Annotated in this window: 103 protein-coding genes, 5 tRNA genes and 1 riboswitch (2 of these 109 cut by a window edge); of the genes, 69 read left to right on the top strand and 39 right to left on the bottom strand. The window is 63.0% G+C overall.

Annotated features, from left to right (window positions below):
* The 3 genes in view from ASR47_RS23855 to ASR47_RS23845 are tightly spaced (at most 26 nt apart) and all read left to right on the top strand, a layout consistent with a single transcriptional unit that may run on beyond the window.
* Nucleotides 1–14, top strand: partial view of a type II secretion system F family protein gene (locus ASR47_RS23855; protein WP_065310257.1) — the 3' end only. Its footprint begins 964 nt before the window's first position; only the last 14 of its 978 coding nucleotides appear in the window; its start codon lies off the left edge, out of view; the stop codon is at nt 12–14.
* Nucleotides 15–40: 26 nt separating this feature from the next.
* Complete coding sequence (locus ASR47_RS23850; RefSeq protein ID WP_065310256.1) at nt 41–994, top strand: type II secretion system F family protein; 954 nt, start codon at nt 41–43, stop codon at nt 992–994.
* A gap of 9 nt (nt 995–1,003) precedes the next feature.
* The gene (locus tag ASR47_RS23845) at nt 1,004–1,912 is read left to right on the top strand and encodes a LytR C-terminal domain-containing protein (protein ID WP_065310255.1); all 909 of its coding nucleotides are present in this window, start codon (nt 1,004–1,006) and stop codon (nt 1,910–1,912) included.
* A gap of 4 nt (nt 1,913–1,916) precedes the next feature.
* On the opposite strand, the gene ASR47_RS23840 is transcribed toward ASR47_RS23845, so the two are convergent.
* Nucleotides 1,917–2,894 carry an EDSAP-1 family PEP-CTERM protein gene (locus ASR47_RS23840; RefSeq protein WP_065310254.1) on the bottom strand — a complete coding sequence of 326 codons (978 nt, stop codon included), beginning with the start codon at nt 2,892–2,894 and terminating at the stop codon, nt 1,917–1,919.
* Nucleotides 2,895–3,082: 188 nt separating this feature from the next.
* On the opposite strand from ASR47_RS23840, the gene ASR47_RS23835 reads away from it, so the two are divergent.
* On the top strand, nt 3,083–3,376 hold the full coding sequence (locus tag ASR47_RS23835) for a hypothetical protein (RefSeq protein ID WP_065310253.1): 294 nt from the start codon (nt 3,083–3,085) through the stop codon (nt 3,374–3,376).
* Nucleotides 3,377–3,379: 3 nt separating this feature from the next.
* Here ASR47_RS23835 and acpA read toward each other — a convergent pair whose 3' ends face one another.
* Nucleotides 3,380–5,527, bottom strand: a complete 2,148-nt coding sequence (gene acpA, locus ASR47_RS23830) for an acid phosphatase (RefSeq protein WP_065310252.1) — start codon at nt 5,525–5,527, stop codon at nt 3,380–3,382.
* Nucleotides 5,528–5,717: 190 nt separating this feature from the next.
* On the opposite strand from acpA, the gene ASR47_RS23825 reads away from it, so the two are divergent.
* The 4 genes from ASR47_RS23825 to ASR47_RS23810 all read left to right on the top strand — a co-directional run bounded on the left by ASR47_RS23825 (nt 5,718) and on the right by ASR47_RS23810 (nt 10,668).
* Nucleotides 5,718–6,971: a cytochrome-c peroxidase gene (locus ASR47_RS23825; RefSeq protein ID WP_150127948.1), complete on the top strand. Its 1,254-nt coding sequence runs from the start codon at nt 5,718–5,720 to the stop codon at nt 6,969–6,971.
* 245 nt (nt 6,972–7,216) lie between these two features.
* Nucleotides 7,217–9,097: a methyl-accepting chemotaxis protein gene (locus ASR47_RS23820; protein WP_065310250.1), complete on the top strand. Its 1,881-nt coding sequence runs from the start codon at nt 7,217–7,219 to the stop codon at nt 9,095–9,097.
* A 15-nt stretch (nt 9,098–9,112) separates the two neighbouring features.
* On the top strand, nt 9,113–10,321 hold the full coding sequence (locus ASR47_RS23815; protein WP_082989127.1) for a hypothetical protein: 1,209 nt from the start codon (nt 9,113–9,115) through the stop codon (nt 10,319–10,321).
* A 14-nt stretch (nt 10,322–10,335) separates the two neighbouring features.
* Entirely contained in the window at nt 10,336–10,668 is a 333-nt protein-coding gene (locus ASR47_RS23810; RefSeq protein ID WP_065310249.1) for a hypothetical protein, read from the top strand.
* Between the two features lie 33 nt (nt 10,669–10,701).
* Here ASR47_RS23810 and ASR47_RS23805 read toward each other — a convergent pair whose 3' ends face one another.
* The 8 genes from ASR47_RS23805 to petA form a co-directional block, all read right to left on the bottom strand.
* Nucleotides 10,702–10,965, bottom strand: coding sequence for a helix-turn-helix domain-containing protein (locus tag ASR47_RS23805; protein WP_065310248.1), 264 nt, complete (start codon nt 10,963–10,965; stop codon nt 10,702–10,704).
* Between the two features lie 413 nt (nt 10,966–11,378).
* Nucleotides 11,379–12,458 (bottom strand): Fic family protein, encoded by a 1,080-nt coding sequence (locus ASR47_RS23800; RefSeq protein WP_065310247.1) that lies wholly within the window; start codon nt 12,456–12,458, stop codon nt 11,379–11,381.
* 755 nt (nt 12,459–13,213) lie between these two features.
* Nucleotides 13,214–13,289: transfer RNA gene (locus ASR47_RS23795), tRNA-Thr, on the bottom strand.
* Between the two features lie 26 nt (nt 13,290–13,315).
* Complete coding sequence (locus tag ASR47_RS23790; RefSeq protein ID WP_065310246.1) at nt 13,316–13,825, bottom strand: ClpXP protease specificity-enhancing factor; 510 nt, start codon at nt 13,823–13,825, stop codon at nt 13,316–13,318.
* 208 nt (nt 13,826–14,033) lie between these two features.
* Nucleotides 14,034–14,645 (bottom strand): glutathione S-transferase N-terminal domain-containing protein, encoded by a 612-nt coding sequence (locus tag ASR47_RS23785; RefSeq protein WP_010394154.1) that lies wholly within the window; start codon nt 14,643–14,645, stop codon nt 14,034–14,036.
* A gap of 120 nt (nt 14,646–14,765) precedes the next feature.
* The gene (locus ASR47_RS23780; RefSeq protein ID WP_065310245.1) at nt 14,766–15,530 is read right to left on the bottom strand and encodes a cytochrome c1; all 765 of its coding nucleotides are present in this window, start codon (nt 15,528–15,530) and stop codon (nt 14,766–14,768) included.
* A 36-nt stretch (nt 15,531–15,566) separates the two neighbouring features.
* Complete coding sequence (locus tag ASR47_RS23775) at nt 15,567–16,979, bottom strand: cytochrome b (RefSeq protein WP_065310334.1); 1,413 nt, start codon at nt 16,977–16,979, stop codon at nt 15,567–15,569.
* Between the two features lie 2 nt (nt 16,980–16,981).
* Nucleotides 16,982–17,590: a ubiquinol-cytochrome c reductase iron-sulfur subunit gene (gene petA, locus ASR47_RS23770; RefSeq protein ID WP_065310244.1), complete on the bottom strand. Its 609-nt coding sequence runs from the start codon at nt 17,588–17,590 to the stop codon at nt 16,982–16,984.
* 436 nt (nt 17,591–18,026) lie between these two features.
* Between petA and mscL the strand changes: the two genes are divergently transcribed.
* The 4 genes from mscL to ASR47_RS23750 are packed head-to-tail and all read left to right on the top strand — an operon-like array spanning nt 18,027 to nt 20,758.
* On the top strand, nt 18,027–18,479 hold the full coding sequence (mscL, locus tag ASR47_RS23765; protein WP_065310243.1) for a large conductance mechanosensitive channel protein MscL: 453 nt from the start codon (nt 18,027–18,029) through the stop codon (nt 18,477–18,479).
* A 39-nt stretch (nt 18,480–18,518) separates the two neighbouring features.
* Entirely contained in the window at nt 18,519–19,682 is a 1,164-nt protein-coding gene (locus ASR47_RS23760; RefSeq protein ID WP_065310242.1) for a Do family serine endopeptidase, read from the top strand.
* A 21-nt stretch (nt 19,683–19,703) separates the two neighbouring features.
* On the top strand, nt 19,704–20,399 hold the full coding sequence (locus ASR47_RS23755) for a DUF2461 domain-containing protein (protein WP_065310241.1): 696 nt from the start codon (nt 19,704–19,706) through the stop codon (nt 20,397–20,399).
* 17 nt (nt 20,400–20,416) lie between these two features.
* Complete coding sequence (locus ASR47_RS23750; RefSeq protein ID WP_065310240.1) at nt 20,417–20,758, top strand: cupin domain-containing protein; 342 nt, start codon at nt 20,417–20,419, stop codon at nt 20,756–20,758.
* A 6-nt stretch (nt 20,759–20,764) separates the two neighbouring features.
* Here ASR47_RS23750 and ASR47_RS23745 read toward each other — a convergent pair whose 3' ends face one another.
* From ASR47_RS23745 to ASR47_RS23725, 5 genes are all read right to left on the bottom strand, one after another.
* On the bottom strand, nt 20,765–21,805 hold the full coding sequence (locus ASR47_RS23745; RefSeq protein ID WP_065310239.1) for an NAD(P)H-dependent glycerol-3-phosphate dehydrogenase: 1,041 nt from the start codon (nt 21,803–21,805) through the stop codon (nt 20,765–20,767).
* A gap of 3 nt (nt 21,806–21,808) precedes the next feature.
* Nucleotides 21,809–22,252, bottom strand: coding sequence for an SH3 domain-containing protein (locus ASR47_RS23740; RefSeq protein ID WP_065310333.1), 444 nt, complete (start codon nt 22,250–22,252; stop codon nt 21,809–21,811).
* A 114-nt stretch (nt 22,253–22,366) separates the two neighbouring features.
* Nucleotides 22,367–22,837: a protein-export chaperone SecB gene (gene secB / locus ASR47_RS23735; protein ID WP_065310238.1), complete on the bottom strand. Its 471-nt coding sequence runs from the start codon at nt 22,835–22,837 to the stop codon at nt 22,367–22,369.
* Between the two features lie 171 nt (nt 22,838–23,008).
* Nucleotides 23,009–23,275, bottom strand: coding sequence for a glutaredoxin 3 (gene grxC / locus ASR47_RS23730; protein WP_065310237.1), 267 nt, complete (start codon nt 23,273–23,275; stop codon nt 23,009–23,011).
* A 36-nt stretch (nt 23,276–23,311) separates the two neighbouring features.
* Complete coding sequence (locus ASR47_RS23725) at nt 23,312–23,743, bottom strand: rhodanese-like domain-containing protein (RefSeq protein WP_065310236.1); 432 nt, start codon at nt 23,741–23,743, stop codon at nt 23,312–23,314.
* Nucleotides 23,744–23,849: 106 nt separating this feature from the next.
* Between ASR47_RS23725 and gpmA the strand changes: the two genes are divergently transcribed.
* From gpmA to ASR47_RS23640, 17 genes are all read left to right on the top strand, one after another.
* Nucleotides 23,850–24,596: a 2,3-diphosphoglycerate-dependent phosphoglycerate mutase gene (gpmA, locus tag ASR47_RS23720; protein ID WP_065310235.1), complete on the top strand. Its 747-nt coding sequence runs from the start codon at nt 23,850–23,852 to the stop codon at nt 24,594–24,596.
* Nucleotides 24,597–24,673: 77 nt separating this feature from the next.
* Entirely contained in the window at nt 24,674–26,221 is a 1,548-nt protein-coding gene (locus ASR47_RS23715) for a murein hydrolase activator EnvC family protein (RefSeq protein WP_082989146.1), read from the top strand.
* 32 nt (nt 26,222–26,253) lie between these two features.
* Nucleotides 26,254–27,756, top strand: a complete 1,503-nt coding sequence (locus tag ASR47_RS23710) for a S41 family peptidase (protein WP_065310234.1) — start codon at nt 26,254–26,256, stop codon at nt 27,754–27,756.
* 52 nt (nt 27,757–27,808) lie between these two features.
* Nucleotides 27,809–28,570 (top strand): HesA/MoeB/ThiF family protein, encoded by a 762-nt coding sequence (locus ASR47_RS23705; RefSeq protein WP_065310233.1) that lies wholly within the window; start codon nt 27,809–27,811, stop codon nt 28,568–28,570.
* A gap of 101 nt (nt 28,571–28,671) precedes the next feature.
* A complete protein-coding gene (gene gspG, locus ASR47_RS23700) occupies nt 28,672–29,124 on the top strand; it encodes a type II secretion system major pseudopilin GspG (RefSeq protein WP_065310232.1) in 453 nt (150 codons plus the stop codon).
* A gap of 19 nt (nt 29,125–29,143) precedes the next feature.
* Nucleotides 29,144–29,617 (top strand): GspH/FimT family pseudopilin, encoded by a 474-nt coding sequence (locus tag ASR47_RS23695; protein ID WP_065310231.1) that lies wholly within the window; start codon nt 29,144–29,146, stop codon nt 29,615–29,617.
* Nucleotides 29,617–30,000: a type II secretion system minor pseudopilin GspI gene (gene gspI, locus ASR47_RS23690; protein WP_065310230.1), complete on the top strand. Its 384-nt coding sequence runs from the start codon at nt 29,617–29,619 to the stop codon at nt 29,998–30,000. The genes ASR47_RS23695 and gspI overlap by 1 nt, the downstream gene beginning before the upstream one ends.
* Nucleotides 30,000–30,644 (top strand): PulJ/GspJ family protein, encoded by a 645-nt coding sequence (locus tag ASR47_RS23685; RefSeq protein ID WP_065310229.1) that lies wholly within the window; start codon nt 30,000–30,002, stop codon nt 30,642–30,644. The genes gspI and ASR47_RS23685 overlap by 1 nt, the downstream gene beginning before the upstream one ends.
* Nucleotides 30,641–31,609: a type II secretion system minor pseudopilin GspK gene (gene gspK / locus ASR47_RS23680; protein WP_065310228.1), complete on the top strand. Its 969-nt coding sequence runs from the start codon at nt 30,641–30,643 to the stop codon at nt 31,607–31,609. Before ASR47_RS23685 ends, gspK begins: the two co-directional genes overlap by 4 nt.
* A 19-nt stretch (nt 31,610–31,628) precedes the next feature.
* The gene (gene gspL / locus ASR47_RS23675) at nt 31,629–32,858 is read left to right on the top strand and encodes a type II secretion system protein GspL (RefSeq protein WP_065310227.1); all 1,230 of its coding nucleotides are present in this window, start codon (nt 31,629–31,631) and stop codon (nt 32,856–32,858) included.
* Nucleotides 32,855–33,388 carry a type II secretion system protein GspM gene (gspM, locus tag ASR47_RS23670; RefSeq protein ID WP_065310226.1) on the top strand — a complete coding sequence of 178 codons (534 nt, stop codon included), beginning with the start codon at nt 32,855–32,857 and terminating at the stop codon, nt 33,386–33,388. The genes gspL and gspM overlap by 4 nt, the downstream gene beginning before the upstream one ends.
* Nucleotides 33,385–34,161, top strand: coding sequence for a type II secretion system protein N (locus ASR47_RS23665; protein ID WP_065310225.1), 777 nt, complete (start codon nt 33,385–33,387; stop codon nt 34,159–34,161). Before gspM ends, ASR47_RS23665 begins: the two co-directional genes overlap by 4 nt.
* Nucleotides 34,158–36,428 carry a type II secretion system secretin GspD gene (gene gspD, locus ASR47_RS23660; RefSeq protein ID WP_065310224.1) on the top strand — a complete coding sequence of 757 codons (2,271 nt, stop codon included), beginning with the start codon at nt 34,158–34,160 and terminating at the stop codon, nt 36,426–36,428. Before ASR47_RS23665 ends, gspD begins: the two co-directional genes overlap by 4 nt.
* A 10-nt stretch (nt 36,429–36,438) precedes the next feature.
* Nucleotides 36,439–37,860, top strand: coding sequence for a type II secretion system ATPase GspE (gspE, locus tag ASR47_RS23655; RefSeq protein WP_065310223.1), 1,422 nt, complete (start codon nt 36,439–36,441; stop codon nt 37,858–37,860).
* Between the two features lie 10 nt (nt 37,861–37,870).
* Entirely contained in the window at nt 37,871–39,091 is a 1,221-nt protein-coding gene (gene gspF, locus ASR47_RS23650) for a type II secretion system inner membrane protein GspF (RefSeq protein ID WP_065310222.1), read from the top strand.
* A gap of 18 nt (nt 39,092–39,109) precedes the next feature.
* Entirely contained in the window at nt 39,110–39,685 is a 576-nt protein-coding gene (locus ASR47_RS23645; RefSeq protein ID WP_082989124.1) for a type II secretion system protein N, read from the top strand.
* Nucleotides 39,686–39,714: 29 nt separating this feature from the next.
* The gene (locus tag ASR47_RS23640) at nt 39,715–41,970 is read left to right on the top strand and encodes a patatin-like phospholipase family protein (protein ID WP_065310220.1); all 2,256 of its coding nucleotides are present in this window, start codon (nt 39,715–39,717) and stop codon (nt 41,968–41,970) included.
* Here ASR47_RS23640 and ASR47_RS23635 read toward each other — a convergent pair.
* From ASR47_RS23635 to ASR47_RS23600, 8 genes are all read right to left on the bottom strand, one after another.
* Entirely contained in the window at nt 41,943–42,728 is a 786-nt protein-coding gene (locus ASR47_RS23635) for a helix-turn-helix domain-containing protein (RefSeq protein WP_065310219.1), read from the bottom strand. The genes ASR47_RS23640 and ASR47_RS23635 overlap by 28 nt on opposite strands.
* A 215-nt stretch (nt 42,729–42,943) precedes the next feature.
* Nucleotides 42,944–44,299, bottom strand: coding sequence for an ATP-dependent protease ATPase subunit HslU (gene hslU, locus ASR47_RS23630; protein WP_065310331.1), 1,356 nt, complete (start codon nt 44,297–44,299; stop codon nt 42,944–42,946).
* A 26-nt stretch (nt 44,300–44,325) separates the two neighbouring features.
* Complete coding sequence (hslV, locus tag ASR47_RS23625; protein ID WP_065310218.1) at nt 44,326–44,862, bottom strand: ATP-dependent protease subunit HslV; 537 nt, start codon at nt 44,860–44,862, stop codon at nt 44,326–44,328.
* Nucleotides 44,863–45,027: 165 nt separating this feature from the next.
* Nucleotides 45,028–45,480: an RNA polymerase-binding protein DksA gene (gene dksA / locus ASR47_RS23620; RefSeq protein ID WP_065310217.1), complete on the bottom strand. Its 453-nt coding sequence runs from the start codon at nt 45,478–45,480 to the stop codon at nt 45,028–45,030.
* Nucleotides 45,481–45,955: 475 nt separating this feature from the next.
* Complete coding sequence (locus ASR47_RS23615) at nt 45,956–47,050, bottom strand: CobW family GTP-binding protein (RefSeq protein ID WP_065310216.1); 1,095 nt, start codon at nt 47,048–47,050, stop codon at nt 45,956–45,958.
* Between the two features lie 139 nt (nt 47,051–47,189).
* Entirely contained in the window at nt 47,190–48,137 is a 948-nt protein-coding gene (locus tag ASR47_RS23610; protein WP_065310215.1) for a tyrosine recombinase XerC, read from the bottom strand.
* Nucleotides 48,138–48,141: 4 nt separating this feature from the next.
* Complete coding sequence (locus tag ASR47_RS23605; protein ID WP_065310214.1) at nt 48,142–48,813, bottom strand: DUF484 family protein; 672 nt, start codon at nt 48,811–48,813, stop codon at nt 48,142–48,144.
* Nucleotides 48,814–48,969: 156 nt separating this feature from the next.
* Nucleotides 48,970–50,061 carry a porin gene (locus ASR47_RS23600; RefSeq protein ID WP_065310213.1) on the bottom strand — a complete coding sequence of 364 codons (1,092 nt, stop codon included), beginning with the start codon at nt 50,059–50,061 and terminating at the stop codon, nt 48,970–48,972.
* Nucleotides 50,062–50,505: 444 nt separating this feature from the next.
* On the opposite strand from ASR47_RS23600, the gene ASR47_RS23595 reads away from it, so the two are divergent.
* Complete coding sequence (locus ASR47_RS23595) at nt 50,506–51,969, top strand: tetratricopeptide repeat protein (protein ID WP_065310212.1); 1,464 nt, start codon at nt 50,506–50,508, stop codon at nt 51,967–51,969.
* 135 nt (nt 51,970–52,104) lie between these two features.
* Here the strand turns inward: ASR47_RS23595 and dapF are convergent, their stop codons facing one another.
* Genes dapF through ASR47_RS23580 form a run of 3 tightly spaced genes read right to left on the bottom strand, consistent with a single transcriptional unit; the run spans nt 52,105 to nt 54,715 of the window.
* Nucleotides 52,105–52,968, bottom strand: a complete 864-nt coding sequence (gene dapF / locus ASR47_RS23590) for a diaminopimelate epimerase (protein WP_065310211.1) — start codon at nt 52,966–52,968, stop codon at nt 52,105–52,107.
* A complete protein-coding gene (locus ASR47_RS23585) occupies nt 52,965–53,855 on the bottom strand; it encodes an LpxL/LpxP family acyltransferase (RefSeq protein WP_065310210.1) in 891 nt (296 codons plus the stop codon). Before ASR47_RS23585 ends, dapF begins: the two co-directional genes overlap by 4 nt.
* Entirely contained in the window at nt 53,852–54,715 is an 864-nt protein-coding gene (locus ASR47_RS23580; RefSeq protein WP_065310209.1) for a lysophospholipid acyltransferase family protein, read from the bottom strand. The genes ASR47_RS23585 and ASR47_RS23580 overlap by 4 nt, the downstream gene beginning before the upstream one ends.
* A 186-nt stretch (nt 54,716–54,901) precedes the next feature.
* On the opposite strand from ASR47_RS23580, the gene metK reads away from it, so the two are divergent.
* From metK to metF, 5 genes are all read left to right on the top strand, one after another.
* Nucleotides 54,902–56,068: a methionine adenosyltransferase gene (gene metK / locus ASR47_RS23575; RefSeq protein ID WP_065310208.1), complete on the top strand. Its 1,167-nt coding sequence runs from the start codon at nt 54,902–54,904 to the stop codon at nt 56,066–56,068.
* Nucleotides 56,069–56,191: 123 nt separating this feature from the next.
* Complete coding sequence (locus ASR47_RS23570) at nt 56,192–56,695, top strand: hypothetical protein (protein ID WP_065310207.1); 504 nt, start codon at nt 56,192–56,194, stop codon at nt 56,693–56,695.
* Between the two features lie 62 nt (nt 56,696–56,757).
* A riboswitch (S-adenosyl-L-homocysteine riboswitch) is annotated at nt 56,758–56,826 on the top strand.
* 26 nt (nt 56,827–56,852) lie between these two features.
* Nucleotides 56,853–58,277 carry an adenosylhomocysteinase gene (gene ahcY, locus ASR47_RS23565; RefSeq protein ID WP_065310206.1) on the top strand — a complete coding sequence of 475 codons (1,425 nt, stop codon included), beginning with the start codon at nt 56,853–56,855 and terminating at the stop codon, nt 58,275–58,277.
* 80 nt (nt 58,278–58,357) lie between these two features.
* Nucleotides 58,358–58,714: a phage holin family protein gene (locus ASR47_RS23560; RefSeq protein ID WP_065310205.1), complete on the top strand. Its 357-nt coding sequence runs from the start codon at nt 58,358–58,360 to the stop codon at nt 58,712–58,714.
* A complete protein-coding gene (gene metF, locus ASR47_RS23555; RefSeq protein ID WP_065310204.1) occupies nt 58,701–59,531 on the top strand; it encodes a methylenetetrahydrofolate reductase [NAD(P)H] in 831 nt (276 codons plus the stop codon). Before ASR47_RS23560 ends, metF begins: the two co-directional genes overlap by 14 nt.
* Here the strand turns inward: metF and ASR47_RS23550 are convergent.
* Nucleotides 59,524–60,144 (bottom strand): 5-formyltetrahydrofolate cyclo-ligase, encoded by a 621-nt coding sequence (locus tag ASR47_RS23550; protein WP_082989123.1) that lies wholly within the window; start codon nt 60,142–60,144, stop codon nt 59,524–59,526. The two genes, metF and ASR47_RS23550, sit on opposite strands and share 8 nt — an antisense overlap.
* 65 nt (nt 60,145–60,209) lie before the next feature.
* Between ASR47_RS23550 and ASR47_RS23545 the strand changes: the two genes are divergently transcribed.
* Genes ASR47_RS23545 through ASR47_RS23530 form a run of 4 tightly spaced genes read left to right on the top strand, consistent with a single transcriptional unit; the run spans nt 60,210 to nt 64,731 of the window.
* Nucleotides 60,210–62,156, top strand: a complete 1,947-nt coding sequence (locus tag ASR47_RS23545) for a lytic transglycosylase domain-containing protein (RefSeq protein ID WP_171899025.1) — start codon at nt 60,210–60,212, stop codon at nt 62,154–62,156.
* Between the two features lie 24 nt (nt 62,157–62,180).
* Nucleotides 62,181–62,897 (top strand): glutathione S-transferase family protein, encoded by a 717-nt coding sequence (locus ASR47_RS23540; RefSeq protein WP_065310202.1) that lies wholly within the window; start codon nt 62,181–62,183, stop codon nt 62,895–62,897.
* A 17-nt stretch (nt 62,898–62,914) separates the two neighbouring features.
* Nucleotides 62,915–64,030 (top strand): tRNA nucleotidyltransferase/poly(A) polymerase-related protein, encoded by a 1,116-nt coding sequence (locus ASR47_RS23535; protein ID WP_065310329.1) that lies wholly within the window; start codon nt 62,915–62,917, stop codon nt 64,028–64,030.
* A complete protein-coding gene (locus tag ASR47_RS23530) occupies nt 64,027–64,731 on the top strand; it encodes a GNAT family N-acetyltransferase (protein WP_065310201.1) in 705 nt (234 codons plus the stop codon). Before ASR47_RS23535 ends, ASR47_RS23530 begins: the two co-directional genes overlap by 4 nt.
* Here the strand turns inward: ASR47_RS23530 and ASR47_RS23525 are convergent.
* Complete coding sequence (locus tag ASR47_RS23525) at nt 64,723–65,253, bottom strand: Lrp/AsnC family transcriptional regulator (protein ID WP_065310200.1); 531 nt, start codon at nt 65,251–65,253, stop codon at nt 64,723–64,725. The genes ASR47_RS23530 and ASR47_RS23525 overlap by 9 nt on opposite strands.
* 125 nt (nt 65,254–65,378) lie before the next feature.
* On the opposite strand from ASR47_RS23525, the gene hppD reads away from it, so the two are divergent.
* The 9 genes from hppD (at nt 65,379) to kefC (ending at nt 78,789) form a co-directional block, all read left to right on the top strand.
* Nucleotides 65,379–66,497, top strand: coding sequence for a 4-hydroxyphenylpyruvate dioxygenase (gene hppD / locus ASR47_RS23520; RefSeq protein WP_065310199.1), 1,119 nt, complete (start codon nt 65,379–65,381; stop codon nt 66,495–66,497).
* Nucleotides 66,498–66,777: 280 nt separating this feature from the next.
* A complete protein-coding gene (locus ASR47_RS23515; RefSeq protein ID WP_065310198.1) occupies nt 66,778–70,380 on the top strand; it encodes an indolepyruvate ferredoxin oxidoreductase family protein in 3,603 nt (1,200 codons plus the stop codon).
* Between the two features lie 127 nt (nt 70,381–70,507).
* Nucleotides 70,508–72,043 carry a S41 family peptidase gene (locus ASR47_RS23510; RefSeq protein ID WP_065310197.1) on the top strand — a complete coding sequence of 512 codons (1,536 nt, stop codon included), beginning with the start codon at nt 70,508–70,510 and terminating at the stop codon, nt 72,041–72,043.
* 147 nt (nt 72,044–72,190) lie between these two features.
* On the top strand, nt 72,191–73,966 hold the full coding sequence (locus ASR47_RS23505; protein ID WP_065310196.1) for a M14 family zinc carboxypeptidase: 1,776 nt from the start codon (nt 72,191–72,193) through the stop codon (nt 73,964–73,966).
* 98 nt (nt 73,967–74,064) lie between these two features.
* Nucleotides 74,065–75,231, top strand: coding sequence for an MGDG synthase family glycosyltransferase (locus tag ASR47_RS23500; RefSeq protein WP_065310195.1), 1,167 nt, complete (start codon nt 74,065–74,067; stop codon nt 75,229–75,231).
* Nucleotides 75,228–75,710, top strand: a complete 483-nt coding sequence (locus tag ASR47_RS23495; protein WP_065310194.1) for a hypothetical protein — start codon at nt 75,228–75,230, stop codon at nt 75,708–75,710. Before ASR47_RS23500 ends, ASR47_RS23495 begins: the two co-directional genes overlap by 4 nt.
* Nucleotides 75,707–76,306: a dual specificity protein phosphatase family protein gene (locus tag ASR47_RS23490; protein WP_065310193.1), complete on the top strand. Its 600-nt coding sequence runs from the start codon at nt 75,707–75,709 to the stop codon at nt 76,304–76,306. Before ASR47_RS23495 ends, ASR47_RS23490 begins: the two co-directional genes overlap by 4 nt.
* Complete coding sequence (locus ASR47_RS23485) at nt 76,303–76,890, top strand: SRPBCC family protein (protein ID WP_065310192.1); 588 nt, start codon at nt 76,303–76,305, stop codon at nt 76,888–76,890. The genes ASR47_RS23490 and ASR47_RS23485 overlap by 4 nt, the downstream gene beginning before the upstream one ends.
* Before the next feature lie 84 nt (nt 76,891–76,974).
* Nucleotides 76,975–78,789 carry a glutathione-regulated potassium-efflux system protein KefC gene (gene kefC / locus ASR47_RS23480; protein WP_065310191.1) on the top strand — a complete coding sequence of 605 codons (1,815 nt, stop codon included), beginning with the start codon at nt 76,975–76,977 and terminating at the stop codon, nt 78,787–78,789.
* Nucleotides 78,790–78,801: 12 nt separating this feature from the next.
* Here the strand turns inward: kefC and ASR47_RS27230 are convergent, their stop codons facing one another.
* The 4 genes from ASR47_RS27230 to ASR47_RS23465 form a co-directional block, all read right to left on the bottom strand.
* Nucleotides 78,802–78,954 carry an oligoendopeptidase F family protein gene (locus tag ASR47_RS27230; RefSeq protein ID WP_150127946.1) on the bottom strand — a complete coding sequence of 51 codons (153 nt, stop codon included), beginning with the start codon at nt 78,952–78,954 and terminating at the stop codon, nt 78,802–78,804.
* 139 nt (nt 78,955–79,093) lie between these two features.
* Nucleotides 79,094–80,035, bottom strand: a complete 942-nt coding sequence (gene ttcA / locus ASR47_RS23475; protein ID WP_065310328.1) for a tRNA 2-thiocytidine(32) synthetase TtcA — start codon at nt 80,033–80,035, stop codon at nt 79,094–79,096.
* A gap of 17 nt (nt 80,036–80,052) precedes the next feature.
* Nucleotides 80,053–80,451 carry a dihydroneopterin aldolase gene (locus ASR47_RS23470; protein ID WP_065310190.1) on the bottom strand — a complete coding sequence of 133 codons (399 nt, stop codon included), beginning with the start codon at nt 80,449–80,451 and terminating at the stop codon, nt 80,053–80,055.
* 54 nt (nt 80,452–80,505) lie between these two features.
* Nucleotides 80,506–81,294, bottom strand: coding sequence for an SDR family oxidoreductase (locus ASR47_RS23465; RefSeq protein WP_065310189.1), 789 nt, complete (start codon nt 81,292–81,294; stop codon nt 80,506–80,508).
* A gap of 59 nt (nt 81,295–81,353) precedes the next feature.
* Between ASR47_RS23465 and ASR47_RS23460 the strand changes: the two genes are divergently transcribed.
* The 19 genes from ASR47_RS23460 (at nt 81,354) to ASR47_RS23370 (ending at nt 102,974) form a co-directional block, all read left to right on the top strand.
* Nucleotides 81,354–82,505 (top strand): class I SAM-dependent methyltransferase, encoded by a 1,152-nt coding sequence (locus ASR47_RS23460; RefSeq protein WP_065310188.1) that lies wholly within the window; start codon nt 81,354–81,356, stop codon nt 82,503–82,505.
* A 130-nt stretch (nt 82,506–82,635) separates the two neighbouring features.
* Entirely contained in the window at nt 82,636–83,703 is a 1,068-nt protein-coding gene (locus ASR47_RS23455) for a J domain-containing protein (protein WP_065310187.1), read from the top strand.
* 72 nt (nt 83,704–83,775) lie between these two features.
* A complete protein-coding gene (locus ASR47_RS23450; protein ID WP_065310186.1) occupies nt 83,776–85,368 on the top strand; it encodes a DUF3369 domain-containing protein in 1,593 nt (530 codons plus the stop codon).
* A gap of 16 nt (nt 85,369–85,384) precedes the next feature.
* On the top strand, nt 85,385–87,031 hold the full coding sequence (locus ASR47_RS23445) for a tetratricopeptide repeat-containing response regulator (protein ID WP_065310185.1): 1,647 nt from the start codon (nt 85,385–85,387) through the stop codon (nt 87,029–87,031).
* A gap of 211 nt (nt 87,032–87,242) precedes the next feature.
* Nucleotides 87,243–87,326 (top strand) — tRNA-Tyr (locus tag ASR47_RS23440).
* 53 nt (nt 87,327–87,379) lie between these two features.
* Nucleotides 87,380–87,453: transfer RNA gene (locus tag ASR47_RS23435), tRNA-Gly, on the top strand.
* A 43-nt stretch (nt 87,454–87,496) separates the two neighbouring features.
* Nucleotides 87,497–87,571, top strand: a tRNA-Thr gene (locus ASR47_RS23430).
* A gap of 88 nt (nt 87,572–87,659) precedes the next feature.
* The gene (gene tuf, locus ASR47_RS23425) at nt 87,660–88,850 is read left to right on the top strand and encodes an elongation factor Tu (protein WP_065310157.1); all 1,191 of its coding nucleotides are present in this window, start codon (nt 87,660–87,662) and stop codon (nt 88,848–88,850) included.
* A gap of 66 nt (nt 88,851–88,916) precedes the next feature.
* Nucleotides 88,917–88,992 (top strand) — tRNA-Trp (locus tag ASR47_RS23420).
* Nucleotides 88,993–89,024: 32 nt separating this feature from the next.
* Nucleotides 89,025–89,408: a preprotein translocase subunit SecE gene (gene secE / locus ASR47_RS23415; RefSeq protein ID WP_065310327.1), complete on the top strand. Its 384-nt coding sequence runs from the start codon at nt 89,025–89,027 to the stop codon at nt 89,406–89,408.
* Nucleotides 89,408–90,028 (top strand): transcription termination/antitermination protein NusG, encoded by a 621-nt coding sequence (nusG, locus tag ASR47_RS23410; protein ID WP_065310184.1) that lies wholly within the window; start codon nt 89,408–89,410, stop codon nt 90,026–90,028. The genes secE and nusG overlap by 1 nt, the downstream gene beginning before the upstream one ends.
* Before the next feature lie 116 nt (nt 90,029–90,144).
* Complete coding sequence (gene rplK / locus ASR47_RS23405) at nt 90,145–90,579, top strand: 50S ribosomal protein L11 (RefSeq protein ID WP_034753131.1); 435 nt, start codon at nt 90,145–90,147, stop codon at nt 90,577–90,579.
* The gene (gene rplA, locus ASR47_RS23400; protein ID WP_065310183.1) at nt 90,579–91,274 is read left to right on the top strand and encodes a 50S ribosomal protein L1; all 696 of its coding nucleotides are present in this window, start codon (nt 90,579–90,581) and stop codon (nt 91,272–91,274) included. Before rplK ends, rplA begins: the two co-directional genes overlap by 1 nt.
* 318 nt (nt 91,275–91,592) lie before the next feature.
* Nucleotides 91,593–92,135, top strand: coding sequence for a 50S ribosomal protein L10 (gene rplJ / locus ASR47_RS23395; RefSeq protein WP_029496119.1), 543 nt, complete (start codon nt 91,593–91,595; stop codon nt 92,133–92,135).
* A 67-nt stretch (nt 92,136–92,202) separates the two neighbouring features.
* Complete coding sequence (rplL, locus tag ASR47_RS23390; protein WP_010394320.1) at nt 92,203–92,574, top strand: 50S ribosomal protein L7/L12; 372 nt, start codon at nt 92,203–92,205, stop codon at nt 92,572–92,574.
* A 251-nt stretch (nt 92,575–92,825) separates the two neighbouring features.
* Nucleotides 92,826–96,932: a DNA-directed RNA polymerase subunit beta gene (gene rpoB / locus ASR47_RS23385; protein ID WP_065310182.1), complete on the top strand. Its 4,107-nt coding sequence runs from the start codon at nt 92,826–92,828 to the stop codon at nt 96,930–96,932.
* Between the two features lie 109 nt (nt 96,933–97,041).
* Entirely contained in the window at nt 97,042–101,289 is a 4,248-nt protein-coding gene (gene rpoC, locus ASR47_RS23380) for a DNA-directed RNA polymerase subunit beta' (protein WP_065310181.1), read from the top strand.
* Nucleotides 101,290–101,452: 163 nt separating this feature from the next.
* On the top strand, nt 101,453–102,061 hold the full coding sequence (locus ASR47_RS23375; RefSeq protein WP_065310180.1) for a helix-turn-helix domain-containing protein: 609 nt from the start codon (nt 101,453–101,455) through the stop codon (nt 102,059–102,061).
* A 73-nt stretch (nt 102,062–102,134) separates the two neighbouring features.
* On the top strand, nt 102,135–102,974 hold the full coding sequence (locus ASR47_RS23370; protein ID WP_065310179.1) for an HDOD domain-containing protein: 840 nt from the start codon (nt 102,135–102,137) through the stop codon (nt 102,972–102,974).
* A 9-nt stretch (nt 102,975–102,983) separates the two neighbouring features.
* On the opposite strand, the gene ASR47_RS23365 is transcribed toward ASR47_RS23370, so the two are convergent.
* The 5 genes from ASR47_RS23365 to ASR47_RS23345 form a co-directional block, all read right to left on the bottom strand.
* Complete coding sequence (locus ASR47_RS23365) at nt 102,984–104,156, bottom strand: zinc-dependent alcohol dehydrogenase (RefSeq protein ID WP_065310178.1); 1,173 nt, start codon at nt 104,154–104,156, stop codon at nt 102,984–102,986.
* Nucleotides 104,153–105,277 (bottom strand): SRPBCC family protein, encoded by a 1,125-nt coding sequence (locus ASR47_RS23360; RefSeq protein WP_171899024.1) that lies wholly within the window; start codon nt 105,275–105,277, stop codon nt 104,153–104,155. The genes ASR47_RS23365 and ASR47_RS23360 overlap by 4 nt, the downstream gene beginning before the upstream one ends.
* 122 nt (nt 105,278–105,399) lie before the next feature.
* Complete coding sequence (locus tag ASR47_RS23355; RefSeq protein WP_065310176.1) at nt 105,400–107,202, bottom strand: DUF885 domain-containing protein; 1,803 nt, start codon at nt 107,200–107,202, stop codon at nt 105,400–105,402.
* 118 nt (nt 107,203–107,320) lie between these two features.
* Entirely contained in the window at nt 107,321–108,409 is a 1,089-nt protein-coding gene (locus tag ASR47_RS23350) for a M48 family metallopeptidase (protein ID WP_065310175.1), read from the bottom strand.
* Nucleotides 108,406–109,572: an HPP family protein gene (locus ASR47_RS23345; protein WP_065310174.1), complete on the bottom strand. Its 1,167-nt coding sequence runs from the start codon at nt 109,570–109,572 to the stop codon at nt 108,406–108,408. The genes ASR47_RS23350 and ASR47_RS23345 overlap by 4 nt, the downstream gene beginning before the upstream one ends.
* A 207-nt stretch (nt 109,573–109,779) precedes the next feature.
* Here ASR47_RS23345 and ASR47_RS23340 point away from each other — a divergent pair, with 207 nt between their 5' ends.
* On the top strand, nt 109,780–110,280 hold the full coding sequence (locus tag ASR47_RS23340) for a thioredoxin family protein (protein WP_082989122.1): 501 nt from the start codon (nt 109,780–109,782) through the stop codon (nt 110,278–110,280).
* A 5-nt stretch (nt 110,281–110,285) separates the two neighbouring features.
* Here the strand turns inward: ASR47_RS23340 and ASR47_RS23335 are convergent, their stop codons facing one another.
* A complete protein-coding gene (locus tag ASR47_RS23335; protein ID WP_065310173.1) occupies nt 110,286–110,783 on the bottom strand; it encodes an Lrp/AsnC family transcriptional regulator in 498 nt (165 codons plus the stop codon).
* 123 nt (nt 110,784–110,906) lie between these two features.
* Here ASR47_RS23335 and ASR47_RS23330 point away from each other — a divergent pair, with 123 nt between their 5' ends.
* Entirely contained in the window at nt 110,907–112,922 is a 2,016-nt protein-coding gene (locus ASR47_RS23330; protein ID WP_065310172.1) for an aminotransferase class V-fold PLP-dependent enzyme, read from the top strand.
* A gap of 2 nt (nt 112,923–112,924) precedes the next feature.
* Here ASR47_RS23330 and ASR47_RS28250 read toward each other — a convergent pair whose 3' ends face one another.
* Nucleotides 112,925–113,661, bottom strand: partial view of a methyl-accepting chemotaxis protein gene (locus tag ASR47_RS28250; protein WP_065310171.1) — the end only. The gene runs 1,102 nt beyond the window's last position; the window shows 737 of its 1,839 coding nt (coding positions 1,103–1,839); the start codon falls outside the window, past its right edge; the stop codon is at nt 112,925–112,927.

Below are 113,661 nucleotides of genomic sequence, written 5' to 3'. Positions count from 1 at the left end.
GAATTCGTATTTAAAAACGCACGATGAAAGGGAGGGTGCCATGAGCGGCCAGCAACTGCTGTTTCTTGTAATCGTGTTTGCCGTGGCGGCGGGCTTGGCGGTGGCGGCCTCGCTGATTTTCTTTCCGGGCAGCTTGCGCCAGCGTTTGTTTGGCGCCACCGCGCCGGGCGCCGCCGCGCCGGGCGGCAGCGAGGCGCTGCCGGAACAGGGCTGGGTGGAGCGCATGGCGCGCGTGGCCAAGCCGTTTTCGAAATTGTCGCTGCCCGAGGAAGGCTGGGAACGCTCGCCCTTGCGCACCCGCTTCATGAATGCGGGCTGGCGCCAGGCCAGCGCGCCGGCGCTGTACTTTGCCGCCAAGTCGGTGCTGGCCCTGCTGTTTCCCGCCGTGCTGGGCCTGTATGCGGCCAGTAGCCTGGCCGCCTCGATGGGCAGCGTGCTGATGTTGCTCCTGTGCCTCAGCGCCACCATCGGCTACTACCTGCCGAATCTGGTGCTGGCCAGCACGGCCAGGCGGCGCCAGCGCGACATCTTTGAAAATATTCCCGACGCGCTCGACCTGCTGACCGTCTGCGTCGAAGCGGGCCTGAGCCTGGAACGCGCGCTGGTCAAAGTGTCCGGCGAAATCCATCTCAAGAGCATGGTGCTGGCGCAGGAACTGCAGCTGGTGCTGATGGAAATGCGCGCCGGTTTCAGCAAGGAAAAGGCGCTGCGCAACCTGGCCCTGCGCAGCGGCGTGGAGGATGTCGATGTGCTGGTGGCCATGCTGATCCAGTCCGAGCGTTTCGGTACCAGCATGGGCGATTCGCTGCGTGTGCATTCCGACGATCTGCGCAGCAAGCGCAGCCTGCTGGCCGAAGAAGCGGCCGCCAAGATCGCCCTCAAATTGCTGTTCCCGCTGATTTTCTGTGTGTTTCCCACCCTGATGCTGGTGCTGATGGGGCCGGCCGTGATCGAAGTCTATCGCGTGCTGGTGCCGGCCATGGCCAACCGATAAAGGAGTCCTATGACACTTACCCTGCCGCGCCTGGCCGTTGCCGGCGCTTGCCTGCTGCTGGGCGCCTGCGCCAGCCCCGGTCCCGGTCCCGGTCCCGGTTCCGTGACCGCGCCCGGGACGGTCCCGTTTGATGTTGCCTCGCGCAATGGCCAGGCCGTGCTGCATGCGCAGCGTGGCGAGGTGCGGCAGGCCATCGCCATCTGGGAAACGCTGCTGGCCCACGGCGTGCCGCAGGAACCGGGCCAGGCCTATCTGTTTCGCAACCTGGGCCATGCTTATATGCTGGCCGGGCGCGACGCCGACGCCCTGCCGGCGCTGGAACAAGCCTGCCTGCTCGACCCGCTCCATGCGCTGTCGTGGCAGCGCCTGTCGCAGGTGCTGGCCAGGCTGGGCCAGCCGGAGCGGGCGGCGCATATGCTGGCGCAGGCGCAAGGTTTGCAGACGAGCAGGGTGCGGCCGGCCGAGGCTTTGCCGCTGGCGCCGCCAGTGGCCGCCCCGGCGGCGATGGACCGCATCGAGATCACGCAAAGCGCCGGCATGGCGCGCCTGCAGCGCGTGGCGGCAAGCGTACCAGAGGCGCCGCGGCCGCGGCTGGAAATTCTCAATGGAAATGGCAAGCCGGGCATGGCGGCGGCGCTGGCGCGCAGCCTGGCCGGCGGCGCCTTGCAGGTGGTGCGAACGGGAAACGCCGCGTCGTTTCGGGTGGCGCGCACGCGCGTCGAATACCGGCCGGCGCAGCGCCAGGCGGCGCGCCGGCTGGCGCGTCAACTGGGCATTCATATCGAGGTGGTTGCCGCCGACTGCCCCGCCAGCGAACTGCGGCTGGTCCTGGGCCGCGATCTCGATCCGGCCGTGCTGCACCGCTACTATGTGCAGCAGCTGGAACTGGCGCGCCAGGCGCTGGCGCGTCTCGGATAGGGCGCTACACCTGGCGGCGGCGCGTGGTCGCCAGCGCGGCCAGGCCGATGCCCAGCAGCAGCAGGGTCGCCGGTTCGGGCACCTGCTGGATCACCACGATATCGGTGCGGGTCGACTTGGAAAAGTTCAGCGTGTAGCTGCCGGCCGGCAGGGCAAAATTCGAGGTCAGCGAAAACAGCGCAAAGTTGTTGGTGATCGCGCGCGCGGTGCCGGGCTCGTTGGTGCCGGCCGTGATGTTCAGGCTGAATGGATCGAGGCTGCCGGCGCCGTGGTTGCCGTTGACGTCGCTGCCATTGGCGGCGTCGCCATCGGGGGCGAACTGGAACACGATGCCGTCGGCATTGGCGCGCGGCGCGCAGCCGGCCGGGCTGGCGGCACTGCAGGAAATGCTGAAAATATCCATGATCGACACATTCGACTTGTCGCCCAGGCCGGTGACGCTGCTGCGCAGGTCGCGCCGCGCCAGGAAGCTGAAGGTGATGAAGCCGGCGCTGGACAAGGTCAGGTTGACCGAACCGGTCAAGGTATCGCCGGCCGTCGACGAGGCGGCGCCCACCGTGTCGCGCTGCGCTTCCGACACGGCGCGCATGGTGGCGCCGGCGGCGGTCAGCATATTGCCGAAGGAATGCGCGTCGCCACGCGCAAATTCCAGCACCGTGCTGGGCGCATAATTGTTCTGCGGCAGGCCGGCGCAACCGCCGCCGGCGCACACCTGCGGCACGTCGGCGTTGGCGGCAGGGCCCGTATTGACGGCGCGCGGATTGACGGCGGCCGCGTTTTCAAAATACGTGCTGTCGCTGGCGTTGCGGTTGGCGCGCGTCAGCGCCAGGGTGCCGGCGCTGGTGGTGATGCGAAAATTATTGACGTCATTGACGGCCAGGCCGTAGGCGCCGGCCTGCGCCTGGCTGGTGGCCAGCAGTCCTGCCGCAGCCAGCGCGCCGAACAGGCAGAGGGTCTTGCTTCGTGGGTGATCGACGTTCATCGCAGCCTCGTTATCATGGTCAGGTTGGTCGGTGACATCCGGAAGAGCCTTCCGGGTGCCGTGGTCGACCTTGATAAGCAGCTTGCGTGCCAAACAAAAAAGCCAAGTCGAATCAACGACTTGTATAAAGCGAACTGGAGGGGATTGAGCTGACTGTAAGAAACACCGACACTGTGTGAAAATAGCTGATGGCAAACAAAACCCCCACCTATCCCGGCCTGCGCACGGGCCGCGGCCAGGTCCTGGCCGTGCTGCTGTCGAACCGCGACCAGGCCGGCGCCGAACCGCTGCAGGGGCGCGTCTCGCTGGCCGCCATCGTCAAGGCGCTGAAACGCAAATACCACTGGCCGATCGAGACGCACAGCTTTCCGGCCAACACGGCAGACGGCCGCGCCAGCTGGGCCACCGTCTACAGCCTGCCCGACCAGGTGATTGCCGCCGCGCTGGCGGCAGGCGGGCAGGATTGGCTCGACAGCCGATAAGGCTTACTCTTGCGGCAGCAGCGCCAGCGCCGCGCTGAAGTCGCCCATCGGCTTGCCGCCGTTGGCCACCAGCGCCTTGTCGCGCGTGGTCAAACCGTCGAGTACCGGCAGCGAGAAACGGCGGGTAATCGCGCGCAGGATCGAGGCCGAGTCGTATTGCGTATGGTCGACCAGGCCCTTCTTCACATACGGCGACACCAGGATCGTCGGCACGCGCGTGCCGGGACCCCAGCGGTCGCCCTTCGGGGGCGCGGCGTGGTCATAAAAACCGCCGTTTTCGTCGTAGGTGACGATCACCAGCATGTTCTTCCACTGCGGACTCTGTTTCAGCTGGGCGATCACGCTGGCGATATGCGCGTCGCCATCGGCCACGCTGGCGTAGCCGGCGTGCTGGTTCAGGTTGCCCTGTGGCTTGTAGAACGTCACCGGCGGCAGCTTGCCGGCCGCCGCGTCCGTCATGAACTGGCTGTCGAAGTCGCGCAGGTGCGCCGCGCGGTAGGCCGGCGCCTTGACCGGGTCCATGCTGGCAAAGTAATTGAACGGCTGGTGATGGAACTGGAAGTTCGGCGGGCTCGGGAAACTGCCGCCGCGCGCGCTGGCCGTGGCCAGCGCCGTGGTGTCTTTCCAGGCACCCGCATACCAGGCCCAGTCGATGTTCTTGCCAGAGAGCAGGTCGCCGATATTGGTCTGCGTCTGTTGCGGCAAGGTATTGGCTTTGCCGGTGTCGGCGTACAGCTTGCTGCTGTCATTGCTGGCCGGCGCGTTGCTGCTCGGCTGGAAGGCCGGCTGCATGGTGTTGACGGCATAGAACATGCCGCTGCTGTCGGCCGGCGTCAGGGTGCTGTCGTTGGCGTACACGGGCGCGCCATTGAGTACCGTGGCTGGCGACGTGGCCGCCGGCGTCAGGCGCACGAAATTGCCCTTGGCGTCGACGTCGATCTTCGAGATCGAGCCCTTGGCCACCGAGGTGTCGGCGTTCGGATAGGTCGGCGCGCACGCGCAGATCAGGTACTGGTGCGTCAGGAACGAGCCGCCAAAGGCGCCGATGAACAGGTTGTCGGCCAGCGCATACTGTTTCGCGATATCCCACAGCTTCATCTTGCTGCCGTCGTAGTAGCCCATCGACAGGCCGCCGGCGTCGGAATAGGCTGCGAACTTGTCGTTGGCGCCGCCGTTGATCTGCATCTGGTTGTTATAAAAACGGTGCACCAGGTCGCGCGTGACCACCGATTGCGGCAGGCTGATCGGGCTGTTGGCGTCGTCGATCTGGAACGGCTTGTTGGGCAGGTTGGCCGATTGCGCCTGCGTCACCACCGTGCTCTGGCCGGCGGCCGTCATGCCGCCCCAGGTCGGCGGCAACACCGGCAAGACGCTGCCGTCGATATCCTTTTGCGGCACATAGCTGGCCGTCGAGGTCGGATTCACGCCGGGCACGCCATTGGCGCCCGGGAACAGGCCGTACAGATTGTCGAAGCCGCGGTTTTCCGCGTAGATCACGACGATGGTCTGGATATTGTTGAGCGCCAGGCCGCTGTTGAGCGCGGCCAGCGCATCGGCCGGCGCCGCCTGCGCGCTGGCGCCGGCGATGACCGCCGTGACGCTGCTGTTTTCCGCTTTCAGTTTCGCCAGGTCGTCGCCGCTGGCCTTGTTGAAGTCCGCGGCCAGGGCCGCTTCCGACACGCCGATGCGCGCCGCCAGTTTGCTGCTGGCGCCGGCAAAGTCGCCGCCATTGCCATCCATCACCTGCACCAGTTCGGTCGACAGCGCACTGACAAACGCCGCATGGCCGGCCGGCGCGCGCAGCAGCAGCTTTTGCGTGACCTTGGTGCCGGCGTCGCCGACCACCTCGTGGCGGATCGCATCGGTGCCGACCGTCACCAGCACCGCGCCTTCGCCTTCCACCGTGTAGCTGCCGTCGGCGGCCGTGCGCACCGGCGCCGAATCGCTGGCGCAGGTCAGCTTGGCCGTCGTGCTTTCCATGCAGACCTGGGCGTTCTCGTAGTAGCTGCCGATCACCTGGCCCCTGGTGGTCGGGGCCAGGGCGTAATTGCTGCCGCAGGCCACCAGGCCGGCGCCCAGGCCAAGGGCCAGCAATACGGGGAGGGGGCGTAATCGTAGCGGGCGTAATGCGGGTCGTGCGTGCGGTTTCATGCTCATGCCTTATGGGTGGAAAAGCACGGATGCTAGGCAGGCAATATGTCAGCTGCGTGACATGTCCATGTTTCGTTACATGCGATACATGCCGTAATGTTGCGGCGGCTTTTGCACCCGGTTTGTCACGCAGCGGTCATATGGCGTTGCTACGCTGCCCGACCATGTTCACAGCTGTCCGATTGCCGCCATGATGAAGTTCACGCCGTTCCTGTTATTGCTGCTGGCCGCCTGCCAGCCGCAGCAAGTCGCCCAACCCGCCGCCGCCGCTGCCGCCGCACCGGCCTATCTGCATGCCGCCTATGCTGCCGCGCCGCATCAACCGTCGGTGGCGGACATGACAGCCATGGGCCGCGCCATGTTTTTCGAGCCCAGCCTGTCGATATCGGGCAAGCTGTCGTGCGCCAGCTGCCACAGCCCCGACCACGCCTTTGGCCCGCCGAACGCTCTGGCGGTGCAGCTCGGTGGCCCCGAACTGAAAGACGCCGGCACCCGCGCCGCGCCGTCGCTGCGCTATATGCAGAACACGCCGGCGTTTACCGAGCACTACCATGACGACGATGGCGACGACAGCATCGACGCGGGGCCAACCGGCGGGCGCAACTGGGACGGCCGTGCCCAGTCCGGCCACGAGCAGGCGCTGACGCCGCTGCTGTCGCCACTTGAGATGGGCAACGTTGACGGCGCCGCCGTGGTCGACAAACTGCGCCATGGCCCGCTGGCGGCGCAGTTTCGCAAGGTGTATGGCGAGCAGATATTCGAGCAGCCCGAGCAGGCCTTGCGCTGGGCCCTGATGTCACTGGAAGTGTTTCAGGAAAGCCCGGCCGACTTTTACCCCTACACCAGCAAGTACGACGCTTACCTGCGCAAGCAGGTGCCATTGAACCCGCAGGAGCTGCGCGGCCTGGCATTGTTCAACGATGAAAACAAGGGCAACTGCGCCTCCTGCCATATCAGCCAGGTCGCCGCCGGCGGCGCTTTCCCGCAATTTACCGACTACGGCCTGATCAATATCGGCGTGCCGCGCAATAACAAGCTGCCCGTCAACGCCGATCCGCATTATTTTGACCTGGGCCTGTGCGGCCCCGCCCGCACCGATCTGAAAGACCACCAGGAATATTGCGGCCGCTTCAAGACGCCTTCCCTGCGCAACGTGGCGCTGCGCCAGAGCTTCTTCCACAACGGCAGTTTCACCAGCCTGGAGCAGGTGATGCGCTTCTACGTGCAGCGCGACACGGCGCCGCAAAAATGGTATCCGAAGAACCCGGACGGCAGTGTGCACAAGTACGACGACCTGCCGCCGGGCATGGAGGCGAACGTCAATGTCGAAGCGCCATTCGACCGGCAAAAGGGCCAGGCGCCGGCTCTGAACGAGAAGGAAATCGCGGACGTGATCGTGTTTTTGAAGACCTTGACGGATGGGTACAAGGTGCCGGCAGCTTAGGAATTGCTCTAGCTTGGGAAGACAACTGAATGTCCACAACCTGGCAAGCTCGGCAGGCTGTGAATTTGCAGTTTTACCACACTCTTGCCATTGCTGCCATCAATGACAATAGTTGTCTTGACGCAAGATGCCGCCCTGAGTTTTACTGTACTTGCGGCCAGGCATGGCGCCATCCTGGCGTCGTGTTCGCACGAGCGCGTGGACTTTTGCTGCCGGCTGCGCCCCTTTCCCCTTCTGGAGTTGCCATGTTCCACACCCTGCGTGCGCGCCTGATCGCCATCGCCATTGCCATCGTCGCGGTGGCGCTGGTACTCCTCTCGGCCGTGACCTTTGTCACCGTGCGTGCCAATGTGCTCACCTCGCTGGACAAGCAGATCGGCGATGTCACGCGCCAGTATGCGCGCGAGCTGACCGACTGGGTGCAGGACAAGCAGCGCATTGCGAGCTCCTTGAAGGTGGCGGTGGCCCAGGCCGACCCGCAACCGGCGCTCGATACGGCGCGCCAGGCGGGCGCCATGGATTCGGTCGGCTTTGCCTTGAGCGACAAGCGCGCCGTCTACAGCGGCTGGACGGTGCCGCCGGACTTCGACGGCACCACACGCCCCTGGTACAAGCTGGCCGCGTCGACCGGTGGTCCCGCCATCACGTCTCCTTATGCCGACGCCGGTACCGGCGAACTGTACGTCAGCTTCGTGGAACCGGTTTTCGCGCAGGCCGGCGGTGCGCTCGCTGGCGTGGTCAGTGCCGACGCGAAGCTGACCTCGGTCGTCAGGAAAGTCAACGCCATCCACCCGACCGAAAAGAGTTTTGCCTTGCTGGTCGATGGCACCAACAACACCATCCTGGCGCATGCGCGCAAGGAGCTGACGCTCAAGCCCGTCAGCGACCTGGCGGCCGGCCTCGATGCCGCGCTGCTGGCGCGCCTGGTCGCGGGCAATGAGCACGCCGAAGTGATGATCGATGGCGCCCAGCAGATGGTGTATGCCGCCAAAGTCGAGGGGACGCCATGGATATTGCTGACGGCGGTCGACCGCGACCTCGCTACCGCGTCCCTGACGGCGATGCTGCGCGTGACGGTCCTGATCACCGTGCTGTGCCTGCTGGCCGCCGGCGGCCTGATGTCGGTGTTCGTCAGCCGCCAGCTGCGCCGCATGCTGCTGGTGCGCGATGCGCTGGAAGACATCGCTTCCGGCGAGGGCGACCTGACGCGGCGCATGGATGCGTCCGGCCGCGACGAGCTGACGCAAATTGCCAGCGCCTTCAACCGTTTCGCCGACAAGATCGCCGCCGTGCTGCTGCAAATCCGTGTTGCGTCCGATACGGTGCGCACCGCCTCGGGCGAGATCGCTTCCGGCAACAGTGACCTGTCGACGCGCACCGAGTCGCAAGCGAGCGCGCTGGAAGAAACCTCGGCCGCCATGGAGCAACTGATGGCCACGGTCCAGCAGAACGCGGAAAACGCCCTGCAGGCCAACGAACTGGCCGCCAGCGCCACTCAGGTGGCCGGGCGCGGCGGCGAAGTGGTGCAGCAGGTGGTGCGCACCATGGGCGACATCAATACCGCTTCGCGCAAGATCGTCGACATCATCAGCACCATCGACGGCATCGCCTTCCAGACCAATATCCTGGCCCTCAATGCCGCCGTGGAAGCGGCGCGTGCCGGCGAAATGGGCCGCGGCTTTGCGGTCGTGGCGACCGAAGTGCGCTCGCTTGCCGGGCGTTCGGCCGAAGCGGCCAAGGAGATCAAGGCGCTGATCGGCGACTCCGTGACCCAGGTTGACGCCGGCAGCCGGCTGGTGGAAAGCGCCGGCGTGACCATGGCGGAAGTGGTCGACAGCATCGGCAAGCTGGCGGCCATCGTCAGGCAGATCAGCAGCGCCAGCCATGAGCAAAGCAGCGGTATCACCGAAGTGGGCACGGCGGTGACGCAAATGGATGAAAACACCCAGCAAAATGCCGCCCTGGTGGAACAAGCCGCCGCCGCCGCGCAGTCGCTGCAGCAGCAGGCCAGCGCGCTGGCCGAGGTGGTGGCAGGCTTCAAGCTGCCGCAGCTGGAAGGCATTGCGTTGACATCGCCGGCGCGTGCGCCGCAGGCCGGCTCGCGCGATGCGCTGCGCCTCAATTAATACGGGAGATTGACCATGTCTGCAAACTATCGTGGCGCCATCCTGGCGGCAGCATTGATCGTGCTGTGTAACGCCGTAGCGGCCGAGGAAGTGGCCAAGTCGCCCTGGAGCGTCGGCGGGGCGATCCGCTTCAACTATGTCTACAAGAGCTGGCAGGACGACTATCGGAGCGGTTTCGTCGGCCTGGACACGGCGCGGCTGGACGTCAATTACGACGACGGCACCTTGCTCGGCTCGGCGCAATACCGCTACAACCGCTACCCGAAGGGGCAGGGCGGCTACTGGCAGCACTTCCTGCATCACGGCTGGGTCGGCATGCGCCTGGCCGACAAGAGCACGGTGCAAGCGGGCCTGGTGAAAAACCCGTTCGGGCTGCAGCCGTTCGCATCCAATAATTTTTACGAGTCGATGGCGTTCTATACCGGTTTCGAGGACAAGTACGACCTCGGCCTGGCCTACGCCAGCCGGCCCGGCCCCGTCGAGTGGCAGCTGGGCTTTTTCCCGCGCGACGGCGGCTCCTATGGCGGCGGCGGCAATACGGCCGGCGCCTCGAATCGCTACTCCTACAATATCGTGCCCGATGACGCCCAGCAAGGGTATGCCACCGGCCAGCGCGACCACGAACGCAATACCTTCACCGGCAGGGTCGTCGCCCACATCGGCAGCACCGGCCAGCATGAGGTGGGGCTGTCGGCCCTGACCGGCACCATACGGAATGAGACCCGCAGCGAAGGACGCGACACCCGCCGCAATGCCGTGGCGCTGCATTACCGGGGCGGCATGGGTCCGTGGAACGTCATGCTCGAAGCCTTGCGCTACAGCTATGGCACCAGCCACGGCGCGGGACAGACGTATGGCGGACTCGACCCGAACAGCTTCGTCATCCTGGGCGCCTTCGGCTATCCCTACCCGGTGGCCTCCAAAGGCGACATCTATATCGCCAACCTCAGCTACGACATCCCGGGCACCCTGGGGCCGCTGGGCGGCTTCAAGCTGTACAACGACTACAGCATTCTGCGCAAGCGCGTTGGCAACTATAAAAGTTCGGTGCAGAATGTAAGCGGACTGAGCTTTTCATCCGGCAAATGGGTGTTCTATGCCGATTTCATGCTGGGCAAGCACCACCCCTACCTGTCGCCGGACGGCGGCGGGCTGGCCTCGACCTCCGGCGTGCACGATGGCTACACGCGCAGGATCAACCTGCAGGCGGGGTATTATTTCTGAACCAGGGAAAAAACATGGCAAACAACACGCAGCATCCTGATGGCCACTGGCGCCGCTTTGGCCGCGGCATGCTGCTCGCGCTGCTGATCGTGGTGGTCTGGAGCGCCATTTGCTGGAACCTGCGCGACTACAGCGGGCCGTTCTGGATGGAACTGAACCAGATGATCGAACTCTTCCCACTGTATGTCCTGGTCATGCTGGCGCAGATCGTGGTGGCCCTGCTGCTGGCGCGCTGGAAAACCTGGTGGTGGAGCGCCGGCATCGTCTGCGGCACCGTGCTGGGCATGGCCGGCCCGATCACGCTGGCGCTGATCGCCGCCAGCGGCATGCCGGCGATGCGGTATTGAGGCAGGACGGGCAGGAGGCGGTGCGAGCCACGACTACCACTCGGCCGCATTGCTTGCGGCGGATGTATCGCGCTCGCCCAGTTGCAACTCCAGCTCAAGTGCGGAGCACCAGCTGAGTAACTGCCTGACGCTGATTTCGTCGGGATGGCGCTCCAGGTGCGAGATGCGGTTCTGGCTCAGGCCGACGCGAATACCCACAGCCGCCTGAGTCATTTTGTGCCGTTTGCGGGTCGATACGAGTAATTGGCCGAGCTGCGACGCGGTGAGGAGACGTTGGGTGGTGGGCGAGAAAGACATATGTGGTATCCGTTATTCAGATATATCAATATTATCTGAAAGGCAGATAAACTCAGGGTAACTGAATGACGGATATATTACAGATAGCTGGTTGATCAAGATGGGTGACACAGCGCTTGCCCAGGACTCAGAAAGCAAAAGGCCCAACCTGAAGGCTGGGCTTTTTGCCCGGCTGACGGAAGCCCATCTGTAATGAGTTCAAGGGCTTAGAACTCTGACTGGCAAATTTTTGCCAATCGTTCTTGCTTTACCAGCCTCTTGAGGGCATTTTTCCTCGCTTGTCATTTTGCTCAATGCTCGGCTTGGCTGGTAGTCTCATGCGAACAAACTTTGCTTGAGAAGCGGATCATGTAAAGAAAGTGCGCCTTTTTTTACATGATATCTTCCTCATGTAAACAAACTGAGGTTGATGCTTAACGTGTCAGAATATTGAAAAAAGCATCATTAATGAAGTAATTTTCTCTCCAAACTGCTTGCTCGCGTAACAATCCTGCCTCAACGAGGGCACGCAGATATTTCGTGCAAGTCGGTCTTGAGCCCAGTCCTGCCTCTTCAAGAAACTTTACTTTACAATAAGGATGACGAAACACTACCTCAAGAATTCCAGCGACTTGTACCTTTGGAAGAAATTTTTCAGCCTTATCTGCGGCTTCTTGCATAAGTTTCTCAATGGCGATAATTCGCTCGCAAGTCAGCCTTGAGGTACTTTCAACCGCTCGCAGCATGAACAAGATCCACGACTCCCACTCGTTGCGTTCCGTTACCCCAGCTAGTCCTCGATAGTAATCTCCCTTGTTGTCCATGATGTAGCGCGACAGGTAGACAATCGGGACGTCAAGCAGGCCTTCAGATAGCAACAGCAGAATATTCAAAATTCGCCCAACGCGGCCGTTCCCATCCGGGAAAGGGTGTATCGCTTCGAACTGGTAGTGCATTACTGCCAGGCGCACCAAGGGGTCCAACTCAGACGGCTCATTGATAAAAATTTCTAGATTGGCGAGCTTATCTCGTATGGTCGCCTCACCCTCCGGCGGGGTGTATATTGTTTCGCCCATTGGATTGGACAGCCGAGTACCGGGAAGCCGACGGACGCCATCTTCAGCCTGTTTGATCACGCGATACATTTCTTCGAAAAGACGCGTGGTCAACGGCATGTCACTTTTTACCCATTGAAAGCCTTGCCAAAGCGCGTCCTTGTAATGCAAGACTTCCTTAGTTTGGTGGTCCGAACCTTCACCATCGTTTGCGAATCCTTGAAAAAGTGCGTCATTGGTGGTGACGATATTTTCGATCTCGCTGGATAGCTTTGCCTCTTGCAAGCCAAGCGCTTGGATGAGAACCCCCTGATTAGGCAACTGTCTGGCGGCTCCTTTCAGATCTGCCAATGCCGCGCGCGCGGCAATCGTCTGCTTCAGAACAGCCTTGGATTCCAGATCTATGCCAGGAGGCAGTAGAGGCAGCTCGTTGTAAGGTGCATTGCGGTCGAAGGCCATCAGCTTGCTCGTTTTCAGTGAATTCGGAGGTGTTCCGCCAGAACGACCCTGCAATCGCTTGCGCTGGGTCCTTCGCAACGGCGGTCGATAATACGGGATACGTCATCTGCTGGACAGTCTACAGCGCGTTAGAGCCGGTGTCGAAGCAATCGCTCGGAGGAGAATGTGGCTGCGCCAACTGTTGTTTGCGAGCGAAGCGAGCTCCAGCGAGCAAGTGCAGCGCGCGAGCGGCCCCGCAGGGAAAACATGATTTGCTCCTAACCGGCTATTTACGCACCGCTACCACTAGCTGCGCTCGCGGCCAGGGTTCCTGGCGTCAAACGCTGCGGCCAGCCTGGCGCGCGCCGATAGTCACCGCAACGACTAACGGTGCCATATAACACCGCCACGATGCTTGTCTAGCACCGCACACCGATGGCGCCAGCGTGTTTCTTCCTTGATGGGCGTGGTCATGGCAACTCCTTTGGCCAAAACCATTTGACAAATCGGTTTGCCAAATTTTTGCCAAATCATAGGCCAAAAGTAGGTCTTATACCGGGCTCTACCGCAAGCACAGACGAAAAAAAACCCAGTACTCCCCTATGAGAAGGGTCATTCCTGGGTTTTTCCGTGATTCTCTGTTACTAAGAGCGCCTATCAAAACCTACTGCGCGTCGGCATTTGCGGTCTGCGATGCTCACTGTACCTCCGTACAGTTGCGCTTCTCAACCACAACTACCTTCCGCTCGCTAAGGTTTTGTTAGGCGTAGTAAGACTGGTGCCGACTGCCGGTTTCGAACTGGCCACCTGATGATTACAAATCAACTGCTCTACCAAATGAGCTAAGTCGGCAAAAACTGCGCGTTGCGAATTATACGCTATTTAATGCGGGTCAGGGTCGGGCGGCCGCCTTTTTTTGGCGGCTCGTCGTCGCCGGACGGGGGGCTTTCGCGTTGTTCGGTGGTGCCGGTGGGGACCGATGACAGGGTCGGGCCGGTTGCTGCCGGGGCCGGTGGTGGTGGTGCGTCGGCTGACGCCGGGCTGTCGGTGGGCTGGCCGTGCGGGTCGTCGTTGCCGAGGACAGGTTCGAAGGCCATGCCCTGGCCATTTTCGTTGGCGTAGATGGCCATCACGTTGTCGACCGGAACGTAGATTTCACGCGAGATGCCGCCGAAGCGGGCGTGGAAGCGTACGGCGTCATTGTCCATCTTCAGGCCGCTGGTGGCGCCGAAGCTGATGTTCAGGACGATTTCGCCTTTTTTCACGTATTCCATCGGCACCGTCGTGCGCGAATCGACTTTGACCGCGAGATAGGGCGTGTAGCCGCTGTCGGTGCACCACTCGTAGATGGCGCGCAGCATATAAGGTTTGGTTGAGATTTCAGACATGATAGGCACTGTGAGACGGGAGCGCCGCCATTGCTGCAAGGCGCGCGCACCGGTGATTCAATGAAACAGAGCAATGAGATAAATCTCAAGATGCCCCAGAAAGCGTAGCGAGCAAGCCCGATATCGGCTTGAGTAACGCAGCCGTACTTTAGTACGGCGAGTAGCGCCAAGTCGAGAGCGGGCTGCGCAGTAGCTTTATGGGGATATCTTAACGGCGCATGACTTTCTCGGACGGCGTCAGCGCTTCGATATAGGCCGGACGCGAGAAGATGCGTTCGGCGTATTTCATCAGCGGCGCGGCCGTTTTCGACAGTTCGATGCCGTAGTGGTCCAGGCGCCACAGCAGCGGCGCGACAGCCACGTCGAGCATCGAGAATTCGTCGCCCAGCATGTACTTGTTTTTCAGGAACAGTGGCGCCAGGGTCGTCAGGCGGTCGCGGATTTCCGCGCGCGCCTTGTCGTGGGCCTTGTCGTTGCTCTTGGCGCGTTCGCTTTCCAGTACGTGCACGTGGACGAACAGTTCTTTTTCAAAGTTGAACAGCATCAGGCGCGCACGGGCGCGCATCAGCGGGTCGGCCGGCATCAGTTGCGGATGCGGGAAGCGCTCATCGATGTACTCGTTGATGATGTTCGATTCATACAGGATCAGTTCGCGCTCGACCAGGATCGGCACCTGGCCGTACGGGTTCATGGTCGAAATGTCTTCCGGCTTGTTGAACAGGTCGACGTCGCGCACTTCGAAGTCCATGCCTTTTTCAAACAGAACCAGACGGCAGCGTTGCGAAAATGGGCAGGTTGTACCCGAATAGAGAACCATCATTTTTTATAGTTCCTTAGAAACAAAGGGGGTGAAGCCGCGAACGGCTCACCCCAGGTCGCTTGTCCACTCATGCGGACAACGCAGAAACAGGCATTAACCGGCTGTCAGCCGGTGCCTCACTTATTTGACTTCCTTCCAGAACGACGCATTCAGGCGCCATGCCAGCAGAGCAAAAGCCGACAGGAACAGCAGTACCCAAACGCCCAGGCGCTTGCGTGTCTGTTGTGCCGGTTCGGCCATCCACTCCATGTAGCCGACCAGGTCGGCCACCGCAGTGTCATACTCGATTTTGTTCAACGTGCCTGGCTTGACTTGTTCGAAGCCGACAAATTTGTGGACTTTCTTGGCCGCATCATGCGGATCAGTCTCTTCCACGAACTTGGCAGTCTGGATACCTTGCAACTCCCATAACACATGCGGCATGGCAACATTTGGCACGACCATATTGTTCCAGCCGGTCGGCCGCGTGTCGTCTTTATAGAACGTACGCAGGTAAGTATACAGGTAGTCGCCGCCTGTGCCAGCGGAAGATGATTTCGCACGCGAAATTACCGACAAATCGGGCGGCACCACGCCAAAAAACGCCTTGGCGTCCTTCGGCGCCAGCGCCGTGGTCATCAGGTCGCCCACTTTATCACCGGAGAACAACAGATTCTGCTTGATCTGCTCTTCCGTCAGGCCCAGGTCTTTCAGGCGGTTGTAGCGCATCGATACGGCGGCGTGGCAATTGAGGCAATAATTGACGAACAGTTTGGCGCCATGTTGCAGCGCCGCCATGTTGGTCTGGCGGTCAGGCGCCTTGTCCAGCGGAAATCCACCTTCGCTGGCCAGGGCCAGGGCGGGCACGAACGCCAGGATGGCGAGCAGTTTTTTTGCAATCTTCATTTGATGTATGTCCTTTGAGCGTGGCGTGGGATCGGCTTAGTGCGGGTGAAACGTCACACGCGACGGCACGGTCTTGAACTTGCCCATTGCACTCCACCATGGCATCAGCAGGAAAAAGCTGAAGTAAATCAGGGTGCACACTTGCGACACGATGGTCTTGGCGTCGGTCGGCGCTTGCGTGCCGAGGTAGCCCAGCACCAGGAACGACAGGCCGAAGATGGCATACAGGTATTTGTGCCAGGTCGGACGGTAGCGGATCGATTTCACCGGCGAATGATCGAGCCATGGCAGGAAGGCCAGGATCACCACCGAGCCGCCGAAGAACACCACGCCCCAGAATTTCGCGTCCAGCACCTGTGGCAGCATGCCGACGATGGCCAGCAGGGCAATCACGGCGATGGCCGTCTTGACCTTGATCGACAGGCGCGACTTGAGCCAGATAAACACCACGTAAGCGGCTACGGCGCCCATCAGCACGTACATGAAGTCGGCCGTGGTGGCGCGCAGCACCGAGTAGAACGGCGTGAAGTACCAGGTCGGCGCGATGTGCAGCGGGGTTTTCAGCGAGTCGCCCGGCAGGAAGTTGTTGTATTCCAGGAAGTAGCCGCCCATTTCCGGCGCAAAGAACACCACCGCGCTGAAAATCACCAGGAAGATCGACACGCCGAACAGATCGTGCACGGTGTAGTAGGGGTGCGACGGAATCGAGTCGAGCGGATGGCCGTCGGCGCCCAGGGTTTCTTTTACCTCGATGCCGTCCGGATTGCTCGAACCGACTTCGTGCAGCGCGATCAAATGCGCTGCCACCAGGCCCAGCAGGACCAGCGGAATGGCGATCACGTGGAAGGCGAAGAAACGGTTCAGCGTGGCGTCCGACACCACGTAGTCGCCACGGATCCACAGCGACAGATCAGGGCCGATGACCGGAATCGCACCGAACAGATTGACGATCACCTGGGCGCCCCAGTACGACATCTGACCCCATGGCAGCAGGTAGCCGAAGAACGCTTCGGCCATCAGGCACAGGAAGATGGCGAAACCGAACAGCCAGATCAGTTCGCGCGGCTTGCGGTAGGAACCGTACAGCAGTGCGCGCGTCATGTGCAGGTAGACGATGATGAAGAAGGCCGAGGCGCCCGTCGAGTGCATGTAGCGCACCAGCCAGCCCCACGGCACTTCGCGCATGATGTACTCGACCGAATTGAAGGCCAGCGCCGCATCGGGCTTGTAGTGCATCGTCAGAAAGATGCCGGTGACGATCTGCAGCACCAGCACCAGCATGGCCAGGGAACCGAAGATGTACCAGAAATTGAAGTTTTTCGGGGCATAGTACTTGCCCCACTGGTCATTCCACAGCTTGGTCAGGGGAAAGCGGTCGTCGACCCAGCCCAGCGCTTTTTCGGCGGCGGGCGCGTCGGCCGGAAATTTGGTTTCTTTGAAAGCAGCCATGATCAAGCCTCGCCTTTTTCGTCTTTACCAATTACCAGGGTGGTGTCGCTCAAGTACATATGACGCGGCACTTGCAGATTGTCCGGCGCCGGCTTGTTCTTGTAGACGCGGCCGGCCATGTCGAAGGTCGAGCCGTGGCAAGGACACAAAAAGCCGCCTTCCCAGTCATCGGGCAGGGACGGTTGTGGACCGGGGGTAAATTTGGAGGAGGGCGAGCAGCCGAGGTGGGTGCAGATGCCGACCGCAACGAGGATTTCAGGCTTGATCGAGCGCCATTCGTTCATGCAGTATTGCGGCGTGAATTCGGCGGGGTTGCGTTCCGAGTTGGCGTCGGCGACCTTGCCGTCGGTTTTTTTCAGCGACGCCACCATTTCAGGGGTGCGCTTGAGGATCCAGACCGGTTTGCCGCGCCATTCGACGGTGCGCATTTCGCCGGGCTGCAAGGTACTGATGTCTACTTCGACCGGCGCACCGGCCGCTTTCGCGCGCTCGGACGGCTGGAAGGTGCTTACCAAGGCTCCCGCGGTTGCCAACCCGACTACACTGCCCGCCGCGCACGTGGCGACGAGCAAGCCGCGGCGGCCTGAATCGACCTGCTTTTCGTTACTCATGCAAACCCCAATCAGTCAAAATGCGAATCTTTATTATGAATGGCAGCCGCGAAACATCCGTCGCCGAAGCGCTTTCCCACTGTTTGCCAGGCTCCGTCTCTTTGTATGCGCTTTGTACGCGCTTTGTACGATAACGTGGCAATATCCCTGCGGAACTCCGGTCAAATGGCGCAGCCCGAGCCATTTTCTTGTTAATTGCCAACGGGAGAAAAAGCCCGCATTGGCAACCGCAAATTATAAGTGAAGCAAACAACGAATAAAACCAAAACGTTGCTTGTACCATAATTTATATACTTTTGCAGGGAGTGGCTAGTTCTTTCGAACTAGAAAGTTAGAGCTGGGCCAGAATGCTGCAAGCGCACATGCAAAATCTCGGTGCAAACGGAATCAATAGTATGATTGGCATGTTTTTATACTTGATCCGAAGGAGAAACCCATGGCAATGATGAAAGAATTCAAAGAATTCGCAATGAAGGGCAACGTTGTCGATCTGGCCGTCGGTGTGATCATCGGCGGCGCCTTCGGCAAGATCGTCGATTCATTGGTGCAGGACGTCATCATGCCGCCGATCGGGCGCATTTTCGGCGGCCTCGATTTCGCCAATTACTACCTGCCCCTGAATGGCCAGGCCACCACCATGACCCTGGTGGAAGCGAAAAAGGCTGGTGCAGTGCTGGCCTACGGTAACTTTTTGACCATCCTGCTCAACTTCATCATCCTGGCCTTTATCATCTTCCAGATGGTACGCCTGATGAACAAGGCGCGCCGCGCCCATACGCCACCGCCGGCGCCCGCCGCGCCAGCGGTCACGCCGGAAGACATCATGCTGCTGCGCGAGATCCGCGACTCGCTCAAGGGCGCACCAAAAAACAACGATCTGGCACAATAAACCGTTCCGGCGTGGGCCGGCTGACCTGGGTGGAGTTTTATGCGACGTTTCTGGTTGTTGTTTGCGCAAACCGTGACCATCGCGCTGGCGTTGTACTTCGTGTACGGCGCCCTGCGCCCGGCCAGCCGGGTCCAGCAACTGGGTTCGCCCGCCACGCCGATCCCGGTGGTGGAAACGGCGTCGAGCAGCCTGGCGCCCGGCTCCTTCCGTGACGCGGCGGCGCGCGCCATGCCGGCGGTGGTCAACATATTGACCACCCAGGCGCCCAAGCGCGGCGCCCACCCCCTGATGCGCGACCCCTTCTTCAAGCGCTTCTTCGGCGAGCGCACGCCCGACATGGACGAAGAGGGCAGCGGCCTGAAAAACAGCCTGGGCTCGGGCGTGATCGTCAGCCACGAAGGCTATATCCTCACCAACAACCATGTCGTCGAAGGCGCCGACGAAATCGAAGTCGTGCTGACCGACGGGCGCAAGGCGCCGGCGCAGGTGGTGGGGCTGGACCCGGAAACGGACCTGGCCGTGATCAAGGTCAAGCTCGACAAGCTGCCGGTGATCGTGCTGGGCCAGTCGGAGCAGGCGCGCGTGGGCGACGCCGTGCTGGCGATCGGCAACCCGTTCGGCGTGGGCCAGACGGTGACCATGGGCATTATCTCCGCGCTGGGCCGCAACAACCTGCATATCAACAGTTTTGAAAACTTCATCCAGACCGATGCGGCGATCAACTTCGGCAATTCGGGCGGCGCCCTGGTCGATACGCGCGGCAATTTGATCGGCATCAATACCGCCATCTATTCGCAAAGCGGCGGCTCGGTCGGCATCGGCTTTGCCATTCCCGTTTCCACCACCAAGACCGTGATGGAAGCGATCATCAAGAACGGCCATGTGGTGCGCGGCTGGATCGGCGTGGAAACCCAGGACATCACCAAAGAGCTGGCCGACAGTTTTGGTTTGCAGCGCAGCACCGGCGCCATTATCGCCGGCGTGGTGCGCGGCGGCCCGGCCGACAAGGCCGGCATCAAGCCGGGCGACATCCTGCTCAGCGTCGACGGCAAGCCGGTCGGCGACACCACCGAAATGCTGAACCTGATCGCCCAGCTGCCACCCGGTGAAAAAGCTAAAATGACGGTGCTGCGCAAGAGCCGCGAGGCGGCGCTCGACGTGGTGGTGGGCAAGCGCCCCATCCCCAAGGACCTCAACAAATAGCCGCGAATCGGAAACTGACACATGCATGTGCGTGATTTGACCCAATTTTTACGTGAACTGAGCGAGAACAACAACCGTCCCTGGTTCGTGATGAACAAGCCCCGCTACGATATTTTGCGCGAGGAATTCCTGGCGCTGGTGACTTCATTGATTGCCGAACTCGGCAAGTTCGACCCGGCCGTGAAGTTCTGCAATCCCAAGAAGGCCATGTTCCGCATCAATCGCGACGTGCGCTTTGCGCATGACAAGAGCCCGTATAAAACGCGTTTTTCGGCGGCCATCGCGCCGAACGACATGCGCCGCCCCAGCAAGGCCGGCGGTCCCACGTATTATGTGCAGATCGATGGCAAGGGCCATGTGCTGTTCGGCGCCGGCGAATACATGCCGCCGCCGGGCCGCTTGAAGGCGCTGCGCGAGCATATGGTCAACGACGCGCCAGGGTTTTCCAAAGTGCTCAAGAATAAGCGCCTGAAGGCCCGTTTCGGCACCATCCAGGACGAGGGCAAGCTGCAGCGCCCGCCAAAAGGTTTCGATGCCGGCGCCGAACATATCGAATTGATCAAGCTGAAAAGCTTTTTTGTCTGGACCGAGCTGCCGTTGCCACTGAACCAGCCGGAAAAACTGCTGCCGCTGATCGCCGAAGGCCTCAAGGATGCGTTGCCGCTGGTGCAATGGATGCGCGGCGCCAAAGAGGAACTCGAGGAAGCGGCGGACTAACTGAACAGGAGCACAGGATGGCATTGCATCACGCAACTTCAGGACAGATCATCGATGTGCAGGGCGCCAGCGGCGAAGACCTGACGCAGTTTTCCGCCATCGCCCTGGCCAAGACGGACGAGCTGGAATTGATCCGCATGTGCATGCCCAAAGGCAAGACCATGCCCGAACATCATGTATTGGGAGAAATCACCCTGCTGTGCCTGCAAGGCCAGGTGGCGCTAGACGCCCATGGCAGCGTGCAGCTGCTGGGGCCGGGCCAGATGGTGTACCTGAACGGCGGGCAGGCCCACGCGCTCGAAGCGCGCGAGGACAGTTTATTGCTCTTGACCATACTGATGGCCAAGGCCGGCCGCTAAATCTGCTTACATCCGGTTGGCTTCATCGCGCGGATCGCGCGCCAGCAGCTGCTGCACCATCTCCTGCGGCAAGTCGCCGTCGAACAGCACGCCGGCCACCGCGTCGGTGATCGGCATGTCCACCCGCATGCGCTGCGCCAGTTCGCGTACGGCCCTGGCGCAGGGCACGCCCTCTGCCACATGGCCCAGTTCGGCCACGATGGTCGCCAATGCCTTGCCTTGCGCCAGCCCCAGGCCGACGCGGCGGTTGCGCGACAAGTCGCCGGTGCAGGTCAAAATCAGGTCGCCCATGCCGGTCAGGCCCATGAAGGTTTCGGTCTGGCCGCCCAAGGCCGTGCCCAGGCGCGTGATTTCCGCCAGGCCACGCGTGATCAGCGCGGCGCGGGCATTCAGGCCCAGGCCCAGGCCATCGGCCACGCCGGTGGCGATCGCCAGCACGTTTTTCACGGCGCCGCCCACTTCCACGCCGACCAGGTCGTCGCTGGCATACACGCGGAAATTGCCGCCGTGCAAGGCCGACACCACGCAGGCGCGCAATGCGGCGTCGTGCGAGGCGATGGTTAGCGCACACGGCAGGCCGCGCGCCACTTCCTGCGCGAAAGACGGGCCGGACAGGGCGCCGCCAGCGACCGTGTCGCCGAGGATCTCCTGGAACAGCTGGTGCGGCAACAGGCCGGTGCCGTTTTCAAACCCCTTGCACAGCCAGACCAGGTTGGGAATCGTCTGGTGTTTCAATTGCAGCAGCAGCGGACGCAGGCCGGCCACCGGGCAGGCGGCGATCAGCAGCGCCTGCTCGCCACTGGCGTGGCTGAGGGCGGCGTCGAAATCGGCGCAAATGGCCAATTGTGGCGGCAAGGCAAAGCCGGGCAGGTAGCTGTTCTCGCCGCTGGCGGCCATGGCGGCCATGGCTTCGGGGTTGCGGCCCCACAACACCACATCGTGGCGCGCGGCCAGCGCCATCGCCACCGCCGTGCCCCAGGCGCCGGCGCCAAGAATGGTGATGCGGCGGCGCGCGCTGGTGCTATGGTTATCTTGGGAAACTGGCATTGCTTACAGGCCCCACACTTCGCTGGTCTTGACGTAGCCGACCTGGCCATCCTTGTGGCGCACCTTGATCCAGTTGCCGCCCGGCTGCTCCAGCATTTCCAGCAGCACGCCCTTGTCGAGCAGCAGCACCGCCGACGCGGTCTCGTCGGGGCTGGCGCGCACTTTCAGGTTGGCGGCGCGCGCCACCAGGTTGCGCTTGGCCGACAGGCCCTTGGCTTCGGTCCAGGCCATTTCGCCGCTGGCGTCGCGTACCTTGACCCATTCGCCATAGCTGAGCACGACTTCGAGCGGCATGCCGCGCGGCGCTACATACAGCTTGCCCCCCTTGGCGGACGGCGCGTCGTACAGTATCACGGGGGCGGCGCCCACCGTCTTGAAGTCGACGGCGTGGCTGGCGGCGCTGGCCAGCAACAGCACGGCGCCCGACAACCAACGCAATTTGCTCATGACCGTATTTTTCAACATGATGTTTTGTGAACCCTGAATGAAACACGGCGGCTTGAGTAACTGAGCCGCCGTGTCGGGCCTACCCAGGACGGGTTGGCGAAGTGATGCTGAAACTTAATTGATGGTTTCGTTCGGCGCTGCGGCAGTCGCGTCGGCAATCGCTTGCAGACGTTGCTGGTAGAACACTTCGAAGTTGATCTCGGCCAGGTGCACTGGCGGGAAGCCGGCACGGGTGATCACGTCGGCGATGTTGGCGCGCAGGTAAGGGTAGATGATGTTCGGGCAGCCGATTCCCAGCAGCGGATCGAGTTGATCGGCAGGAATGTTGCGTGCTTCGAAAATACCGGCTTGCTTGCCTTCAACCAGGAAAGCGACTTTTTCGCCCACTTTGGCGGTCACGGTGATGGTCACGGTGGCTTCAAAGATGCCGTCGGCCAGAGGCTCGGCGCCCACGTCCAGAGCGACTTCGATGGCCGGTGCTTCTTGTTCCAGGAACACGGCTGGGGAATTTGGTTGTTCCAGCGACATGTCTTTCAGGTAGACGCGTTGGATTTGGAAGACTGGTTGCAGATTTTCGTCAGACATGGAACGCTTTCGTTGTAATGGACAAGAACGGCACACCGTTCAAATAGGGTGCTTGCAAATACGGTGCTTGCAACAAACCGCGCCGGATAGGCGCAACTTGCAGGGGTGCGAGGGCAATTGTATCAAAACAATACCGCCAAAAACCAAGCAATTTCTCGACCCCACTTTATATCAGGTTGCCGTGCCATTTAACAAGGGGTCCAGCTTGCCGGCTTGATCGAGCGCATACAGGTCATCGAAACCGCCCACATGGGTCTCGCCGACATAGATTTGCGGCACCGTGCGGCGGCCCGTGCGTTCCATCATCTTGACGCGCTCGGCCGGATCGAGGTCGACGCGCACCTTTTGCACGGTGACGCCCTTGGCTTCGAGCAAACGCTCGGCGCGGATGCAATACGGGCACACGGCGGTGCTGTAGACGATTACGGGGACGGACATGGTGTTCTCCTTGTATGAGTTGCTGAGTGGCAGGCCTTATTTGACCAGCGACGGTTTGGCCGGCGACGGCGTTTTCAGGGGCAGGCCTTGCTTGCTCCATTCATCGATGCCGCCTTCGAGGCTGGTGGCTTCGGCGTAACCAGCCTTGATCAGCGCGGCAACCGCGGTAGCCGAGCGCGACCCTTTCTGGCAAACCACTACAATGGGGCGTGTTTTGAATTTTTCCAGCTCGCCCATGCGTTTTGCCAGTTCTGCCACTGGAATATTCCTGGCGTCAGGCAGGTGGCCCTTGGCGAATTCTTCCGGTGTGCGCACGTCGACAATGATGGTCTTGCCACGATTGATCAACTGCGTCACTTCGAGGACGCTGGCGCGTTTGCCGCGCATCGACAGCAGTGGCCAGAGCAGGGCGCCGCCCGACAGGATGACGATGGCAAGCAGAAAAATATGGTCGATAATGAATTTCACGAAGGGTCCAATGGTTTAAGTCAATCCGCGCATTATAAAATAGAAGCTCGGCGAGGTCTTTTTACGTTTTGCTTTTTTGATTTGAACCCCTTGAGAAGATAGAACTATGTACAAAATCGTTTTCATGCGTCACGGCGAGTCCACCTGGAATCTCGATAACCGCTTCACTGGCTGGACCGACGTCGATCTGACGGCCAAGGGCATCAACGAAGCCAGGGCCGCCGGCCAGATCCTGAAAGAAGAAGGTTTCACTTTCGACGTGGCCTACACCTCGGTGCTCAAGCGCGCCATCCGCACCCTGTGGCTGGCGCTCGACGAAATGGACATGATGTACCTGCCGGTGAAGAACGACTGGCGCCTGAACGAGCGCCACTATGGCGCGCTGCAGGGCCTGGACAAGGCGGAAACGGCCGCCAAGTATGGCGACGAGCAGGTACTGGTCTGGCGCCGCAGCTACGATACGCCGCCGCCGGCCCTGGAAGAGAGCGACGACCGCGCCTCGTTCAACGACCCGCGCTACGCCGGCCTGCCGAAAGCGTCGATTCCGCTGACCGAATGCCTGAAAGACACCGTGGCGCGCGTGATGCCGGCCTGGGACGAAGAAATCGCCCCGGCCATCCGCGCCGGCAAGAAGATCATCATCTCGGCCCACGGCAACAGCCTGCGCGCCCTGATCAAGATGTTGGACGGCATCAGCGACAGCGACATCGTCGGCCTGAACATCCCGAACGGCCAGCCGCTCGTGTATGAACTCGACGCCGACCTGAAACCGATCCGCCATTACTACCTGGGCGACCCGGCGGCGATTGCGGCAGCCCAGGCTGCCGTGGCGAACCAAGGGAAGGCCAAGTAACTTTGCAGTCTTTCTTCCGCGGCACAGTGATCGCCCCTTCTGCTGAACGTTCCCTGCCGGCCTGGCGTGCCGGCGCCGTGTTGTGCCTGGCGCTGCTGTTGTCCAGCGGCGCCGCGCATGGCGCCAGACCCACCGAACGCAGCAAGCAGAAGGCGGCTGCGGAATTGCAGCGCGCCGGCCTGCAGCAAAAGCTGACGGCCTTGAAACGCGATATCAGCCAGACCGAAAGCGCCAAGGACGACGCGGCCGATACCCTGGCCGAGTCGGAACTGGCGATTTCCAACGCCAACCGCGCCCTGCGCGACCTGGCGCAGGAGCAGAGCGAGACCAGCGTCAAGCTCAATGCGCTGGGCAAGGAACACCGCGAGCTGACGGCGACGGTGGAAAAACAAAAAGGACAATTGTCGAAATTGCTGCGCGAGCAATATGTCGCCGGCAATGAAGACCGCATGAAGCTGCTGCTGTCGGGCGATAATCCGAACCGCATCAACCGCGACCTGCAACTGATGGCCTATGTGTCGCAGGCGCAGGCGCGCCTGCTCGAATCGCTGCGCGCGAACTTGCTGGCGGTGGAAAAAAACCAGGCCGACGTGCAGAACGCCAAGGACGAGCTGGAAGAAATCGCCCAGGAAGAGCGCGACCAGAAGGTCGTGCTGGAACAGGAAAAGGCGCGCCGCGCCAGCATGCTGGCCAACCTGTCACAGCGCCTGGTGGCCAAGCGCAAGGAAGCGGGCAATGTCGAGCGCGACGAGCAGCGCATGGGCAACCTGGTCGACAAGCTGGCCAAGCTGATCGAAGAGCAGGCGGCCGCGGCCGCCGCTGAAAAGAAACGCCAGCAATTGCTGGCAGAACAACGTGCCGCCGCGAAAGCGGCCGCCGCCGCCAAGGCCGCCGAGGAAAAACGTGAGCGCTTGCTCGCCGCGCGCGCCAAGGTGGAGGCCCAGGCGCAGGCACGGGCACTGGCCGAACGCGAACGCCTGGCGCGCGAGCAGCAGAGCAAATCGGGCAAGATCAAACCGCAGACGCCGGCACCGGTCCCGGTCCCGGTCCCGGTTCCGGCGCCGGCGCCGGTGCCTGCGCCGCCGGTGAAACTCGATCCGATCGACAACGTCGAGCCGCCGCAGATCGCCAGGGTCGAGCCCAAGCCGGAGCCGAAGCCCGAACCGAGGCCGGAACCCAAGCCCGAGCCGGAAGCGGCCCGTCCTACCCTGGCGCCCGCACCGCCGGACGGCGCCTTTGCCAGCCTGAAAGGGCAGTTGCGTGCGCCCGTTTCGGGCCGGGTCGCGGCCCGCTTCGGCAGCAAGCGCGGCGACGGCCCCACCTGGAAGGGCGTGTTCATCAAGACCGGCGAAGGCAGCGAAGTGCATGCCGTCGCCGCCGGCCGTGTCGTGTTCTCGGACTGGATGCGCGGCTTCGGCAACCTGATCATCGTCGACCATGGCGGCCAGTACATGAGTATTTATGGCAATAACCAGTCCTTGCTGAAACGCGCCGGCGACAGCGTCAGGAGCGGCGACGCGATCGCCAGCGCGGGCAACAGCGGCGGCAACGAGGAATCGGGGCTATACTTTGAGCTACGCCATCAGGGCCGTGCCTTCGATCCCGCCACCTGGGTCAAGTTTTAAGTAACAACGTACTTGCAGATTGCGAATCACACATGGGCATCACAGTAAAAAGCATAGTCTTGATCGGCGCGGGCCTGCTGGCCGGCATCGGCGCCACGGTGCAGTTCCCGGCCATTGCGCAAAAAGTGGGCGCGCCGCTGCCGCTCGACGAGCTGCGCCAGCTGTCCGACGTGTTTGGCCTGATCAAGACCGATTACGTTGAAAAGGTGGCAGACAAGAAGCTGCTGTCCGAAGCGATCGCCGGCATGGTGTCGTCGCTGGACCCGCATTCGGTCTACCTGGACAAGAACGCCTTCAAGGAAATGCGCGAGAGCGTGCAGGGCAAGTTTGTCGGCATCGGCATCGAAGTGAGCATGGAAGACGGCTACGTCAAGGTGGTCTCGCCGATCGAGGACAGTCCCGCCGCCAAGGCCGGCATCGAGGCCGGCGACCTGATCACCCGCCTCGACAATGTGCCGCTCAAGGGCTTGCAGCTTGACGAGGTGATCAAGCGCATGCGCGGCCAGCCCAACAGCAAGCTGGTGCTGACGGTGTCGCGCAAGGGCGACAGCAAGCCGCTGGTGTTTCCCATCGTGCGCGAAGAAATCCGCGTGCAAAGCGTCAAGGCCAAAATGGTCGCGCCCGGCTACGCCTGGCTGCGCATCGCCCAGTTCCAGGAGCCGACCGTCGACGACATGGTCAGGAAGATCAACGCCCTGTATGCGCAGGACCCCAAGCTCAAGGGCCTGGTGCTGGACCTGCGCAACGACCCGGGCGGCGTGGTGCCGGGCGCCATCGGCGTCTCGGCCGCCTTCTTGCCCAGCAATTCGGTGATCGTCTCGACCAGCGGCCAGCTGCCGGAATCGAAGCAGGTGTTCTATGGCCGGCGCGAATTCTATGCGCCGCCGGGCGCCAAGGCGGACCCGCTGGCCAAGCTGCCGGCCGCGCTGAAAACCGTGCCGCTGGTGGTGCTGGTCAACGCCGGCTCGGCCTCGGCCTCGGAAATCGTCGCCGGCGCGCTGCAGGACTACAAGCGCGCCACCGTGATCGGTACGCAAACCTTCGGCAAGGGCTCGGTGCAGACCCTGCGCCAGCTGACCGCCGACACCGCCGTCAAGCTGACCACGGCGCGCTACTACACGCCGAAAGGGCGCACCATCCAGGCGCGCGGCATCGTGCCCGACCTGCTGGTCGATGAAACGGCCGACGGCGACGGCTGGAACAGCCTGCGCGTGCGCGAAGCGGACCTGGAAAAACACCTGAACAGCGATGACGGCAAGCCCGAAGCGGCCGCGCCGACCCTGGGCGCCGTGCACGACCAGCTGGAAGAAGAGCAGCGTTTGATCGCCACGGCGAAAAAGCGCAAGCCGCTCGAATACGGCGCCAAGGATGATTTCCAGCTGCAGCAGGCGCTGAACCACTTCCAGGGCCTGCCGGTGCAGTTGTCCAAGGCCGAGCACAAGGCCGACGCCAAGGCGGCCAGGATCAGCGACAAGCCCGAGATCAAGTCCGATATCAAGGCCGAGGACAAGAAGATACCGGTCCAGAAACCGTGATGCTTATTCCCCAACTGCCACTGCTGGGGTCAGACCCGGCGGGTCTGACCCCGTGAATGACGACCAGCTGCTGCGCTATTCGCGCCATATCCTGCTTGACCAGATCGGCATCGAAGGCCAGCAGGCGCTGCTGGACGCGCGGGTGCTGGTGATCGGCGCCGGCGGCCTCGGCTCGCCGGCCGCCATGTACCTGGCCGCGTCCGGCGTTGGCCAGCTGACCCTGGTCGACGACGATACGGTCGACCTGACCAATCTGCAGCGCCAGATCGCCCATACCACGCAGCGCGTGGGCCAGCCGAAAGCCGCTTCGGCGCGCATCACGCTGGCCGATATCAATCCGGAGATAGCGCTCGTTGCGCTGCAGGAGCGCGTGGATGATGCGCGCCTGGCCGAACTGGTGGCCGCCAGCACCGTGGTGCTCGACTGTACCGACAACTTCGCCACCCGCCACGCCGTCAACCGCGCCTGCGTGGCGCACCAGGTGCCGCTGGTGTCGGGCGCCGTGATCCGCTTCGACGGCCAGGTCAGCGTGTTCGACCCGCGCACGGGCAGCCAGCCGTGCTACAGCTGTTTGTTCCCGCAAGACCAGGCCTTCACCGACGAAGCCTGCTCCACCATGGGCGTGTTCGCGCCGCTGGTGGGCGTGGTCGGCAGCATGCAGGCGGCCGAGGCGCTGAAGCTCATCATGGGCATCGGCGCGTCGCTGGCGGGGCGCTTGCTGCTGCTCGACGGCCTGCATATGGAGTGGAACAGCATGCGCGTGGCGCGCGATCCATGTTGCGCCGTCTGTGGCGACGCCGCCTTGTCAGTCTGAACACGGCGCGATAAATTTTCGTAAATTGTCCCCATATGACAGGCTTTGTCATATTTCGGCTTTATACTCTGCACTCCACGGACCTACTTCTCTCTCTTCTTATGCAAAACGCAGCAACCCGTTCGATACCGCAGCGCCGCGCGCGCGGCTTCACGCTGATTGAAATCATGGTGGTGGTGGTGATCATGGGCATCCTCGCCTCGCTGGTGGTGCCCAAGCTGATCGCCCGTACCGGCGAATCGAAAGTGGCGGCGGCGAAAGTCGACATCGCTACCGTGATGCAAGCCTTGAAACTGTATCGCCTGGACAACCAGCGCTATCCGACCACCGAGCAGGGCTTGCGCGCGCTGGTGGAAAAACCGACCGTCGGCCCGGCCGCGAATGGCTGGAAGGCGGGCGGTTACCTGGAAAAAATGCCGAAAGACCCATGGGGCAATCCTTACCAGTACCTGTCGCCTGGCCTGAAAGGCGAAGTCGACATCATCTCGCTGGGCGCCGACGGCCAGCCCGGCGGTAGCGGCGACGACGCCGATATCGGCTCCTGGGACCAGTAAGTTTTATCCCATGCCTGTCATGCGTGCCCAACGCCAGTTGCAGCGCGGCTTCACGCTGATCGAACTGCTGGTGGTGATGGTCATCATCGGCGTCACCCTGGGGCTGGTGTCGCTCAACGCCATGCCCAACGGCCAGCAGGCGCTGCAAAAAGAGGCCGAGCGCATCGCCCTGCTGCTGCAGCTGGCGCGCGACGAAGCCATCGTGCGCAGCCGCCAGGTGGCGTTCGAAGCCGACGAAAACCAGTACCGTTTTCTGGTCCTCAATGAAAAACTTTGGCAGGCCGTGACCAAGGATGATTTGCTGCGCGAGCGCAGCTTTGCCAATACGCCGATGCTGCTCAGCGTGCAGCCGGCCACCACCGTGGCCCAGCCGCTGCGCATCGTGTTCGGCCGCGAGCCGGTCGACAAGCCTTTTGTGCTGACCCTGGCCAGCGGCGAGCGCAGCGTCTCCATCCGCGCCGACGGCATCGGCCACTTCACGGTCGAGCAATAATGACACTCTCTACACGACACCAGCGGCAACGCGGTTTCACGCTGCTCGAAGTGCTCGTCGCGCTGGTGATCGTCGGCACCGCGCTGGGCGCGTCCCTGCGCGCCGTCGGCAGCCTGACGCAGAACAGCGACGGCCTGCGCAGCGCCATGATGGCCACCTGGTCGGCCGAAAACCACCTGGTGCGCCTGCGCCTGGCCAAGACCTTTCCGCAGACCGGCAAGCGCAGCGAGGATTGTCCGCAGGGCGACCTGAAACTGATCTGCGAAGAAGAAGTGGTGGCCACGCCGAATCCGCGCATGCGGCAGGTGCGCGTGAACGTCTATGACGCGCAATACCCGGCCCGGCGCATCGTGCGCCTGGTCCTGCTGGCGTTCAACGACTGATGGCGCGCCCACGTTCCGCCGGCTTTACGCTGATCGAATTGCTGGTGGCGATCGGCATCCTGGCGATGGTCGCCGTGCTGGGCTGGCGTGGCCTCGACAGCATCGTGCGCTCGCGCGAAGTGCTCAACGCCCAGCTGGAACAGTCGCGCGGCATGCAGCTGACATTTGCGCAGATGCAGAGCGATTGCGACCACCTGGCCGGTTCCAGCGCCGTCACCGCCGGCAGCCAGACCCTGCTCAATGGCCGCAGCTATCTGTCGGCCGAGGCCGACCGCCTGATGATGGTGCGCCAGGCCGTCGCCGAGCAGCAGCCGCAGCAGCTGCAGGTGGTGACCTATCGCCTGGTGGGCGGCGTGCTGACGCGGCGCGAGTCGATCGGCACGCGCGACCTGGCCGTGCTCGACACCTTGTGGCAGGCGGCGCGCGACGACACCGATACCGGCAACGCCAGCGTGGTGCTGCTGCGCGGTGTCGACAGCATGGCGATGCGCGGCCAGCGCAGCCTGGCCAGCAACACCACGCCCGACTGGATCACCCTGGGCGCCGGCAGCAAGACCGGCGACCTGGCCGGCCTCGAAGTGACCTTGCAGCTGCCCGGCCAGGCCGCCGGCCTGTCCAAGGTATTCTTGCTGGGGCCCGGATGAAAGCATTCAATCGCCCGGCGCGCCAGCGCGGCGTGGCCGTCATCACGGCCCTGCTCTTGACGGCGCTGGCCATCACGGTGGTGGCCAGCCTGTTCTGGCAGCAGCAGGTGCAGGTGCGCTCGATGGAAAACCAGCGCCAGCGCCTGCAGACGCAGTGGGCCATGCGCGGCATGGTCGACTTTGCCCGCTTCTGGCTGCGCCAGGACAATCCGTCCCTGACGGCGATGGATGGCGTGTGGGCCACGCCGATCGAGGAAGCGCGGCTCGATGATTACGTCGACCGCGAAAAGGTCGAGATGGAAAAATTCGACGCCACCGTGTCGGGCCGCGCGCTCGATGCGCAGGCGCGTTTCAATCTGACCAACCTGGTCGATATCACCGGCATGCCCAGCCCGGGGCAGCTGCGGGCCTACCAGCGATTGCTGGGCAACTTGCGGCTCGACAGCGGCCTGGCGCAGGCCACGGCCGATGCGGTGGCGCGCGCGCGTCCCAAGGCGCGGGCCGCCAGCGACGGCGGCGGCAGGAAGACCGACACCGCCACCGCCGGCGGCAGCGAGCCGGTGGCCATGACGCAGATCGAGGATTTGCTGGCGGTGCCCGGCTATACCCCGCAAGTGATCGAAGCGCTGCGCGACTACGTGATCGTGCTGCCGCAGGTGACGCCGGTGAACGTCAATACCGCCCCGGCCGAAGTGCTGGCGGCCGTCACCGACATGTCGGTGTCCGAAGCGAGCGCGCTGACCTTGTCCAATCCGCGGAAAAAGTTTGTCGATGCGGGCAACTTCAAGAATAATATTAATGGCAAGAACGTGATTGACGGCGTGGAGATCGATGTGAAGAGCCAGTACTTCCTGACCGTGATCCGGGTGCGGCTGGACCGCGCCGCGCTCGACGCGCAGGCGCTGGTGTGGCGCCAGCCGAATCCACAGCGCACCACCAGCCTGGTCTGGTTGCGGGAAAATTAAAACCTGAAAGCGAGTCCCTTTGACAACTTTGTATATCCGCCACCCGGCCAAGGCGTCCCTTGACGCTGCCGCCGCATGCGCCTTTGTGCTGGCCGGCGACGGCGGCGCGCTGCAGCAGCAGGGCAATGCCGCGCTGGGCAGCCTGGGCCAGCTGATCGCCGGCGCGCAGCGCGTGGTGCTGCTGCTGGCGGCGGCCGACGTGACCCTGCTGCGCCTGAAAACCCCGCCGCTGGCCGGCGCGCGCCTGCGCGCGGCCCTGCCTGGCCTGGTGGAAGAACATATCCTCGGCGACGCGCAGGACTGCGTGCTGGCCGCCGGCGCGCCTGACGCCGCCGGCCTGCGCACGGTGGCCGTGGCGCAGCGCGCCTGGGTCGAAGTGCTGGTGCAGGCCTTGCTGGCGCAGGGCGCGCGCAAGGTGGCCGTGCTGCCATCGCAACTGTGCCTGCCGCTGCCGCCTGGCGGTGTATCGGCCAGCCTGCATGCGGGCAGCCAGGGCATTGAGCTGGCCTTGCGCCAGACGCCGCAGGAAGGCCTGGGCCTGGTGCTGCCGCTGGACGCGCAACAGGCGCTGGCGACCACGCGCGCGTTTGCGGGCGACGTGCCGCTGACGCTCTACGTGGCGCAGGACGCACTGGCGCAGTACCAGCAACTGGCGCAGGAGGTGGCAGGCGTGACGGTGGAAGTCGATCACTGGGCGCACTGGATCGCCGCCAGCCGCACCGCCGCGCTGGACCTGGCGCCTGCGCTGGGGGCGGGCGGCGCGGCCGCGCGCGACTGGGCGCGCTGGCGCTGGCCGCTGCGCCTGGCGATCCTGGCGGTGATCGTCAACCTCGCTGGCCTCAATATCGAATGGTCGCGCCTGAAGCGCGAAGTGGCGACGGTGCAGACCTCGATGCAGCAAACCTTCAAGGCGGCGTACCCGAACGAGGCGCCGGTATTCGGCCTGGAAGCCGAACAGATGCGGCGCAATATCGCCGCGGCGCGCTTGCAGGGCGGCCAGGCCAGCATGGATGACTTCACCAGCATGAGCGCGGCGCTGGGCGAGGCCCTGGGCGGCCTGGCCGGGCGCGGCGTGGTGGCCTCGCTCGAATACCGCGAGCGCAGCCTGATCGTGCGCATCAAGCCCGACATGGTCGACGCCAGCGCCCAGGCGCAGGTGAAACAGGGGCTGGCCGCGCGCAAGCTGGCCTTGAACGAGACGGAGCCGGGCGTGTGGAAAATCACGGTCGCCACGGGAGCATCAGCATGAGCATCGCATTGAACAAGGGCCGCGCGGCACTGGCCACGCGCCAGCAGGCCCTGCTGGCCTTCTGGGCCGAACGCACGGCGCAGGAACGCAAATTACTTTCCATCGGCGCGGTGGTGGCCGGCCTGGCGCTGGTGTATGCGGTGTTGTTCGAGCCGGCCTGGAACGGCCGCATCGCGCTGCAAAAGAGCTTGCCCGAGCTGCGCCAGCAGGCGGCCGTGCTGCAATCGCTGGCGCGCGAAGCGGGAGAATTGTCGCGCCAGGCGCCGGTGCAGGTGGCGCCCATGAACCGCGAGAGCCTCGATGCGTCGCTGAAAGCGCGCGGCCTGGCGCCGCAGTCGCTGTCACTGACCGGTGAATATGCGCGCGTGCAGTTGAACGGCGTGCCGTTTGCCAGCGTCATGCTGTGGCTGGACGGCTTGCGCCGCGAAGGCCGCATCGCGGTGCAGGACGCGAAGATCACGGCGCAAGGCAAGGCGGGCATGGTCGACGCCACCTTGTCGCTGCACCAGAGCCCGGGCGTGACACGATGAAGCGCGCGGTGCTGTGGCTGCTGGCGATCGTCGTCAGCGTGTGCCTGACCCTGCTGGTGTTTTTCCCGGCCGCCTGGGTTGCCACCATCGTTGAAAAGCAGACCGGCGGGCGTTTGACCTTGGGCGACGCGCAAGGTACCCTGTGGCGCGGTTCGGCCTTTGTCGGCGGCGCGGCCAGTGCCGGCGGCGCCGTCACGCCATTGTTGCCTGGCCGCTTCAACTGGCGCATTGCGCCGTCGGTGCTGTGGGGATCGGTCGACGTCGAACTGCAAAATGCCGAAGCGCTGTCGCAGCCGGTCAATCTGCGCGGCTCCTGGTCGCACTGGCAGGTCAGCCCGGCGGCGCTGCTGCTGCCGGCCGATGGCCTGGGCGGCCTGGGCGCGCCCCTGAATACGGTGGCGCCGACCGGCAGCATGCGCCTGTCGTGGAGCACCTTGCAGCTGGCCCTGGAGCAGCAGCAGTTTTCGGCCGTCGGGCGTACCACCTTGCAGATGACGGACATGGCGTCGCGCCTGTCGTCGCTGCGCCCGCTGGGCAGTTATGAACTCGATTTCGACTGGCAGGGGCAGCAGGCCCAGTTGACATTGCGCTCGATGAAAGGCCCGCTGCTGCTTGACGGCAGCGGCAGCCTCAATCACGGGCGCATGCAGTTTTCCGGCCAGGCCCAGGCCGCAGCAGGATATGAAGAGACCTTGGCGAGTTTGTTGAATTTGCTGGGACAGCGCCGTAGCAATAGCGAAAAAAACATTATCGCCCTAGAGTTTAGACAATGAAAAAATCATCCGTGAGCCCAATTCCATTTTCCTTCTCGCTGCGCCGCCTGTCCGCCGCCGCCCTGCTGTGCTGTTCGGTGGCCGGCATGCCGGCGCCGGCCTGGTCCGCGCCCGGCGACGAGGCGGCGCTCAACTTCGTCGCCGCCGACATCGAATCGGTGATCAAGGCGGTCGGCCATTACACCAACATCAATTTCGTGATCGACCCGCGCGTCAAGGGCACGATCACGCTGGTGTCGGAAAAATCGATCAGCAAGACCCAGGCCTTTGCGCTGCTGGCCTCGGCCCTGCGCCTGCAAGGCTATGCGGTGGTGTCGGGCGACGGCTACGCCAAGGTGGTGCCGGAAGCGGACGCCAAGCTGCAGTCGGTGCCAACCCAGGTGGGCAATGGCAGCAGCCAGGTCAAGGGCGACCAGATCGCCACCCAGGTGTTTTACCTGAACTATGAATCGTCGGCCAACCTGCTGGCCGTGCTGCGCCCGCTGATCTCGCCGAACAACACGATCAATGCCAACCCGGGCAACAACTCGCTGGTGATCACCGACTATGCCGACAACCTCAAGCGCATGGCGAAAATCATCGCCGCGCTCGACGTGCCGGCCTCGACCGACATGGACGTGATCCCGGTGCGCTATGCGATCGCCTCGGACCTGGCGGCGATGGTCAACAAGCTGATGGAGGGCGGCAATGCCGGCGCCGCCGGCGCGGCAGCCGATAGCGGCAAGGTGTCGGTGCTGGCCGACCCGCGCACCAATTCGCTGGTGCTGCGCGCGCCCTCGGCGGCGCGCGCCAACCTGGCCAAGTCGCTGATCTCCAAGCTGGACCAGCCCACCACGCAGCTGGGCAATGTGCACGTGGTGTACCTGAAGAACGCCGACGCCACCAAGCTGGCGCAGACGCTGCGCTCGGTGGTGACCTCGGACGGCTCGGCCGCCACCGCGCAGCAGGGCACCAGCAACAATAACAATTCGCTCAATAACAACGGCAATCAGGGCATCAACAACAGCGGCATGAACAGCTCGGGCCTGGGCGGCGGCACGCAAAGCGGCACCACCGGCGGCGCCTCGCTCAACAACGGTCCGCAGCAGCTGTCCTCGGGCGGCGCGGCCGGCTTTATCCAGGCCGACGCGTCGACCAATACCCTGATCCTCACCTGTAATGAAGCTGTGTATCGCAACCTGCGCGCCGTGATCGACCAGCTCGACGTGCGCCGCGCCCAGGTGTATATCGAGGCGCTGATCGTCGAAGTGACGTCCGCCAAGGCCTCCGAATTCGGCGTGCAGTGGCTCGGCCTGTCCGGCGACAGCACCAGCAATTACCGCGTCGGCGCCTTGCAGTCGTTCGCCAGCGGCACCACCAACAATATCGCCGCGCTGGCCACCGGCAAGGGCGCCGTGCTGCCGACCGGCGGCCTGACGCTGGGCATCTTCAAGCAGATCAACGGCGCGCTGGGACTGGGCGCGCTGGCCCATGCGCTGGAGTCCGACGGCAACGCCAACATCCTGTCGACGCCGAACCTGATCACGCTCGACAACGAGCTGGCCACCATCAAGGTGGGCCAGAACGTGCCTATCCTGACGGGCCAGTTCACCAGTTCGTCCGGCACCAATACCAACCCGTTCCAGACCATCGACCGCAAGGAGGTGGGCCTGACCTTGAAAGTGCGCCCGCAGATTTCCGAAGGCGGCACCATCAAGCTGGGCATCTATCACGAGACCTCGAGCGTCGACAAGTCGACGGCGTCGGCCGCCAGCGGCATCACCATCAACAACCGCGTGATCGAAAACAATGTGCTGGCCGACGATGGCCAGATCATCGTGCTCGGTGGCCTGATCGAGGACAGCACCGGCGACAACGCGGAAAAAGTGCGCGGCCTCGGCGACATTCCGCTGCTGGGCAATCTGTTCAAGTACCAGACGCGCGAGCGCAAGAAAACCAATCTGATGATCTTCTTGCGCCCTGTCATCGTGCGCAACAAGGAGCAGAGCGGCACGCTGGCGTCGGACCGCTACGACTACATGCGCGCGGCCGAATCGGCGGCGGTGCCGGCCACCGGCAACCTGATGCTCAAGGACCTGGGCACGCCGGTGCTGCCGGCGCTGCACGATGGCCAGCCGGTGGGCGGCAATATGGTGACGCGTCCGGTGCCGGCGGCGCCATTGCCGCCGCCAGGCGCGCCGGCCAACGCCGCCACGCCGCCGACCATGCTGCAGCAGTACCAGCAGCAAAACCGGCAGCAGAATCCACCGCAAAATCCGCAACAGTGATCGGTCAGCCATGAGTAATTTGCTTCCTTACGCCTACGCGCGCGATTTTGGCCTGCTGGCCCGGGCCGGCGCGCAGGACGGTGGCGCGGTCGAGGTGCTGGTGGCCGTGTCGACGGCGCCGTCGGCGATCGCCGAAGTGTCGCGCCGTTTCGGCCAGATCCAGTTGAAAGTGCTTGCGCGCGAGGAACTCGACGCGGCCATTGCCGGCGCCTACGCCGGTGGGGGCGGCAACGCGACCCAGATGGCCGACGAATTCGACGCCGATCTGGACTTGACCAAGCTGCTGCAGGACGTGCCGGCGATCGAGGATTTGCTCGAGTCGTCCGACGACGCGCCGGTGATCCGCATGATCAATGCGCTGCTTACGCAGGCGCTGCGCGAAGGCGCCTCCGACATCCATATCGAGCCGTTCGAGCAGACCTCGGTGGTGCGCTTTCGCATCGACGGCAGCCTGCGCGACGTGGTGCGCCCCAGAAAAGCCATCCACGGTTCGCTGATCTCGCGCATCAAGATCATGGCGCAGCTCGACATCGCCGAAAAACGCCTGCCGCAGGACGGCCGCATCACCTTGCGCGTCGGCGGCAAGCCGGTCGACGTGCGCGTCTCGACCCTGCCCACCGGCCACGGTGAACGCGCCGTGTTGCGTTTGCTGGACAAGGAGGCCGGGCGGCTCGACCTGCAGCACCTGGGCATGAGCGCGCCCATGCTGAAGCAGTTCGACGGCCTGCTCACCCAGCCGCACGGCATCGTGCTGGTCACCGGCCCGACCGGGTCGGGCAAGACCACCACCCTGTATGCGGCGCTGTCGATGCTCAACGCCACCACCACCAATATCCTGACGGTGGAAGATCCGATCGAGTACGACCTGGCGGGCGTGGGCCAGACGCAGGTCAATGCGCGCATCGACATGACGTTCGCCAAGGCCCTGCGCGCAATTTTGCGCCAGGACCCGGACGTGATCATGATCGGCGAGATCCGCGACCTGGAAACGGCGCAGATCGCCGTGCAGGCGTCCCTCACGGGCCACCTGGTGCTGGCCACCCTGCACACCAACGACGCGTCGGCGGCCGTCACGCGCCTGCTCGACATGGGCATCGAGCCGTTCCTGCTGTCGTCGTCGCTCTTGGGCGTGCTGGCGCAGCGGCTGGTGCGCAAACTCTGTGGCGCCTGCAAGACCTTCGATGGCCAATACTGGCAGGCGGCCGGCTGCGAGCAGTGCGGCCACACCGGCTACCAGGGCCGCGTGGGTGTCTATGAACTGCTGCGCACGACCGAGCAGATCCGCGCGCAGATCCACAACCGCGCCTCGGAAGCGGAGGTGCGCGCCGTGGCCCTGCAGGACGGCATGAGCGGCATGCGCGAGGACGGCGAACGCTGGCTGCGCGACGGCACCACCACGCAGGCCGAGCTGCTGCGCGTGACCAAAGACTAGGCCCGCCACCATGCCCGCATTCCGCTATGAAGCCGTCGACGCCGTCGGCGCCACCCGCAAGGGCGTGCTCAATGCCGACAGCCCGCGCGCCGCGCGCGCCGAACTGCGCCTGCAAGGCCTGGTGCCGCTGGCCGTCGACCTGATCGCCGCGCAAGTCGATGCGGCCGGCGTGACGCGCCGGCGCGGCTTCGGCGAGCGCCTGTCGACCACCGAGCTGGCGCTGTTTACGCGCCAGCTGGCCAGCCTGCTCGAAGCGGGCCTGCCGCTGGAGCAGGCGTTTTCCGCCCTGCTGGAACAGGCCGAGCGGCCCTATTTGCGCGACCTGATCGCCTCGATCCGCTCCGAAGTGATCGGTGGCGCGGCGTTTTCCGACGTGCTGGCGCGCCATCCGCGCGACTTTGCCGAGATCTACCGCGCGCTGGTGGCCTCGGGCGAGCAGATCGGCCATTTGTCGCGCGTGCTGTCGCGCCTGGCCGACTATATCGAGCGGCGCAATGCGCTGGTGCAGAAGGTGAAACTGGCGTTTACCTATCCGGCCATCGTCACGGTGGTGGCGTTTTCGATCGTGATCTTCCTGCTCACCTACGTGGTGCCGCAGATCGTCTCGGTGTTTGCCAACACCAAGCAGAAGCTGCCGCTGCTGACCGTGATCATGCTGGCGCTGTCGGACTTCGTGCGCCACTACGGCCTGGTGGTGGGTGTTGCGCTGGTCGGCGCCTGGGTGGCCTGGCGCCGGGCCCTGCAGCAGCCGGCGTTGAAACGGCGCTGGCATACCTGGCTGCTGACGGCGCCGCTGTACGGCAAGTTCGAACGCAGCCTGAACACGGCGCGTTTCGCCAGCACCCTGGCCATTACCACCGGTTCGGGCGTGCCGATTTTGCGTGCGCTCGACACCAGCCGCGACACCCTGACCAATGTGGCGATGCAGGAGCTGGTAGCCGAGGCCAGCGGCGCCGTGCGCGAGGGCGTCAGCCTGGCGCGCGCGCTGTCGGCGCAAAAGCACTTTCCGCCGATGCTGATCCACATGATACGGGCCGGCGAAATCACCGGCGAACTGCCGGCCATGCTGGAACGCGCCGCCAGCGCCCAGGAGCAGGACCTCGAACGGCGCACCCTGACCATTGCCGGCCTGCTCGAACCGGCCCTGATCCTGGCGATGGGCGTGGTGGTGCTGCTGATCGTGCTGGCCGTGCTGATGCCGATTATTGAAATCAATCAGTTAGTGCGTTAAAAAAGAATCTGGAAAATCATGAAGCGTCTGCCTCAATTTGTAACTTTGCTCGCCCTGGTGGCGCTGTCCGTGTCGCTGGCCTATTGGGCCATGCAGCTGTTCAAGGCGCCGCAACGGCCGATCAATCCGCCGCCGGTGCCTGTGGTGCAGGACGCCAGCGTGGAGGCGGGGGCGGCGCTGTTCGGCGGCCAGGTCAGCGTGGCCACCGCCAGCAATTACCAGTTGCGCGGCGTGGTGGCGGCCGCCAATGGCCGCGGCAGCGTGGCCATCATCGCCACCGACGGCCAGCCGGCCAAGGCCTATCCGAGCGGTGCCGAAGTGGCGCCCGGCGTGACGGTGCGCGAGGTGCAGGCGCGCTACGTGCTGCTGCAGGATGGCGGCGCGAGCCGTCGCATCGAACTGGTGGCCGACGACAAGGCGCTGGCGCTGCCGTCGATGACGCCGCTGCCGGCCAGCGTGGCGCCGCCAACGCCAACGCCGGCGCCAGCCCCGGCGGCGTCCCTGGTGCCGCCGCCGCTGCCGATGGAAGCGCGTCCGCCCGTGACGGTGGCGCCGGCCGGGCAGGTCACGACCAGCCAGCCGCCGTCGAATTGAGTTTGACCGCCCTTACTCCAGGAGTTGCCATGTTGTCACTGCGTGCCGTTCTTGCCGGCTGCATGGCGGCCTTGTGCTGCCTGCCGCTGGCCGCCGCCCATGCCGCGCCGGACGCCGCTGCCGCATCTGGCGCAGCGGCCGCAACCACCGCCGCCAACAGCGCGCGTCCGCGCGTGGCGCTGGTGCTGTCGGGCGGCGGCGCGCGCGGCTTTGCCCATATCGGCGTATTGAAGGTGCTGCAAGAGCTGCATGTGCCGATCGACATGGTGGTCGGTACCAGCATGGGTGGCGTGGTCGGCGGCGCCTATGCGGCCGGCGCCTCGGTGGCGGAGCTGGAAAAAATGGTTCGCGATACCAATTGGGAGCGCGTGGTGGCTGACCGCCCGCCGCGCGAGGAGCTGGCGTTCCGGCGCCGCGAGGAAGACTTGCTGCTGTCGTCACGCATCGAGTTCGGCGTCAGCCGCGACGGCATTTCGACGCCGCCGGCGGCCGCCAGCAATGCGGCGCTGGAGGTGGCCCTGGGCCGTTTGCTGCCCGCCGGCATGCGCGACCGTCCCGCCAACGCCCTGCCGCTGCCATTTCGTTCGGTCGCCTCGGACCTCGTCAACGGCGAGCTGGTGGAACTGGTCGACACGCCGCTGTTCCTGTCGATGCGCGCCTCGCTGGCCGTGCCCGGGGTGTTTTCGCCAGTACGCGTCAACAACCGCCTGGTGGTCGATGGCGGCCTGGTGCGCAACCTGCCGGTGGACATGGCGCGCGCCATGGGCGCCGACATCATTATCGCCGTCAACGTCGGCACGCCGCTGGCGCCCGAAAAAGAGCTGGGCAGCGCAATCGGCGTGGCGCAGCAGATGCTGCAGATTCTCACCGAGCAGAACGTGCAGCGCTCGCTGAAGGAGCTGCGCCCAAGCGATATCCTGGTGGCGCCCGACCTGTCAGGCGTCAGTTTTCTCGATTTTGCGAACTATGCGCGCGCCATGCGCGCCGGCGAACAGGCGGCGCAGGCGCTGGCCGCGCGCCTGGCGCCGCTGGCGCTGCCGCCGGAACAATATGCGGCGCGCGAGCAGCTGCGCCTGGCCGCGCCGGCCTTGCTGGACGTGGCCCTGCCGCTGACGCGCCTGGCGCTCGAAAGCGAGGGCGATATCAATCCGCGCACCCTGCAGGCGCAAGCTGGCCTGGTGCAAGGCCAGATGGTCAGCCAGGCCGACGTGCAGACGGCGGCGGCGCGCCTGTATGGCCGTGGCGATATCGCCCGTGTTGAGACGGCGGTGGTCGACGCCGGCGAGCAGCGCACGGTGACCATCAACGCGGTCGAAGCGCCGTGGGCCAGCAACCGCCTGCGCGTGGGGCTGGAGCTGGGCAGCGACTTCAAGGACAGCAATACCTTTGCATTGAAACTGCTGCACGTGGCCTCGAACCTGAACAGCTGGGGCGGCGAATTGCGCAGCATCGCGCAGATCGGCACCACGCGCGACTTCGGGGTGCAGTTCTGGCAGCCGCTGGGGGCCGGCAATCCGTGGTATATCGCGCCCAGCTTGCAATACACCTCGTCGGCGTTCGACCTGTTCGACCGGGGCCGGCGCAGCGAGCGCATGGCCTATCGCGCCCATGGCGCCTCGCTGGTGCTGGGCCGCCAGTTCGGCTACTGGGGCGACCTGCAACTGGGCGTCATTCGCAGCCGTGTCAAAGGCAGCGTGGTGATACCGGCCGATCCCGGCCTGCCGGAACAGCGCGCGACCGATACCAGTCAGTTCGTGCAGTTTCGCGTCGATACGCTCGACGGCACCGGCTTTCCCACGCGTGGCGTGCTGCTCGACGCCACCTGGATGCACTCGCCGTCATCCGGCGTCGGCGAAACCGGCCTGGGCCGTTCGTCGGTCAAGGCCATGAAGGCGTTTGGCCGTGGCAACTGGGCCGGCCATGTGTATGGCGAATGGGCGCGTGCCCAGCATGGCGAGGCGCCGCTGGACCTGGGCGGCTTCCTGCGCCTGTCGGGCACCGAATTCGAATCGGTGACGGGGCGCAGCGTGGCGCTGGCGCGGCTGGTGATGGCGCGCCGTATCGGCTCGCTGCCGAGCACCCTGGGCGGCGCCGTGCGCGCCGGCTTTTCGCTGGAGATGGGCGGCGGCTTCGATCAGAGCGAACGCTGGAAGGCCAGCAAATTCACCCAGGCCGGCAGCGCCTTTATTTCGGTCGACACGCGTTTCGGTCCCGTGTATGTGGCCGGCGGCGCGTCCAAGGGCGGCGAGGGCACGCTTTATCTGTTCCTCGGACCGGCCTGGTGAGAGGCGGGTGCGGCGGCCGCCGGCGCGCTGCGGCGCAAGGCGGTAAATGCGGCAAACTCCCATGAGCGAAAGCCCAGCAGCAGTGTGAATCCGTCGCGCTCGTCGGCCGCCAGGCGCCGGTCACTCTGGTGCAGCCGCGCCAGTTCCTCGGCCAGCTGGCGGATCTTTTGCACCATCTCCTGCGCGCTGGGCAGGCTCAGGCGGGCTGGAATGCACATCAGCGTTTCGCCGGCGCCGTCAAAATGGCCGCTGAAGTAATCGGCCACCACATGCTCGCGGAAATACTGCTGCACCGGGCCGTCGGCCAGCCAGTGAAAGGCGTTCGACACGCGCAGGCTGTAGCGGTTCAGCGGCTTCAATTCGATCAGGCCCAGGCGGTCCAGTTCGGCCAGGTAGACGATGCACTCGGCCTGCGTCAGCGCATAGGTCTCCACCACCTGTTCCAGGTTCCAGTGGCCCAGGCAGCAGATCGCCACCAGCAGCAGGCGCGGCTGCGCCACCAGGGATTTTTCCTGCACCAGGGTCAGCGTATCGGCGTGCGGCGTGATGTCGGCCGCGCCGCGCAGCACGTCCTCCATGGCGATGCCGGCCGCCTTGCAGATCAGGGCCAGGCGCGACAGCGACATGTCGTGCTGGCCGAACATGCGCTTGACGCTCGACTCGCTCATGCCGATGCGCGCGGCCAGCACCTTGTAGGTCATGCCGACGGCGCGCAGCTCGGTGCGCAGCACGCGCAGTACCAGTTCGGGGGAGCTCATGATCTATCCTTTGTGCAAGTTTGGTTCCGTATGGCGATACCAAATGTAGCTGTTAATGCCACTTTGCACAAGCTGATAGGACTTCGGAGGAAAAACATCGACACTGTGATCGCGCGTGCCGGCGACGGTACGTGGCACCGAACAGCCTGGCGGCATCCGATGGCCTGATCGGGGACGCCCCACCGGGGGCGTCCTCAGGCGGCCTGCCTGCGTGCTTACAGTACGTAGCGCGACAGGTCTTCGTTGACCGACAGCGCTTCGAGGCGCTCGTTGACATAGGCCGCATCGATGACCAGCAGGTTCTCGCCGGCGCTGCTGCCTTCGCTGGCTGTAAACGACACTTCTTCCAGCAGCTTTTCCATCACCGTGTGCAGGCGCCGCGCACCGATGTTTTCCGTGCGCTCGTTGACCGAATAGGCGATTTCAGCCAGCCGCGTGATGCCTTCGGGCGCGAACTCCAGCTTCAGGTTTTCGGTCGCCAGCAGCGCTTCGTACTGCATCGTCAGGCAGGCGTCGGTGCTGGTCAGGATGCGTTCGAAATCGGCGATCGACAGCGATTCGAGCTCGACCCGGATCGGGAAGCGTCCCTGCAGTTCCGGAATCAGGTCCGACGGCTTGGACAGATGAAACGCGCCCGACGCGATGAACAGGATATGGTCGGTGCGTATCATGCCGTACTTGGTATTGACGGTGGTGCCTTCGACCAGCGGCAGCAGGTCGCGCTGCACGCCGGCGCGCGAAATGTCGGCGTTGCCCGATTCCGACCGCGAGGCGATCTTGTCGATCTCGTCGAGGAACACGATGCCGTTCTGTTCGACGTTCTGGATCGCTTTCTGCTTCAGTTCATCTTCGTTGACCAGCTTGGCCGCTTCTTCCTCGACCAGCAATTTGAGCGCGTCCTTGATCTTGACCTTGCGCGCCTTCTTGCGTGCGCCGCCGCCGGCGCCCGAAAACATCGACTTGATCTGTTCGGTCATCTCTTCCATGCCCGGTGGCGCCATGAAGTCGATCTGCGGACCGGCTTCGGCCAGGTCGATTTCGATTTCCTTGTCGTCCAGCTCGCCCTGGCGCAGGCGCTTGCGGAAGGTCTGGCGCGTGCTGTCGCCGCTGCCGGTATCGACCGCCGCCGGCGCATTCGGCGTAAAGCCGAAGTCGCGCGCCGGCGGCACCAGGATATCGATCACGCGGTCTTCGGCCGCATCCTCGGCGCGTGCGCGCACTTTTTTCATTTCCAGTGAACGCGTCTGCTTGATGCCGATGTCGATCAGGTCGCGGATGATGGTGTCGACATCGCGGCCCACGTAACCGACTTCGGTAAATTTGGTCGCTTCGATCTTGATGAAGGGCGCCTCGGCCAGCTTGGCCAGGCGGCGCGCGATCTCGGTCTTGCCGACGCCGGTGGGGCCGATCATCAGGATATTCTTGGGCGTGATTTCATGGCGCAGCGGCTCGGCCACCTGCTGGCGGCGCCAGCGGTTGCGCAAGGCAATGGCGACGGCGCGCTTGGCCCGGGCCTGGCCCACCACGTGTTTGTCGAGTTCGGTGACGATTTCCGACGGGGTCATGTTCATGATCATATTCTGCTCAGCTTTCCGACTTAATCCAACGTTTCAATGATGTGCGACATATTCGTATAGATGCACAGTTCGCCGGCGATGGTCAGCGACTTCTTGACCACTTCGGCCGGCGACAGGTCGGTGTTTTCCTGCAGCGCCTTGGCGGCCGACTGGGCGTAGGTGCCGCCCGAGCCGATGGCGCCGATGCCGTCTTCCGGTTCCAGCACGTCGCCGTTACCGGTGATCACCAGGGTCGACTCGCTGTCGGCCACCAGCAGCATCGCTTCCAGGCGGCGCAGCACGCGGTCGGTGCGCCAGTCCTTGGCCAGTTCGACCGAGGCGCGCAGCAGATTGCCCTGGTGTTTTTCCAGCTTGCCTTCGAAGCGGTCGAGCAGGGTAAACGCGTCGGCGGTGCCGCCGGCAAAGCCGACCAGGACCTTGCCCTGGTACAGCTTGCGTACCTTGCGGGCCGTGCCCTTCATGACGATGTTGCCCAGGGTAACCTGGCCGTCGCCGCCGAGCGCGACTTGTTTGCCGCGCCGTACGCAGAGGATGGTAGTGCCGTGAAATTGTTCCATAGTGCCCTCAAAGTGTCGTGCCGAGCCGGCGATTGCGCCGTGATGGCTCAAAAGTGGGGATGGTTCAGGCAATTGCAAGCGATATGGACAACGGCTGCGCAGGGACGAAAAAAAAGCATGCGGCCGCAGCCGCATGCTTTTACCTGCGCCAGGACGACGGGAAAATCAGTCGCCGTACAGTTTCTGTTTCAGTTCGCGCCGTTGCTGCGCTTCCAGCGACAGGGTGGCGGTCGGGCGCGCGATCAGGCGCGGAATGCCGATCGGCTCGCCCGTTTCTTCGCACCAGCCATAGTCGCCGGCGTCGATGCTGGCGATCGATTGCTGCACTTTTTTCAGCAGTTTGCGTTCGCGGTCGCGCGTGCGCAGTTCCAGCGCATGCTCTTCCTCGATGGTGGCGCGGTCGGCCGGATCGGGTACCAGCACGGTTTCGCGCAGGTGTTCGGTGGTTTCGCCGGCGTTTTTCAGCAGCTCTTTTTCCAGCTGTTGCAGGCGCGCCTTGAAGAATGCCAGTTGCGCCGGATTCATGTAGTCATCCTCGCTCATGGCGCGAATCGCTTCTTCGCTGATGACAGGGATGTCCTGATTGGCGGCCGGGGTCGATTTATTAGTTTTGGTCATGACTTCGCTTACCTTCGATACGACAGAGTTTTCAAATTGATCAGTTGATGCGGCGATGCCGAGCAACTGTACAGGTTCCGCTGGGCATTGCTGTCCGGATGTACTGCTTGCGACCTTGGCTTGCCGGCACCGGTCCGGACCAGGGTCCGATCATGGTGCCATGTTGATAACTTTTTACCGCTTTATGCCAGTCTCGCTGCAGGGGCGTCGACGGGCGTGTTGGGTGGATCGGTTGCATGCCTGGCGTGCCGCCATGGGCAGTTTGCCAGCCTTTCATGACAGGCTCACGACAGGGGCCGTTTTCGTCGCTGATTTTGGCACGCTTTGCGGTATATTGCCATCCCGATTTGTTGCCGGAGCGATCATCTGTCGCCCCTCTCGGTTGATACCGGCAAGTTTGCCTGCGGACAGCGGGAAAGCATGCTTGACTTTCCCTTGCTTGTTTGCAATGGGTAAATCGCAAAACCCGGCTAGTTTATACCAAACACTGTTCGAGTCCGCGAATAAAAATATCTTTTGGTAGATTTTTGCCAATAAATACCATTTTGCTGCCGCGTACTTCATCCTCGCCCCATTTGGCGCCCAGGTCACTGCCCATCAGCTGGTGCACGCCCTGGAACACCACCTTGCGCTCGGCGCCCTGCATCAGCAGGACGCCCTTGTAGCGCAGCATGCGCGGGCCATACACCTGCACCAGGCCACCGAGGAATTCGTCGAGCCTGGCGCTGTCGAACGGCTGCGTGCTCTTGAAAACAAAGGCGGCAATATCGTCGCTGTGATGTGCGTGATGGTGGTCGGCATGGCCGCAATCGGTGGCGCAGGCATCGCTGTGCTCATGCTCATCTCCGTGCTCATCTCCGTGCTCATGTCCGTGCGCGTGCGGATGGTCATGATCATGGACATGCGCGCTTTCGGTGGCCAGGAAATCCGGGTCCAGTTCCAGCTTTTCGTTCAGGTTGAAGCCGCGGATATCGAGCACTTCGGCGATCGGCGCGCGGCCGAAGTCGACTTTGCCTATCGGTGCGCGCGGATTGATGCGTTTCAGGCGGCGGCTCAGGGTATCGAGCTCGTCTGCACTGACCAGATCGGTTTTCGACAGCAGCAGCTTGTCGGCAAAGCCGACCTGGCGCTGGGCCTCCTCGTAGTCGTCGAGTTGCTGCATGGCATGGCGCGCGTCGACCACGGTGATGATGGCGTCGAGCATGTAATGGCTGCCCACTTCTTCATCGACAAAAAAGGTTTGCGCCACCGGCCCGGGATTGGCCAGGCCCGTCGTTTCGATGACGACGCGGTCAAAGGACAAGGTGCCCGCATCGCGCTTTTGCGCCAGCGCCGTCAGCGCCACGATCAGGTCGCCGCGCACGGTGCAGCAGATGCAGCCGTTGTTCATTTCAATGATCTGTTCGCTGCTATCCTGCACCAGGATTTCATTGTCGATGTTTTCCTGGCCAAATTCATTTTCGATCACGGCGATGCGCATGCCGTGGTCTTCCTGCAAGATGCGGTTGAGCAACGTGGTTTTGCCGGCGCCCAGGAAGCCGGTGAGGATGGTAGCGGGGATCATTGCCATGTAATAAACCTATGCGGTGAGTCGATGTTGCCGCCGTTGTTGTCGGCGTATCCGGACGATTATGCCGGAATTTCACAAATGCTTGCAAATGCGCGGGAATCGGCTTGACATGGATCACACCACCGAGCTTGCGGGTCTTTTACTTGACCTTGGCGCGCGGATGGGTCTTGTCGTACACCTGCGACAGGTGCTGGAAGTCGAGCGCCGTATACACCTGGGTCGAGGTGATGCTCGCGTGGCCCAGCATTTCCTGCACCGCCCGCAAGTCGCCCGACGATTGCAGCACATGCGAGGCGAACGAGTGGCGCAGCACGTGCGGATGCACATTGGCGGGAATGCCGGTCGCCAGTCCATGGGCTTTCAGGCGCAGCTGCAGCACGCGCGGCGAGATGCGCGTGCCGCGGCGGCTCAAAAACAGCGCCGCGCTGCCGTCGCTCGAAGGCGGGCGCACGGCCAGCCAGGCCGCCAGGGCGACCAGGGCGGCCTTGCCGACCGGCACCTTGCGCATCTTGTTGCCCTTGCCGGTTACCACCACTTCAAAGCTGGCCATGTCGATCCAGCCCAGTGACGCGGGCTGGCCGTCCCCGGCCTTGTGATAATGGGTGTCCAGGCTGGTCAGTTCCGACACGCGCAGGCCGCTCGAATACAGCAGTTCGAACATGGCGCGGCTGCACAGTTCTTCACGCTCGGCCTTGCCCTGCTGGTGCGGCGCGGGCGCCACCAGGCGCACTGCGTCATCGACCGACAGGGCCTTGGGCAAGCTCTTTGAGCGCTTGGGCGCGCGGATGCCGTCGACCGGGTTGGCGGCCAGTACCGTCTCGCCGCTGAGCCAGTCGAAAAAGCCGCGCCAGGCCGACAGCTTGCGGGCGATGGAACGCGGTTCCAGGCCGCCCGCGTGCAGTTTCGAGGTGTAGCGGCGCAGCTCGTTGTGCGCCAGCGCATCCCAGGCGATATCGCCGCTCAGCACCAGCAATTCGCGCAGGTCGCGCCCGTAGGCCGCCACGGTGTGCGGCGACAGCTTGCGCTGGGTGGCCAGCTGCGCCAGGTAAGCGGCCAGCCACTCGGCCTTGCCGCGCGCCGTGCTCATGGCCTTACGCCGGCGCGCGCAAGGCGGCCAGCGCCGCGCTGGCGGTGGCGCCGATATGCACGAGGAAATCGGTACCCATGCTGGAGGTGAAGCGTTCGCTGTCGGGCGAACCGAGCACCAGCAGGCCGAAGGTGCCGCTGCCGCCCGGTGCGCGCAGGGCGATCATCACGGTCGAGGCGATCTTGTCCGATTGCAGCCAGTGCACGGCTTCGAAATCGCGGTTGCTGCCGCAATACGGGGTTTGCAGGCTGTTGGCGAACATGCGCACGTCGGCCGTCACATCCTGGGCGTACCAGGCGTCGTTGAACTCGGGCGCCAGCTGCCACAGCCGCAGGCTGGCATGGGGTACGTCAAAATGGCTTTGCAGGGCGTCGACCAGCACGCGCGGCATGGCGCCGTCGTCGCGTACCTGCAGCATGGCCTGGTTCCAGCCATGGAATTTGTTGGCGATGGCGCCGTTTTCCTGGGCCACGCGGCTGAGGTTGGACATGCGCAGCTCGAGCGCCTTGTACTTGTCGCGCATCACTTCCATCTGCCGTTCCTGCAGCGAGATGGTGCGCCCCGTGATCGGGCTGCTCAGCTTGACCTCACCGAGCAGGGCGGTGTGTTCTTCGAAAAAGTTCGGATGCTCGCTCAGATACTGGGCGACAGTGTTTGCGTCGAGTGGTGCGGTCATTGATGGAGGCAATCAGTAGTCATGGAAATCGCCTGATTCTAACCGACAGCGCGCCGCAGGATGCGGCAAAAGCGTGCGGCCATGAAAAAAGCGGCATGGTTGCCCATGCCGCTTGGTCTTCCATGTGCCGCCGGTCAGGCCTGGCGGCTCAGGTCATCAGAAGTTGTGATGCAAGCCGATGCCGACGTAATTGTCGGTACGCGAAACATTATAGTTGCCGGTATAGACGCCGGCGTTGACCGAGTAATTGGCCAGTTTCTTATTTGAAATATCAGCGTAGAGGTAGGTGCGTTTCGACAGGTTGTAGTCATAGCCCAGCGATGCCTGCTTGGTCTTGACCACGCCGTCCGGCGTTTTCTGGCCATAACCTACGCGAATCTTGCCCGGTCCGACGTCGTAGTTGGCGCCGATCAGCCATGCCTTGGTGTCGGTATTGACGATCTTGAAGTTGCTGTCGTCCTGATGCTGGTACGACGCCATCAGTTTCAGTTCTGGCACCGGATTGAACGAGGCGGCAACCGACCACAGCTTGGCTTGCAGGCCATTGCGCTCGTAGGCGCCCATGGCGGCGAACTGGCCGTAGTTATAGGTGAGCGACATCGAGTAAGGGTTCGAAGCCGGCGCGACGTTGCCTGGCACGACAAAGTTGCCGTTCGGGTTGCTGATCGCGTTGCGCAGGGTACCACCCACGGCGGCGTTGCCGTTCGCTTCCTTGGCCGCCACGGTGGCGTTGAACTGGAAGCCGCTGAACACTGTCGAGTTATAGAACACGGCGTTCGAGAAACGGTTCTGCGAATTGCCTGCCGGGCTCAGCGGATCACTGGTATAGCCAGCGACCGTGATATCGGTCTGGAAACCAGCGCGGGTCGGCATGCCGGACCATGGTTCGAATGCGGTGCTCGATTCCTGGAAGGCGGTCAGGCCACGGCCCAGGCGGATGGTACCGAAGTTGCCTTGCAGGCCGACGCGGCTCTGGCCCTGGAACAGTGGGCGCGCATTGCTTTCCAGTGTACCGGTGTCCGATTCATAGCGGATTTCCAGTTGGAAAATAGCTTTCAGGCCATTGCCCAGATCTTCCGTACCCTTGAAACCCAGCTTGTTGTTATCGCGCTTGGTGACAGCGGTGGTCGAGCCCGTCGTCTTGCCCAGGCCGGCATCGATGGTGCCGTAGATCTGAACCGACGATTGTGCTTGCGCGGTAGCGGCGAAGGCGCCGAAGAGGGCGAGGGCAACGAGTGATTTTTTCATGTCTTTTTCCCTAGTTAAAGTGGTTTCCGTCAGAGATCCGAGCAGAGTGAAAGGCGCCGAGTGCCGCGTTTCGATGAGTCAACCTTAATTCTTCGGCACGGCGCACGCGTGGGATTGGTCAAATATGGATGAAAAAATTGGTGGAAAGCCCAACAAGCAGCTTGTGCTGTTGTATTTTCGTAACGCCGGCTTTTTCCCGTGTGCTGCGCCTGGCCCTGTCACTGCCCCTTGGCGTGCCTTTATTGGTGTCCGTCCGCTGCTCTTGTAAGCAAAGAAAATATTGCGATTAATCAATTTCCCCATCGTCCATGGGCGATTCGGCACGTAACGACGTTACACTATGTAACAGTTTGCACGGCGTGACAGCGTTTTCAACGCGCGTGATACCGTGACAAGCGTGGAGACAGCAGATTATTAGAATCATTGACTCAATATAGAGAATCGATGGCAAATCGCGAAATTTTAGGATTGATCAAGGGAGCGCGTGCGGGCGATGTCAGTTGCCAGCTGGCGCTGGGCAGAGTGTATCTGTTTGGCCACGGCGTGCCGAAAAGCGTGCCGACGGCCTTGCACTGGCTGGCGCGCGCGGCGCAGGACGGCAGCGAGGAGGCGTGTCTGTTGATCGGCACGCATGTGCCGTTCGAACTGGCGCAAGCGGGCGCCAGGGCGCTGATCCCCTATTATGAACAGGCGTTTGACGCCGGCCTGGCGCAGGCCGGCCTGGTACTGGCGCAACTGGTGCTGGCCGACTGCGCCAGCCACGGCGAGGCGATACGCGCCAAGGCCAGGCTGGGACTGGAAGCGGCGGCGCGGGCCGGCTTGCCCGATGCGCAATGGCTGCTGTCGCGGCAGGACGGCGCGCAAGGTCCGGTGGCACAGCGCGGCGGCGAAGCGTGGCTGGAGCAGGCCTGGCTGTCGGGCGACCAGGCCGGCTTTCTCACGCATGCGATGCCGCTGGCGCGCGAATTGCTGCAGCGCCAGCCCGTCAACGGCGCGCGCAGCATCGCCCTGACACCGGCCCAGGTGCTGCTGCTGTCGCGCTGCGCGCAGGCGCTGGCGCCCACTGGCTGCACCGAGAGCTGGCAGTGCTGCGAACTGGCGGCGCATGGCGGCGACCGCGCCGCGCAGCTGGAACTGGGTCTCGGCTATGCGCGCATGGACGCCCATGGCCGCAAGCTGGCCGCACGCAATGGCGCCGCCAATTTCAAGCGCGCCGTGCGCTGGCTGACGCAGGCCGGCGAGCAGGGCCTGGCCGAAGCCTGGTTCGTGCTGTCGCGCATTTATACCAAACCCGAATTTTCCCAGCGTAATGTGGTCGAAGCGCATTGCTGCCTGGAACGCGCCGCCGACCTGGGCCATGGGCCGGCCCAGCTCGAATGCGGCATGCATGCCTGGCGTAACCGCCGCGACGGCGTCAACAGCGACGTGCGCGCCGCCTACTGGCTGCTGCAGGCGCAGTCGCAAGGCAGCGGCGAGGCCGAAGCGGTACTGGCAAAAATCGCGCCGCGCGCCGAGCCGGGCGACTGGGGCCAGTTTGCCAGCGCCCCCAATGCCGCGCTCAAGCGCGACCTCGACCTGAGCCAGCCCTTGCTGGCGGGGCGGCTGGCGCTGGCGCGCTGCTTCCACCTGACGCGCGCCGAAGCGCTGTTGCTCGATATCCATGCGGCGGACCAGGGACATTGCTTGCTGATCGATATCAGCGCCGCGCATGGCCGCGGCAAGCGGCGACTGGCGCTGATCGGCTCGGCCCAGGAACGCCAGGTGCTCGACCAGGTGCTGCGCACGTTCGAACGCGTCGATTGTGGCCTGGACGGTCCGGAGGGCAATTACCGGCAGCGTCTGTACCGCCTGAAATGCTATCTGGCGGAACTGGACGCGCCGCAGGAGCAGGAGGCCCTGGCCGCTTAACTACGCCTGACAAAACCGTAGCGAGCGGAAGGTAGTTGTGGTTGAGAAGCGCAACGGTACGGAGGTACGGGGCCGCCGAGGCAGTGAGCATCGCAGACCGCAAATGCCGACGCGCAGCAGGTTTTGATAGGCGCTCTAAACCTCGATCTGGCCTTCGAACACCGTCACGGCCGGGCCGGTCATCAGGACCGGCTGGCCTGGTCCCTGCCAGGCGATCGACAGTTCGCCGCCGCGCGCGCTGATGCGTACCGGGGAGTCGAGCAGGCCGCGCAGGATGCCGGCCGCGGCGGCGGCGCAGGCGCCGGTGCCGCAGGCCAGGGTTTCGCCGGCGCCCCGCTCATACACGCGCAACTTCACATGATGGCGGTCGAGCACCTGCATGTAGCCGGCGTTGACCCGGCGTGGAAAGCGCGGATGGTGTTCGATCAGCGGACCCGAGGTCTCCAGGTCTTGCGCATCAACATCATCGACCACCTGCACCGCGTGCGGGTTGCCCATCGACACCACCGACACCAGCACCGTTGCATCTTGCCCCGGCAAGGCGATGGTGAGCGGCCAGGCCGTGTCATTGCCCTGCATGACGCCGTCCAGGCCGCTGGCGTCGAACGGCACCAGGGCCGGATCGAGCACCGGCGCGCCCATGTCGACCGTGATGCTGCCATCGAGTTCCAGGCGCGGCGCGATCACGCCGGCCATGGTTTCGACGCTGATGCTGCGCTTGGCGGACAAGCCTTTTTCGCTGACGAATTTGACAAACGCGCGCGCGCCGTTGCCGCACTGCTCGACTTCGCCGCCATCGTTGTTATAGATGCGGTAGCGGAAATCGCAGCCGGGCAGGCGCGCCGCTTCCACCACCAGGATCTGGTCGGCGCCGATGCCGAAACGGCGGTCGGCCAGGCGCTGCCACTGTTGGGGCGTGAAATCGATTTGCTGGCTGATGGCGTCGATGACGATGAAGTCATTGCCGGCGCCGTGCATCTTGGTAAAGTTCAGTTTCATGCTGTGCTGCCTTGCTTGGGCTGGTTGTAGAACGACGCTTCGCCTGCCGGGCGCGTCTTGAAGCGTTTATGCGTCCAGAAATATTCGGCCGGCGCTTCGCGCACGCGCTCTTCGATGAATTCGTTCATGCGGCGCGTGGCGGCCGTGACATCGTCGCCCGGATAGTCGTCCCAGGCCGGGTAATAGGTCACCTGCCAGCCCTGGTAATTGGGCAAAAAGGTGGCAATCACGGGTATCACCTGGGCGCGCGCGGCCATGGCCAGGCGCGCCGTGGCCGTCAGGGTGGCGGCCGGCACGCCGAAAAACGGCACGAATTCGGCGTCTTTTTCGCCGAAATCCATGTCCGGCAGCATGAAGTAGGGCAGGCCGTCGCGCAGCGCGCGCAAGATCGTCTTGATGCCGTCCTGGCGCGTAAACAGCCGCGACGGCTTGAAGCGCGAGCGGCCGTTGCGCAGCGCCTGGTCGAAGACGGCGTTTTTTTGCTGCACATACATTGACGACGCTTCGATTTCCATGGCGGTGGCGGCGCCGGCCACGTCCAGGCAGACAAAATGCGGGCACAGCAGAATGGTCGGCTTGTCGGCGATCTGCTGGCCGGGAAACGCCGGCACTTTTTTGATCAGGCGGTTCAGGCGCGCTTCCGAGGCCCACCACAAGATGCTGCGCTCCCAGACGCTGCGCGAATACGCCTGGAAATGCTGGCGCGCCAGCGTGCGGCGCTGCTGTTCCGTCAGTTCCGGCATGCACAGGCGCAAATTGGTCAGGGCGATCTTGCGCCGCGGACCCATCACGAGAAACAAAATATTGCCGATGCCGGCGCCGAAACGGCCGAGAATGGGCAGGGGCAGCCAGTGCAGCAGCCACATCAAGCCGATCAGCAGCCTCATGTTCGCGCTCCGTCCGTGGTGGCCGGTGTCGGCGGCGGCGCGCCGCGCGGCACCTTGTAGCGGTTGTAGCTCCACAGGTACTGCGCCGGGCTGCGCGCGATCAATTGTTCCATGGCGGCATTGATGGTGCGCGCCTGTTCGGCCGAGCTGCCGTCGAGCGAGCCGGTAAACGGCACGAAATGCACGCGGTAGCCGCGTCCGCCTGGCAGCCGCTCGGCATAGGTAATGATGACTTCGGCGCCGCCCATCTGCGCCAGCTTGGCCGGCAGCGTCATGGTGTAGGCGGGGCGGCCGAAGAATTCGGCCCACACGCCTTCGCCTTCCTGCGGCACCTGGTCGGGCAGCAGGCCGATCGGCTGGCCCTTCTTGAGGCATTTGGCAAAGATGCGCACGCCCGACATATTGGCTGGCGCCAGCATCAGGTTTTCACGCGCGCGTGCGCCTTCGATCAAGGGTTTCAGGGCGGCGCGCTTGGGTGGGCGGTACATGACGGTGAGCGCCGTGCGCAGCGCGATCTGCTGGGCGACGATCTCGAAGCAGCCCAGGTGCGGTGTCAGGAACACGATGCCGCGGCCATGCGCCAGCGCCTGTTCGACCAGTTGCCAGTTTTCCACCGTCGCATGGCGCGCCACGCGCTCGGCTGGCGCGCACCAGATAAAAGGCAATTCCAGCACGCTCTTGCCCGCTTCGGCCACGGCCGCATGCAAGTGTTGCGAAAACCCCGCACCGGCCATGTTCTCGCGCATGCGGCGGCGGTACGATGGTGAAATGGCATAAATCGCCCAGCCCATCGCAGCGCCGAGCGCATGCAGGAAGGGCAGGGGAAAGCGGGATAAAAAGCGGAAGATGGGGACGAGCATGAATGATCTGTTTCTAAAGTATGGCGTGTTGCACTGCCAAAATTTTTTAAGAAGCGTAAAATACCACGTTGTAGTACCCGCTGAGTTAATAGACAACTTGCGAAGCGGAATATAAATATCGCTAAAGCGTCGCAGGCAAATCCTCTTTACTGCGACAGAACATTCACCTAGTAAACAGGAGCTTGCATGTCCAACGATTATCTCTTCACCTCCGAATCCGTCTCCGAAGGCCACCCCGACAAGGTTGCCGATCAAATTTCCGACGCCATTCTCGACGCCATCCTGACCGAAGACCCGAACGCCCGCGTGGCCGCCGAAACGCTGTGCAACACCGGTCTGGTGGTGCTGGCCGGTGAAATTACCACCCACGCCAATGTGGATTATATTCAAGTTGCGCGCGAGACCATCAAACGCATCGGCTACGACAACACCGAATACGGCATCGACTACAAGGGTTGCGCCGTGCTGGTGGCCTACGACAAGCAATCGCCCGACATCGCGCAAGGCGTCGATGAAGGCGCGGGCATTGATCTCGACCAGGGCGCCGGCGACCAGGGCCTGATGTTCGGCTACGCCTGCGACGAAACGGCCGAGCTGATGCCGGCCGCCATCCATTACGCGCACCGCCTGGTCGAGCGCCAGTCGCAGCTGCGCAAGGACGGCCGCCTGCCATGGCTGCGTCCGGACGCCAAATCGCAGGTGACACTGCGCTATGTCGACGGCCGCCCGGTCGGCGTGCACACGGTGGTGCTGTCGACCCAGCATGCGCCGGAAATGACGCATGCGCAGATCAAGGAAGCGGTGGTCGAAGAGATCATCAAGCCGATCCTGCCGCGTGAATGGCTGAACGACACCATCTTCCTGGTCAACCCGACCGGCCGCTTCGTCATCGGCGGCCCGCAAGGCGATTGCGGCCTGACCGGCCGCAAGATCATCGTCGACACCTACGGTGGCGCAGCGCCCCACGGCGGCGGCGCGTTTTCGGGCAAGGACCCGTCGAAAGTCGACCGTTCGGCTGCCTACGCCGCGCGCTACGTGGCGAAAAACATCGTCGCCGCCGGCCTGGCGCGCCAGTGCCAGGTGCAGGTCAGCTACGCCATCGGCGTGGCCAAGCCGATCAATATCACCGTCTACACCGAAGGCACGGGCGTGATTCCCGACACCGAAATCGCCAAGCTGGTGCTGGCGCATTTTGATTTGCGCCCGAAAGGCATCGTGCAGATGCTCGACCTGCTGCGCCCGATCTACCAGAAGAGCGCCGCCTACGGCCACTTCGGCCGCGAAGAGCCGGAATTCACATGGGAGCGCACCGACAAGGTGGCGCTGCTGCGCGATGCGGCCGGCCTGAAATAATTGTATCTGCTGCTTGAGAAAGCGCCCTCGCCGCAAGGCTGAGGGCGCTTTTTTATTGGCGCGCCGGCATGCCGATCATGATGATAGGATGCAATATTGAACATAAATTCATCAAGGAATGCCATGTCCGCTCTGCGCGCCGCTATCTTCTCTGCCATCTTGTTGACGCTGTCCGGCCTGGCATCGGCCGCCGCGCCGATAACGGTAGGGCAATTACTGGAGCGTGCCGAGCAGGGCGACCGCCAGTCCCTGCTGATGCTGGCGGCGGGCGGCAAGCTGGTTTTTCCCGACGGTGGCCTGACCAGCGTGATCGACACGGGGCCTGAACTGAGCGAGCTGATGGGGCAATTGACGGTGCGGCAGAGTCTGTATGTGCTCACGATCTACGCCGACAGTGGTTTTCTGGCGACGGACCCCGATGCCTGGCGTAGCAATACCAAGCCCGATCCCGTGATCACCTGCACCTGGGCCATGCGCGCCGCCAACTATCCGCTTGACGGCAGCCGGGAAGATAAAACCTCGGCCGAGATGCTGCGTGGCATGGCCGATGAAATGGCCCAGCGCCTCGATGACGACGAGCGCGCCAAATGCCTCAGTCTGGGCAAGAACTGGACGCTCAAGCCGTAAAACAAGCTTGCTGTTGGGCATGCTAAAGGTTGCCCTTGACGCCTGGCCGATGGTAAGATACACAGTCCGAGGAGCGTTGCGACGAAGAAATTCGCCAGGCTCGGAATATCCTGCAACTGCGCTCACGTACTTTTTTCACAACTGAAAGGAGGGCGTGATGAACGCCGTACTCAAATCGCAACACGACTACACCATCGCCGATATCACCTTGGCCGCATGGGGCGACAAAGAAATCAAGATTGCTGAAACGGAAATGCCTGGCCTGATGGCCATCCGCGAAGAATTCGCCGCGGCGCAGCCGTTGAAGGGCGCGCGCATTACCGGTTCCATCCACATGACCATCCAGACCGCCGTGCTGATCCAGACGCTGGAAGCACTGGGCGCGCAAGTGCGCTGGGCGTCGTGCAATATTTATTCCACGCAAGACCATGCCGCCGCCGCCATCGCCGCCGCCGGCACGCCGGTGTTCGCCGTCAAGGGCGAGTCGCTCGACGACTACTGGGAATACACGCACCGCATCTTCGAATGGCCTTCGGTCGACGGCAAGGCTGTCTACTCGAACATGATCCTCGACGATGGCGGCGACGCCACCTTGCTGCTGCACCTGGGCGTGCGCGCCGAGAGCGATGCTTCGGTACTGTCGAACCCGACCTCGGACGAAGAAGTCTGCCTGTACAACTCGATCAAGCAGCGCCTGCTGGTTGACCCGACCTGGTACTCGAAGCGCCTGCCGGAAATCCTCGGCGTGACCGAAGAAACCACCACCGGCGTGCACCGCCTGTACCAGATGCACAAGGAAGGCAAGCTGGCTTTCCCGGCGATTAACGTCAACGATTCCGTGACCAAATCGAAATTCGACAACCTGTATGGCTGCCGCGAATCGCTGGTTGACGGCATCAAGCGCGCCACCGACGTGATGATCGCCGGTAAAGTGGCCGTGATCGCCGGTTATGGTGACGTCGGCAAGGGTTCGGCCCAGGCCATGCGCGCGCTGTCGGCGCAAGTGTGGGTGACCGAAGTCGATCCGATCTGCGCGCTGCAGGCGGCGATGGAAGGCTACCGCGTGGTGACCATGGATTATGCTTGCGAGCATGGCGACATCTTTGTCACCTGCACCGGCAACTACCATATCCTCACGCACGACCACCTGACGCGCATGAAAGACCAGGCCATCGTCTGCAACATTGGTCACTTCGACAATGAAATCGACGTCGCCTCGCTCAAGCAATACGAGTGGGAAAACATCAAGCCGCAAGTCGACCACATCATCTTCCCGTCGGGCCGCCGCATCATCCTGCTGGCCGAAGGCCGTTTGGTCAACCTCGGTTGCGGTACCGGCCACCCGTCGTACGTGATGAGCTCGTCGTTCGCCAACCAGACGATCGCCCAGATCGAACTGTACGCCAACACGGCCAACTACCCGGTCGGCGTCTACACCTTGCCGAAACATCTCGATGAAAAAGTCGCGCGCCTGCAACTCAAAAAGTTGAATGCGCAGCTGACGGAACTGACTGAAGAGCAAGCCGCTTACATCGGCGTGCGTCAAGAAGGCCCTTACAAGCCAGAGCATTATCGTTACTGATCGATAGGCGGGCTGTACATCACCCTCCCGGGGCCGGCGCCTGGCGCCGGCCTGACTCTTCTTTTTGACAGGCTAGAGAAATGCGCTTGCTCCTGATTTGGTTGATCAACGCGGCAGCCCTGTTTGCCGTTCCCTACCTGATGCATTCGGTGAGCATGAGCAGCGGCTGGACCGCGCTGCTGGCCGCTGCCGTGCTGGGGCTGGTCAACGCCCTGATCCGTCCCTTGCTGGTCCTGCTGACCCTGCCCGTGACGTTCGTCTCGCTGGGCTTGTTTATCCTGATTATCAACGGTTTCCTGTTCTGGCTGGTCGCACAGGTGGTCGATGGCTTTCATGTCGCCAGTTTCTGGTCGGCCGTGGGTGGCGCCATTCTGTACAGCATCATTTCCTGGGCCTTGTCGACCTTACTTTTGAGTAAAAGCGATGGCAACCCATAACTTCAGTATTGAGTTTTTCCCGCCGAAAACCCCGGAAGGGGCGGAAAAACTGCGTGCCACGCGCGCCAGGCTGTCCGAATTGCAACCGAAGTATTTTTCGGTGACCTTCGGCGCCGGCGGCACCACGCAGCAGGGCACCCTGGACACCGTGCGCGAGATCCTGGCGGCCGGCGAACAAGCCGCGCCGCACCTGTCCTGCGTCGGCGGTTCGCGCGAATCGATCCGCGCCGTGCTGGCCGACTTCAAGGCGGCCGGCGTGAACCGCATCGTCGCCTTGCGCGGCGACTTGCCCAGTGGCTATGGCGCTTCGGGTGAATTCCGTTACGCCAACGAACTGGTGGAATTCATCCGCGCCGAGACGGGCGACCATTTCCATATCGAAGTGGCGGCCTATCCGGAAGTGCACCCGCAGGCGCGCTCGCCGCAAGACGATCTGCAGGCGTTTGCGCGCAAGGTACAGGCCGGTGCGGACGCAGCCATTACCCAGTACTTCTACAATGCCGACGCGTATTTCCAGTTTGTCGAGCAGACCCGGAAGCTGGGCATCAACGTGCCCATCGTGGCCGGCATCATGCCGATCACCAACTACACGCAGCTGATGCGCTTTTCCGACATGTGCGGCGCGGAAATTCCACGCTGGGTGCGGCTGAAGCTGGCCAGCTTTGGCGACGACAGCGCCTCGATCAAGGCGTTTGGCCTGGATGTGGTCACCAGCCTGTGCGAACGTTTGCTCGAAGGCGGCGCCCCGGGCCTGCATTTCTACAGCATGAACCAGGCGGCGCCCACCACCGCCTTGTGGCAGCGGCTGGTCAAGTAATCCCTCCGGCTTGCTGCAGCAGATCGCCCTCGGTCACGACTTGATCGAGGGCGATGTCGTATGGGCCGCTGGCAAACTGCGCCTGCAGGCAAGCATAGGCGATGCCCACGGTGCGCGGGCGCGGCGCATGTTCCAACGTGCGGTCGTAGTAGCCGCCGCCGTAGCCGAGCCGGTAGCGTTCGGCATTGAAACCGAGGCAGGGCACCAGCAGCACCGGCGGCGCCGGCAGCAGGCGCAGATGGGCCGGCACGGCCACGCCCATGCCGTCCTTGACCATGGGCTCGCCCGGGGTCCAGCTGGCAAACGCCAGCGGCGCGTGTTTTTCCAGTACCACCGGCAAAGCCAGCGCCACGCCGCGCGCGGCCAGCTCTGCATAAGCAGCATGCAGGTCCGGTTCGCCATGCAGGGGCCAGTAGACGGCCAGCGCTGGAATGTTTGCAGTTGTACACCAGTCGAGCAGGCGCTGCGCGATGGCCGCATCCCATTGCGCGCGCGTGGCTGCGGGCAGCGCGCGGCGGGTGGCCAGCAGGGCTTTGCGCAGGCTGGCCTTTTCCTGTAGAGCAATGGCTGGCGAGCTGGCAGGATCGCATGTTATTCTAGGGTCGCTATTCATATCACCATCAAGTTACCATTGAGAGTCGTACATTGATTTCCCCACTGAAATGGATTGCCGGTACGATGCTGTGTGTTGCATCCGCCTTCTCCCCCCTGGCCGCATTTGCCCAGGCCGCCACCCCAGTCAATCCGGCCGTGCCCGATACGCGCAGCGAAGATGACGCTTTCCTGCTGCTGCGCGACGCCGCGCGCAAGGACGATCTTGAAAAGGTCGACTTTTACGCCAGCCGCCTGGCCAATTACCAGGTGCCGTCCTATGTCGACTATTATCGGCTCAAACCGCGCATCCGGCAGCTGACGGAAGCACAATTTCGCGATTACCTGGCCCGCTACAAGGGCAGCGCGATCGCCGACCGCTTCCGCAACGACTGGCTGCTGGAGCTGGGCCGCCAGCGCAACTGGGTGATTTTCGATGATCAATATCCGCAGTTTGCGCTCGATGACGATACCCAGTTGAAATGCTATGCCCTGATGTCGCGCGTGGCCAAGGGCCAGAAAGTGGCCGACGAGGCGCGCAAGCTGCTGGTATCGCCAGCCGGCTATGGCGAAGCGTGCGGCAGCCTGATCACGGCGCTGGCGCAAAGCGGCCAGTTCGACAGCAACGACCTGTGGGCGCAGCTGCGCCTGGCCGGCCAGAGCAATGCCACTGGCCCGGCGCGCCGCGTCGCGCTGCTGCTCGGCGCGTCGGACGCGAAAGTGGCGCAGGCCATCGATTTGCCGGCGCTGGCGCTGGCCAAGGGGCCGGGCGACAGCCGCGCCGACCATGAAATGTACCTGGTGGCCGTCGGCCGCATGGCCCGCAGCACGCTCAGATTGGGCGTGGTGGCGCTGCAAAAGAACCTGTCGCAATTGACGGCGCAGGAGCAGGCGATCGGCTGGTCCAATGTGGCCTTGCAGGCTTCGTATTCGCTGTCGCCGGACGCGTTTGATTATTGGCAAAAGTCGGCTGGCGCACCGCTGAGCCAGGAGCAGATGCAATGGAAGACCAGGATTGCCCTGCGTGAAGGCAACTGGCCGCTGGTGAAATCGACCATCGAGACCATGCCGTCGCCCCTGCGCCAGGACCCGGCCTGGGTTTACTGGCTGGCGCGTGCGCTGCAGGCGGAAACTCCGGGCCGCCCGAACGCCCAGGCCGACAAGTTGTACCGCAGCATCAATGACCAGTCGAATTTCTACGGCTTGCTGGCCAACGAAGAGCTGGGCAACCATCTGGTGTTGCCGCCGCCGGGCCAGGCGATCACCCCGGCGGAAATCGCCGCCATGGCCGCCAACCCGGGCTTGCAGCGGGCCTTGAAATTTTTCAATATGCGCCTGCGCTTCGAAGGCACGCGCGAGTGGAACTGGGAATTGCGCTCGATGACGGATCGCCAGCACCTGGCGGCCGCAGAATTTGCGCGCCAGAACAACGTGCTCGACCGCATGGTCAACACCTCCGACCGCACGCGCCTGGAAGTGGACTATACGCAGCGCTACCCGACGCCGCATGACGATGTGATGCATCCGGCCACCAAGAGCCTGGGGCTGGACAAGGCCTGGGTGTATGGCCTGATCCGCCAGGAATCGCGCTTTATCATGGATGCCCAGTCGCATGTGGGCGCTTCCGGCCTGATGCAGGTGATGCCGTCGACGGCGCGCTATGTGGCCAAGAAGATCGGCCTGACCGATTTTGTCACGGAAACCCTGAGCGATGTGCGCACCAACGTCATGCTGGGCACCAACTACCTGAACATGGTATTGGGCGGCCTGGACGGCTCGCAGGTGCTGGCCAGCGCTGCCTATAACGCCGGGCCCGGCCGCTTGCGCACCTGGCGCGCCACCATGACGCGCCCGCTGGAAGGGGCCGTGTTTGCCGAGATCATCCCTTACACGGAAACGCGCACCTATGTGAAAAACGTGATGTCCAACGCCACCTATTATGCGGCCCTGTTCGAGAAAAGCCCGCAGTCGCTCAAAGCGCGGCTGGGCACGGTGGGGCCGAAGAACAGTGCGATTGCCGCCGATTTGCCTTAACTTTAACTGAACTGACAGCCGATCATGCAAACCACCGTTCTCGACCCCAGCCTGACGCAAGCGCTGGCCAGCGCCCGCGAGCCAGGCCTGACTCTTATCATTGGCAACAAGAATTATTCCTCGTGGTCGATGCGCCCGTGGGTGGCGCTGACCGCCTTCGGCATTCCTTTCCAGGAAGTGCGCGTCTTGCTCGACCAGAAAGACACGTCGAGCAAGATCGCCGAATATTCGGCCTGTGGCCGGGTGCCGGTATTGCTGGCCGGCGAGATCACCATCTGGGACAGCCTGGCCATTTGCGAATACCTGGCCGAACAGTTCCCGGATAAACATCTGTGGCCGCAGGACGTGGCCGCGCGCGCCATGGCGCGCTGCATCTGCGCCGAAATGCATTCGGGTTTTACCGACCTGCGCAACGCGATGTCCATGCATATCAAGGCGCATCTGCCGGGCCGCGGCCGCACGCCGGGCGCCCAGGCCGATATCGGCCGCATCAGCGAAATCTGGGAAGAGTGTTTGTCGCGTTTCGGCCACCACCAGTTCCTGTTCGGCGAGTTTTCGATTGCCGACGCCTATTTCGCGCCCGTCGTCATGCGTTTCCGGACCTATGGCGTATCGCTGGCGCCGGCCCTGAACGCCTATTGCGAGCGCGTGCAGGCGCACCCGGCCGTGGCGCGCTGGATCAGCGAAGCGCTGGCCGAAACCGAAGTGGCGGCCAGGCACGATGCCGATCTGCCCGACTAGATGAGACCTTGTTTGACATGAAGATTTATACGGTCGGCGGCGCCGTGCGCGACGCCTTGCTGGGCCTGCCGGTCAAGGACCATGACCATGTGGTGGTGGGGGCCACGCCCGAGCAGATGCTGCGCCGGGGTTTCCGTCCGGTCGGCAAGGATTTCCCCGTGTTCCTGCATCCGGCCACCCAGGAAGAATACGCACTGGCCCGCACCGAGCGCAAGACCGCACCCGGCTACCGCGGCTTCGTGTTCCATGCGGCGCCCGACGTCACGCTGGAAGACGACCTGGTGCGGCGTGATCTCACCATCAACGCGATTGCCCGCGATGAAGACGGTGCGCTCACCGATCCGTTTGGCGGCGTCGACGATATCAGGAACAAGGTGTTTCGCCATGTGTCCGACGCCTTTGGCGAAGACCCGGTGCGCGTGCTGCGCCTGGCCCGCTTTGCGGCCCGCTTCGGCGACTTCAAGGTGGCGCCGGCGACCATGGAGCTGATGCGCGCCATGGTGGCGCAGGGCGAAGTCGACGCCCTGGTGGCCGAGCGCGTCTGGCAGGAAGTGGCCAAAGGCCTGATGGAAGCGCAACCGTCGCGCATGCTGACGGTGCTGCAGGACTGCGGCGCGCTGGCGCGCATTCTGCCGGAACTGACCGTTAACCAACACCTGCTGCAGGTGGTCGACCGCGCCGCTAGCGAAAACCATGAGCTGTGCGTGCGTTTTGCCGTGCTGATGCTGGCCGTGCCGGTGGCAAAAATCAACATATTGAGCGAGCGCCTGCGCGTGCCCAACGATTGCCGCGAACTGGCCGTGATGGCGGCGCGTGAACAGGCAGCCATAAGCAGCGCCCTGGCCTTGAGCGCCGAGGAACTGGTGCGGTTATGCGAGCGCTGCGACGGCCTGCGCAAGCCGCAGCGCTTTGTGCAACTGCTGCAGGCGGTGGAATGCGATGCCCGCGTTCGGCAAGTTGGCGCTTTTCCGCAGTCTGGCTGGCTGCAGGCGGTGCTGGCGGCCGTGCGCGGCGTCGATGCGGGCGCCTTGGCGCTGTCGTGCGCACAGGAGCCGAAACGCATTCCGGGCGTGATCCATGCTGCGCGGGTCGAGGCTGTCATCAATGTTATCAGCAACACGGAACGGCCATGACCCTGCCCAAATTGTTCCAGAATCCCTTGCGCCGCTGGCTGCAAAAAAACGGCGACGGCCGTCCCGCCGTGCTGGTCAAGCAGCTGCATGAGCGCGACCGGCGTCGGATGATGAAGCATTTCCTGTCGCTGGAAAAAAGCGACCGCCTGCTGCGCTTTGGCAGCGCCTTGCCCGATGAGCTGGTGGCGCAATACGTGCAGAAGATGGATTTTTCGCGCGACATGGTCTACGGCGTCTACAGCAGCAGTTTCAAGCTGGTCGGCGTGGGCCACCTGGCGTTCGCGCCGAAAGACCAGTCGCCCGCCAAAAGCGTGGTGACGAGCAAGGAGCAGGTGGCCGAGTTTGGTGTGTCGGTGTCGCCATCGATGCGCGGCAGGGGCGTGGGCTCGAAATTGTTCGAGCGGGCGGCGATACACTGCCGCAACAATGATGTCGACACCCTGTATATGCACTGTCTGTCGTCGAACAAGACGATGATGCATATCGCCAGGAAGGCGGGCATGGAAATCCAGCGCGAATATGGCGAAGCGGACGCCTACTTGAAACTGCTGCCGCCGAATCCGGGCAGCATGCTGCAGGAGGCGGTGCAGGAACAGTTCGCCATGTTCGACTATACGCTCAAGGCCAATGCGCGCGCCGCCTCCAAGCTGTGGGATCGCTTGCCGGGCCGCAAGAAGAAGCCCGGCCCGCCATCACAATAAGGGCAGGGCGGTGGTGTCCTTGATACGCTGCAGGGCAAAGCTCGATTTCACGTCCAGCACGGCCGGGTGGCGCAGCAGGGTCGCCATCATGAAGCGCGAAAAATGCTCCATGTCTTCCACATGCACGCGCAGCAGATAATCCATTTCGCCCGTCATCGCATAGCAGGCCACCACTTCCGGCCACTGCGCCACGGCCACCGCAAAGTCGGCGCGCGGCGAGGTATTGGTCACCAGGTTGGGCGCCAGCACGCGCGCCGTGCTGTGCGCATGGGCCGAGGCGTCGCTGTGCTTTTCCAGCCGCACGTTGACATAAGCCAATAGCCCCAGGCCGATCTTTTCCGGGTCCAGCAGGGCCACGTACTGGCGGATCACGCCCGCTTCCTCCAGCCGTTTTACCCGCCGCAAGCACGGCGACGGCGACAGGCTGACCTGTTCGGCCACATCCTGGTTCGACAGACGGCCGTCGGCCTGCAGCACCGAGAGGATCTTGCGGTCGGTTTTATCCAGCGTAATTTTGCTCATGCGTACCTCCGTGGGACTTGTTTCACGCAATATTATTGCGCAAATCATGCTTGTTCGGGAGATCTTTGGCATTTAATGCCGGCCGGCCCCGCCTATACTGTGCCCTACTTCTAGGAGGAGACATCATGCAATTTCAGCCTTGGGATAACCCGATGGGTACCGATGGGTTCGAGTTCGTCGAGTATGCAGCACCAGACCCAAAAGCATTGGGCGAGCTGTTCGAGAACATGGGCTTTACGGCCATCGCGCGCCACCGGCACAAGGATGTGACCCTGTACCGCCAGGGCGACATCAATTTCATCATCAACGCCGAGCAGGATTCGTTCGCCCAGCGCTTCGCCCGCCATCACGGCCCGTCCGTGTGTGCGATCGCGATTCGCGTCGACGACGCGGCGTTCGTGTACCGCCGCGCGCTGGAACTGGGCGCCTGGGGCTTTGACAATAAAACCGGGCCGATGGAACTCAATATTCCTGCAATTAAAGGTGTGGGCGACTCGCTGCTGTACTTTGTCGACCGCTGGCGCGGCAAGGGCTCCGACAAGGAGGGCGCACCGGCGCCGGGCGGCATCGGCGACATCAGCATCTATGACGTCGACTTCGTCGCCATTCCCGGCGCGGTGGCCAATCCGGTCGGCCACGGCCTGACCTATATCGACCACCTGACGCACAATGTGCACCGTGGCCGCATGAAGGAATGGGCCGGTTTCTATGAAAGCCTGTTCAATTTCCGCGAGGTGCGCTACTTCGATATCGAAGGCAAGCACACCGGTCTGAAGTCGAAAGCCATGACCTCGCCTTGCGGCAAGATCCGCATTCCGATCAATGAATCGTCGGACGACAAATCGCAGATCGCCGAGTACCTCGACCAGTACCACGGCGAAGGCATCCAGCATATCGCGCTCGGTACCGACAATATCTATGCTTCCGTGCAAGGCATGCGCGACACCGGCATCGATTTCCAGGACACCATCGAAACCTATTACGAGCTGGTCAACCGCCGCCTGCCGAACCACGGTGAGCAACTGGAAGAACTGCGCCGTTTGCGCATTTTGATCGACGGCCACAGTACCGAAACCGAGCGCGAACTGCTGCTGCAGATCTTCACGCAGACGGTGATCGGCCCGATCTTCTTCGAGATCATCCAGCGCAAGGGCGACCAGGGTTTCGGCGAAGGCAACTTCCGCGCGCTGTTCGAATCGATCGAGCTGGACCAGATCAAGCGCGGTGTATTGACGGCTGTTTGACGCATTGCTGGTGCTTGTCGGGTTACGCCGTTCCGGCTAACCCGACCTACGCTCGTGATGTAGGTCGGATTAGCGCAGCGTAATCCGACATTGCCAGCAAAAAGAGGCATCAAAAAGTACCAAAGCAGGAGTGCAGTGCAGCAAAAGAACTGCGCGCATTCCTGTGGTAGTCTACGACAAACAAGTCATTTTTCCGCACCGTCGCGCTTACAAGGCATGGCGGTACGTGTGAGTTCAACCGACTTTGCACGCGTAGCACAGAGAATAATGGAGACAAGTAATGAATGCACCGATCAAGGGCTCGATTCTTGAGCCGGGCGCGCCCGCGTCCGAGATTTCCCTGAACGACAAATACACCCTGGAGCGCGGCCGCGCGTTCATGACCGGCACCCAGGCGCTGATCCGCCTGCCGATGATGCAGCGCGAACGCGACCTCAAGGCCGGCCTCAATACGGCCGGCTATATCACCGGCTACCGCGGCTCGCCCGTCACCAGCGTCGACATGACGGCCGTGAAAGCCAAGAAATACCTCGACGAACACCACGTCAAATTCCACCCTGGCCTGAACGAAGACCTGGCGGCCACGGCCGTGTGGGGCACGCAGCAGACCAATCTGTTCGAAGACGCCAAATACGACGGTGTATTCGGCATGTGGTACGGCAAGGGCCCTGGCGTGGACCGCTGCGGCGATGTGTTCAAGCACGCCAACAATGCCGGTTCCGCCAAACATGGCGGCGTGCTGGTGCTGGCCGGCGACGACCATGCGGCCAAATCCTCGTCCACCGCGCACCAGTCCGACCATATCCTGAACGCCTGCGGCATCCCCGTGCTGTACCCGTCGTCGGTGCAGGAATATATCGATTACGGCCTGCACGCCTGGGCCATGAGCCGCTACACGGGGCTATGGGTGTCGATGAAATGCGTGACCGACATTATCGAGTCGGGCGCGGCCGTCGATTTCGATCCGGACCGCGTGCAGATCACCCTGCCGACCGACTTCGAGCTGCCCGCCGGTGGCCTGAACATCCGCTGGCCGGACACCGTGCTGGACCAGGAAGTACGGATGAACAGCTACAAATGGTATGCCGCGCTGGCCTATGCGCGCGCCAACAAGCTCAATAAAATCATCTGGGACAGCCCGAAGGCGCGCATCGGCATCATTACCGCCGGCAAATCGTATCTGGACACGCGCCAGGCGCTGGCCGACCTCGGCATCGACGAGCAGACCGCCTCCGATATCGGCATTCGCCTCTACAAGATCGGCATGACCTGGCCGCTGGAAGCGGACGGCGTGCATGAGTTTGCCAAGGGTCTGGACGAGATCCTGGTGGTGGAAGAAAAACGGCAAATCCTCGAATACGCCCTGAAGGAAGAGCTGTACAACCTCAAGGATGGCGAGCGTCCGCGCGTGGTCGGCAAGTTCGACGACACGGGCGAATGGAGCAACCAGAAGGGCACCGGCCACGGCGACTGGCTGCTGCCGGCCACCTATGAACTGAACCCGGCCATGATCGCGCGTGCGATCGCCAGCCGTATTTCGCGCTACTACGCCGGCCATCCGGTCGAGCAGCGCGTCAAGCAACGCATCGCCTACCTGGAAGCGAAAGAAAACGTCCTCAAAGCGATCAGCGTGAAACCCGATCCGCAAAAGGACCGCACGCCGTTCTTCTGCTCGGGTTGCCCGCACAACAGTTCGACCAAGGTGCCCGAAGGCTCGCGCGCCCTGGCCGGCATCGGTTGCCACTATATGGTGCTGTGGATGGACCGCGAAACGTCGACGTTTACCCATATGGGCGCCGAAGGCGTCACCTGGGTCGGCCAGGCGCCGTTCACCAATGAAAAGCACGTGTTTACCAACCTCGGTGATGGCACATATTTTCACTCGGGCATCCTGGCGATCCGCGCGGCGGTGTCGGCCAAGGTCAATATCACCTACAAGATTCTGTTCAACGATGCGGTGGCGATGACGGGCGGCCAGGAATTCGATGGGCCATTGTCGCCAGCCATCATCTCGCGCCAGATCGCCGCCGAAGGCGTGGGCCCGATCATCGTCGTCACCGACGAACCGGAAAAATACCCGTCCGGCTACGCCTGGGCCGAGGGCGTGACCGTGCGCCACCGTTCCGAACTGATGGACGTGCAGCGCGAACTGCGCGACATGCCGGGCGTGTCGGCCATGATTTATGACCAGACCTGCGCCTCGGAAAAACGCCGCCGCCGCAAACGCAATGAATACCCGGACCCGGCCAAGCGCGCCGTGATCAACGAAGCCGTCTGCGAAGGCTGCGGCGACTGTTCCGTGCAATCGAACTGCCTGTCGGTCGAGCCGCTGGAAACCGAGCTGGGCCGCAAGCGCCAGATCAACCAGTCGTCCTGCAACAAGGATTTTTCGTGCACCACCGGTTTCTGCCCGAGCTTTGTGACGGTCGAAGGCGGCGGCTTGAAAAAGCCGAAAAAAGCGGCCAGCTTTGATCAGGGCGGCCCGGAAGTGCCGGCTTTGCCGACGCCGGTGATACCGTCGACGGCCGAACCGTTCGGCATTCTGGTGACCGGCATCGGCGGCACCGGCGTGGTCACCGTCGGCCAGATCCTGGCGATGGCGGCGCATGTCGAAGGCAAGGGCTGTTCCGTGCTCGACATGAGCGGCCTGGCGCAAAAGGGCGGTCCGGTGATGTCGCACGTGCGCCTGGCGGACCGCCAGGAAGATATCCATTCGACGCGCGTCGGCACCGGCGCGGCCGACCTGGTGATCGGCTGCGATCTGATCGTCACGGCCAGCCGCGACGCCTTGTCGCGCATGGGCGAGGGCCGCAGCTGGGCCATGATCAACTCGACCAGTTCGTCGACGGCGGCCTTTGTGAAAAACCCGGACTGGCAGTTCCCGGGTGCTTCCGCGCGCATGGAAATCGAAAAAGCCTGCGGCAAGGACCATGTGGAGTTTATCGACGCGGGCCAGATCGCCACGGCGCTGATGGGCGACTCGATCGCCACCAATATGTTCATGCTCGGTTACGCCTGGCAAAAGGGCAAGGTACCGCTCAGTGAAGCGGCGATCATGAAGGCAATCGACCTGAACAACGTGTCGGTGGCCTTCAACAAGGCGGCCTTCAACTGGGGCCGCGCGGGCGCCCACGATACCGCCAGCCTGCAGCGCATGACGGCGCCGGCCAAGGTGGTGGAATTCAAGCGCATCGACACGCTCGACGACATCATCGAAAAACGCGTGCACCTGCTGACGGCCTACCAGGACCGCGCCTATGCACAGCAGTATCTGGACTTCGTGGGCCAGGTGCGCGCCGCCGAAACCGCCCTGAACGGCCCGCAGCTGCGTTTGACGGAAGCCGTGGCGCGCTACTTCTACAAGCTGATGGCCTACAAGGACGAGTACGAAGTGGCGCGGTTGTATACCGATGGCGCGTTCCAGGCCAAGATCGCCGCCATGTTCGAAGGCGACATCAAGCTCAAGTTCCACCTGGCGCCGCCGATCATGGCGAAAACCGACGCCCAGGGCCACCTGGTGAAAAAGGAATTTGGCCCGTGGATGATGAAGGCGTTCGGTGTGCTGGCGAAAATGAAGGGCTTGCGCGGCGGCGCGTTCGATATCTTCGGCTACACGGCCGAGCGCAAGATGGAGCGCGCGCTGATCGATGACTACCGCCGCACGGTGGGCGCCCTGTTGCCGAAACTGACCACGGCCAAACTGGCGCAGGCGGTGGCCATCGCCAGCATTCCGGAAGATATCCGCGGCTATGGCCATGTCAAGGAGCGCCACTTGAAAGCGGCCAAGGAGAAGGAAGCGAGCCTGCTGAGCGCGTTCAATTCCCCGGTGCCGGTGCCGGCCAGTGCGCCGGTGGCGCCACCGCTGCCGGCCACGGTGGCTTGATAAAATAACGACCTCATGAAATGGCGCCTGCGGGCGCCATTTTTACATGTTTATTTCAGTATTGTAATGGTTAACTTTTCTTGAAAAGGCTTATAATCTTCAGATAGTTTCTCTGCGGAAAATAATTGTGAAAACCTTGCGCGATGTGTCCCTGCTGGCGGCTCCCTTGTTCGTGTTGCTCAGTGCCTGTGGCGGCGGAGGAGGCGGCGGCAGTCCGGCCGTCAGCGACACGTCGACGCCGCCAGCGGCGAGCACGCCGACACCGGGTAGCGGCGACCTTACGCCGGCCATTGTTGCCTCGAATACCGTGCAAAACCTGTGCGAAAAACCGCGCAGCGGCAACGCCAGCGACCGCCAGGGCAGCCTGCTCAATGAGCTGACTTGGGTGCGCAGCTGGATCGACGAGAGCTATCTCTGGTACAAGGAAGTGCCGACCACGTATTTGCCGCAGAACTTCAGCACCCCGATCGCCTATTTCAATGTGCTGAAAACCCCGGCCACCACCGCCTCGGGCAAGCTCAAGGACCGGTTTCATTTCACCTACACGACGGCCGAATGGGAAGCCTCGCTCAAGGGTGTCGAGCTCGGCTACGGCATGCTGCTGGCGCTGACGCAGACCACGCCGCCCCGCAAGGCGGTGATCACGATCGTCGAGCCGGGCTCGCCGGCGGCGCTGGCCGGCCTGCAGCGCGGCGATGTGCTGCAAACCGTCGATGGCGTCGACTTCGTCAACGCGGCCGGCCAGGCCAGCGTCGATACCATCAATGCCGCTTTGTTCCCGGCGGCGCAAGGCAGGCACACGGTGAGCTTCCTGCGCAACGGCGCCAGCATCAACGCCAGCTTGCAGTCGATTGCAGTCAATACCAGCGCCGTGCAGAATGAGCGCATCATCGATACGCCCACCGGCAAGGTCGGCTATCTGACCTTCAATACGCATAACAATGTGGCCGAGCGCCAGCTGGTCGACACCATGCGCCGCTTCCAGGCGGCCGGCATCAGCGACCTGGTGCTCGACGTACGCTACAACGGCGGCGGCCTGCTCGATGTCGCCAGCGAACTGGCCTACATGATCGCCGGTCCGCAAACGACCAGCGGCAAGACCTTCGAGCAGATCATCGCCAACGACAAGATCCGGCGCGAAGCACCATTGGGTTTCCATGCGCAAAGCCAGGGCCTGGCCTCGGCCAATCCGCTGGCCAAGGGCACGGCGCTGCCCTATCTCGGCCTCAAGCGCGTCACCTTGCTGACCACCGGCAATACTTGCTCGGCCAGCGAAGCGATCATCAACGGCTTGCGCGGCGTCGATGTCGAGGTCAATCTGATCGGCGGCACGACCTGCGGCAAGCCCTATGGCTTCTATCCGCAGCCGAACTGCGGCACCACCTATTTTGCGGTGCAGTTCCAGGGCGTCAACGCCAAGGGCTTTGGCGACTATGCCGACGGCATGGCGCCCACCTGCGCCGTGGCCGACGACTACCAGCATGCGCTCGGCGACGCCAATGAAGCCATGCTGGCGGCCGCCCTGCAATACCGCAATACCGGCCGTTGCACTTTGCCGACCGGCATGAGCCGGCTGCTCGGCACGGTGGAAAGTTCGGAGACGGTCGCTGCCCGCCTGCTGCGCCCGCAATACAAGGAAATCGCCATCGGCCGCCAGCCTTGATGGCGGCGCGGTATCGTTGCCCGTGACACTAGCTGCAATGTCGGGATAAAAAGGCCGGGATTGCAGCACTGCATTTCCGGCTTGCTGCTCTGCCTGACTGCTACCACTATAATTGCCCGCTTCCCATCTGCCGCTGGAGCTTTTCCCATGCTACGCCACGCCCTGCTGTCCGCCGCCTTGCTGTCCACCTTTGCCCTGCCTGCGCAAGCCGCCACGTCCTTGGCCACGGTGGCCGAACGCTCGGGCTTTTTGCACACGGGCCGCTATGCCGAGGTGGAAACGCTGTGCCGGCAGTTCCAGGCCCGCTATCCGCAGCAGGTGCGCTGCTTTGAATTTGGCCGCACGCCTGAAAACCGGCCGATGCTGGCGCTGGCGGTGTCGAACACGGGCGCCTTGAGCGCGCAGGAAGCGGCGCGGCGCAAGCTGCCGGTGCTGCTGGTGCAGGGCGGCATCCATGCCGGCGAGATCGATGGCAAGGATGCGGGCTTCCTGGCGCTGCGCGAAGTGTTGGACGGCAAGGCGGCGCCCGGCGCGCTCGACAAGCAGGTGCTGCTGTTCGTGCCGGTGTTTAACGTTGACGGCCACGAGCGCTTCGGCCAGTGGAACCGTCCCAACCAGCGCGGCCCGGTGGAAATGGGCTGGCGCAGCACGGCGCAAAATTTCAACCTGAACCGCGATTACATGAAGGCCGACGCGCCCGAAATGCAGCAGATGCTGGCGCTGCTCAACGCCTGGGACCCATTGGCCTATGTCGACCTGCATGTGACCGACGGCGCCCAGTTCGAACCCGATATCTCGATCCAGGTCGAACCCGTGCATACGGGCGACATGGACCTGCGCCAGGCCGGCACTGCCTTGCGTGACGGCGTGCTGGCCGACCTGGCGAAACAGGGTTCCGATCCGAAGCCGTTCTATATCTCGTTTGCCGAGGAAGACAATCCGCAGTCGGGCTTTGTCGACGGCGCACCGAACCCGCGCTTTTCGCACGGCTACTTCCAGCTGCGCAACCGCTTCGGCGTGCTGGTGGAAACCCATTCGTGGAAGGACTACCCGACCCGTGTGCGCCTCACGCGCAACACCATCGTCTCGCTGCTGGAACACGTGGCGCGGCACGGCGCCGTTTGGCGCGGCACGGCCCTGGCGGCGGACGCGCGCGCGCAGCAGCTGGCCGGCACCAGCGTGCCGCTCAGTTATAAAACCACCGACAAAACCCGCATGATCGACTTTCGCGGCTACGCCTATACGCGCACGCCATCCGGGATTTCAGGCGCCCTGATGACGCGCTACGACGAGACCACGCCGCAATTGTGGACGGTGCCGCTGCGCGACGAGATCGTGCCCGACCTGCAGGTCACGGCGCCGAAGGCCGGCTACCTGGTACCGGCCGCGCGCGCCGCCATGGTGGCGGAAAAACTGCGCCAGCACGGCGTGCGCTATCAGGTGCTGCGCACAGAGCTGGACAAGCAGATGGTCGAGACCTTTCGCGCCAGCGGCGTGACATTCGGCGCGCAATCGTTCGAAGGCCGCCAGACGGCGCAGGTGACGGGCGAATGGCAAGCCGAGCGGCGTACGATAGGCGCCGGCGCCCTGTATGTGCCGGTCAACCAGCCCAAGGCGCGCCTGGTGCTGGCGCTGCTGGAGCCACGCGCGCCCGATTCGCTGCAGGCCTGGGGCAGTTTCAACACAGCCTACGAGGCCAAGGAATACATGGAAGATTATGTGGCCGAAGACGTGGCGCGCGCGCAGCTGGCGGCGGACCCGGCGCTGGCGGCCCAGTTCCGCCAGAAGCTGGCCGACGATCCTGCCTTTGCCGGCAATCCGAAAGCGCGGCTGGCGTTTTTCGCGCGCCGCCATGCTTCGTGGGACGAGCGCCTGAATCTGTATCCGGTACTGCGCACCGACGTGGCGCCGGCAGTCAAATAAGGGCAAATTGCGGGTCGCTTGCGAAGATGTAATGTGCGCGCGGCAGTTGATGCTATTGTGCTTGCTTTCCCGATAAGGCTTACCTGGAGCGCACGCACATGCCGCAGCACCCACCCAAAAAAATCCTGATTCTCAGCGTCTCGGCCGGCGCCGGCCATTTGCGCGCCGCGCAGGCGATCGAGGCGTATGCGGGGCATGATGGAGCGGACGGCACCGGCCCGCTGGCCACCGCGCGCCATATCGACGTGATGGATTTCGTCACGCCCGCGTTTCGCAAGCTGTACACCGACTTTTACATCAAGCTGGTCAACAAGGCGCCAGCGCTGTGGGGCTATCTGTACCACGCCACGCACGATGCGCCGAAAGACAGCTCGATGCAGCGCGTGCGCCGCGCCATCGAGCGCCTCAACACGCGCGCGCTGATGGCGCAGATCGCCGCGTTTGCGCCCGACGCCATCGTCTGCACGCATTTCCTGCCGGCCGAACTGCTGTCGCGCGCGCTGCGCGATCACCAGCTGGACTGCCCCGTGTGGGTGCAGGTGACGGACTTCGACCTGCACCGCATGTGGGTGCTCGACCATATGCAGGGCTATTTTGCCGCCACCGATGAAGTGGCGTTCCGCATGCGCCACGAAGGCATCGCCTTTGAGCGCATCCACGTGACGGGCATTCCCATCATGCCGGCCTTTGCGCAGGCACCGAAGCGCATGCAGTGCGCGCAGGCGTTCGGGCTGGACCCGCAGCGCAAGACCATTTTGCTGATGGGCGGCGGCGCCGGCCTGGGCAGCCTCGACACCATCGCCGCAGGCCTGCTCCTTCTCGAAGGCGACTTCCAGCTGATCGTGCTGGCCGGCAAAAACGCGGCCGCGCTGGCGAAACTGACGGCGCTGGCCGCGCAATATCCGGGCCGTTTGCTGGCGCAGGGTTTTACCAGCGAAGTCGAACGGCTGATGGCCTGCGCCGACCTGGTCATCACCAAGCCGGGCGGCCTGACCACCTCCGAGTGCCTGGCGCTCGGCTTGCCGATGATCGTCAATTCGCCGATTCCCGGCCAGGAAGAGCGCAATGCCGACTTCCTGCTGGAACAGGGCGTGGCCCTGAAGGCGCTCGACGGCGCCAGCCTGGAATACCGCGTGCGCCATCTGCTCGATCACCCGGAACAGTTGCAGGCGATGCGTGAACGGGCGCTGGCGCTGGGCCGCCCGCGCGCCGCGCTGGAGGTGCTGGCCAAAGTGCTGGCCACAGTGCCGCAGGCGCAGGCATGACGGGCAGTACCGTCAAACCGTGGCAGATCGCCGCGACCCTGGCCTGGGTCGCCTTGCTGGGCCTGTTTTTCGCACAGGTGGAAATCCAGATCGAAGGCGCGGCCGGCTGGGCCGCCAACCTGCCCACCTGGCGCATCGAACACCACTGGCTGCTCGATATCTTCTGGGGCGGCCGCCCCATGACCGGCTACCATGCCTGGGTGTTTCCGTTTGTTGCGCTGTTCTTTCATTTTCCGCTGCTGTTTCTGGGGCAGTGGTCGTGGCGCCTGGAAGCGCGCGCCATCGGCTGCATCATGCTGTTCTGGGTAATCGAGGACTATCTGTGGTTCGTGATGAATCCCGCCTATGGCGTGGCGCATTTCAGCCCGGCCCACATCGCCTGGCACAAGCACTGGATGCTGTTTGCACCGACCGATTACTGGGTCTCGCTGCTGGCGGCCAGCGCGCTGCTGTACTTTTCTTACCGGAGAAAATCATGAGCTCCATCCGCTTCATTTCCGCCGCCTTGCTGGCGCTGTCGTTCGGCCTGATGATGGCGCCGGCGAACAGCCAGGCTCCTGGCTCTTCCGCCAAGCCCGAGCGCCATCCCGACTGGGCCACGCCGATGCCGCATGTGTCGAACCTGCACCAGGTCACGCCGGTGCTGTACCGCAGCGCCATGCTCGATCGCGCCGATGTGGCGCAGCTGCAGTCGCTGGGCGTGAAAACCGTGATCAGCCTGCGCTCGTTTCATTCGGATACCGAAGTGCTGAAGGACAGCGGCATCCGCACCGTGCGCATCCCCATCAATACCTGGGCGATTCGCGACCGCCATGTGATCGAAGCGATGCGCAGCATCCGCGCCGCCGAAGAACAAGGCCCGGTGCTGCTGCACTGCCTGCACGGCGCCGACCGTACCGGCATGATGACGGCCATGTACCGCATGCTGTACCAGGGCTGGCCGCGCGAAAAGGCCATCGACGAGCTGAAGAACGGCGGCTACGGCTACCACGCGGTGTGGAGAAATATCGAAAAATACCTCAAGCGCGTCGACGTGGAAGCGATCCGCGCGCAGATCGACCAGGAAAAACCATGAAGACCCTGCTGTTCGTATTGGCTGCCTGTGGCCCGCTGGCCGCGTTCACCGCCACAGCCGCCGCCGCTGTCTCCGTCAACCTGGTCGATGTCAGCAAGCCCGGCGTGCCCGGCAAGGCCTTTGCCGCCAGCACCAGCATGCCGGCCAGCGTGGCTGCCGTCTGCGCGGCGATCCAGGATTTTGCCGGCTACCCGCAGTTCATGCCCAACGTCGACAAGATCAAGGTCGCTCCCGCCGGCGGCGGCGCCTCGCTGGTCGACGTCACGCTCAAGCTGCCGATGGGGAAAGTCAAGCAGTACCGCCTGAAGATGACGCCGAAAACCGGCGACGCCAGCTGCAACCTGGCCTGGAAGCTCGTGCCGATGGAGGGCGTGAAAATCGAGGACACCATCTTTGATACCAGCGGCTACTGGCAGCTGTCGCCCGACCCGCAGGATGCCGGCGCCACCGCCATCAAATACCAGGTGTACACCGACCCAGGTCCGGTGCCGATGGGTTTTGGCTGGATCGTCGACAGCATGAGCCGCGACAGCATCCCGAAAATGTTCGATGCGCTGCGCGCGCGGGTGGCGGCGAAAAAATAGCGGCGGGCCTGGCCTTCGGCTGGGTCACGCCGCAGGCAAGTTCAGGCATGATTGCGATTCCAGTCACGTTTTACCGGAATTCGCATGGAACACCACAGTTTTCTACTCAATATCCTGTTTTACCTGGTCGCCGCCATCGTCATGGTGCCGCTGGCCAAACGCCTGGGCATGGGCGCCGTGCTGGGCTACCTGGTCGCCGGCGTCATCATCGGGCCGTTTGGCCTGGGCCTGATCAACAACGTCGACGTGATCCTCAGCTTTTCCGAGTTCGGCGTGGTGCTGCTGATGTTCCTGATCGGCCTGGAACTGGAACCGAAGCGGCTCTGGCTGCTGCGCCGGCCCATCTTCGGCTGGGGCGGCGCGCAAGTGGCGCTGGTCAGCGCCGGCCTGTGCGCCGGCGCCATGGCCTTGGGCGTCGACTGGCGCACGGCGCTGGTGGGTGCCCTGGGCTTGTCGCTGTCGTCGACCGCCATCGTGCTCGCCACTCTGGGCGAGCGCAAGCTGATGTCGACGCCGGCCGGCTCGGCCGGTTTTTCCATTCTGCTGTTCCAGGATATCGCCGCCATCCCGATGATCGCGCTGGTGCCGCTGCTGGGCGGCCTGGCCACGCATAGCGATGCGCCGGGCTGGCTGCGGGTCTTGAAACTGGTGGCCGTGCTGGCGGCCCTGGTAGTGGCCGGGCGTTTCCTCGTCAATCCGATCCTGCGCTTTATCGCCAGGACGGAATTGCGCGAAATTTTCACCGCCTTTGCGCTGATGCTGGTGATCGCCATCTGCGTGCTGATGGAATCGGTGGGCCTGTCGATGGCGCTCGGCACCTTTGTCGCCGGCGTGCTGCTGGCCGACTCGGAATACCGCCAGGAACTGATCAGCGACCTGGAACCATTCAAGGGGCTGTTGCTGGGCCTGTTCTTTATCGCCGTGGGCATGTCGGTCGACTTCGGCGTGCTGCGCGCCCAGCCGCTGCTGATCCTGGCGCTGGTGGCCGGCCTGCTGGCCATCAAGATCGCGTTGCTGTATGGCCTGTCCAAGCTGTTCGATATTCCACGCGGCCAGCAGCTGTTCTTTGCGCTGCTGCTGTCGCAGGGCGGCGAATTCGCCTTCGTGGTGTTCGCCGCCGCGCTGGCCGTCCACGTCTTCACGCCCGAAACCAGCGCCGTGCTGGTGGTGGTGGTGACGGTGTCGATGGTGGCCACGCCCTTGCTGCTGCTGGCGCACGACAAGCTGGTGGCGCCGCGCCTGCGCAGCGACAAGAAGCGCCGGCCCGACGACACCATGCAAGCGCAGGACAACCCCATCATGATCGCCGGCTTCGGCCGCTTCGGCCAGATCATCGGCCGCCTGCTGGCCGCCAACAAGATCGGCGTGACGGTGCTCGACCACGACCCGGACCAGATCGACTTGCTGCGCAAGTTTGGCTTCAAGGTGTTTTATGGCGACGCCACGCGGGTCGACCTGCTGGTGGCGGCCGGCATCGAAAAGGCGAAAGCGCTGGTGATCGCCATCGACGATGTCGACGACAGCCTGGCGCTGGTCGACGCCGTGCGCCTGCGCCTGCCGCACCTGACCATCCTGGCGCGCGCGCGCAACGTCACGCATTACTATGAACTGATGAACCGCGGCGTGACCCTGATCGAGCGCGAGACCTTTGCCGCCGCGCTGCTGCTGGGCGAGCAGACCCTGCGCCAGGCCGGCTACAGCGCCGAGCGGGCCGAACGCGCGGCCGCCATCTTCCGCACGCACAACCTGAAAACCCTGCTTGACGTGGCGCCGCATTTCCAGGACCAGCAGAAAGTCATGTCCCTCACGCGCAAGGCGCGCGAGGAACTGGAAGACATGTTCGAGAGCGATGCCGCGGCGTTTGCCGCTGCGGAAGGCGAAAACGGCCGCCCTCAATGATCGCTGTCGCGGTTATTTCCCGCGCTTGCTCTCGATCGCCTCGATGCGGTCCATGATGCCATTCATGCGCGCCACCAGCGCCTGGTACGGTTTCGGCGTGGCCAGGTCGACCCCGGCCGCCTTCACCAGCTCATATGGATAGCTTGATCCGCCCGAACTGAGCATCTTCAGGTAGGCCGCCAGCGCACCCGGTTCCCTGGCCAGGAGGCGCTGTGCAAAGTCCTGCGCGGCGGCGATGACCGGGAAGAGTTTTAATCAGTAAGTCTTCATGGCGGCGACCTCATCGCGATGGCGCCGCCAGGCCTTACACCGACTGCAGCGGGATCGTCGCGCCAAACGTCGTTGGCGTCGAGCACGGCTCTTCATCGAACGCGATATCGCCCATCGGATTGGCCAGGCCGTCCGCCTTCAGGTCGCCAAAGCCGAACAGCTTGCCGTCCATCAGGTGCGACGGCGCCACGTTGGACATGGCCGAGAAGATGCTTTCCACGCGGCCCGGGAATTTCTTGTCCCAGTCGCGCATCATGGCCTTGATCTGCTTGCGCTGCAGGTTTTCCTGCGAACCGCACAGGTCGCATGGAATGATGGGGAAACCCTTCACTTCGGCATAGCGCTCGGTGTCTTCTTCTTTTACATACGCCATCGGGCGGATCACCATGTGCTTGCCGTCGTCGGACACCAGCTTGGCCGGCATGCCTTTCAGTTTTCCACCAAAGAACATATTGAGGAAAAAGGTTTCCAGGATATCGTCGCGGTGGTGGCCCAGCGCGATCTTGGTCGCGCCCAGCTCGTCGGCCACGCGGTACAGGATGCCGCGGCGCAGGCGCGAGCACAGCGAGCAGGTGGTCTTGCCTTCCGGGATCAGGCGCTTGACGATGCTGTAGGTGTCCTGGTTCTCGATATGGAAGGCCACGCCCAGTTCCGTCAGGTAGGCCGGCAGGATCTCGGGCGGGAAGTTGGGCTGCTTCTGGTCCAGGTTGACCACCACGATATCGAAGTGGATCGGCGCGCGCTCGCGCAAGGTCATCAGGATGTCGAGCAGGGCGTAGCTGTCCTTGCCGCCGGACAGGCACACCATCACCTTGTCGCCCTCTTCGATCATGTTGAAGTCGCCGATCGCCTGGCCCACCAGGCGGCACAAACGCTTGTGCAGCTTGTTGTTTTCCAGCGCGATCTTTTCGGCCTTCTTGCGCGCCAGTTTCTGCGCTTCGATATTGGCCGGAATTTCCACCGCCGTCGTCGTCATTTCCATCGTCGCCTCGTTCATGCCGCATCCTTGATCTGGAATACTTCCACGCCCACGCCTTCGCAGTCCGGGTAGACGTCGGGTTTCATCGACGACACGCGCGCGGCGCGCACGCGCGGGTGCGCCAGCATGGCGGCCAGCACGTCGTCAACCAGGGTTTCCTGCAGCTGCACATGGCCTTGCGCCATGCGCTTGGCAATCGTGTCGCGCATGAAGTCGTAGTCGACCACTTCGTCGAGCTGATCGTCTTTCGGCGTCGACTGGGCCAGCGGAATATACAGGTCGACATTGATCAGGACGCGCTGCTCGCCCTTTTTCTCGAAGTCGTAGACGCCGATATTGATCAGCACTTCGTAATTGCGCAGGAACAGGCGCCGGCAATCGGCCAGGCGGGGGTGGAACAGGGCGGAGGACATGGTTTTACCTTTTAATGATGCTTGTATGTTGGGGTAGCCGGTGGATCGGCTGATTCATTTGGTCAGGAACATGACGTCGCGCGGCAAGCCGATCAGGTGCTGGCCGCCATCGACCAGCAAGGTGGTGCCGGTCAGCGCGCGCGCGCCGGCCACGTAGCACACGCAGTCGGCAATATCCTGCGGCGTGCTCGAGCGCCCCAGCGGGGTGTTTTCGTGCGCCTTGACGAAGTTCGCTTCGCTTTGCTCGCCCGACACCATGGTGATGCCGGGGGCGATGCCGACCACGCGCACTGTCGGCGCCAGCGCCTGGGCCAGCATGGTGGTCGCCGACAGCAGCGCGGCCTTGGACAAGGTGTACGACAAAAAATCAGGATTGAGATTGTACAGTTTTTGGTCCAGCAAGTTGATCACCACGGCTTGTTCGCCGGATGGCGTGGCCTGGTACAGCGCCTGGGCCAGCAGCACCGGCGCGGCCAGGTTGGCGTGCATGTGGGCGTCGAGCGCGGTGCAGGAAAAATCGCCGGCATTGTCGTATTCAAACAACGAAGCGTTGTTGACCACGCAAGTAATGCGGCCCAGCTGTTGCTGCGCCTGCGGCAGCAGCTGGCGCACCTGCGCTTCCTGCGCCAGGTCGCACCGGAAGGCCTGGGCGCGCCGGCCCAGGGCGGTCAGCTCGTCGACCAGGGTCAATGCTTCCTCGCGCGAAGCGCGGTAATGCACGGCGATATCCCAGCCCTCGCGCGCCAGGCCCAGCGCGATGGCGCGGCCGATGCGGCGCGCGGCGCCCGTGACGAGTGCGACCTTGGGAGGCGTGCCGGTTGTGTCTGTCGAAGTGTGGTTCATGTACTTTTATGCGTATGGTGATGGAGACGGCGGGCCGGCCGATTCGTTACAATGCGGGAATGTCCCTACCCGAACCCGATAGCGACGCGCTGGCCGCGTCCCATGCCTTGCAGCACCTGATTGCCGCCGAGATCGCGCGGCACGACGGCGCCATTCCGTTTGCCCGTTTCATGGAGCTGGCGCTGTATGCGCCTGACCTTGGTTACTATAGCGGCGGCGCCGCCAAGCTGGGCGAACATGGCGATTTTACAACCGCACCTGAAATATCGCCGTTGTTTGGCGCCACCCTGGCCCATGTGGCAGCCGCTATTATGGCGCAAACGGCCCCGCGCATCCTGGAATTTGGCGCCGGTACCGGCAAGCTGGCATTTGACATCCTGACCGAGGCGGCCAGCGCCGGCATCGTTATCGAACAGTATGCGATCGTCGAATTGTCGGGCGAATTGCGCGCGCGCCAGGAGCTTGCCCTGGCCGCGTTTGCACAAGTCGTCTGGCTCGATGGCTTTCCCGACAGTTTCGAAGGCGCCGTGTTCGGCAATGAAGTGCTCGACGCCATGCCCGTCAGCCTGGTCAGCAAAACCCCGGCCGGCTGGTGCGAGCTCGACGTCGGCATTGCCGATGGACGGTTTGTCCATATCGAGCGCTTGGCGGGTGCGGAGATTGCCGCGCAGATCGCCGCGCAAATTCCCGAGGCCGAGCTACTGCCGGTCGGCTACGTGACCGAAATCCACGGCGTGGCCTGCGGCTTCATGCGCTCGCTGGCGCGCATGCTGACGGCGGGCCGTGGCGGCGCGGCCTTGTTGTTCGACTACGGCTTTCCGGCCCACGAGTATTACCTGGACCTGCGCGCGACCGGCACCCTGATGTGCCATTACCGCCACCATGCGCATGCCGACCCGTTCTATTTGCCTGGTCTGCAGGACATCACGGCCCACGTCGATTTTACGGCGATGGCGGTCGCGGCCCAGGACGCGGGCCTCGATGTGCTGGCCTACATGAACCAGGCCAGCTTTTTGCTCGGCGCCGGCATCGGCGAACTGCTGATGCGCAGCGATCCGGAACAGGCGACAACCTTTTTGCCGCAATCGATCGCGCTGCAAAAGCTGGTCTCGCCGGCCGAGATGGGCGAATTGTTCAAGGTGCTGGCGGTGGGGCATGGCGTCAGCTTGCCCGATGCGCTGTCGGCGGCCGACCGCAGCCACCGGCTGTGAATTGACACGGCGGCTGGCGAAATTTCGCCGCCGGCCGTGGTTCGTCTTGTCAAATCGTATATCATGACCGCTACCGCCTGGCTGCAGCCGGCAAGAACCCGTCGCCGCGCACGGATTTCAAGATAGAACGATGGGAAAGATACATACACACTATGACAACCTGAAAGTGGCGCGTTTGGCGCCGCAGGAAGTCATACGTGCCGCGTACAAGGCCCTGAGCCAGAAATACCATCCCGACAAGAATCCCGGCGACGAGAAGGCGGCCCGCATCATGGCCATCCTCAACAGCGCCTATGGCACCCTGTCCGACCCGCTGCGCCGCAAGGAGCATGACGAGTGGATCGCCGCCGAGGAATGGGAAATCGAATGGCTGGAAAGCACCCACCAGGAAGAAGGGCGGCACAAGGATGGCCGCGCGTCGGGCGCACAGCATGAGCATGGCTGGGCGCAGGATGTGCCGCCGTCCAAGGCGCGGCGCGGCGCGATGCCCGTTTGGCGCGACTGGCGCTGGTGGCTGAGTTTGCTTGCCTGCCTGCTGCTGGGCTGGCTGGGCGCCTTGCTGGTGCAGGGCAGCTCGCCGCAGGTGCCGGCCGCACTGGCTTCGGCCTGGACCGGCCTGGCGCGCGATGGCGTGAAAGCCGACGCCGCTGAGGAACACAAGCCGGAGGTCAGGGCCGAGACCAAGCCGGAGGCCGTGGCGATCGACAGCTGGGCCGTCGGCAAGCCCTATGCGCCCGAGCCGGCGCAGCCAAAAATACCCGAGATCAAGGTGCTGGCCGTGGCTCAGCTGAGCCTGAAAGCGGGCCTGCCCGCCTGCGATGGCGCGGCGCAGGCGCTGGTGGCGCCCAATGGCGAGCCGTGGCCGCAGCAGTCCGGTTATGTCAGCGGCTTTGCCATCGGCAACAAGGGCGACGACCTGTCCGTCACGCTCGACAACAGCGCCAATGCCACCCCCGTGTTCGTCAAGCTGTTCGACCTGGAACGGGGCGCCAATGTGCGCTATCTGTACCTGCTGGCGCATGACAAGCTGACCGTCGAGCAACTGGCGACCGGCAAGTATGAAGTGCGCTACCAGGCGGTCGAGCCCGGCAGTGAAGGCTGTGGCGGCAAAAGCAGCAGCGGCAGCGCCGCCACGCCACCGCCCGGCCTGCCAAGGCCACAGGAAGAGACACAAAATCCTGTTGTAAGCAGCATCTAATCTGATTATCCTTGACAGGCATCAAGCAATAGGGTTTCTTGTGTCTTGCGTATTTAATCCTTGGGAGTATCCATGACCGACCTCACAGCCGATGCAGACGATAACTGGCTGCTCGACGAGGATGAGCCCGTGGTGGCCCCGACGGGAGCAGCGGCGCCTGAACAGCGCCTGTGGCGCGTGCTGATCGTCGACGATGACGTCGATGTGCATGCGGTAACGCGGCTGGCGCTGCGCAATGTCAATTTCAAGGGTCGCGAGCTGGAACTGTTTTCCGCCTACAGCGGCCGCGAAGCGTTCGATATCTTGCGCGATACGCCCGATATCGCGCTGGTGCTGCTCGACGTGGTGATGGAAACGGACGACGCCGGCCTGATCCTGGCCAAGCGCATCCGCGCCGAACTGAACAACCATATCGTGCGCGTGGTGCTGCGCACGGGCCAGCCGGGCCAGGCGCCCGAGCAGCGCGTGATCGTCGAGTACGACATCAACGACTACAAGGCCAAGACCGAGCTGACCACGCAAAAGCTGTTTACCACCGTGATCTCGGCATTGCGCGCCTATGAAAGCCTGATGATGCTCGAGCGCAGCCGCATCGGCCTGGGCAAGATCCTCGCTGGCGCCACCAATCTGTACCAGATCCATTCCCTGCGCGAATTTGCTTCCGGCGTGCTGAACCAGGTCAGCGCCATCCTCGACGTGGGCGCCGACGGCGTGCTGTGCCTGATGCAGGGCGGCGCCGGGCGGCCCGAGGTGGTGGCCGCCACCGGCACCTATGCGGCGCTGGCCGAATCAAACGCGATGCCGCCCGAGCACGCGCTGGCGTCAGCCATCGACAAGGCGTTTGCGGAAAAGCGCAGCCAGTTCGAGCATCCCGCCAACGTGCTGTTCATCCATACGGCCAGCGACCGCGAGCTGGCCATTTCGATCACGCCGCCCTGGCCGCTGGCGCCGATCCAGCGCGACTTGCTGGAAGTATTTTGCGAACGCATCGCCGCCGCCTTTGACAATCTGTACATGTTCGGCCAGCTGCGCAAGGCCCAGGAAGCAACCGTGGTGGCGCTGGCCGACCTGGCCGAATTTCGCGACAGCGACACCGGCGGCCATGTGCGGCGGGTGCAGCAGTTGTCCGACGCCATCGCCCATCGCCTGCGCCAGCGCGGCGTGTATGCCGACGAGCTGACGCCGCAATTGCTCGACATGATAGGCCTGGCCAGCATCCTGCACGATGTCGGCAAGGTCGCCACGCCCGACGCGGTGCTGTTGAAGCCGGGCTTGCATACCGACGCGGAGCGCGCACAGATGCGGTTGCACGCCAGCGTCGGGCGTACCATCCTGGAACGGGCCGCCAATATGGTCGACGGCGTCAGCTACCTGACCTATGGCGCGCAGATCGCCGGCGGCCACCATGAGCACTTCGACGGCACCGGCTATCCGAACGGCCTGAAGGGGCGCGAGATCCCGCTGGCCGCGCGCATCGTCGCCGTGGTCGACGTGTTCGACGCGCTGCTGCATGAGCGGCCCTACAAGGAAGCGTGGCCGTATCCGCAGGTGCGCGCGTATATCGAACAGCGCAGCGGCAGCCAGTTCGATCCGCAAGTGGTGGCCGCGCTGCTCGACCTGATCGATCACGAACCCCTGCTGTGGCATCCGGAGCATGCCCTCTGATGCAGCCGCGTACTCCATGAAAGACTTCAAGGGGCTGTCCGCCCTGATCATCGAGCCGCATGGCGGCATGCGCTCGAGCCTGCACAATATGCTCAATCTGTGCGGCCTGGCCAAGATCGACGACGCCGGCAGTTCCAGCCAGGCCATCCGCATGCTGGGCAACCGCAGCTATGACCTGATCCTGTGCGAATACGACCTCGAAGGCGGCCAGGACGGCCAGCAGATGCTGGAAGACCTGCGCCACCACCGCCTGATCCATCCTTCGACCATGTTTTTCATGGTCACCGGCGAAGGCAGCTTTGCCAAGGTGGTCAGCGCCGTCGAGCTGCTGCCGACCGACTACATCCTGAAGCCGTTCACGGCCGACAACATGCTCGAGCGCATCGGCCGCGCCGTCGACAAGCGCGCCGCCTTCATGCCGATCCACCAGCTGATCGATGTCGGCAATGAACGCGGCGCGATCGCCGCCTGCGGCGAAGGCGCCGGCCTGTATCCGCGCTACGCCACCGATTTCCTGCGCCTGCGCGCCGAACTGCATCTGCTGCTGGGCGAAGCGGCCGAAGCCGAACCGATCTACGCCTCGCTGTACGACGCCAAAACGATCGGCTGGGCGCGCCTGGGGCAGGCCAAGACGCAGTTCATGCAAGGGCACTATCCGGCGGCGCAGGCGATGCTGGAAGAACTGATCGACAGCAACAAGCGTTTTCTCGACGCCTATGACTGGCTGGCGCGCACGCACCAGGCCCAGGGCCGCGCGCAGGACGCGCAAAACGCGCTGGCCGAGGCGGTGGCCCTGTCGCCGCATGCGGTGCGCCGCCTGCGCCGCCTGGGCGAAGCGGCGCTGGCGGCCGACGATGTCGAGACGGCGGAAAAAGCGCTGAAGCTGGTGGTCAGCAAGGCCAAGTACTCGGAGTTTCGCGACCCGGAAGACCATGTGCGCCTGGTGCAAACCCTGGTGCGCAAGAACGATCCGCTGCAGGCCGGCGCCGTGATCCGCGAGCTGGACCGCACCATGGGCGGCCAGCCGAACACGGAACTGTGCAGCGCCCTGTGCAGCGCCATGCTGCACGGCCAGACCGGCAACCAGGTGCGGCTGGCCGAGTCGCTCGACGCGGCGCTGGCCGCCAACCGCCACAGCGGCGGCGCCTCGAACGCCGTCAAGACGGAGCTGGCGCGCTATTGCCTGGCCCATGGCCGCGAGGATGGCGCCGCCGAGGTGATGCGCGAAGTGATGCGCAACGCGCCCGACAGCGCGGCCATGACACGCGCCATGGAAGTATTTGAGCAAGCCGGCTGCGACGAGCTGGCCAGGGCGCTGGCGCGGCAAAGCCGCCAGGAAGTGGCCGACATGGTGGCGGCCGGCGCGGCGAAGGCGGGGCAGGGCGACTTCCGCGGCGCCGTCGAGTTGATGGGGGAGGCCGTCACGCGTCTGCCCGACAATCCGCAAGTGGTGTTCAATGCCGCCGTCGCCGTGCTGAAATGCCTGGAACACGAAGGCTGGGACGAGCGCCTGGGCCAGCAGGTGCTGGGGCTGATCGCCGGCGTGCGCCGGCTCGACCCGCGCAACCCCAAATTGCCGGTGCTGTCGGGCCTGCACCAGCAGCTGCTGCGCAAGTACAAACCGGGCGGTGCGGCCTGGATGCACCCGCCTGACGCCCGGTAGCATGCGGTTTTGACGGAGAAATGCGGGGTGCAAGCAGGGGGCGCAAAAAAAATGCGAATTTTTTTCGCCAACCCTTGCACATTATTAATTTGGGGGCTTATAATCACGCCCCGAAGCAGCCAACTTCTTCTTTATAAGCAAATGCAGCAGCAAGCGATGCGAAACAAGGTTGACAGTTGTGAGTAGATGCTTCATACTCTGCGGTTCCCGCGGAGGGGTGGCCGAGTGGTTAAAGGCGACAGACTGTAAATCTGTTCTTTCGAGTACGCTGGTTCGAATCCAGCCCCCTCCACCAAGTTTTTGCAAAAAAACTGGGTAAAGCAAGTGAAGATAAGTGAACGATACCTCGCGGGTGTAGCTCAATGGTAGAGCAGAAGCCTTCCAAGCTTACGACGAGGGTTCGATTCCCTTCACCCGCTCCAGTTCCCGTTCAGATGCTTTATGCATCCATGCAGCAAAATTACAGCCCTTGTAGCTCAGTGGTAGAGCACTCCCTTGGTAAGGGAGAGGCCACGTGTTCGATCCACGTCAAGGGCACCAGAATTCGCAGCAGGCAACACAGAAGCAATTCAAACCAGACCGTCGGGCGTGTGCCTGAGCAATCTAATCAAATCATTAGGAGTTCAAAATGGCAAAAGGTAAATTCGAACGGACCAAGCCGCACGTCAACGTCGGCACCATCGGCCACGTCGACCACGGTAAAACCACGCTGACCGCTGCAATCGCAACGGTTCTGTCGAAGAAATTCGGCGGCGAAGCCAAAGCATACGACCAGATCGATGCGGCTCCGGAAGAAAAAGCACGCGGCATTACCATCAACACCGCCCACGTCGAGTACGAAACGGCTTCGCGTCACTACGCGCACGTTGACTGCCCAGGCCACGCCGATTACATCAAGAACATGATTACCGGCGCAGCCCAGATGGACGGCGCGATCCTGGTGTGCTCGGCAGCTGACGGCCCAATGCCACAGACCCGCGAACACATCCTGCTGGCCCGCCAGGTTGGCGTTCCATACATCATCGTGTTCCTGAACAAGTGCGACCTGGTCGACGACGCGGAACTGCTGGAACTGGTTGAAATGGAAGTGCGCGAGCTGTTGTCGAAATATGAATTCCCAGGCGACGACGTGCCTATCATCAAAGGTTCGGCCCGTATGGCGCTGGAAGGCAAAGAAGGCGAAATGGGCGTTGACGCAGTGCTGCGTCTGGCCGATGCCCTCGATTCCTACATCCCAACCCCAGAGCGCGCTGTTGACGGTGCATTCCTGATGCCAGTGGAAGACGTGTTCTCGATCTCGGGTCGCGGTACCGTTGTGACCGGTCGTATCGAACGCGGCATCATCAAGGTCGGCGAAGAGATCGAAATCGTCGGCATCATCGATACCGTCAAAACGACTTGCACCGGCGTGGAAATGTTCCGCAAACTGCTGGACCAGGGTCAGGCAGGCGACAACGTTGGTCTGCTGCTGCGCGGCACCAAGCGTGAAGACGTGCAGCGTGGTCAGGTGCTGGCAAAGCCAGGCTCGATCAAGCCGCACAACCACTTCACCGGCGAGATCTATGTGCTGTCGAAAGACGAAGGCGGCCGTCACACGCCATTCTTCAACAACTATCGTCCACAGTTCTACTTCCGTACGACGGACGTGACCGGTTCGATCGAGTTGCCAGCAGACAAAGAAATGGTCATGCCAGGCGATAACGTGTCGATCACCGTCAAGCTGATCAACCCGATCGCGATGGAAGAAGGCCTGCGCTTCGCTATCCGTGAAGGCGGCCGTACCGTTGGCGCCGGCGTGGTTGCAAAAATCCTCGCATAAGGAAACGTTATGCTTCCACCTGGGGCGTCTCAGGTGGTAGAATAGCACTCCACAAAAGTTTTACGTAGGGACGTAGCTCAATTGGCAGAGCGTCGGTCTCCAAAACCGAAGGTTGGGGGTTCGATGCCCTCCGTCCCTGCCACCGTCATGGTGCAGGGCACCGAAAGTAGAAAAATGTCAAATCAATCCGTGCAAACCGTTAGCACGTCGAGTGACAAGATAAAAGTCGCGCTGGCAGTAGTGGCTGCGATTGCAGGAGTAGTCGGGTTTTATTACCTGGCAGGCCAACCAGCTCTGGTGCGTGCAAGCGCGCTTGTGGCTGGTTTGGTTATTGCTGTTGCGCTCTTGTATGTCTCGACGACCGGCCGTGAATTCCTGAATTTCGCCAAAGAAGCTGTGCGCGAGACCAAGAAAGTCGTTTGGCCCACCCGCAAAGAAGCCACGCAGATCACCGCGATCGTGTTTGCCTTTGTGCTGGTCATGGCGATTTTCCTGTGGGGTACGGATAAATTGCTCGAGTTTTTGCTGTATGACATAATTCTTGGTTGGAAAAAATAATGAGCGAAAATGTGCAAGATGACGCGGCACCCGCAGCTGGCGACGTTCCGGCAGCGGAATCTGGCGCAGCGCTGAGCGTACCGGTCAGCAGCAAGCGCTGGTACGTCGTGCATGCTTATTCCGGTATGGAAAAAAGCGTCATGCGCGCACTGACCGAGCGCATCGAACGCGCCGGCATGCAAGACCAGTTCGGCCAGATCCTGGTGCCGATCGAAGAAGTGGTTGAAGTCAAGAATGGCGTCAAGTCCGTCACCGAGCGCCGTTTCTACCCGGGCTATGTGCTGGTCGAGATGGAAATGACGGACGAGAGCTGGCACCTGGTGAAAAACACCAGCAAGGTTACCGGTTTCATCGGTGGCAAATCGAACAAGCCGACGCCGATTTCCGCGCGCGAGATCGATGCCATCATGCGCCAGATGCAGGAAGGTGTTGAAAAACCCCGTCCGAAAACCTTGTACGAAGTGGGCGAGCAAGTCCGTATCAAGGATGGTCCGTTCACCGATTTCAACGGCAATGTCGAAGAAGTCAACTACGAGAAATCCAAAGTGCGTGTGTCGGTCACCATCTTCGGCCGCGCTACCCCGGTGGAGCTCGAATTCGGCCAGGTCGAAAAAGTTTAAGTTGGTATCAGGCGCCACCAGGAGCGTTGCGGCAGTCAAGGCAGAATCCGGTCAGAGGAGCCCCGCCAGGGTAGGATCGGCGGGGCGCTACTACTCAATCCAAGATAGGAGCCATCATGGCAAAGAAAATCATTGGTTTTATCAAGCTGCAAGTACCAGCTGGTAAAGCAAACCCATCCCCACCAATCGGTCCAGCTCTGGGTCAACGTGGCCTGAACATCATGGAATTCTGCAAAGCCTTCAATGCACAGACCCAGGGTCTGGAGCCAGGCATGCCGATTCCAGTCGTGATCACCGCATTTGCTGACAAGTCCTTCACCTTCGTGATGAAGACGCCGCCAGCAACCTACCTGATCAAAAAAGCTGCTGCGATCACCAAAGGTTCGCCGAAGCCACATACCGACAAAGTCGGTACGCTGACCCGCGCACAAGCTGAAGAAATCGCTAAATTGAAAACCCCTGATCTGACCGCTGCCGACATGGATGCTGCCGTACGCACCATCGCTGGTTCCGCACGTTCGATCGGTATCACGGTGGAAGGTGTTGTATAATGGCTAAGTTATCGAAACGTATCAAGGCTTTCAAAGCCAAAGTTGACCGTACCAAAGCGTACGAGTTCGACAACGCTGTCGCGCTGATCAAAGAGTGCGCCACCGCCAAGTTCAATGAATCGATCGACGTATCGGTACAACTGGGTGTTGATCCTAAGAAATCCGACCAAGTGGTTCGCGGCTCCGTCGTGCTGCCAGCTGGCACCGGCAAGACCGTGCGCGTGGCGGTATTCGCGTCGGGCGAAAAAGCGGAAGCGGCCAAAGCTGCTGGCGCCGACATCGTTGGTATGGAAGACCTTGCCGAGCAGATCAAAGCCGGCGACATGCCTTTCGACATCGTCATCGCTTCGCCAGATACCATGCGTATCGTTGGTACCCTGGGTCAGATCCTGGGCCCACGCGGCCTGATGCCTAACCCGAAGGTTGGCACTGTTACGCCTGACGTCGCTACCGCCGTGAAAAACGCGAAAGCCGGTCAAGTTCAGTACCGTACCGACAAATCCGGTATCATCCACGCGACCATCGGCCGTAAATCGTTCGCTGATGCAGATCTGAAATCGAATCTGGTCGCACTGATCGACGCGCTGAACAAAGCCAAGCCAGCATCGAGCAAAGGCGTGTACCTGCGCAAGGTTTCGCTGTCGTCGACCATGGGCGCTGGCGTCCGTGTTGACCAGGCCAGCCTGGCAGCTTAAGTAAAGAATCAAGTCCCGCGCGCCTTCGGGCGCCGCGGGCGCATCTTTGGGCTGTCGGTGGGGTGTTCGCACCATGCCGGCAGACAATCAAAGACCGTTGGGCCGACTGTGATCGCACATGCAGAAGGTTAATAGGCTGGCCGGCAACGGCCAGTGCCCAACGCAGATGGTGTACCCGAACAAGTTTTGTAGTCCTCATGCTGCGTGAATGTATCCGCTCAGTTTAGTACTTCTTGACTTCGGACGCCGTGTTCGAACCGATGCAAGGCGCTCAACCACTCGGTTGTGATCGCTGAACATCATTTAAGGAGGTTGACCGTGAGTCTCAATCTGAATGACAAAAAGGCCGTTGTCGCCGAAGTTTCCGCACAAGTAGCAAATGCGCAAACCATCGTCGTGGCCGAATATCGTGGCATCCAGGTTGGTCACTTGACGCAACTGCGTGCTAAAGCGCGTGCCCAAGGCGTGTACCTGCGTGTGTTGAAAAACACTCTGGCTCGTCGCTCCGTTGAAGGTACCGCATTCGCCAGCCTGGCAGATGCCATGACCGGCCCGTTGATCTACTCGATCTCGGCCGATGCCGTTGCAGCAGCTAAAGTCATCGCTGACTTCGCTAAAACCAACGACAAACTGGTCATCAAAGCAGGTAACTACGCAGGCAAGCCGCTGGATACAGCTGCTGTCACCGCGTTGGCGAGCATTCCTAGCCGTGAAGTCCTCATTTCGCAGTTGTTGGGCGTTATGCTGGCTCCGGTTTCGGGCTTTGCACGTGGTCTGGCTGCCCTGGCAGCGAAAAAAGGCGAAGGCGCCGAAGCTCCTGCAGAAGAAGCAGCAGCAGAAGAAGCCCCAGCAGCCGCTTAATTGCGCGCGCTTTTTTCTCTCAGTACCAATCTGATGTAACTAACGTAATAAATTTAGGAGTTTCAAAATGGCAATTAGCAAAGACGACATCCTGGAAGCAGTTAGCGCCATGTCCGTAATGGACCTGAACGACCTGGTCAAAGCTTTCGAAGAAAAATTCGGCGTATCGGCAGCAGCAATGGCTTCGGCCGGTCCTGCAGCAGGCCCAGCAGCAGCTGCTGAAGAGCAAACCGAATTCAACGTCATCCTGGACAGCTTCGGCGCAAACAAAGTTGGCGTCATTAAAGCAGTTCGCGAAATCACCGGCCTGGGCTTGAAAGAAGCTAAAGACCTGGTCGATGGCGCACCAAAAACTGTGAAAGAAGCAGTGTCGAAAGCTGACGCTGAAGCTGCACAGAAGAAACTGGTAGAAGCCGGCGCAACCGCTTCGATCAAGTAATATCTGTACCGGCGTCAGTTAGCGCCCGAGTCAAAGTCTGAGGTTTCCCCTCGCAAGGGGGGAAATCCGACTTTGGCTCCTTTGTCGTCTGTATCGTATTTGTAACACCGTCGTAGCCGCAGTTTTTATTCGATTCAAGCCGGAAAGCAGAGCCTTGAGGTTTCGTCTGTGTCACACGCAGCCGCGAATGTTGCAAATGAGCACTTGCAAAACCTGAATTTTCTATCCTTTCTGTCACTCACGGAGTGTCCATGCACTACTCATTTACTGAGAAGAAACGCATTCGCAAATCATTCGCGAAGCGCGCCAACGTTCACCACGTTCCGTTCCTGCTGGCGACCCAGCTCGAGTCTTATCATAGCTTCTTGCAAGAGGACATAGCACCGTCCGGCCGCAAGAACGATGGCCTGCAGTCGGCCTTCACTTCGATTTTCCCCATCGTGTCGCACAATGGTTTTGCGCGTCTCGAATTCTTGTCGTACGTCCTGGGCGATCCTGCCTTTGACGTCAAAGAATGTCAACAACGTGGCCTGACGTTCGCGTCGCCGCTGCGCGCGAAAGTGCGCCTGGTGATCCTGGACAAGGAATCGCCGACCAAGCCGGTCGTCAAGGAAATGAAGGAACAGGAAGTCTACATGGGCGAATTGCCGCTCATGACGACCACCGGTTCGTTTGTTATCAACGGCACCGAGCGGGTTATCGTTTCCCAGTTGCACCGCTCGCCAGGCGTGTTCTTCGAACACGACCGCGGCAAGACCCACTCGTCGGGCAAGCTGCTGTTCTCCGCGCGTATCATTCCTTACCGCGGCTCGTGGCTGGACTTCGAGTTCGACCCGAAAGACATCCTGTTCTTCCGCGTCGACCGCCGCCGCAAGATGCCTGTGACGATCCTGCTGAAAGCCATCGGCATGTCGCACGAGCAGATCCTGGCGAACTTCTTCGTGTTCGACAATTTCAACCTGCGCTCCGAGGGCGCGGAGATGGAATTCGTCGCCGAGCGTCTGCGCGGCGAAGTGGCGCGTTTCGACATCGTCGACAAGTCGGGCAAGACCCTGGTGCTGAAAGACAAGCGTATCAACGCGAAACACGTGCGTGATATCGAAGCTGCCGGCATCAAGCACATTTCCGTACCGGAAGACTACCTGCTGGGCCGCGTATTGGCGAAGAACATCGTCGATGGCGACACCGGTGAAGTGGTTGCGTCCGCGAACGATGAGCTGACCGAAGACCTGCTGGGCCGCCTGCGCGATGCCAACATTTCCGAAATCCAAACGTTGTACACCAACGACCTGGATCAGGGCGCATACATCTCGCAAACCCTGCGTATCGACGACACCGCCGACCAGATGGCCGCGAAAGTGGCGATCTACCGCATGATGCGTCCAGGCGAGCCGCCAACCGAAGACTCCGTGGAAGCGCTGTTCAACGGCCTGTTCTACAACTCGGACCGCTACGACCTGTCGGCCGTGGGCCGCATGAAGTTCAACCGCCGCATTGGCCGCGATGAACTGACCGGCGCCATGACCCTGTCGAACGACGACGTGCTGGCCGTGATCAAGATCCTGGTGGAACTGCGCAATGGCCGCGGCGAAGTCGACGATATCGATCACCTGGGTAACCGCCGCGTACGTTGCGTGGGCGAACTGGCCGAGAATCAATTCCGCGCCGGCCTGGTGCGTGTTGAACGCGCCGTCAAGGAACGCCTCGGCCAGGCCGAAGCGGACAACCTGATGCCGCACGACCTGATCAACTCGAAGCCGATTTCGGCCGCGATTCGCGAGTTCTTCGGTTCGTCCCAGCTGTCGCAGTTCATGGACCAAACCAATCCTTTGTCGGAAATTACCCACAAGCGCCGTGTATCGGCGCTGGGACCCGGCGGTCTGACACGCGAACGCGCCGGCTTTGAAGTGCGCGACGTGCATCCGACACACTACGGCCGCGTCTGCCCGATCGAGACACCGGAAGGTCCGAACATTGGTCTGATCAACTCGCTGGCGTTGTATGCCCGCCTGAATGAATACGGCTTCCTGGAAACCCCGTACCGCAAGGTCGAAGGCTCCAAGATCACCGACCAGATCGACTACCTGTCCGCCATCGAAGAAGGCCGCTACATCATCGCCCAGGCGAATGCGACCATCAGCGATGAAGGCACCTTGTCCGATGAACTGGTATCGGCCCGTGAAGCCGGCGAGACGATTCTGGTATCGCCAGAGCGCATCCAGTACATGGACGTGGCACCAGGCCAGATCGTGTCCGTCGCCGCCTCGCTGATTCCGTTCCTCGAACACGATGATGCGAACCGTGCATTGATGGGCGCCAACATGCAACGCCAGGCCGTGCCTTGCCTGCGTCCTGAAAAAGCGCTGGTCGGTACCGGTATCGAACGCACCGTGGCGGTCGACTCGGGCACCACCGTGCAGGCATTGCGTGGCGGTATCGTCGATTACATCGATGCGGGCCGTGTCGTGATTCGCGTCAACGATGACGAAGCGCAAGCTGGTGAAGTCGGCGTCGACATCTACAACCTGATCAAGTACACCCGTTCGAACCAGAACACCAACATCAACCAGCGTCCTATCGTGCAAGTGGGCGACCGTGTCGCCAAGCGCGACGTGATCGCCGATGGCGCATCGACCGACCTGGGCGAATTGGCGCTGGGCCAGAACATGACCGTGGCGTTCATGCCATGGAATGGTCTGAACTTCGAAGATTCGATCCTGATCTCGGAAAACGTCGTCAAGGACGACCGCTACACCTCGATTCACATCGAAGAGTTGTCGGTCGTTGCGCGTGATACGAAACTGGGCGCGGAAGAAATCACGCGCGACATCTCGAACCTGGCTGAAAACCAGCTGGCGCGTCTGGATGAGTCCGGTATCGTCTACATCGGCGCCGAAGTCCAGGCCGGTGATACCCTGGTCGGCAAAGTGACGCCTAAAGGCGAAACCCAGCTGACCCCGGAAGAGAAGCTGCTGCGCGCGATTTTCGGCGAAAAAGCTTCCGACGTGAAAGATACGTCGCTGCGCGTGCCGTCCGGCATGATCGGCACCGTGATCGACGTCCAGGTGTTTACCCGCGAAGGTATCGTGCGCGACAAGCGCGCCCAGCAGATTATCGATGACGAACTGAAACGTTTCCGCCTGGATCTGAACGACCAGATGCGTATCGTTGAAGGCGATGCCTTCCAGCGTCTGGAAAAGATGCTGATCGGCAAAGTTGTCAACGGCGGCCCTAAAAAGCTGGCCAAAGGCGCCAAGATCACCAAGGAATACCTGGATGATCTGGACAAATACCACTGGTTCGACATCCGCCCGGCGGACGACGATGCGGCGGTAGCGCTCGAAGCGATCAAGGAATCGATCAACGAGAAGCGTCACCAGTTCGATCTGGCCTTCGAAGAGAAGCGCAAGAAACTGACGCAAGGCGACGAGCTGCAACCAGGCGTGCAAAAAATGGTCAAGGTGTACCTGGCCGTGAAACGCCGCCTGCAGTCGGGCGACAAGATGGCGGGTCGCCACGGTAACAAGGGTGTGGTTTCCCGTATTGTTCCTGTGGAAGACATGCCATACATGGCCGACGGCACGCCAGCCGACGTGGTGCTGAACCCGCTGGGCGTTCCTTCGCGGATGAACGTTGGTCAGATTCTCGAGACTCACCTGGGCTGGGCTGCCAAGGGTCTGGGTATCCGCATCGGCGAAATGCTGAAGGCGCAAACCAAGGTCGAGCAAGTGCGCAAGTACCTGACCACGATCTACAACGACAATGGCCGCGCTGAAGACCTGGACAAGTTTGATGATGAAGAGATCATGAAGCTGGCCGAAAACCTGAAAAAGGGTGTGCCATTCGCCACGCCAGTATTTGACGGCGCCAATGAAGCCGAGATTCGCCGCATGCTGGACCTGGCGTATCCGGACGACATCGCCAAGAACCTGGGCATGACCGCCTCGAAAAACCAGGTGACCATGTATGACGGTCGCACTGGCGAAGCGTTCGAGCGCAAGGTCACGGTTGGCGTGATGCACATGCTGAAACTGCATCACCTGGTTGATGACAAGATGCACGCACGTTCCACCGGTCCTTACTCGCTGGTCACGCAACAGCCGCTGGGTGGTAAAGCCCAGTTCGGTGGTCAGCGCTTCGGTGAGATGGAAGTGTGGGCACTGGAAGCGTACGGCGCGTCGTATGTCTTGCAAGAGATGTTGACCGTCAAGTCCGATGACGTGAATGGCCGTACAAAAGTGTACGAAAACCTCGTCAAGGGCGACCACGTGATCGACGCCGGCATGCCGGAATCGTTCAACGTGCTGGTCAAGGAAATCCGTTCGCTGGGTATCGATATCGACCTCGAACGCAACTGAACGACAGCCATCTGTCATTTGGTGTGAGTAGTACAAAGCCCGGCTGGGAAACCATGCCGGGCAATGTAGTCTCAGGAATATAGAAATTTAATCACCTCTGGAGTGATACATGAAAGCACTGCTCGATCTATTCAAGCAAGTACAGACCAACGAGACCTTCGATGCAATCAAGATCGGTCTCGCTTCGCCTGAGAAAATCCGTTCGTGGTCCTACGGCGAAGTCAAAAAGCCGGAAACCATCAACTACCGTACCTTCAAGCCTGAACGCGATGGCCTGTTCTGCGCCAAGATCTTTGGCCCGATCAAGGACTACGAGTGCCTGTGCGGCAAGTACAAGCGCCTGAAACACCGCGGCGTGATCTGCGAAAAATGCGGCGTCGAAGTCACCTTGGCCAAGGTGCGCCGCGAGCGCATGGGCCACATCGAACTGGCCTCGCCGACCGCGCACATCTGGTTCCTGAAATCCCTGCCGTCGCGCCTGGGCATGGTGCTGGACATGACGTTGCGGGACATCGAACGCGTGCTGTACTTCGAAGCATACGTCGTCACCGATCCCGGCATGACCCCGCTGAAGAAGTGCCAGATCATGTCGGAAGACGACTACGCCGCCAAGTACGAAGAGTACGGCGACGACTTCACCGCCTTCATGGGCGCCGAAGGTATCCGTGAACTGCTGCGCTCGATCGACATCCACCGCGATGCCGAAACCCTGCGCGTGGAACTGAAGGAATCGAAGTCCGAAGCGAAGATCAAGAAATACGCCAAGCGCCTGAAAGTGCTGGAAGCGTTCCAGCGTTCGGGCATCAAGCCTGACTGGATGATCATGGAAGTGCTGCCGGTGCTGCCACCGGAATTGCGCCCATTGGTCCCGCTGGACGGTGGCCGTTTCGCGACCTCGGATCTGAACGATCTGTATCGCCGCGTGATCAACCGCAACAACCGCCTGAAACGCCTGATGGAGCTGCGCGCTCCGGAGATCATCACGCGCAACGAAAAGCGCATGCTGCAGGAAGCGGTCGACTCGCTGCTGGACAATGGCCGTCGCGGCAAAGCGATGACCGGCGCCAACAAGCGTCCGCTGAAGTCCCTGGCCGAGATGATCAAAGGCAAGGGCGGTCGTTTCCGTCAAAACTTGCTGGGCAAACGCGTCGATTACTCCGGTCGTTCGGTCATCGTGGTGGGCCCGCAATTGAAACTGCATCAGTGCGGCTTGCCGAAACTGATGGCGCTGGAACTGTTCAAGCCATTCATTTTCAATAAACTGGAACTGATGGGCCTGGCAACCACGATCAAGGCAGCCAAAAAGCTGGTCGAGATCCAGGAACCAGTCGTCTGGGACATCCTGGAAGACGTGATCCGTGAACATCCGATCATGCTGAACCGTGCGCCTACGCTGCACCGCCTCGGTATCCAGGCGTTCGAGCCGGTCCTGATCGAAGGCAAGGCCATCCAGCTGCACCCACTCGTCTGCGCGGCATTCAACGCCGACTTCGACGGTGACCAGATGGCGGTCCACGTTCCCCTGTCGATCGAAGCACAGATGGAAGCGCGCACGCTGATGCTGGCGTCGAACAACATCCTGTTCCCGTCGAACGGCGAACCGTCGATCGTGCCGTCGCAGGATATCGTGCTCGGTCTGTACTACGCCACGCGCGAAGCCATCAATGCCAAGAACGAAGGCATGATGTTCCCTGACGTGTCGGAAGTGATCCGCGCCTACGACAACAAGGAAGTCGAACTGACGACCCGCGTGACCGTGCGTATTACCGAATACCCGAAAAACGCGGAAACCGGCGAATTCGAAAAAACGGTGACCCGCTACGAGACCACCATCGGCCGTGCGATCCTGTCGGAAATCCTGCCGAAAGGCCTGCCTTTCTCGGTGCTCAATCGCGCACTGAAAAAGAAAGAAATTTCCAAGCTGATCAACACGTCGTTCCGCAAGTGCGGCCTGCGCGCCACCGTGGTGTTCGCAGACAAACTGATGCAATCGGGTTTCCGCCTGGCGACACGCGCCGGTATCTCGATCTGCGTCGACGACATGCTGGTACCGCCTCAAAAAGTCACCCTGATCGCGACGGCCGAATCGGAAGTCAAGCAGATCGAGCAGCAGTACGCATCGGGTCTGGTGACCGCCGGCGAGCGTTACAACAAGGTCGTCGATATCTGGGGCAAGACCTCGGACGAAGTCGGCAAGGCCATGATGGACCAGCTGAAAGTCGAAGACGTGATCCGCCGCGACGGCACCAAGTCGACGCAGGAATCGTTCAACGCCATTTACATGATGGCCGACTCCGGCGCGCGCGGTTCCGCCGCCCAGATTCGCCAGTTGGCCGGTATGCGTGGTCTGATGGCCAAACCGGATGGTTCGATTATCGAAACGCCGATTACCGCGAACTTCCGCGAAGGCCTGAACGTGTTGCAGTACTTCATTTCGACCCACGGCGCTCGTAAAGGTCTGGCCGATACGGCGCTGAAAACGGCTAACTCCGGTTACCTGACGCGCCGTCTGGTCGACGTGACGCAGGATCTGGTCGTGATCGAAGATGATTGCGGCACCATGAACGGCGCCCTGATGAAAGCGCTGGTCGAAGGCGGTGAAGTCATCGAGCCATTGCGTGACCGTATCCTCGGCCGCGTGACGGTGCACGATGTCGTCCATCCTGAATCGCAGGAAACGCTGTACGAAGCCGGCACGCTGATGGACGAAGACATGGTCGAAGAGATCGAACGTCTGTCGATCGACGAAGTCAAGGTCCGTACGCCACTGACTTGCGACACACGCTTCGGCCTGTGCGCCAAGTGCTATGGCCGTGATCTGGGCCGCGGCATGCTGGTCAACGCCGGCGAAGCCGTCGGTGTGGTGGCAGCGCAGTCGATTGGTGAGCCGGGTACCCAGCTGACCATGCGTACCTTCCACATTGGTGGTGCGGCGTCGCGTGCGGCAGTGGCATCGTCGGTGGAAGCGAAATCGAACGGCACCATCCGCTTCACGGCAACCATGCGTTACGTGACGAACGGCAAGGGCGCGCAAATCGTCATTTCCCGTTCCGGCGAAGTGCTGATCACCGACGACCATGGCCGTGAGCGCGAGCGTCACAAAGTGCCGTACGGCGCGACCCTGATCGTCAAGGACGGCATGGTCATCAAGGCCGGCACCGCCCTGGCGACATGGGATCCTTTGACCCGTCCGATCATTACCGAATACGCCGGTCAAGTGCGTTTCGAGAACGTCGAAGAAGGCGTCACCGTGGCCCGCCAGGTCGACGAAGTAACCGGTCTGTCCACCCTGGTGGCGATCGATGCGAAACGTCGTGGCTCGCTGACCAAGACCCTGCGTCCGCAAGTCAAGCTGATCAACGACGCGAACGAAGAAGTCAAGATCGCCGGCACCGAACATTCGGTGGCGATCGGCTTCCAGGTTGGCGCGCTGATCATGGTGAAAGACGGCCAGACGGTATCGGTCGGTGAAGTGCTGGCACGTATTCCAACCGAATCGCAAAAAACACGCGATATTACCGGTGGTCTGCCACGCGTGGCCGAGCTGTTCGAAGCCCGTTCCCCGAAAGACGCCGGCATGCTGGCCGAAGTCACGGGTACGGTTGCGTTCGGCAAGGAAACCAAGGGCAAGCAGCGTCTGGAAATCACGGACATGGACGGCAACAAGCACGAGTTCCTCATTACCAAGGACAAGCAAGTGCTGGTGCATGACGGCCAGGTCGTGAACAAGGGCGAGATGATCGTGGACGGCCCGGCCGATCCGCAAGACATCCTGCGCCTCTTGGGTATCGAAGCGCTGGCGCGTTACATCGTCGACGAAGTGCAGGACGTGTACCGTCTGCAAGGCGTGAAGATCAATGACAAGCACATCGAAGTGATCGTGCGTCAGATGCTGCGCCGCGTTCAGATCGTCAATGCCGGCGACACCAACTACATCGTTGGCGAGCAGGTGGAGCGTTCGGAACTGCTGGACGAGAACGATCGCATGGCGCAAGAGAACAAGATTCCTGCGACCTACGAGAACGTCTTGCTGGGTATTACCAAGGCATCGCTGTCGACCGATTCGTTTATCTCGGCCGCATCGTTCCAGGAAACCACCCGCGTGCTGACCGAAGCGGCGATCATGGGCAAGCGCGACGGTCTGCGCGGCCTGAAAGAGAACGTCATCGTCGGCCGCCTGATCCCTGGCGGTACGGGTCTGGCCTTCCACCGCGCACGCAAAGAGAAGGAAGCGTGGGAAGTGGAAGAGCGTCAAGCCCTGCTGCTGGCAGAAAAAGCCTCGATGGCTGGCGAAGCTGCCGAAGCGTTGCAGGACATCGAAACGCAGGCCCAGCATCACCACGGCGACGAAGCGTAACACTAGCTGCTAGCTGACAAGAACGGCACCAGGGAGTCATCTCTGGTGCCGTTTTTTTTCGTCCGCAGTGTTTGCGGAACAAGCTGACGTCTGTGGGAACATTAACAAGTCGGGCTAGCCTTTCCACGCCAGTTTCCAGCGTGCTCGTGCTAAGATCTGGCACATGATTGCCCAAGCCCTGTTCACTCCCGCCCAGCAAAAGCTGCTGGGCCTGCTGTTTGTCCGCGTCAATGAAGGTTTTCATCTGAACGAGATCATGCGCCTGACCGGGCTGGGCAGTGCGTCGGCGCAGCGCGAGTTGCGGCGGCTGCATGAGGCGGGGTTGATCACGTCCGAGCGCATCGGCAATGTGCGGCGCTTCTGGCCGAACAAGGAGAGCCTGGTGTATCCCGAGTTGAGCGTGCTGGTGCAAAAGACCTTCGGCCTGGTGGGGGTGCTCAGCAGTACCCTGGCGCCGCTGCGTGCCGAACTGCAGCTGGCCTTTGTCTATGGCGCGACAGCCAAGGGGCAGGACCTGCCCGGCAGCGCCATCGATGTGCTGCTGGTGGCCGATGTGGCCAATTATGGCGATTTGTTGACGCGATTAGGGCCGGCCGAGCGAACCTTGCGCCGTAAAATCAATCCGAATCTGTATACCCTGCTTGACTACCAGCGCCGGCTGCGCGAAGGCCAGCCGTTCCTGCTGCAGGTATTGCAACAGCCCAAGCTGTTTGTGATCGGCGATGAAACGAATCTGCAGGCCATCTCGGCGCCGGAAGCCAGCGCCGGCTGATCGAAGCGTCGACACGACGTTTCTGCGATAAAGTTACCATACGCAAATAATCTCGGAGGCGGATGATTGCATCATGAATAAACTACAGGCATTCGGTTTGATTGTTTCCCAGGCGGTGCGCGGTGAACTGGTGTTTCCCACCAGCGTCAATTCCGCGCTGCACTTGCAACTGGCGCTGGCCGAACCCGATTGCCATATTGATCATGCGATCAAACTGGTGCTGGCCGAACCCTTGCTGGCGGCGCGTACCGTCGCCCTGGCCAACTCAGCCGTCTACAGCCGCGGCGATGCGCGGCCCGTCACCAGCGTGCGCGCCGCCGTCATGCGCATGGGTTACCGCAATCTGTATTCGCTGGTGGCGGCGATGGTGGTGCGCCAGTTCGGCAGCAAGATCGTCGACCCGGTATTGCGCCACAAGGCGGCCCAGCTGTGGGAACATACGGCGCACGTGGCTGCGCTGGCCCATGTGATCGCGCGCCGCGTCACGCACGTCGATGCCGACACGGCCCTGTTCGCCGGCATCGTGCACGAAGTCGGTGGCTTCTACCTGCTGTCGCGCGCCGATGAATTTCCCGGCCTGCTGGACGAAGACGACGAGCAGTGGCTGGAATCGGCCGAAGAGATCATTTCGCGCGAAGTCATGAAAAAGCTGCTGATACCGCTGCCCGTCAGCGACGCCATCGAAGGCCTGCGCGACGGCTTGCTGGCAATTCCGCCCGATTCCCTGCTCGACACCCTGCTGCTGGCCAAGCAGCTGGCGCCGGTACCGTCGCCGCTGCAAACGACCTTTATTGAAATGCTCACGCCGTCCGATTCCGTGATCGACTTCATCATCGACAATGAGACGCTACAAAGCATCCTCGCGGAATCGGGCGAAGAGGTGCGCTCGATGAGCGCCGCTCTTCTGGTATAAACAACGTGCTCAGCCTGGGTGCATCACCACCTTGATGCATTGCTCCTGCTTTTTCTGGAAGATTTCATAGCCATGCGGCGCCTCATCCAGGCTCAGGTGGTGCGAGATGATGGCGGCCGGATTGAACTGGCCGCGCTGTATGCGCTCCAGCAGCGGCTGCAGGTAGCGCTGCACATGGGTTTGCCCGGTCCGTATGGTCAGCGAGCGGTTCATCGCCGAGCCGAAGGGAAACTTGTCGCTGAAGCCGCCATACACGCCGGCCACCGACACCACGCCGCCATTGCGGCAGCTCATCAAGGCTTCGCGCAGGGCGATGGGGCGGTCCGATTCCAGTTTCAGGGTCTGCTTGAGGCGGTCGTAGACCTGGCCGATGCCGGCGCCATGCGCTTCCATGCCGACCGCGTCGATGCACGCGTCGGGACCGCGCCCGCCGGTCATTTCGCGCAGCGCGTCGGGTACGTCGACTTCTTCGAAGTGCAGGGTTTCCGCGCCCGACAGTTCACGCGCCATGCGTAGCCGCTCGGGCTGGCGGTCGATGGCGATCACGCGCTCGGCGCCCAGCAAAAAGGCGCTCTGGATGGCAAACTGGCCGACCGGGCCGCAACCCCACACCGCCACCACCTGTCCCGGCTTGATGTCGCAGGCCTCGGCCGCCATATAGCCGGTCGGCAGGATATCGGACAGGAACAGCACTTCTTCATCCTTCAGTTCGGCCGGTATGCTGATCGGGCCGACATCGGCATAGGGCACGCGCACGAACTCGGCCTGGCCGCCCGCATAGCCGCCCGTCAGGTGCGAATAGCCGAAGATGCCGGCGCCCGCATGGCCCCACATTTTCTCGGCCAGATAGGCGTTGGGATTCGAGTTTTCGCACACGGAAAACAGCTGCTGCTCGCAAAAGAAGCACTGGCCGCAGGCGATCGGGAACGGCACCACCACCCGCTCGCCCACCGTCAGCTTGCTCACGCCAGCGCCCAGCGCCACCACTTCGCCCATGAATTCATGGCCGAGGATATCGCCTTGCTCCATGGCCGGCACGACGCCGTTGTACAGGTGCAGGTCGGAGCCGCAAATGGCGGTGGAACTGACCTTGATGATGGCGTCGCGCGGATTGAGGATGGTGGGATCGGGCACTTGCTCGACCCGCACGTCGCGCTTGCCGTGCCAGCAGGTGGCTTTCATGGGTGCTCTCCTGGTGAGGTTGCTGACGCGGTTGGGGCGGCGCCATTGGCGGCCTTGACCGTCTTGTGCAGCAGCCGCGCCTTGAGGCTGCGCTTGCCGCTGGGCTGGCCTTCGGTGGTGGCCACTTCGCCCGTTTCCATCCACTGCTTGAAGCGGCGCAAGGTCATTTCGAGCTTGTAGGCGGGCCCCTCGCTGAACAGCTGGCCGACGGCCGTGCCGACCTTGCCGGCCGGCGGGCGCATGTGCAGGTGCAGGGTCACCACCGTGCCGCGCCCGCCAGGCGCCGGCGAGAATTCCAGCGCCCCCGTTTCATCGTGGTTTTCCTCGGCGCGCCAGTCCAGGCGCTTGCCCGGTTCCTCGCGCGTCAGTTCGCCCGTCCATACGCCCTCGGCGCTGTGCCAGCGCGAACGGCGCGCGTCGAGCACCTGCACCGATTGCAGGCCGGGCATGAAACGCGGCAGGTTTTCCAGGCTGCGCCAGGCCTGGTAGCAGTCTTCGGCCGAGCGGTTGACGATCACGCTTTTTTGCATGGCCAGGCCGCTTTCGCCGGGCGCGGGCAGCTCGCTGAGCTTGCGCGGCGCCAGCTGCACGCTGGCGATATAGTCGATGGCGGCAACACCGGCCACCAGCGCCGCCGCCGTCGCCAGGCGCGAGCGCACATGGCGCGGGCTGGCCATGGCCACGCCCAGCAGCGACAGGTCCATGGCGTCGCCGGCCACGCGCGACCAGCGCCAGGCCGGCGGCGTGTCCTGGCGCAGCAAGCCGATGCCGCTGGCCAGTTCGCGTACGCCGATGGCGCGTATCAGCAACGGCGAGACGTTGTTCAGGCCGCTGGCGCGCGCCACGCTGCGCGGCGCCAGCAATTGCGCCAGGCCCAGCGCGATGCTGAACCAGCCCAGCGCATTGCCCAGCAGTTGCGGCCGCTGGCGGCCCTCGCCGGGCAGGCGCCGGTGCGCGCGGCCGTCGGGCTGGTCGCGCGCGCTGGTGTAATGGAGCAGGGCGCCGGTGCCGCTGTCGCTGTCGTCGGCGTGCGCATCGGCGTTGCCGTCGCGCAGGTTCGGTATCGGCCGCCAGTTCGATGGGCGCGTGGTGGCGCCGTCGCTCTTGCCTTCGCTTTGCATGCTGCCTCCCATGAAGATGGAAGTTAGGCACGGCCAGGCGCCATCGGTTCCTGGCGCCGTGACCGGCAGCATACTTTTCTGGCAGTGCGCTGCGTTGCGTCAAATGAACGCAGCGCCGTGGCTTAGTGTTGCTGCGCGATCCAGCGGTCGACCTTGGCTTCCAGCAGGGTCAGCGGCAGGGTGCCGTCGCCCAGCACCACCTCATGGAATTTCGGCAGGCTGAACTTGTCACCCAGCGCCGCTTGCGCGCGCTGGCGCAGTTCGATGATTTTCAGCGCGCCGATCTTGTAGCCCAGCGCCTGGCCCGGCCACGCCATATAGCGTTCCGTCTCGCTTTTCGCCACCGCGTCGTAGCCCAGGGTGTCGCGCATGTACTTGATGGTCTGCTCGCGCGTCCAGCCCTTGGTGTGCAGACCGGTGTCGACCACCAGGCGCACCGCGCGCAGCATTTCGTCGTTCAGGTGGCCAAAGTATTGCGCCGGATCGTCGAACAGGCCCATTTCCTTGCCCAGGGTTTCAGCGTACAGGGCCCAGCCTTCCGTAAAGGCATTGTTGCCGCCGAAACGGCGGAAGTTCGGCAAGTCCATTTCCTGCACCAGCGCCAGGTGGAAATGGTGGCCCGGCTTGCCTTCGTGCAGGAACAAGGTGGTCATGCCGGTGTCGCCATACAGTTTCGGGTCCGTCACCACCGACCAGAATACGCCCGGGCGCGAGCCGTCGGCAGCTGGCGCCGTGTAGTGGTCGGCCGCCGTGTCGCGGCTCAGTTCGGGTTCCAGGCGCAGGTCCAGCGGCGCTTTCGGCACCAGCGTAAACAGGGCCGGCAATTTGGTATCGAGCAGCACGTTCAGCTTGCGGTACACATCGAGCACTTCCTGGTCGGTCTTGAACGGCCGGTATTTCACCTGTTCCGAGACCCACACCGGCAGGCCGGCGGCCGGGCCCGTGTAACCCATTTTCGGGCCGACTATCGCGTACTGGCCCTGGATGCGCGCCACTTCCTTCAGGCCGATGGCGTGGATCTGTTCCGGTTTCAAACTGGTGGTGGTGCCGGACGCCACGCGCGCCTGGTACCAGGCGGCGCCGTCGGGCAGGGCGCTCCAGCCGCTGCTGGCGCGGCCGGCCGGCAGGTACTCGGTTTCCATGAAGGTGGCAAGGCGCTGCAGGGCCGGCATCAGCCTGGCGCCGACGACCTCGGCATAGCCTTGCGTCAGGCGCGTCTTGTCGGCCTCATCGAAGCCGGCCGGCAGGTTCTTGACGGGCGTGTAATACACGCTGTCCTGCGGCGTGGCGCTGACCAGTTTCTTAAATTGCGGCAGGGCGGACTCGATCAGCGCTTTCGGCAGCACGATCTTCTTCTGCATGCCGGTGCGCATATTGGCGATCGCCTGGTCGATCCAGCCGGGCAGCTGGTTCAGGCGGCTCAGGTAGGCGTCGTACTGCTTGACGGTGGTCAAGGGCTGCGACGCTTCGCCACCCGCGTAATTGGCCAGGGTAACGGGCATGCTGTCCATCTGGTTCAGGGGCAGCAGGTATTCGGGGAAACGCTCGAACGACAGGGCGGTCGCCAGTTCGTAGTCGAGGATGTCGTAGTTGATCTGGTCATGCTGCGACAACTGCTTGCGGGAAATTGCGCGCAAGCTCTTCTGGTACTGGCGGTACAGGGCAAACTGTCTGGCGCGCGCGGCCGGCACGATGGCCGAACCGAGCTGGTCGTCAAAACGGTTGTCGCCGCTCTCGGTGGCGTTGATGGGCTCGAAACGGGCCAGGGCATCGTAATACTGGTCGGCCACGACTTGCAAGGCTTGCCTGGCTTGCGGCGCACTGACGGCCACAGGCTGGGCAGCGGACCGGGCCGCTTGCGACAGCGGCGCAAAGACCAGCAACAGGGAGGCGGCGAGGGTGCCGAGAGCGTAACGATGCTTCATGCGCGAGATCCTTGGTAAGGAGAACAGGAATGGGATGACCATGGGATGGCGATCAGTGGCCGGGGCGTAAGCATACGCCATCGTTCAACTCGCTTGCAGGAAATCTTGCGCCGCTTGGCTACTTGTCGGCGGGAGGCAAGGCCGCTTTCATGGCCCGCCAATGGCTGCTGCTCAATGGCAGGCAGTCCATGCAGGGTGTGGCCTCGATCAGGGCCGTGACGCGCTGCACGCGCGCCGCCGTTTGCGGATGCGACGATATCCAGCCCGGCGCCTGCGCCTTGCCCTGGTCGTCCTTGCCCAGCTTCCGGAAAAACGCCAGCATGCCGTCGGGGCGGATGCGGGCGCGCTGCAAGGCTTGCACGCCGAGCCGGTCCGCTTCTTCTTCCATATCGCGGCTGAAATACATGGTGCCGGCCTGGTGCGCCAGCATGGCGGCCACGGCGCTGATATCGCCGAGGGTCACGGCCACCAGCGCACCCCAGCCAAGGCTGGTGATCATCTGCCGCAGCGAGTGGCGCTGTTCCACGTGCTGCACTTCATGCGCCAGCACGCCGGCCAGCTCACCGGGGCTGGCGGCCTGGCGCAGCAAGCCCGTGTGCACGACGATGATGCCGCCCGGCATGGCGAACGCGTTGACGCTGTCGTCCTGCCTGACGAACCAGCGGTACTGGTAGCGCGAGCCTGCCGTCAGGCGCTGGCCGATCTCCTGCACCGTCTGCTGCGCCGCGCCGCTGGCGGCCAGGCTGCCCTGGGCGCGCACCTGCGCCAGCGCCAGCTCGCCCAGTTGCTTTTCCGTCGACAGCGGGATCAGGCCGGCCAGCGCGCCGATGGCATTGCTGCCTTGCCACCAGAACAAGGCACCGGCCAGCAGCGCCGCAGCCGACAGGCCGGCCAGCCAGGCCGACACCTGCCGCCGGTTCTGCTTGCGCTCGCGCCACGGTTGCTGCAGCGATGGCTGCAAGGAAGCCGGCGCCTGCTGCAGCACGGTGGCGATATCGCCGGGCGCCAGCGGTTTGAGCGACGCCTGCCGGCCCTGCGCATCAAGCCAGTTCAGGAACAACTCGGGCTGTTCCATGCCGCCGACGCTGACGATGATGTCGCCGGCGTCCACGCGGGTGTCGCCGGCCACCAGCGTCGCGCCAAAAAAATGCGCGCTGACGGGCACGCTGCCCGCCGCACTGGCAAGCACGGCGTCGAAGGTGTTCATGCCGCCGCCTCGGCAAAACGCGTTTCATACAGCGCCGCCATCAGGTCGGACTGGCTGATGATGCCGGCCAGCCGATCTTGGTCGTCAAGTATCGGAATATGGTGATAGCCGGCGTCGGCCATCAGCGGCACCAGGTCGATGATGGGCGTGCCCAGGCGCGCCGCATGCGGCTTGTGCGTCATCAGCTGGCCCACCACCTCCGGACGCTCCGTGTGCGACAGGCCGCTGCGCTGCAAGATGGCGCGCAGGCGATGGCGCATGCCCTCGTAATCGTCGAGGCCGCCATGGCGCAAGAAGTCGGTCTGCGTGATGATGCCGATCACGCGGCGCGCGCGGTTGAGCACCGGCAGGGCGCCGATATCGTGCTGGCGCATGGTGCGCCAGGCTTCGTCCAGCGGCGTGCCGAATTCGACATGCAATACATCCTTCGACATGATGTCGGCACAGGTCACGACGCCGAAGCGGCGCTGCCAGGCGCGCAGTTCCGTTTGCAAAAAGATCGCCTGCAGGTCGTCGCGGCTGATGTCGAGCACCTCGCTGTGCTGGCGCAGCACGGCGTCGAGGTCGTCGGCCGTAAAGCCCAGGCGCGCGCTTGGCACCTCGTCGTCGGTGGCATGCGGATGGGCCGGCGCCAGCTGCTGGCTGTGCGGATAGCGGCGTCCCGTCAGGTTGTTGTACAGCACGGCGCAGGCGACCAGGATGGCGGAGTTGAACAGCACGGTCACGAAGACGAATTCAAAGCCGGCCGCATGCACGCTGGCGCCGCCAACCACCGTCGTCAAGGCCACCGCGCCGCCCGGCGGATGCAGGCAGCGCAGCGCGAACATGGCGGCGATCGCCAGGCAGGCGGCCAGCGCCGCCACGCCCACGCCAGGGCCGAACCATTTGACGCAGGCCGCGCCCATCAGGCCGGACACCACATTGCCGCCCACCACCGACCACGGCTGGGCCAGCGGGCTGGCGGGCAGGCAGAACAGCAAGACGGCGGAGGCGCCCATGGGCGCGATCAGATAGATGCTGGCGCTGTTCGGGGCCAGCAGGAAATGGCAGGTCACGCCGGTGAGCAGCAGGCCGCAGATGGCGCCGGCGCAGGCGCGCAATTGTTCGCGGCGGCTGCCATTGTTCGGTTGCGGCAGCCAGCGTGCCAGGAAAGAAGTCGTCATGGTGGGGAGGGCGCGTTCGCGTTGCTCATGCAGAGCTGGACATTATCCCATGCGTGCGCATTCGCTGCCGGCGCATGCTTATATGCTTTCCGCATAAGCACAGTGCAAATGAATTGTGGATATTTCTGCGCAGCAGGCATATCCTGGACTGTCGTGCTCGCTGACCGTCGTCAGCCTGCCTCATGTCTTATTTTTCCGGAGCCTCTCATGCGTCTTCTTGCCACTGTTCTCACCAGCCTGCTGCTGTCCGGCGCCGCCATCGCCGCCGCGCCAACGCCCGCACCGGCCGCCGCCCAGCATCTGCCCTACAACACGGCGGCCGACGCCAAGGCCGAGGTGGCGCAGGCGCTGGCGCACGCGAAGGCGGCCCATGTGCCGGTGCTGCTGATCTTTGGCGCCAACTGGTGCGAAGACTGCCGCGCGCTTGACAAGGCCTTGAAGGAAGGCAAAAACGCCGCGCTGATGCAGAAGGAATTCAAGGTGGTGAAGGTCGATGTGGGCAACTTCGACCATAACCTGGACGTGGCGAACGCCTATGGCAATCCGCTGAAAAAAGGCATACCGGCCGCCGTGCTGGTGTCGAGCAGCGACAACCAGGTGCTGTACGCCACCAAGGGCGGCGAACTGGCCAACGCGCGCCGCATGAGCGAAAGCGGCATCTACGACTTTTTCAAGCACGCCGCCACGCTCAGGCAGCCGGCGATCTGATCACCTCAGGCGGGCAGGCCGTGGGCGATCAGTTCCAGCGGCAGTTCGGTGCTGTATTTGATCTGTTCCATGGAAAACGCCGATGACACGCCCAGCAGCTGCGCCGCCTTGATCAGCTTTTTGTAGAACAGGTCATAGCCCTTGATGTCGGTGGTGACGACTTTCAGCAAATAATCGATGTCGCCGCTCATGCGGTGAAATTCCTGCACTTCCGGCAGCACGATGACGGCGGCGGCAAAGCGGCGCAGCCATTTTTCGTCATGCTGGCCGGTGCGCACGCTGACGAACACCGTCACCGGCAGGCCGACTTTCTGGCGATTGACAATCGCCACGCGGCTCTCGATATACCCCTCTTCCTCCAGGCGCTTGAGCCGCTTCCAGCATGGCGTGCTCGACAGGCCAATACGTTCGCTCAGGGCGGCGATCGACAGCGTGCCGTCGCTTTGCAGCGCGGCCAGGATGGCGCAGTCGAATTTGTCGAGCGGATGGGAAAGTGAATTCATTTGTTTATCTCGCGATTGGTAGCATGAACATGCTGCATGGTAGCGCATCGCCAGTAAATTTTGGCATATCTTCACGGGCAGCGCTTGGTAGACTGTTCACCTGCCCAATCCCCAGCGAACATCATGAAAGACATCTACCTCGACTGCAACGCCACCACCGGCGTGCTGCCCGCCGCCGTCGCCGCCGCCAGCGCCGCCATGGCGCACGGCTATGGCAACCCCAGCAGCACCCATGCCACCGGCCTGCAGGCCAGGGCGATGATGGACGGCGTGCGCGCGCTGGCGCGCCGCCTGCTCGGCAGCGGCGAAGGGCGGCTGATGTTCAACAGCGGCGCCACCGAGGGCATACAGACGGCCGTGCTGTCGGCGCTGTGCGCGCTGCGCGAACGGCGCGACGCGGGCCAGCGCATCGGCAGCCTGCTGCTGTACGGCGCGACCGAACACAAGGCCGTGCCGGAAAGCCTGGCGCACTGGAACCGCCTGCTGGGCCTGAACCTGACCCTGCGCGCGCTGCCGGTCGACAGCGACGGCCGCCACGACCTGGCGGTGCTGGACGAACTGATCGGCGAAACGGCGATGCTGTGCACCATGGCGGCCAACAATGAAACCGGCGTGATCAGCGACCTGACGGCGATCGCGCAACTGCTCGAAGAGCGCGGCGCCCATGCCTGCTGGATGGTCGACTGCGTGCAGGCGCTGGGCAAGCTGCAGCTGAACCTGGCGGCCACGCGCATCGATTACGCGCCGTTTTCGGGCCACAAGCTGTATGCGCCGAAAGGCATCGGCATGCTGTACGTGCGCGCCGGCGCGCCATTCACGCCGCTGATCATGGGCGGCGGCCAGGAAACGGGACAGCGCTCGGGCACCGAAAACATGGCCGGCATCGCCGCGCTGGGCGCCGTGCTGGCGGCGCTGGACGATGGCGTGACCTTCCGCAGTCATGGCGAACTGGCGCAATTTCGCATGCGCCTGGCCGCCAGCCTGCAAAGCGCCTTGCCGGGCCTGGTCTTCAATATGCCGTTCGCGCTGTCGCTGCCGACCACCCTGAATTTTTCGGTGCCGGGCGTGTCATCGAAAGAACTGCTGGACCTGTTCGACGCGGCCGGCGTGCGCGTCAGTTCGGGCAGCGCCTGCTCGGCGTCGAAAGCCTTGCCCAGCTATGTGCTCGAAGCGATGGAGGTGCCGGCCTGGCGCGCCAGTTCGGCGATCCGCATGTCGTTCGGCCCGCTGACGGACGAAGCGACCATCGTCGCCGCCTGCGAACGCATCGAGCGCTGTGGCCAGGCGCTGCGCGCCAGCTGTCTGCTGCCGTCCGCTCCGGCTCCCCTGGCTCCCCTGGCGCCGTCGTCCGCCGTGCGCGACGGCGTCACGGAGCTGAGCGTCGATGGCCGCAGCACCTGGCTGCTGGCGGACGCGGCCAGCAGCAGCTGCGTGATCGTCGACCCGCAAGCGGCGCTGGTGCCGCGCCTGGCCGCCTTCGTGCGCTGCCAGGGCTATCGCGTGCAGGCCATCGTGCATACCGACGCGCCGCGCGACCAGGGCGCGGCGCGCCAGTCGCTGCAAGAGGCGCTGGCGATCGATTCCACCGACGCCTTCGATGCGCAGGGGCGGCTGGCGTTTGGCGCCGGCCTGCGCCGCATCGATTGCGGCGATACCCAGGTGTATTTGCTGGGCAACAGCCTGGCCTTCACGGGCGCGCTCGATGCGCGCGTGGTGGCGGCCTTGCTGAGCCCGGATCTGGTCACGCCGGACACCGTGCTGTGCGGCTCGCGCGACGATGGCAGCATCTGCGCCACCGTGCGTCCGGTGCAGCCGGCGGTGGCGCCGGCCTTGCAGCTCGATACGGCCGGCCTGGCGGCGTGGTTGCCCGCGCATCCGGACGCCATCGTGGTCGATGTGCGCGAAGCGCATGAACAGGCCGCCTGCATGGGACAGGTGTTCGACGGCCACGCCGTGCACAGCGTGCCATTGAGCCGCCTGGCCGGTGCAGTGGCCGGCTGGCTGCGTGCGCCGCAGCGCCCGATCGTGTTTTTCTGCCGCAGCGGCAACCGCAGCATGAAGGCCGCGCAGTGCCTGCGCCGGCTGGGCCACCAGCAATCGTTCAGCCTGAATGGCGGGCTGGCGCTGGCCCCGCGCTAGCGTCAGCGCAGCGCCTTGCGGGCCAGTGTGGCCGGGCTGGCAGGTGGTTCCGCCAGCTTGAAGCCGCCGACCACCTCGCACAGATGCTGGGCCATCTGTTTCAGGCTTTCCGTGGCCGCCGCCGACTCTTCCACCAGGGCCGAGTTTTGCTGGGTGATGTCGTCCATGTGGCTGATGGCGCGGTTGACTTCTTCGATGCCCTGGCTCTGTTCCTGGCTGGCCCGGGTGATGTCGCGCATCAGTTCGGCCAGGCCCTGGATGGCGTCGACGATATTGCCGATGGTATTGCCGGCCTGGTTGACCAGCCGCTCGCCGCTGTCGATCTCGGCGCCCGAGTCGACGATCAGGGTCTTGATTTCGCGCGCGGCGCTGGCCGAGCGCTGCGCCAGGTTGCGCACTTCCGACGCCACCACGGCGAAACCGCGGCCTTGCTCGCCGGCCCGCGCCGCTTCCACCGCCGCGTTCAGCGCCAGGATATTGGTCTGGAAGGCGATGCCGTCGATCACGCCGATGATGTCGGTGATGCGGTTCGAACTCTGCTTGATCGAGCCCATGGTGGAGACCACCTGCGAAAACACGCTGCCGCCCTGGCTGGCCACGCCGGACGCCGACAGCGCCAGCTCGCTGGCCTGCACCGCGTTGGCGGCATTCTGGCGCACCGTGGCCGTCAGTTCCTCCATTGAACTGGACGTCTGTTCCAGCGAGCCGGCCTGCGATTCGGTGCGCGCCGACAGGTCGG

The organism is Janthinobacterium psychrotolerans (assembly GCF_001677885.1).
GTDB classification, from domain to species: Bacteria; Pseudomonadota; Gammaproteobacteria; order Burkholderiales; family Burkholderiaceae_D; genus Janthinobacterium; species Janthinobacterium psychrotolerans.
Note: the sequence above shows the minus strand (reverse complement) of the source record. Positions and strands in the feature narration are given on the sequence as shown.

Excerpts from the sequence above, each read along its gene's own strand:
- ASR47_RS23850 (WP_065310256.1), top strand. The coding sequence starts at position 41 with ATGAGCGGCCAGCAACTGCTGTTTCTTGTAATCGTGTTTGCCGTGGCG.
- ASR47_RS23845 (WP_065310255.1), top strand. The coding sequence starts at position 1,004 with ATGACACTTACCCTGCCGCGCCTGGCCGTTGCCGGCGCTTGCCTGCTG.
- ASR47_RS23840 (WP_065310254.1), bottom strand. The coding sequence starts at position 2,894 with ATGAACGTCGATCACCCACGAAGCAAGACCCTCTGCCTGTTCGGCGCG.
- ASR47_RS23835 (WP_065310253.1), top strand. The coding sequence starts at position 3,083 with ATGGCAAACAAAACCCCCACCTATCCCGGCCTGCGCACGGGCCGCGGC.
- acpA (WP_065310252.1), bottom strand. The coding sequence starts at position 5,527 with ATGAAACCGCACGCACGACCCGCATTACGCCCGCTACGATTACGCCCC.
- ASR47_RS23825 (WP_150127948.1), top strand. The coding sequence starts at position 5,718 with ATGATGAAGTTCACGCCGTTCCTGTTATTGCTGCTGGCCGCCTGCCAG.
- ASR47_RS23820 (WP_065310250.1), top strand. The coding sequence starts at position 7,217 with ATGTTCCACACCCTGCGTGCGCGCCTGATCGCCATCGCCATTGCCATC.
- ASR47_RS23815 (WP_082989127.1), top strand. The coding sequence starts at position 9,113 with ATGTCTGCAAACTATCGTGGCGCCATCCTGGCGGCAGCATTGATCGTG.
- ASR47_RS23810 (WP_065310249.1), top strand. The coding sequence starts at position 10,336 with ATGGCAAACAACACGCAGCATCCTGATGGCCACTGGCGCCGCTTTGGC.
- ASR47_RS23805 (WP_065310248.1), bottom strand. The coding sequence starts at position 10,965 with ATGTCTTTCTCGCCCACCACCCAACGTCTCCTCACCGCGTCGCAGCTC.
- ASR47_RS23800 (WP_065310247.1), bottom strand. The coding sequence starts at position 12,458 with ATGGCCTTCGACCGCAATGCACCTTACAACGAGCTGCCTCTACTGCCT.
- ASR47_RS23790 (WP_065310246.1), bottom strand. The coding sequence starts at position 13,825 with ATGTCTGAAATCTCAACCAAACCTTATATGCTGCGCGCCATCTACGAG.
- ASR47_RS23785 (WP_010394154.1), bottom strand. The coding sequence starts at position 14,645 with ATGATGGTTCTCTATTCGGGTACAACCTGCCCATTTTCGCAACGCTGC.
- ASR47_RS23780 (WP_065310245.1), bottom strand. The coding sequence starts at position 15,530 with ATGAAGATTGCAAAAAAACTGCTCGCCATCCTGGCGTTCGTGCCCGCC.
- ASR47_RS23775 (WP_065310334.1), bottom strand. The coding sequence starts at position 16,979 with ATGGCTGCTTTCAAAGAAACCAAATTTCCGGCCGACGCGCCCGCCGCC.
- petA (WP_065310244.1), bottom strand. The coding sequence starts at position 17,590 with ATGAGTAACGAAAAGCAGGTCGATTCAGGCCGCCGCGGCTTGCTCGTC.
- mscL (WP_065310243.1), top strand. The coding sequence starts at position 18,027 with ATGGCAATGATGAAAGAATTCAAAGAATTCGCAATGAAGGGCAACGTT.
- ASR47_RS23760 (WP_065310242.1), top strand. The coding sequence starts at position 18,519 with ATGCGACGTTTCTGGTTGTTGTTTGCGCAAACCGTGACCATCGCGCTG.
- ASR47_RS23755 (WP_065310241.1), top strand. The coding sequence starts at position 19,704 with ATGCATGTGCGTGATTTGACCCAATTTTTACGTGAACTGAGCGAGAAC.
- ASR47_RS23750 (WP_065310240.1), top strand. The coding sequence starts at position 20,417 with ATGGCATTGCATCACGCAACTTCAGGACAGATCATCGATGTGCAGGGC.
- ASR47_RS23745 (WP_065310239.1), bottom strand. The coding sequence starts at position 21,805 with ATGCCAGTTTCCCAAGATAACCATAGCACCAGCGCGCGCCGCCGCATC.
- ASR47_RS23740 (WP_065310333.1), bottom strand. The coding sequence starts at position 22,252 with ATGAGCAAATTGCGTTGGTTGTCGGGCGCCGTGCTGTTGCTGGCCAGC.
- secB (WP_065310238.1), bottom strand. The coding sequence starts at position 22,837 with ATGTCTGACGAAAATCTGCAACCAGTCTTCCAAATCCAACGCGTCTAC.
- grxC (WP_065310237.1), bottom strand. The coding sequence starts at position 23,275 with ATGTCCGTCCCCGTAATCGTCTACAGCACCGCCGTGTGCCCGTATTGC.
- gpmA (WP_065310235.1), top strand. The coding sequence starts at position 23,850 with ATGTACAAAATCGTTTTCATGCGTCACGGCGAGTCCACCTGGAATCTC.
- ASR47_RS23710 (WP_065310234.1), top strand. The coding sequence starts at position 26,254 with ATGGGCATCACAGTAAAAAGCATAGTCTTGATCGGCGCGGGCCTGCTG.
- gspG (WP_065310232.1), top strand. The coding sequence starts at position 28,672 with ATGCAAAACGCAGCAACCCGTTCGATACCGCAGCGCCGCGCGCGCGGC.
- ASR47_RS23695 (WP_065310231.1), top strand. The coding sequence starts at position 29,144 with ATGCGTGCCCAACGCCAGTTGCAGCGCGGCTTCACGCTGATCGAACTG.
- gspI (WP_065310230.1), top strand. The coding sequence starts at position 29,617 with ATGACACTCTCTACACGACACCAGCGGCAACGCGGTTTCACGCTGCTC.
- ASR47_RS23685 (WP_065310229.1), top strand. The coding sequence starts at position 30,000 with ATGGCGCGCCCACGTTCCGCCGGCTTTACGCTGATCGAATTGCTGGTG.
- gspK (WP_065310228.1), top strand. The coding sequence starts at position 30,641 with ATGAAAGCATTCAATCGCCCGGCGCGCCAGCGCGGCGTGGCCGTCATC.
- gspM (WP_065310226.1), top strand. The coding sequence starts at position 32,855 with ATGAGCATCGCATTGAACAAGGGCCGCGCGGCACTGGCCACGCGCCAG.
- ASR47_RS23665 (WP_065310225.1), top strand. The coding sequence starts at position 33,385 with ATGAAGCGCGCGGTGCTGTGGCTGCTGGCGATCGTCGTCAGCGTGTGC.
- gspD (WP_065310224.1), top strand. The coding sequence starts at position 34,158 with ATGAAAAAATCATCCGTGAGCCCAATTCCATTTTCCTTCTCGCTGCGC.
- gspE (WP_065310223.1), top strand. The coding sequence starts at position 36,439 with ATGAGTAATTTGCTTCCTTACGCCTACGCGCGCGATTTTGGCCTGCTG.
- gspF (WP_065310222.1), top strand. The coding sequence starts at position 37,871 with ATGCCCGCATTCCGCTATGAAGCCGTCGACGCCGTCGGCGCCACCCGC.
- ASR47_RS23645 (WP_082989124.1), top strand. The coding sequence starts at position 39,110 with ATGAAGCGTCTGCCTCAATTTGTAACTTTGCTCGCCCTGGTGGCGCTG.
- ASR47_RS23640 (WP_065310220.1), top strand. The coding sequence starts at position 39,715 with ATGTTGTCACTGCGTGCCGTTCTTGCCGGCTGCATGGCGGCCTTGTGC.
- ASR47_RS23635 (WP_065310219.1), bottom strand. The coding sequence starts at position 42,728 with ATGAGCTCCCCCGAACTGGTACTGCGCGTGCTGCGCACCGAGCTGCGC.
- hslU (WP_065310331.1), bottom strand. The coding sequence starts at position 44,299 with ATGAACATGACCCCGTCGGAAATCGTCACCGAACTCGACAAACACGTG.
- hslV (WP_065310218.1), bottom strand. The coding sequence starts at position 44,862 with ATGGAACAATTTCACGGCACTACCATCCTCTGCGTACGGCGCGGCAAA.
- dksA (WP_065310217.1), bottom strand. The coding sequence starts at position 45,480 with ATGACCAAAACTAATAAATCGACCCCGGCCGCCAATCAGGACATCCCT.
- ASR47_RS23615 (WP_065310216.1), bottom strand. The coding sequence starts at position 47,050 with ATGGCAATGATCCCCGCTACCATCCTCACCGGCTTCCTGGGCGCCGGC.
- ASR47_RS23610 (WP_065310215.1), bottom strand. The coding sequence starts at position 48,137 with ATGAGCACGGCGCGCGGCAAGGCCGAGTGGCTGGCCGCTTACCTGGCG.
- ASR47_RS23605 (WP_065310214.1), bottom strand. The coding sequence starts at position 48,813 with ATGACCGCACCACTCGACGCAAACACTGTCGCCCAGTATCTGAGCGAG.
- ASR47_RS23600 (WP_065310213.1), bottom strand. The coding sequence starts at position 50,061 with ATGAAAAAATCACTCGTTGCCCTCGCCCTCTTCGGCGCCTTCGCCGCT.
- ASR47_RS23595 (WP_065310212.1), top strand. The coding sequence starts at position 50,506 with ATGGCAAATCGCGAAATTTTAGGATTGATCAAGGGAGCGCGTGCGGGC.
- dapF (WP_065310211.1), bottom strand. The coding sequence starts at position 52,968 with ATGAAACTGAACTTTACCAAGATGCACGGCGCCGGCAATGACTTCATC.
- ASR47_RS23585 (WP_065310210.1), bottom strand. The coding sequence starts at position 53,855 with ATGAGGCTGCTGATCGGCTTGATGTGGCTGCTGCACTGGCTGCCCCTG.
- ASR47_RS23580 (WP_065310209.1), bottom strand. The coding sequence starts at position 54,715 with ATGCTCGTCCCCATCTTCCGCTTTTTATCCCGCTTTCCCCTGCCCTTC.
- metK (WP_065310208.1), top strand. The coding sequence starts at position 54,902 with ATGTCCAACGATTATCTCTTCACCTCCGAATCCGTCTCCGAAGGCCAC.
- ASR47_RS23570 (WP_065310207.1), top strand. The coding sequence starts at position 56,192 with ATGTCCGCTCTGCGCGCCGCTATCTTCTCTGCCATCTTGTTGACGCTG.
- ahcY (WP_065310206.1), top strand. The coding sequence starts at position 56,853 with ATGAACGCCGTACTCAAATCGCAACACGACTACACCATCGCCGATATC.
- ASR47_RS23560 (WP_065310205.1), top strand. The coding sequence starts at position 58,358 with ATGCGCTTGCTCCTGATTTGGTTGATCAACGCGGCAGCCCTGTTTGCC.
- metF (WP_065310204.1), top strand. The coding sequence starts at position 58,701 with ATGGCAACCCATAACTTCAGTATTGAGTTTTTCCCGCCGAAAACCCCG.
- ASR47_RS23550 (WP_082989123.1), bottom strand. The coding sequence starts at position 60,144 with ATGAATAGCGACCCTAGAATAACATGCGATCCTGCCAGCTCGCCAGCC.
- ASR47_RS23545 (WP_171899025.1), top strand. The coding sequence starts at position 60,210 with ATGCTGTGTGTTGCATCCGCCTTCTCCCCCCTGGCCGCATTTGCCCAG.
- ASR47_RS23540 (WP_065310202.1), top strand. The coding sequence starts at position 62,181 with ATGCAAACCACCGTTCTCGACCCCAGCCTGACGCAAGCGCTGGCCAGC.
- ASR47_RS23535 (WP_065310329.1), top strand. The coding sequence starts at position 62,915 with ATGAAGATTTATACGGTCGGCGGCGCCGTGCGCGACGCCTTGCTGGGC.
- ASR47_RS23530 (WP_065310201.1), top strand. The coding sequence starts at position 64,027 with ATGACCCTGCCCAAATTGTTCCAGAATCCCTTGCGCCGCTGGCTGCAA.
- ASR47_RS23525 (WP_065310200.1), bottom strand. The coding sequence starts at position 65,253 with ATGAGCAAAATTACGCTGGATAAAACCGACCGCAAGATCCTCTCGGTG.
- hppD (WP_065310199.1), top strand. The coding sequence starts at position 65,379 with ATGCAATTTCAGCCTTGGGATAACCCGATGGGTACCGATGGGTTCGAG.
- ASR47_RS23515 (WP_065310198.1), top strand. The coding sequence starts at position 66,778 with ATGAATGCACCGATCAAGGGCTCGATTCTTGAGCCGGGCGCGCCCGCG.
- ASR47_RS23505 (WP_065310196.1), top strand. The coding sequence starts at position 72,191 with ATGCTACGCCACGCCCTGCTGTCCGCCGCCTTGCTGTCCACCTTTGCC.
- ASR47_RS23500 (WP_065310195.1), top strand. The coding sequence starts at position 74,065 with ATGCCGCAGCACCCACCCAAAAAAATCCTGATTCTCAGCGTCTCGGCC.
- ASR47_RS23495 (WP_065310194.1), top strand. The coding sequence starts at position 75,228 with ATGACGGGCAGTACCGTCAAACCGTGGCAGATCGCCGCGACCCTGGCC.
- ASR47_RS23490 (WP_065310193.1), top strand. The coding sequence starts at position 75,707 with ATGAGCTCCATCCGCTTCATTTCCGCCGCCTTGCTGGCGCTGTCGTTC.
- ASR47_RS23485 (WP_065310192.1), top strand. The coding sequence starts at position 76,303 with ATGAAGACCCTGCTGTTCGTATTGGCTGCCTGTGGCCCGCTGGCCGCG.
- kefC (WP_065310191.1), top strand. The coding sequence starts at position 76,975 with ATGGAACACCACAGTTTTCTACTCAATATCCTGTTTTACCTGGTCGCC.
- ASR47_RS27230 (WP_150127946.1), bottom strand. The coding sequence starts at position 78,954 with ATGCTCAGTTCGGGCGGATCAAGCTATCCATATGAGCTGGTGAAGGCG.
- ttcA (WP_065310328.1), bottom strand. The coding sequence starts at position 80,035 with ATGACGACGACGGCGGTGGAAATTCCGGCCAATATCGAAGCGCAGAAA.
- ASR47_RS23470 (WP_065310190.1), bottom strand. The coding sequence starts at position 80,451 with ATGTCCTCCGCCCTGTTCCACCCCCGCCTGGCCGATTGCCGGCGCCTG.
- ASR47_RS23465 (WP_065310189.1), bottom strand. The coding sequence starts at position 81,294 with ATGAACCACACTTCGACAGACACAACCGGCACGCCTCCCAAGGTCGCA.
- ASR47_RS23460 (WP_065310188.1), top strand. The coding sequence starts at position 81,354 with ATGTCCCTACCCGAACCCGATAGCGACGCGCTGGCCGCGTCCCATGCC.
- ASR47_RS23455 (WP_065310187.1), top strand. The coding sequence starts at position 82,636 with ATGGGAAAGATACATACACACTATGACAACCTGAAAGTGGCGCGTTTG.
- ASR47_RS23450 (WP_065310186.1), top strand. The coding sequence starts at position 83,776 with ATGACCGACCTCACAGCCGATGCAGACGATAACTGGCTGCTCGACGAG.
- ASR47_RS23445 (WP_065310185.1), top strand. The coding sequence starts at position 85,385 with ATGAAAGACTTCAAGGGGCTGTCCGCCCTGATCATCGAGCCGCATGGC.
- tuf (WP_065310157.1), top strand. The coding sequence starts at position 87,660 with ATGGCAAAAGGTAAATTCGAACGGACCAAGCCGCACGTCAACGTCGGC.
- secE (WP_065310327.1), top strand. The coding sequence starts at position 89,025 with ATGTCAAATCAATCCGTGCAAACCGTTAGCACGTCGAGTGACAAGATA.
- nusG (WP_065310184.1), top strand. The coding sequence starts at position 89,408 with ATGAGCGAAAATGTGCAAGATGACGCGGCACCCGCAGCTGGCGACGTT.
- rplK (WP_034753131.1), top strand. The coding sequence starts at position 90,145 with ATGGCAAAGAAAATCATTGGTTTTATCAAGCTGCAAGTACCAGCTGGT.
- rplA (WP_065310183.1), top strand. The coding sequence starts at position 90,579 with ATGGCTAAGTTATCGAAACGTATCAAGGCTTTCAAAGCCAAAGTTGAC.
- rplL (WP_010394320.1), top strand. The coding sequence starts at position 92,203 with ATGGCAATTAGCAAAGACGACATCCTGGAAGCAGTTAGCGCCATGTCC.
- rpoB (WP_065310182.1), top strand. The coding sequence starts at position 92,826 with ATGCACTACTCATTTACTGAGAAGAAACGCATTCGCAAATCATTCGCG.
- rpoC (WP_065310181.1), top strand. The coding sequence starts at position 97,042 with ATGAAAGCACTGCTCGATCTATTCAAGCAAGTACAGACCAACGAGACC.
- ASR47_RS23375 (WP_065310180.1), top strand. The coding sequence starts at position 101,453 with ATGATTGCCCAAGCCCTGTTCACTCCCGCCCAGCAAAAGCTGCTGGGC.
- ASR47_RS23370 (WP_065310179.1), top strand. The coding sequence starts at position 102,135 with ATGAATAAACTACAGGCATTCGGTTTGATTGTTTCCCAGGCGGTGCGC.
- ASR47_RS23365 (WP_065310178.1), bottom strand. The coding sequence starts at position 104,156 with ATGAAAGCCACCTGCTGGCACGGCAAGCGCGACGTGCGGGTCGAGCAA.
- ASR47_RS23360 (WP_171899024.1), bottom strand. The coding sequence starts at position 105,277 with ATGCAAAGCGAAGGCAAGAGCGACGGCGCCACCACGCGCCCATCGAAC.
- ASR47_RS23355 (WP_065310176.1), bottom strand. The coding sequence starts at position 107,202 with ATGAAGCATCGTTACGCTCTCGGCACCCTCGCCGCCTCCCTGTTGCTG.
- ASR47_RS23350 (WP_065310175.1), bottom strand. The coding sequence starts at position 108,409 with ATGAACACCTTCGACGCCGTGCTTGCCAGTGCGGCGGGCAGCGTGCCC.
- ASR47_RS23345 (WP_065310174.1), bottom strand. The coding sequence starts at position 109,572 with ATGACGACTTCTTTCCTGGCACGCTGGCTGCCGCAACCGAACAATGGC.
- ASR47_RS23340 (WP_082989122.1), top strand. The coding sequence starts at position 109,780 with ATGCGTCTTCTTGCCACTGTTCTCACCAGCCTGCTGCTGTCCGGCGCC.
- ASR47_RS23335 (WP_065310173.1), bottom strand. The coding sequence starts at position 110,783 with ATGAATTCACTTTCCCATCCGCTCGACAAATTCGACTGCGCCATCCTG.
- ASR47_RS23330 (WP_065310172.1), top strand. The coding sequence starts at position 110,907 with ATGAAAGACATCTACCTCGACTGCAACGCCACCACCGGCGTGCTGCCC.